At 69.5% G+C, this 115,343-nt stretch carries 92 protein-coding genes and 2 tRNA genes (2 of these 94 cut by a window edge); 39 read left to right on the top strand and 55 right to left on the bottom strand.

The window, feature by feature from the left end:
- On the bottom strand, positions 1-997 hold the 5' portion of the coding sequence (locus tag ACFVW6_RS05110) for a cytochrome P450 (protein WP_357342915.1). 245 nt of this gene lie to the left of the window's left edge; the window shows 997 of its 1,242 coding nt (coding positions 1-997); the start codon lies at positions 995-997; its stop codon lies off the left edge, out of view.
- Positions 998-1,071: 74 nt separating this feature from the next.
- Between ACFVW6_RS05110 and ACFVW6_RS05105 the strand changes: the two genes are divergently transcribed.
- Positions 1,072-2,091 carry a hypothetical protein gene (locus ACFVW6_RS05105; protein WP_378823542.1) on the top strand — a complete coding sequence of 340 codons (1,020 nt, stop codon included), beginning with the start codon at positions 1,072-1,074 and terminating at the stop codon, positions 2,089-2,091.
- A 165-nt stretch (positions 2,092-2,256) separates the two neighbouring features.
- Here the strand turns inward: ACFVW6_RS05105 and ACFVW6_RS05100 are convergent, their stop codons facing one another.
- Positions 2,257-3,855, bottom strand: a complete 1,599-nt coding sequence (locus tag ACFVW6_RS05100; protein WP_378823544.1) for an MFS transporter — start codon at positions 3,853-3,855, stop codon at positions 2,257-2,259.
- A 24-nt stretch (positions 3,856-3,879) separates the two neighbouring features.
- Here ACFVW6_RS05100 and ACFVW6_RS05095 point away from each other — a divergent pair, with 24 nt between their 5' ends.
- Together ACFVW6_RS05095 and ACFVW6_RS05090 are read left to right on the top strand one after the other, a co-directional pair.
- Positions 3,880-5,196 carry a TfoX/Sxy family DNA transformation protein gene (locus ACFVW6_RS05095; protein ID WP_378823546.1) on the top strand — a complete coding sequence of 439 codons (1,317 nt, stop codon included), beginning with the start codon at positions 3,880-3,882 and terminating at the stop codon, positions 5,194-5,196.
- Positions 5,197-5,323: 127 nt separating this feature from the next.
- The gene (locus tag ACFVW6_RS05090) at positions 5,324-5,974 is read left to right on the top strand and encodes a hypothetical protein (RefSeq protein ID WP_378823548.1); all 651 of its coding nucleotides are present in this window, start codon (positions 5,324-5,326) and stop codon (positions 5,972-5,974) included.
- A gap of 60 nt (positions 5,975-6,034) precedes the next feature.
- On the opposite strand, the gene ACFVW6_RS05085 is transcribed toward ACFVW6_RS05090, so the two are convergent.
- From ACFVW6_RS05085 to ACFVW6_RS05050, 8 genes are all read right to left on the bottom strand, one after another.
- The gene (locus tag ACFVW6_RS05085) at positions 6,035-6,985 is read right to left on the bottom strand and encodes a Ppx/GppA phosphatase family protein (RefSeq protein WP_357342907.1); all 951 of its coding nucleotides are present in this window, start codon (positions 6,983-6,985) and stop codon (positions 6,035-6,037) included.
- Between the two features lie 67 nt (positions 6,986-7,052).
- Positions 7,053-7,574 (bottom strand): DUF501 domain-containing protein, encoded by a 522-nt coding sequence (locus ACFVW6_RS05080; protein WP_355273287.1) that lies wholly within the window; start codon positions 7,572-7,574, stop codon positions 7,053-7,055.
- Positions 7,571-8,164 (bottom strand): septum formation initiator family protein, encoded by a 594-nt coding sequence (locus ACFVW6_RS05075; protein ID WP_355273290.1) that lies wholly within the window; start codon positions 8,162-8,164, stop codon positions 7,571-7,573. The genes ACFVW6_RS05080 and ACFVW6_RS05075 overlap by 4 nt, the downstream gene beginning before the upstream one ends.
- A 49-nt stretch (positions 8,165-8,213) precedes the next feature.
- Positions 8,214-9,500 (bottom strand): phosphopyruvate hydratase, encoded by a 1,287-nt coding sequence (gene eno, locus ACFVW6_RS05070; RefSeq protein WP_355273293.1) that lies wholly within the window; start codon positions 9,498-9,500, stop codon positions 8,214-8,216.
- Between the two features lie 114 nt (positions 9,501-9,614).
- Entirely contained in the window at positions 9,615-10,340 is a 726-nt protein-coding gene (locus ACFVW6_RS05065) for a lytic murein transglycosylase (protein WP_355274605.1), read from the bottom strand.
- 97 nt (positions 10,341-10,437) lie between these two features.
- Positions 10,438-13,140, bottom strand: coding sequence for an ATP-binding cassette domain-containing protein (locus tag ACFVW6_RS05060; RefSeq protein WP_378823551.1), 2,703 nt, complete (start codon positions 13,138-13,140; stop codon positions 10,438-10,440).
- 71 nt (positions 13,141-13,211) lie between these two features.
- Positions 13,212-14,150: an ABC transporter permease gene (locus tag ACFVW6_RS05055; protein WP_378823553.1), complete on the bottom strand. Its 939-nt coding sequence runs from the start codon at positions 14,148-14,150 to the stop codon at positions 13,212-13,214.
- The gene (locus ACFVW6_RS05050; RefSeq protein ID WP_378823555.1) at positions 14,147-15,658 is read right to left on the bottom strand and encodes an ABC transporter substrate-binding protein; all 1,512 of its coding nucleotides are present in this window, start codon (positions 15,656-15,658) and stop codon (positions 14,147-14,149) included. Before ACFVW6_RS05050 ends, ACFVW6_RS05055 begins: the two co-directional genes overlap by 4 nt.
- Before the next feature lie 328 nt (positions 15,659-15,986).
- On the opposite strand from ACFVW6_RS05050, the gene ACFVW6_RS05045 reads away from it, so the two are divergent.
- The 7 genes from ACFVW6_RS05045 (at position 15,987) to ACFVW6_RS05015 (ending at position 23,171) form a co-directional block, all read left to right on the top strand.
- Complete coding sequence (locus ACFVW6_RS05045) at positions 15,987-17,078, top strand: TauD/TfdA family dioxygenase (protein WP_378823557.1); 1,092 nt, start codon at positions 15,987-15,989, stop codon at positions 17,076-17,078.
- Entirely contained in the window at positions 17,050-18,060 is a 1,011-nt protein-coding gene (locus tag ACFVW6_RS05040; RefSeq protein ID WP_378823559.1) for an ornithine cyclodeaminase family protein, read from the top strand. The genes ACFVW6_RS05045 and ACFVW6_RS05040 overlap by 29 nt, the downstream gene beginning before the upstream one ends.
- Positions 18,051-19,490 (top strand): Y4yA family PLP-dependent enzyme, encoded by a 1,440-nt coding sequence (locus ACFVW6_RS05035; protein ID WP_378823561.1) that lies wholly within the window; start codon positions 18,051-18,053, stop codon positions 19,488-19,490. The genes ACFVW6_RS05040 and ACFVW6_RS05035 overlap by 10 nt, the downstream gene beginning before the upstream one ends.
- A 36-nt stretch (positions 19,491-19,526) precedes the next feature.
- Entirely contained in the window at positions 19,527-20,561 is a 1,035-nt protein-coding gene (locus ACFVW6_RS05030) for a PLP-dependent cysteine synthase family protein (RefSeq protein ID WP_378823562.1), read from the top strand.
- Between the two features lie 37 nt (positions 20,562-20,598).
- Complete coding sequence (locus ACFVW6_RS05025; protein ID WP_378823564.1) at positions 20,599-21,990, top strand: MATE family efflux transporter; 1,392 nt, start codon at positions 20,599-20,601, stop codon at positions 21,988-21,990.
- A gap of 162 nt (positions 21,991-22,152) precedes the next feature.
- Positions 22,153-22,545, top strand: a complete 393-nt coding sequence (locus tag ACFVW6_RS05020) for a hypothetical protein (RefSeq protein ID WP_378823566.1) — start codon at positions 22,153-22,155, stop codon at positions 22,543-22,545.
- A gap of 32 nt (positions 22,546-22,577) precedes the next feature.
- Positions 22,578-23,171, top strand: coding sequence for a hypothetical protein (locus tag ACFVW6_RS05015; RefSeq protein ID WP_378823569.1), 594 nt, complete (start codon positions 22,578-22,580; stop codon positions 23,169-23,171).
- Between the two features lie 52 nt (positions 23,172-23,223).
- Here the strand turns inward: ACFVW6_RS05015 and ACFVW6_RS05010 are convergent, their stop codons facing one another.
- From ACFVW6_RS05010 to ACFVW6_RS04990, 5 genes are all read right to left on the bottom strand, one after another.
- Positions 23,224-23,799, bottom strand: a complete 576-nt coding sequence (locus ACFVW6_RS05010; RefSeq protein WP_355273318.1) for a TerD family protein — start codon at positions 23,797-23,799, stop codon at positions 23,224-23,226.
- 27 nt (positions 23,800-23,826) lie between these two features.
- A complete protein-coding gene (locus tag ACFVW6_RS05005) occupies positions 23,827-24,306 on the bottom strand; it encodes a hypothetical protein (protein WP_378823572.1) in 480 nt (159 codons plus the stop codon).
- Between the two features lie 157 nt (positions 24,307-24,463).
- On the bottom strand, positions 24,464-25,183 hold the full coding sequence (locus tag ACFVW6_RS05000; RefSeq protein WP_378823574.1) for a MazG family protein: 720 nt from the start codon (positions 25,181-25,183) through the stop codon (positions 24,464-24,466).
- Positions 25,183-28,794: a transcription-repair coupling factor gene (mfd, locus tag ACFVW6_RS04995; RefSeq protein ID WP_378823576.1), complete on the bottom strand. Its 3,612-nt coding sequence runs from the start codon at positions 28,792-28,794 to the stop codon at positions 25,183-25,185. Before mfd ends, ACFVW6_RS05000 begins: the two co-directional genes overlap by 1 nt.
- Before the next feature lie 129 nt (positions 28,795-28,923).
- Positions 28,924-30,066 (bottom strand): RNA-guided endonuclease InsQ/TnpB family protein, encoded by a 1,143-nt coding sequence (locus ACFVW6_RS04990; RefSeq protein ID WP_378823579.1) that lies wholly within the window; start codon positions 30,064-30,066, stop codon positions 28,924-28,926.
- Between the two features lie 181 nt (positions 30,067-30,247).
- Here ACFVW6_RS04990 and ACFVW6_RS04985 point away from each other — a divergent pair, with 181 nt between their 5' ends.
- On the top strand, positions 30,248-30,871 hold the full coding sequence (locus ACFVW6_RS04985) for a TIGR03085 family metal-binding protein (RefSeq protein WP_365007975.1): 624 nt from the start codon (positions 30,248-30,250) through the stop codon (positions 30,869-30,871).
- On the opposite strand, the gene ACFVW6_RS04980 is transcribed toward ACFVW6_RS04985, so the two are convergent.
- Positions 30,868-31,515 (bottom strand): TetR/AcrR family transcriptional regulator, encoded by a 648-nt coding sequence (locus ACFVW6_RS04980; RefSeq protein ID WP_365007977.1) that lies wholly within the window; start codon positions 31,513-31,515, stop codon positions 30,868-30,870. The two genes, ACFVW6_RS04985 and ACFVW6_RS04980, sit on opposite strands and share 4 nt — an antisense overlap.
- 170 nt (positions 31,516-31,685) lie before the next feature.
- On the bottom strand, positions 31,686-32,312 hold the full coding sequence (locus tag ACFVW6_RS04975; protein WP_218716036.1) for a TetR/AcrR family transcriptional regulator: 627 nt from the start codon (positions 32,310-32,312) through the stop codon (positions 31,686-31,688).
- Positions 32,313-32,535: 223 nt separating this feature from the next.
- On the opposite strand from ACFVW6_RS04975, the gene ACFVW6_RS04970 reads away from it, so the two are divergent.
- The 6 genes from ACFVW6_RS04970 (at position 32,536) to ACFVW6_RS04945 (ending at position 37,232) form a co-directional block, all read left to right on the top strand.
- Positions 32,536-32,606: transfer RNA gene (locus tag ACFVW6_RS04970), tRNA-Gln, on the top strand.
- 90 nt (positions 32,607-32,696) lie between these two features.
- Positions 32,697-34,187: a bifunctional UDP-N-acetylglucosamine diphosphorylase/glucosamine-1-phosphate N-acetyltransferase GlmU gene (gene glmU / locus ACFVW6_RS04965; protein ID WP_378823582.1), complete on the top strand. Its 1,491-nt coding sequence runs from the start codon at positions 32,697-32,699 to the stop codon at positions 34,185-34,187.
- Positions 34,184-35,164 carry a ribose-phosphate diphosphokinase gene (locus ACFVW6_RS04960; RefSeq protein WP_110039788.1) on the top strand — a complete coding sequence of 327 codons (981 nt, stop codon included), beginning with the start codon at positions 34,184-34,186 and terminating at the stop codon, positions 35,162-35,164. Before glmU ends, ACFVW6_RS04960 begins: the two co-directional genes overlap by 4 nt.
- A gap of 210 nt (positions 35,165-35,374) precedes the next feature.
- On the top strand, positions 35,375-36,154 hold the full coding sequence (locus tag ACFVW6_RS04955) for a hypothetical protein (protein WP_378823585.1): 780 nt from the start codon (positions 35,375-35,377) through the stop codon (positions 36,152-36,154).
- 25 nt (positions 36,155-36,179) lie between these two features.
- Complete coding sequence (locus ACFVW6_RS04950) at positions 36,180-36,824, top strand: DUF2461 domain-containing protein (protein ID WP_378823586.1); 645 nt, start codon at positions 36,180-36,182, stop codon at positions 36,822-36,824.
- A 54-nt stretch (positions 36,825-36,878) separates the two neighbouring features.
- Positions 36,879-37,232: a hypothetical protein gene (locus ACFVW6_RS04945; RefSeq protein ID WP_378823588.1), complete on the top strand. Its 354-nt coding sequence runs from the start codon at positions 36,879-36,881 to the stop codon at positions 37,230-37,232.
- A gap of 4 nt (positions 37,233-37,236) precedes the next feature.
- Here ACFVW6_RS04945 and egtD read toward each other — a convergent pair whose 3' ends face one another.
- The 4 genes from egtD to egtA all read right to left on the bottom strand — a co-directional run bounded on the left by egtD (position 37,237) and on the right by egtA (position 41,970).
- Positions 37,237-38,208 carry an L-histidine N(alpha)-methyltransferase gene (egtD, locus tag ACFVW6_RS04940; protein WP_355273345.1) on the bottom strand — a complete coding sequence of 324 codons (972 nt, stop codon included), beginning with the start codon at positions 38,206-38,208 and terminating at the stop codon, positions 37,237-37,239.
- A complete protein-coding gene (locus ACFVW6_RS04935) occupies positions 38,205-39,152 on the bottom strand; it encodes a class II glutamine amidotransferase (RefSeq protein WP_378825570.1) in 948 nt (315 codons plus the stop codon). The genes egtD and ACFVW6_RS04935 overlap by 4 nt, the downstream gene beginning before the upstream one ends.
- 139 nt (positions 39,153-39,291) lie before the next feature.
- A complete protein-coding gene (gene egtB / locus ACFVW6_RS04930) occupies positions 39,292-40,584 on the bottom strand; it encodes an ergothioneine biosynthesis protein EgtB (RefSeq protein WP_378825572.1) in 1,293 nt (430 codons plus the stop codon).
- A 102-nt stretch (positions 40,585-40,686) separates the two neighbouring features.
- Positions 40,687-41,970, bottom strand: coding sequence for an ergothioneine biosynthesis glutamate--cysteine ligase EgtA (egtA, locus tag ACFVW6_RS04925; protein WP_378823591.1), 1,284 nt, complete (start codon positions 41,968-41,970; stop codon positions 40,687-40,689).
- A gap of 133 nt (positions 41,971-42,103) precedes the next feature.
- Here egtA and ACFVW6_RS04920 point away from each other — a divergent pair, with 133 nt between their 5' ends.
- On the top strand, positions 42,104-43,282 hold the full coding sequence (locus tag ACFVW6_RS04920) for an aminotransferase class V-fold PLP-dependent enzyme (protein ID WP_378823594.1): 1,179 nt from the start codon (positions 42,104-42,106) through the stop codon (positions 43,280-43,282).
- On the opposite strand, the gene ACFVW6_RS04915 is transcribed toward ACFVW6_RS04920, so the two are convergent.
- Positions 43,279-43,683, bottom strand: a complete 405-nt coding sequence (locus tag ACFVW6_RS04915) for a TetR-like C-terminal domain-containing protein (protein ID WP_378823595.1) — start codon at positions 43,681-43,683, stop codon at positions 43,279-43,281. The two genes, ACFVW6_RS04920 and ACFVW6_RS04915, sit on opposite strands and share 4 nt — an antisense overlap.
- Positions 43,684-43,760: 77 nt before the next feature.
- On the opposite strand from ACFVW6_RS04915, the gene ACFVW6_RS04910 reads away from it, so the two are divergent.
- Together ACFVW6_RS04910 and ACFVW6_RS04905 are read left to right on the top strand one after the other, a co-directional pair.
- The gene (locus tag ACFVW6_RS04910) at positions 43,761-44,411 is read left to right on the top strand and encodes a lysophospholipid acyltransferase family protein (protein WP_378825574.1); all 651 of its coding nucleotides are present in this window, start codon (positions 43,761-43,763) and stop codon (positions 44,409-44,411) included.
- 111 nt (positions 44,412-44,522) lie between these two features.
- Positions 44,523-46,166, top strand: a complete 1,644-nt coding sequence (locus tag ACFVW6_RS04905; RefSeq protein ID WP_378823597.1) for a fatty acyl-AMP ligase — start codon at positions 44,523-44,525, stop codon at positions 46,164-46,166.
- Between the two features lie 51 nt (positions 46,167-46,217).
- Here ACFVW6_RS04905 and pth read toward each other — a convergent pair whose 3' ends face one another.
- Together pth and ACFVW6_RS04895 are read right to left on the bottom strand one after the other, a co-directional pair.
- A complete protein-coding gene (gene pth / locus ACFVW6_RS04900) occupies positions 46,218-46,796 on the bottom strand; it encodes an aminoacyl-tRNA hydrolase (protein ID WP_355273363.1) in 579 nt (192 codons plus the stop codon).
- Between the two features lie 24 nt (positions 46,797-46,820).
- Complete coding sequence (locus ACFVW6_RS04895) at positions 46,821-47,441, bottom strand: 50S ribosomal protein L25/general stress protein Ctc (RefSeq protein ID WP_378823600.1); 621 nt, start codon at positions 47,439-47,441, stop codon at positions 46,821-46,823.
- A gap of 296 nt (positions 47,442-47,737) precedes the next feature.
- On the opposite strand from ACFVW6_RS04895, the gene ACFVW6_RS04890 reads away from it, so the two are divergent.
- The gene (locus tag ACFVW6_RS04890; protein ID WP_378823602.1) at positions 47,738-49,378 is read left to right on the top strand and encodes a peptide chain release factor 3; all 1,641 of its coding nucleotides are present in this window, start codon (positions 47,738-47,740) and stop codon (positions 49,376-49,378) included.
- 23 nt (positions 49,379-49,401) lie between these two features.
- On the opposite strand, the gene ACFVW6_RS04885 is transcribed toward ACFVW6_RS04890, so the two are convergent.
- Both ACFVW6_RS04885 and ACFVW6_RS04880 read right to left on the bottom strand, forming a co-directional pair.
- On the bottom strand, positions 49,402-49,950 hold the full coding sequence (locus ACFVW6_RS04885) for a nuclear transport factor 2 family protein (protein ID WP_355274612.1): 549 nt from the start codon (positions 49,948-49,950) through the stop codon (positions 49,402-49,404).
- 267 nt (positions 49,951-50,217) lie between these two features.
- Complete coding sequence (locus tag ACFVW6_RS04880; protein ID WP_355273370.1) at positions 50,218-51,090, bottom strand: Abi-alpha family protein; 873 nt, start codon at positions 51,088-51,090, stop codon at positions 50,218-50,220.
- A 434-nt stretch (positions 51,091-51,524) separates the two neighbouring features.
- Here ACFVW6_RS04880 and ACFVW6_RS04875 point away from each other — a divergent pair, with 434 nt between their 5' ends.
- Entirely contained in the window at positions 51,525-52,739 is a 1,215-nt protein-coding gene (locus ACFVW6_RS04875; protein ID WP_355273373.1) for a hypothetical protein, read from the top strand.
- Positions 52,730-53,569, top strand: coding sequence for an Abi-alpha family protein (locus ACFVW6_RS04870; RefSeq protein WP_355273375.1), 840 nt, complete (start codon positions 52,730-52,732; stop codon positions 53,567-53,569). Before ACFVW6_RS04875 ends, ACFVW6_RS04870 begins: the two co-directional genes overlap by 10 nt.
- 4 nt (positions 53,570-53,573) lie before the next feature.
- On the opposite strand, the gene ACFVW6_RS04865 is transcribed toward ACFVW6_RS04870, so the two are convergent.
- On the bottom strand, positions 53,574-55,358 hold the full coding sequence (locus ACFVW6_RS04865; protein WP_378823606.1) for an ABC-F family ATP-binding cassette domain-containing protein: 1,785 nt from the start codon (positions 55,356-55,358) through the stop codon (positions 53,574-53,576).
- A gap of 168 nt (positions 55,359-55,526) precedes the next feature.
- Here ACFVW6_RS04865 and ACFVW6_RS04860 point away from each other — a divergent pair, with 168 nt between their 5' ends.
- Positions 55,527-56,378 carry an LLM class flavin-dependent oxidoreductase gene (locus tag ACFVW6_RS04860; RefSeq protein ID WP_378823608.1) on the top strand — a complete coding sequence of 284 codons (852 nt, stop codon included), beginning with the start codon at positions 55,527-55,529 and terminating at the stop codon, positions 56,376-56,378.
- 3 nt (positions 56,379-56,381) lie between these two features.
- On the opposite strand, the gene ACFVW6_RS04855 is transcribed toward ACFVW6_RS04860, so the two are convergent.
- Positions 56,382-57,317: a 4-(cytidine 5'-diphospho)-2-C-methyl-D-erythritol kinase gene (locus ACFVW6_RS04855; RefSeq protein WP_355273383.1), complete on the bottom strand. Its 936-nt coding sequence runs from the start codon at positions 57,315-57,317 to the stop codon at positions 56,382-56,384.
- 152 nt (positions 57,318-57,469) lie between these two features.
- Between ACFVW6_RS04855 and ACFVW6_RS04850 the strand changes: the two genes are divergently transcribed.
- Entirely contained in the window at positions 57,470-57,676 is a 207-nt protein-coding gene (locus ACFVW6_RS04850; protein ID WP_355273385.1) for a cation transporter, read from the top strand.
- Positions 57,677-57,976: 300 nt separating this feature from the next.
- Here ACFVW6_RS04850 and rsmA read toward each other — a convergent pair whose 3' ends face one another.
- From rsmA to ACFVW6_RS04820, 6 genes are all read right to left on the bottom strand, one after another.
- Positions 57,977-58,858 (bottom strand): 16S rRNA (adenine(1518)-N(6)/adenine(1519)-N(6))-dimethyltransferase RsmA, encoded by an 882-nt coding sequence (rsmA, locus tag ACFVW6_RS04845; RefSeq protein WP_357342854.1) that lies wholly within the window; start codon positions 58,856-58,858, stop codon positions 57,977-57,979.
- A gap of 34 nt (positions 58,859-58,892) precedes the next feature.
- Entirely contained in the window at positions 58,893-60,047 is a 1,155-nt protein-coding gene (locus tag ACFVW6_RS04840) for a lipase family protein (protein WP_378823612.1), read from the bottom strand.
- 105 nt (positions 60,048-60,152) lie between these two features.
- Entirely contained in the window at positions 60,153-61,307 is a 1,155-nt protein-coding gene (locus tag ACFVW6_RS04835; protein ID WP_378823614.1) for a lipase family protein, read from the bottom strand.
- A 113-nt stretch (positions 61,308-61,420) separates the two neighbouring features.
- A complete protein-coding gene (locus ACFVW6_RS04830; RefSeq protein ID WP_365008018.1) occupies positions 61,421-62,566 on the bottom strand; it encodes an alpha/beta fold hydrolase in 1,146 nt (381 codons plus the stop codon).
- Positions 62,567-62,869: 303 nt separating this feature from the next.
- Entirely contained in the window at positions 62,870-63,997 is a 1,128-nt protein-coding gene (locus ACFVW6_RS04825) for a transglycosylase family protein (protein ID WP_365008020.1), read from the bottom strand.
- Positions 63,998-64,169: 172 nt separating this feature from the next.
- Entirely contained in the window at positions 64,170-65,024 is an 855-nt protein-coding gene (locus ACFVW6_RS04820; protein WP_355273396.1) for a TatD family hydrolase, read from the bottom strand.
- 1 nt (position 65,025) lies between these two features.
- Here ACFVW6_RS04820 and metG point away from each other — a divergent pair, with 1 nt between their 5' ends.
- Positions 65,026-66,594 (top strand): methionine--tRNA ligase, encoded by a 1,569-nt coding sequence (gene metG, locus ACFVW6_RS04815; protein WP_378823616.1) that lies wholly within the window; start codon positions 65,026-65,028, stop codon positions 66,592-66,594.
- Positions 66,595-66,688: 94 nt separating this feature from the next.
- Here the strand turns inward: metG and ACFVW6_RS04810 are convergent, their stop codons facing one another.
- The gene (locus ACFVW6_RS04810; RefSeq protein ID WP_378823617.1) at positions 66,689-67,441 is read right to left on the bottom strand and encodes an isocitrate lyase/phosphoenolpyruvate mutase family protein; all 753 of its coding nucleotides are present in this window, start codon (positions 67,439-67,441) and stop codon (positions 66,689-66,691) included.
- A gap of 45 nt (positions 67,442-67,486) precedes the next feature.
- Positions 67,487-67,972: a redox-sensitive transcriptional activator SoxR gene (gene soxR, locus ACFVW6_RS04805; RefSeq protein ID WP_218717207.1), complete on the bottom strand. Its 486-nt coding sequence runs from the start codon at positions 67,970-67,972 to the stop codon at positions 67,487-67,489.
- 134 nt (positions 67,973-68,106) lie between these two features.
- Here soxR and arcA point away from each other — a divergent pair, with 134 nt between their 5' ends.
- Entirely contained in the window at positions 68,107-69,348 is a 1,242-nt protein-coding gene (arcA, locus tag ACFVW6_RS04800; protein WP_355273403.1) for an arginine deiminase, read from the top strand.
- A gap of 6 nt (positions 69,349-69,354) precedes the next feature.
- A complete protein-coding gene (locus ACFVW6_RS04795; protein WP_378823619.1) occupies positions 69,355-69,714 on the top strand; it encodes a GntR family transcriptional regulator in 360 nt (119 codons plus the stop codon).
- A 7-nt stretch (positions 69,715-69,721) separates the two neighbouring features.
- Here ACFVW6_RS04795 and ACFVW6_RS04790 read toward each other — a convergent pair whose 3' ends face one another.
- Complete coding sequence (locus ACFVW6_RS04790) at positions 69,722-71,299, bottom strand: dolichyl-phosphate-mannose--protein mannosyltransferase (RefSeq protein ID WP_378825577.1); 1,578 nt, start codon at positions 71,297-71,299, stop codon at positions 69,722-69,724.
- A gap of 156 nt (positions 71,300-71,455) precedes the next feature.
- Here ACFVW6_RS04790 and rsmI point away from each other — a divergent pair, with 156 nt between their 5' ends.
- Positions 71,456-72,283 carry a 16S rRNA (cytidine(1402)-2'-O)-methyltransferase gene (gene rsmI / locus ACFVW6_RS04785; protein WP_355273409.1) on the top strand — a complete coding sequence of 276 codons (828 nt, stop codon included), beginning with the start codon at positions 71,456-71,458 and terminating at the stop codon, positions 72,281-72,283.
- Positions 72,284-72,326: 43 nt separating this feature from the next.
- Here the strand turns inward: rsmI and ACFVW6_RS04780 are convergent, their stop codons facing one another.
- The 6 genes from ACFVW6_RS04780 to ACFVW6_RS04755 all read right to left on the bottom strand — a co-directional run bounded on the left by ACFVW6_RS04780 (position 72,327) and on the right by ACFVW6_RS04755 (position 79,760).
- Positions 72,327-73,454, bottom strand: coding sequence for a glycosyltransferase (locus ACFVW6_RS04780; protein ID WP_357342836.1), 1,128 nt, complete (start codon positions 73,452-73,454; stop codon positions 72,327-72,329).
- Between the two features lie 78 nt (positions 73,455-73,532).
- On the bottom strand, positions 73,533-74,525 hold the full coding sequence (locus ACFVW6_RS04775) for a GAF domain-containing protein (RefSeq protein WP_378823623.1): 993 nt from the start codon (positions 74,523-74,525) through the stop codon (positions 73,533-73,535).
- Positions 74,526-74,533: 8 nt separating this feature from the next.
- The gene (locus ACFVW6_RS04770; RefSeq protein WP_357342832.1) at positions 74,534-76,402 is read right to left on the bottom strand and encodes an EAL domain-containing protein; all 1,869 of its coding nucleotides are present in this window, start codon (positions 76,400-76,402) and stop codon (positions 74,534-74,536) included.
- 17 nt (positions 76,403-76,419) lie between these two features.
- Positions 76,420-78,570, bottom strand: a complete 2,151-nt coding sequence (locus tag ACFVW6_RS04765) for an Rv1355c family protein (RefSeq protein WP_378823625.1) — start codon at positions 78,568-78,570, stop codon at positions 76,420-76,422.
- A 309-nt stretch (positions 78,571-78,879) separates the two neighbouring features.
- Positions 78,880-79,320: an AraC family transcriptional regulator gene (locus tag ACFVW6_RS04760; protein ID WP_355273421.1), complete on the bottom strand. Its 441-nt coding sequence runs from the start codon at positions 79,318-79,320 to the stop codon at positions 78,880-78,882.
- Positions 79,317-79,760: a GyrI-like domain-containing protein gene (locus tag ACFVW6_RS04755; protein ID WP_019049207.1), complete on the bottom strand. Its 444-nt coding sequence runs from the start codon at positions 79,758-79,760 to the stop codon at positions 79,317-79,319. Before ACFVW6_RS04755 ends, ACFVW6_RS04760 begins: the two co-directional genes overlap by 4 nt.
- Positions 79,761-79,924: 164 nt before the next feature.
- Between ACFVW6_RS04755 and ACFVW6_RS04750 the strand changes: the two genes are divergently transcribed.
- Positions 79,925-82,186, top strand: coding sequence for a hypothetical protein (locus ACFVW6_RS04750; RefSeq protein ID WP_378823627.1), 2,262 nt, complete (start codon positions 79,925-79,927; stop codon positions 82,184-82,186).
- Between the two features lie 2 nt (positions 82,187-82,188).
- Here ACFVW6_RS04750 and ACFVW6_RS04745 read toward each other — a convergent pair whose 3' ends face one another.
- A complete protein-coding gene (locus ACFVW6_RS04745; protein ID WP_378823629.1) occupies positions 82,189-83,118 on the bottom strand; it encodes an alpha/beta hydrolase in 930 nt (309 codons plus the stop codon).
- Positions 83,119-83,437: 319 nt separating this feature from the next.
- On the opposite strand from ACFVW6_RS04745, the gene ACFVW6_RS04740 reads away from it, so the two are divergent.
- Entirely contained in the window at positions 83,438-84,931 is a 1,494-nt protein-coding gene (locus ACFVW6_RS04740; protein WP_378823631.1) for an MDR family MFS transporter, read from the top strand.
- Positions 84,932-85,042: 111 nt separating this feature from the next.
- Positions 85,043-86,041: a dimethylarginine dimethylaminohydrolase family protein gene (locus ACFVW6_RS04735; RefSeq protein ID WP_378823633.1), complete on the top strand. Its 999-nt coding sequence runs from the start codon at positions 85,043-85,045 to the stop codon at positions 86,039-86,041.
- Here the strand turns inward: ACFVW6_RS04735 and ACFVW6_RS04730 are convergent.
- The 3 genes from ACFVW6_RS04730 to ACFVW6_RS04720 are packed head-to-tail and all read right to left on the bottom strand — an operon-like array spanning position 86,038 to position 88,129.
- Positions 86,038-87,258 (bottom strand): cytochrome P450, encoded by a 1,221-nt coding sequence (locus ACFVW6_RS04730; protein WP_378823635.1) that lies wholly within the window; start codon positions 87,256-87,258, stop codon positions 86,038-86,040. The genes ACFVW6_RS04735 and ACFVW6_RS04730 overlap by 4 nt on opposite strands.
- Complete coding sequence (locus ACFVW6_RS04725) at positions 87,251-87,484, bottom strand: ferredoxin (protein ID WP_378823636.1); 234 nt, start codon at positions 87,482-87,484, stop codon at positions 87,251-87,253. Before ACFVW6_RS04725 ends, ACFVW6_RS04730 begins: the two co-directional genes overlap by 8 nt.
- A 9-nt stretch (positions 87,485-87,493) precedes the next feature.
- Entirely contained in the window at positions 87,494-88,129 is a 636-nt protein-coding gene (locus ACFVW6_RS04720) for a DUF4097 family beta strand repeat-containing protein (protein ID WP_378823639.1), read from the bottom strand.
- Between the two features lie 149 nt (positions 88,130-88,278).
- Between ACFVW6_RS04720 and ACFVW6_RS04715 the strand changes: the two genes are divergently transcribed.
- Complete coding sequence (locus ACFVW6_RS04715) at positions 88,279-91,419, top strand: BTAD domain-containing putative transcriptional regulator (RefSeq protein WP_378823641.1); 3,141 nt, start codon at positions 88,279-88,281, stop codon at positions 91,417-91,419.
- Between the two features lie 76 nt (positions 91,420-91,495).
- Here ACFVW6_RS04715 and ACFVW6_RS04710 read toward each other — a convergent pair whose 3' ends face one another.
- Both ACFVW6_RS04710 and ACFVW6_RS04705 read right to left on the bottom strand, forming a co-directional pair.
- Entirely contained in the window at positions 91,496-92,275 is a 780-nt protein-coding gene (locus tag ACFVW6_RS04710) for an ABC transporter permease (RefSeq protein ID WP_378823643.1), read from the bottom strand.
- On the bottom strand, positions 92,272-93,216 hold the full coding sequence (locus ACFVW6_RS04705; protein ID WP_378823645.1) for an ATP-binding cassette domain-containing protein: 945 nt from the start codon (positions 93,214-93,216) through the stop codon (positions 92,272-92,274). Before ACFVW6_RS04705 ends, ACFVW6_RS04710 begins: the two co-directional genes overlap by 4 nt.
- 141 nt (positions 93,217-93,357) lie before the next feature.
- Between ACFVW6_RS04705 and ACFVW6_RS04700 the strand changes: the two genes are divergently transcribed.
- Positions 93,358-93,834, top strand: a complete 477-nt coding sequence (locus tag ACFVW6_RS04700) for a GtrA family protein (protein ID WP_378823647.1) — start codon at positions 93,358-93,360, stop codon at positions 93,832-93,834.
- 10 nt (positions 93,835-93,844) lie between these two features.
- Here the strand turns inward: ACFVW6_RS04700 and ACFVW6_RS04695 are convergent, their stop codons facing one another.
- Complete coding sequence (locus ACFVW6_RS04695; protein WP_378823649.1) at positions 93,845-95,431, bottom strand: ArnT family glycosyltransferase; 1,587 nt, start codon at positions 95,429-95,431, stop codon at positions 93,845-93,847.
- 790 nt (positions 95,432-96,221) lie between these two features.
- On the opposite strand from ACFVW6_RS04695, the gene ACFVW6_RS04690 reads away from it, so the two are divergent.
- Genes ACFVW6_RS04690 through ACFVW6_RS04670 form a run of 5 tightly spaced genes read left to right on the top strand, consistent with a single transcriptional unit; the run spans position 96,222 to position 111,156 of the window.
- Positions 96,222-97,685: a hypothetical protein gene (locus ACFVW6_RS04690; protein ID WP_378823651.1), complete on the top strand. Its 1,464-nt coding sequence runs from the start codon at positions 96,222-96,224 to the stop codon at positions 97,683-97,685.
- Positions 97,672-101,889 (top strand): NACHT and WD repeat domain-containing protein, encoded by a 4,218-nt coding sequence (locus tag ACFVW6_RS04685; RefSeq protein WP_378823652.1) that lies wholly within the window; start codon positions 97,672-97,674, stop codon positions 101,887-101,889. Before ACFVW6_RS04690 ends, ACFVW6_RS04685 begins: the two co-directional genes overlap by 14 nt.
- A complete protein-coding gene (locus ACFVW6_RS04680; protein WP_378823654.1) occupies positions 101,886-105,548 on the top strand; it encodes an AAA domain-containing protein in 3,663 nt (1,220 codons plus the stop codon). The genes ACFVW6_RS04685 and ACFVW6_RS04680 overlap by 4 nt, the downstream gene beginning before the upstream one ends.
- Entirely contained in the window at positions 105,545-108,805 is a 3,261-nt protein-coding gene (locus ACFVW6_RS04675) for a hypothetical protein (protein ID WP_378823656.1), read from the top strand. The genes ACFVW6_RS04680 and ACFVW6_RS04675 overlap by 4 nt, the downstream gene beginning before the upstream one ends.
- Positions 108,802-111,156: an ATP-binding protein gene (locus ACFVW6_RS04670; RefSeq protein WP_378823658.1), complete on the top strand. Its 2,355-nt coding sequence runs from the start codon at positions 108,802-108,804 to the stop codon at positions 111,154-111,156. The genes ACFVW6_RS04675 and ACFVW6_RS04670 overlap by 4 nt, the downstream gene beginning before the upstream one ends.
- A gap of 191 nt (positions 111,157-111,347) precedes the next feature.
- On the opposite strand, the gene ACFVW6_RS04665 is transcribed toward ACFVW6_RS04670, so the two are convergent.
- The 5 genes from ACFVW6_RS04665 to ACFVW6_RS04645 all read right to left on the bottom strand — a co-directional run.
- A tRNA-Ala gene (locus tag ACFVW6_RS04665) sits at positions 111,348-111,420 on the bottom strand.
- Between the two features lie 97 nt (positions 111,421-111,517).
- On the bottom strand, positions 111,518-112,579 hold the full coding sequence (glpR, locus tag ACFVW6_RS04660) for a gephyrin-like molybdotransferase receptor GlpR (RefSeq protein WP_378823659.1): 1,062 nt from the start codon (positions 112,577-112,579) through the stop codon (positions 111,518-111,520).
- A gap of 137 nt (positions 112,580-112,716) precedes the next feature.
- Complete coding sequence (locus tag ACFVW6_RS04655) at positions 112,717-113,367, bottom strand: GNAT family protein (RefSeq protein WP_355273455.1); 651 nt, start codon at positions 113,365-113,367, stop codon at positions 112,717-112,719.
- 12 nt (positions 113,368-113,379) lie between these two features.
- Positions 113,380-114,639, bottom strand: a complete 1,260-nt coding sequence (glp, locus tag ACFVW6_RS04650; RefSeq protein ID WP_355273458.1) for a gephyrin-like molybdotransferase Glp — start codon at positions 114,637-114,639, stop codon at positions 113,380-113,382.
- A gap of 37 nt (positions 114,640-114,676) precedes the next feature.
- On the bottom strand, positions 114,677-115,343 hold the 3' portion of the coding sequence (locus ACFVW6_RS04645) for a UTP--glucose-1-phosphate uridylyltransferase (protein WP_355273461.1). Its footprint extends 260 nt past the window's final position; the window shows 667 of its 927 coding nt (coding positions 261-927); its start codon lies beyond the right edge, outside the window — the gene reads right to left on this strand; its stop codon occupies positions 114,677-114,679.

Raw genomic sequence — 115,343 nt, 5'->3', positions numbered from 1 at the left:
CGCGCTCGTCCCGGTTGGCCGAGCCGTAGAGCAGCAGCACGCGCCGCCCGGCGGGAATGGTGGTGTCGTGGAGTTCGACATCGCGGGTGGCGGTGCGGGCCAGGCCCTGCACCGGCGAGGTCATGCGGAGGAATTCCTCGATGGCGTCCGGGATGAGCGACGGGTCGTCGGCGAGCTGCCTGCGCTGGTCGGGGTAGGCGGTGAGGAGCTGGACCGCGCCGCCCAGATTGCCGGTGGTGGTGTCGTTGCCGCCGGTGATCATGGTGAACGCGAAGCCGAGGATCGCGATCAGGCCGTCGTTGTCGCCGTCGGCGCCGAGGCCGGAGGCCAGCAGGTGTGAGATGGTGTCGTCGCCCGGTTCGACCCGGCGACGGGCGATCAGCTCGGAGAAGTAGCCGACCAGCTCACCGACGGCGGTGAAGGCGTGCTCATCGCCCGCGGCCAGCCCGGCGCCGGCAACCGCGCCGCCGACGATGTTCTCGGTCCACTCGTCGAACTTGCCGTGATCGCGTTCCGGCACACCGAGATAGTGCGCGACGACCATCGTGGGCAGGGGCTTGAACAGCTCCTGCACGATGTCACCCTCGCCCGCAGCGCGCAGCCGCTCGATCCGCTCGACGACGAAGCGGCGGACCGCGGGCTCCACCGAATTCACCTGGCGCGGAGTGAATCCCGGGGCCACCCGGCGCCGGAAATCGGTGTGCTCGGGCGGGTCCATGAAGACGAACGGCTTGACGGCGCCGAAGCCCGCCGCCGCCAGGTCGACGTAGTCGACGGTCAATCCCGCCGCGGAGGAGAAGGTCTCGGGATCCCTGGCCGCGGCCCAGACATCGGCGTGGCGAGACAGCACATAGAAGTCGTCGGCTTCCCGCCCGTCGGGGATCACCCGGTGGACCGGGTCCTGGTCACGCAGCGCGGAGTACATGGACCAGGGGTCGCGCCAGGTTTCCCCGGAGCGCAGCTCGAACCCGACCACATGAGACGTCGTTGAACTCATGCCTCCAAGGTAAGACAAACACTCGCATATGTCTAACACTAGTTTCTGTCGGTGGCGGCGGGGAATATCTGGGCATGGGTTCCGGGGAGGATTTCGGCAGTTGGGGGGCGGCGCTCATCTGGGCGGTGCTCGCGGCGACGATCGGCGTGCCGATCTGGCTGTGGACCGGCCAGGAGCTGTGGCTGGCGCTGCTGCTCCTGCCCGGCATCGGGTTCACCGGCGCGGGCCGGGCGGCGGTGTGGCTGGCGCTGGCGGCGCTGCCGCGGCGCGGAATACTGCTCGCCGGTTGGTCTTTCGTGGCGGTGGCGGTGGCGGACGTGGTCGCGGTCGCGGTGTGGAAGCTGTCGCCGTCGGGGTGGACGTGGCCGGTCGCGGTGGTGTCGGCGCTGGTGGTCGGGGCGGTGATGTATCTCGCGGTCGCCGCCGAGGTGGTCGGCGGGTGGACGCTCACCCACGGTGCCGCCCTGCATCTCGTGGACAGCGGAATCGCCTGGGACAAGGCACATCCGCAACCGGATCGCTACAGCTCGCTGCTGTCGGCCGGGCGCACGGCGGAGGTGATCGGGCTGCGGCCGCCGCCGTTCGCGATCGGCACCCACGTCCTCGCCGACAAGCTCGGCGAGTTCCACAGCCGGATCGCGCGCAGACACTGGGTCGTCGACGATACGGCCGCGGCGCTGCGGCACGCGGCGGAGTCGACGGCGGTGCGCCGCGAGATGGTCGCGATGCCGCTCGGCCGCGCCAAGACGACCAGCTTCGCGCAGTCGCTCTACGAGGAGTCGTTCTACCTCGACGAACTCGGGCGGACGCGAGAGGCCGTCGCCCTGCGGGCCGAGGAGATCGAACTGCGCCGCTGGATCGTCGGCCGATTCGACAAGAAGTTCCCGGCCCTGGTGGCGAAAGCGACTCGGCCGCAGGCGAAAACGACAACGAAGCGCCTGGTGATCGAGGTCGAGAAGCTCGGGCGGAGCATGAAGGACGCCCTCGCCCTCGCGCTGCGCGCCCAGGCGGACGGATTGTCCGCACTGGACCGCGCCGACGAGGCGACCGCGCTGCGCGCCGAGGCCGACACCATCGCGCCACTGCCCGGCTAGCCGCCCGGTGGTCCAACCAACCCGGGCCGCGCAGATCAAGGCGGCGAAGGGACCGACGAGCGGCACCCAACCGACCGCGGAACTACAGAACGCCATGGCGCCGGGAGAGCCGCCGAGGGCGACCTCCTGGATGGGCACCGGCATGGGCACCGACGCGGTAGGAGGTCAGAACGACCCTGGCGTGGTGCTCGGGGTGGGTGGTGCGTCGGGTTCGCGCACCATGCGGAACGAATTGAGCAGGCCGAGGAGCCCGGCCAGGATCGGGACCAGCAGCGCCGCCTGGAGCGCGAGGGGCCGCGCGTCGGTGTTGATCCGGATGATCTCCTCGCTGATCGCCGGAGGCTGGCCCGCGAGCAGGGACTCGAGTTCGGTGTTGCTCATGACCTGCGCGTCGTCCTCGAGGACCTGGGCGACGTGCGCCTGCTCGGCGGGTGGGAGCACCTCGCTCGACTCCGCCATCGCGGTGAAGGTCAGCGACAGCGTGGCCAGCATGATCGCGCCGGCGAAGGCCAGACCGAACGAGAGCCCGAACGACCCGGCGGCGGAGTTGGTGCCCGAGGCTTCGCTGACCCGCTCCTCCGAGATCGGCGCGAGCGTGTAGTTGTTCAACTGCGAGACGAGCAGACCCAAGCCCGCGCCCGCCACGACGAGCGGCGCCAGCAGCGCCCACCCGAACTCCGCGCGCGGCACCAGCGGGACGAGCACCGCGATACCGACGGTGACCAGGACGAACCCCCACCGGATGATCGGCGCCGAGCGCCGCGCCCCCGCCCGCCGACCCGCGATCAGCGCGACGGCGAACATGCTCAGCGAGAGCGGCGCCAACGACAGGCCCGCCTGCATCGCGTTGTACTCGAGCACCATCTGCAGATAGATCGGCAGCGCGATCATCGTGCCGCCCAGCGCGATCTGCTGGAGCATCTGCCCGGTGACCCCGAGCCGGAACGCCTTGGACCGGAACAGGTCCGGATCCATCAGCGCGGGTTCGCCCCGCCGCTTCCGGCGGATCAGCCAGTACGCCAGCCCGATCAGCGCGGCCGCACCGGCCACCAGCAAGGCCGCGACGGCCTCGCCGCCCTCCTGCCACACCAGGATCCCCAGCACGATGCCGCCCATGCCGAGGACCGACAGCGCGGCACCGACCACATCCACGCCGCGCGACCCCGTGTAGGGCACGTCGCGAACCAGCCCGATACCGGACAGGACGGCGGCGATGATCACCACTTCGAGCGCGAACCCGACGCGCCACGACAGGTAGGTCGTGACGAAGCCGCCGAGCAGCGGTCCCACCGCGGCGGCGATCGCGGCCGCCGCGCCGACGAGCGCGTACACCTTCTTCTGCGCCGCCCCGTGGAAGTTGCCGTGTACCAGGGACTGCATGGCGGGCAGCAGCAGGGACGCGCCGATGCCACCGACCACGGCCCACAGCACGATCACCGCGGTGAGGCTCTGCGCGAACGTCATCGCGGTCGCGCCGGTCGCGTAGCCGAGCAGGCCGAGCACGTAGGCACGGCGACGGCCGATCAGGTCCCCGACCTTGCTGCCGATCAGGATGAAGGCCGCCGACACCAGCGCCTCGAGCGCGATCGCGGACTGCACGCCGCTGACGGTGGTGTCGAGGTCACGCACCACCGCCGAGATCGACACGTTCATCAGCGAGGTGTCCACGACGAGGACGAACATCGCCATCGCCAGCAGGACCGCCAGTAATCGCCTGCTCCCCGACAACTGATCGGCATCTCCGGAAATCGCCTCGTCGGCCATGGCAGTCCCACCACCTCACGCGTCGTGAACCGGCGGCAACCCGGTTCGGCCAACCCAGTGCTCACCCCGACAGTAAGCTCCCGGCGACCCGGAAAGCCGCAACCAGCCACGAACCGTTACGACAGGCCAACCTCGGCGCGATCAGCCGCGCGGAAAAGCCGTTGCCCGCGCGCGGGGCGATGTGGCCTCCTTGGGGAGATGAAAAGACAACGGCCCGGGAATGCCCGGGATATCTCGGACGGGTTGAAACTGCACCGGCATGCGGTGCGGGGAGTGCGTGGTGTGCGGACGGTGATCGCGCCACGGCCGGGGACGCGCGCCCGGTTCAGCACGAATCGGTTCCACGAGACGTGGCATGTGCTGTCGGATGACCACGGCGCGAAGCTGCTGGCCAGGCTGCTGTGGGGGCTGTCGTATCAATCGCGGCCGGGGACCGTGATCCTCCTCGACCGGGAGTTCCTGGTGCCGACGCCCTTCGACGCCGACCCCGCCGATCCCATCGTGCTGGTGCCGGGCTGGCACACCCGACTCGACGATCAGGCCGCGGCGGCTCTGAAGCGGCAGACACGGGAAGGCGATCCAGCGGGGACCGTCCGCTGGCAAACGTTCGGCCTGGACCGGACGCTGGAGCCACGCGCCGCGAACGCGTGGTCGGCCGGGCACCGCCGTCGCCGGGTCGGCGGGGACATCACCCGTCGCCGCGGGATGCTGGTGCTCACCCCACGCACCCCCGACGACTGCCGGGTCTGGGCGCTCGACGCCGCACGACTCGATTCCGCCGGATTCGGCACCGACCACGTGTATCTGGACGAATGGTGGCACGGTCACGACGGCGAGATCCAGATCTTCCGGGCATTTCGCCCGATGGTCGGCGTCGCCCGGCAGGCGCGCGCCCGCGTTCTCGCCCGCGCCGACCAGCCGGCTTCCCCGGACGCCTTGCGCGCCGAGGTCTGGCGCGAAGCCGAAACCGTCCGGGGTGACGCCCATTTGCGTATTCGCGAATATCGCGGGCGCGGCGCCGAACTCGGGCACGCGGCCGCGGTGATGCTCGCGCACGCGGACGTGCGTTCGCTCGACGAACTCGCCGAACTCGGCGCGGTGGAAACCTATCGGCGGCTGCGCGCGGCGCAAGTGCGCGGCCTGAATCCGGAAATGCTCTGGGCGATGGAGGGCGCGCTCAGTTTTCGCGACCGGCGGTTCATCGGGCCGGAGCGGCGCCGGGAATTGATCGCCGCGCTCGGTCCGGCACCCGTCCCCGCGCGGATATCGCGGCCGCGTTACCGCGCGCCGGTCCGGCCGGGCCCGCGCGCAACACTCCGCGCCACGCCCGGGCGGAATTAGCACGGCCGGGAATTCCATCCAAGACGGCGGGGCAATCCGAATCATCTGTGTTCATCGACCACGATATTTCGGATTCACCCGGGGGGCCGATTTCTTCGGGCGAATTCGGAGAGGGAGTTTCTCCGATATGTTCCAGAACTCGAGTTCCGGCCTCGGCCGGCGGCTGCTCGCCGCCGCCCTGCCGGTCGCCGTGGCCGTCACCTGCGCCGGGGTGGCCTCGGCCGATGTCGATGCCGATCAGCAGGCCCGGTTCGTCCAGGGGCTGGCCTCGCACGGCCAGGCCGAGGGCATCGCCTACCGCACCGACGTCACACCGGATCTGCGGACCGTGTCGGCGACCGTCGACGACGGACGATTCGTCCTCAGCCAGGACGGCATGCTGACGGTCGAATCGGCGACCGGCAGCCCGATCGCGCAGGTGCCCACCACCTTCGGCACCGTCGGCGGCAACACCATCACCGTGGCCACCGAGATCTCCGCCGACGGGCGCACGCTGCGGGCGACCCCGCAGGTCTCGCAGGCCGCGGCCACCGAACTGAAGACCATCGCCACCAACCCGACCGCGCAGAATTCCGATCCGGTGCACAATGCCGCCGCGATCGGCGCAGGCGTCGGCCTGATCGCCGCCGCGGTGGTGTGCGTGCCGATGATCACGACCATGATCCTGTACCTGCCGTGCGTCGGGTTGGTCGGCCTGCCCAACGCCCTGGTCGGCGCGCTCATCGGCGCGGCCGTCGGTGCCGTGGCGCCGGAGGTCATTCCCCAGGTGCTGCCCTGATCCGACGGTCCACGTCGCCGCGCATCGGAAGCCTTCCGGTGCGCGGCGCTGTCGTGTCGATCAGGCGATGACGGACATCGCGATGCCGTCGAGGATGTCGTGCTCGCTGACGATCAGCTCGGAAACGCCGGCGCGCCTGGCCAATTCGTCGGCCAGCACCTCGGTGATGACGGCGCCGCCACCGATGACGTCGACCCGGCCGGGGTGCATGGGGCCCAGCGCCGCGCGCTCGTCGTGGTTCATGGCGATCAGGCGGTCGCACACCTGGTGGACCTCGGCCAGGCTCAGCCGGGTCAGGTGGACCCGGGTCGAGTCGTATTCGGGCAGGTCCAGCGCGACGGCGGTGATGGTGGTCATGGTGCCCGCGACACCGACCCAGGTGTGCACCCGGTCCACCGGAACCTTCGCGAACGCCTCGTCGAGCTTGGTCTGCGCGAATTCCCGCGCCGCCTCGACCTGTTCGGGCGTCGGCGGATTGCCGGGCAGACAGCGTTCGGTGACCCGCACGCAGCCGATGTCGGCGGAGTAGGCCGCCTGCACGCCGTCGCCGTCGCCGACGACCAGTTCGGTGGAGCCACCACCCAGGTCGACCACCACGAACGGCCCGGCGTCGGCGGACAGTTCGCCGACCGCGCCGGCGAAGGACAGCCGCGCCTCCTCGTCGCCGGTGATCACCTCGGCGACCGCGCCCGGCACGACCCGGCCCAGCTCGGCGCGGGTCATGTCGAAGAAGTCGTCGCGGTTGGCGGCATCGCGGGTGGCGGAGGTGGCGACCATGCGCACCCGGGAAACGCCCTGGGCGAGCATCACATCGACGTAGTCCGCCAGCGCGACGCGCGTGCGCTCGATCGCCTCGGGCGCGAGCCTGCCGGTCGCGTCGACCCCCTGGCCGAGCCGCACGATGCGCATCTCCCGGTGCACATCGGTGAGGCCACCGTCGGCGCCGACCTCGGAGATCAGCAGACGAATCGAGTTGGTACCGCAGTCCACCGCGGCGATGCGCTCGGTCATGATGTTCCTCCTGGTCGGCCCGATCGCCCGGCGCCGGTGCGAATCCGGCGCCACGCGCTGTCCGCGATTATGCCGATTCTTCGGGCGTGCGTGCGGCGGGCCAGTCGGCGGGGATGGCGGTGCCGCGCAGGCCGGCGTCGGCGGCCAGGGCGACGGCCTCGTCGCCGAAGGGGTTCAGGCCGGGGCCCTTGGCCAGCGAGTGCGCGATCAGCACGTGCAGGCACTTCACCCGGTCGGGCATGCCGCCGCCGGTGAAATCGGTGCCGAGCGATTCGATCTCGTCGCGTTCGGCCAGGTAGCTCTCGTGCGCGGCGCGGTAGGCCGCGGCCAGCTCGGGATCGGCGGCGAGGCGTTCGGTCATCTCGCGCATCACCCCGGCGGATTCCTGCCTGCTCGCCTCGGCGGTCAGCCGGGGGTCGGTCAGGTAGTACAGGGTGGGGAACGGGGTGCCGTCGGGCAGCCGCGGCGCGGTCTTCACCACGGCGGGCAGGCCGTCGGGGGTGCGGTAGGCGACGGCGAGGACACCGCGCGGCTCGCGGCCCAGCTGCTGGGCGATGATCTCGAGGTCGCGCTCGTTCGGTGCGGTCACCTTGGTCCTTCCGGGGCCGGTTCGGAGATGCTGCGCCACAGGTCGGTGTACCAGGGGTCGGGCGCCGCTGTTCGGGTGCTCATCGGCGGCGGCGCCGGTGCTTCGATGCCGGGGATCTGCACGATGTAGGGGGTTTCGCCGGGCATCACCAGGCGCAACCGGTCGCGGGCCTCGGAGCGGATGTAGGCCGGGTCCTGCTGCTGGGCCCGGCGATCACGCAGGGCCGCCAGGTCGGCGTCGAGTTCCGCGCGCTGCTGGGCCAGCGCGGCCGCCTCGGCCCGCTGACTGAAGTAGGTGCGGGTCGGTACGGCCAGGGTCAGCGCCAGGCCGCACAGCACGGCCGCGAGGATCACCGCCTTGCCGGTCGAGAGACCGAGGATGGTGTGCTCGCTGCGTTCGAGCCTGCCGCTGGTCTTGCGCTTGCCCGTGGTCGCGCCGGTGGCGGACTCGGGACGGCGCCGGGTGGTGCGTTTGGCCGCAGCGGGGCGGCCGGGGGCGTCGAGATGACTGGGGCGGGAGCGCGCGGCCCGCGACGTGCGGCGGTCGCCTCGTCCACCCGGACTGGTTCCACGCGCACGTCGCTCGGTCATTCGCTACCGCCCCGTCATCTCACTGCCTGTCTTGCGGTACTACTACTGCTCAGAAAACGCCGGTGAAGCGCGGGAAGGCCACGTCACCCGCGTAACGCGCCGAGTCGCCGAGTGCGTCCTCGATGCGCAGCAGCTGGTTGTACTTGGCGACCCGCTCGGAACGGGCGGGGGCGCCGGTCTTGATCTGGCCCGAGCCCACCGCGACCGCGAGGTCGGCGATGGTGGTGTCCTCGGTCTCGCCCGAACGGTGCGACATCATGGTCTTGTAGCCGTTGCGGTGCGCCAGCTCGACGGCGTCGAGGGTCTCGGTCAGGGTGCCGATCTGGTTGACCTTCACCAGCAGCGCGTTGGCCGCGCCCTTGGCGATGCCCTCTTCGAGGCGCTCGGGGTTGGTGACGAACAGGTCGTCGCCGACCAGCTGCACCTTGTCGCCGATGGCGTCGGTCAGCGCGACCCAGCCGTCCCAGTCGTCCTCCGACAGCGGGTCCTCGATGGAGACCAGCGGGTACCGGGTGAGCAGGTCGGCGTAGAACTCGCCCATCTCGGCGGCCGTGCGGACCTGGCCCTCGAACTTGTAGCCCTCGCCCGCGGTGTAGAACTCGGTGGCGGCCACGTCGAGCGCGAGCGCGACATCGGTGCCGAGCTTGTAGCCCGCGCGCTCGATGGCGACGCTGATCAGGTCGAGCGCCTCCACGGTGCCCGCGACGTCGGGGGCGAAGCCACCCTCGTCACCGAGGCCGGTGGACAGGCCCTTCTCCTTGAGCACGGCCTTGAGCGAGTGGTACACCTCGGTGCCCCAGCGCAGCGCCTCGCGGAAGGTGGGCGCGCCGATCGGGGCGACCATGAACTCCTGGACATCGACGCCGGTGTCGGCGTGCGCGCCACCGTTGAGGATGTTCATCATCGGCACGGGCAGCACGTGGGCGTTCGGGCCGCCCAGGTAGCGGAACAGCTCCAGGCCCGAGGACTCGGCCGCGCCGCGCGCGACGGCCAGCGAGACGCCGAGCAGGGCGTTCGCGCCGAGGCGGGACTTGTCGGGGGTGCCGTCCAGATCCAGCAGGACCTGGTCGACGGTGCGCTGCTCGACGGCGTCGAGGCCGATGATGGCGGGCGCGATCTCGTCGAGGACACCCTCGACGGCCTTGGTGACGCCCTTGCCGTTGTAGCGGTCGCCGCCGTCACGCAGCTCGACGGCCTCGTGCTCACCGGTGGACGCGCCGGACGGGACATCCGCCCTGGTCAGGGTGCCGTCGTCGAGGGCGATCTCGACCTCGACAGTGGGATTGCCGCGCGAATCCAGAATCTCGCGCGCTCCGACCTGTTCGATGATGGCCACGAAAACGACTCCTTACGACTGAAGGCACGGTAGGTCTCACGGGATGGGCCGTGCGGTGCCGAGCCTATCGTCTCGGCGTGACGTGGAGTAACCGGCACTCCGGCCGGTCGGTAACTACACCCGGCGGCCGATGCTGTAGGTGGCGGCGCGGTCGCGCACGACCCGCATGTATTTGTTCGACTGGTTGTAGGCGAACAGCGCGCGCTGCCAGCCGTCGGCCGAGGTCAGGTCGCCGCCGCGGACGCACAGGTACCGCGCGGCGGTGAGGGCCGCGTCGTCGATGTTCTGCGGGTCGACGACCCCGTCGCCGTTGGCGTCGACACCCCAGCGCCGCCAGGTCTCGGGGATGAACTGCAGCGGCCCGACCGCCCGGTCGTAGGTGGTGTCGCCGTCGAGGGTGCCGCCGTCGGTGTCGCGGATGTCGGCATTGCCCTTCGTGCCGTCCAGGGCGACCCCGATGATCGCCGGGCGCACCGTCCCGTCGGCGTCGACGCCGGCGCCGCGATGGGTGCCGTGCCCGCTCTCCACGCTGGCGATCCCGGCCAGCGTGGTCCAGGCGATCCCGCATTCGGGCTTGGACCTGGCCAGCACCGCCGCCGCGTACCCGTAGGCCTCCAGCGCCACCGGTTCGATCCCGACCGCCCCCGACTGCTCGTCGGCCCACGCGCGCAACTGCTCGGACGCGCGCCCCGGCGCGTCGACATCGATCGCGGGCAGCGCGGCGCCCGGACCGGGCGGCATGTCACCGGGGATCGACGCGAGCGAACTACACCCCGCGAGCAGCGCGGTCACCGCCACGGCGGCGAGCACGCCGACTTTCTGCACAGACACCCCATCCATCATCCAGGTCGGTCGCATCCCTGGCACCTCTCACAGCGACTTCTCAGAGTGGGCGCGGTCGCCCATCCCGTGCGAACCGACCGCGCTGCCCGGGGTGTCAGCCCAGCAAAGCGGCGGTGGCATGGTGGGCCGGATCAGCGAAAACAGCGGCCGGGGTGCCGGATTCGACCACCCGGCCGTGGTCGAGCACGACCAGTTCGGTGCAGTGCGTCGTGACCAGCGCCATATCGTGGCTGATCAGCACAACCGCCGTGCCGCGCGCGGCGCGCAGGTCGTCGAGCAGGGTCATGATCGCGGCGGCGGTGGAGCTGTCCAGGGCCGTGGTGATCTCGTCGCAGATCAGTACGGCGGGGTCGGCGGCGAGAGCACGAGCCAGGGCCACGCGCTGGCGTTGACCGCCGGAGAGTTCGTGCGGATGTCGCTCGGCCAGATCGGTGGGGAGTTCGACGGCGGTGAGCAGGGATTCGACCCGGTCGCGCAGCTCCGCCCTCGGCACGCGGGCGATGCGGCGCAGCGGGCGCGCGAGGGTCTGTTCGACGGTGCGGCGGGGATTCAGTGCGGCGAGCGGGTTCTGGGTGACCAGTTGAATGCCCTTGGCCCCCGCCTTGATCCGACGTCGACGATCGACAGTGATTCGCGCGCCGACCAATTCGAGCGAACCCGCACCCACGCGCAGGCCCGCGATCACCCGGGCGAGCGTCGTCTTGCCCGCCCCCGACGGGCCGACCACGGCCAGCGCTTCGCCCGCGCGCACGGTGAAGCCGACGTCGGCGAGGATCTCGTGCCCGTCGCCGACCGCGCCGATCCCCTCTACGCGCAGGATCGGCGTCTCGGCCGCGTCGGCCGGGAGTGCCGTCGTTCGTTCGGCGCCACCGCTCCCCTGGCCCTGGTCGTCATCCGGTTGCCCAGTCGCCTCCGTCTGATGCGCTACCGCGCGCTTGACCGGCGCTGGTCCCTTGCCCCGCACCACCTGCACACCGCCGGACCTCGCCGCTCCCGCGGGTACCGGCAGCCGTTCTGCCGCGCCCCCGGCATCGACCGTGTCTTCCTCGAGTAGGGCCGACGACGATTCGTGATTCGCGCCCGCGACAACGGTCACCGGTGCGGGCGCGCACCCAGCCGAACGATCCACCTGATCGGACGGCTGGTCGTGGCGATCGGACGGTGTGCCGGTGTCGCCCACCGGTGCCCGGCTCGGCGGATACACCTCGATCACCGTGTCGGCGATGGCGTGCACGGTGGCGGTGTCGTGGCCGGAGAGCAGGACGGCGGTGGATTCGCGGGCGGCGACTTCGGCGATGAGGCGGGCGATGTCGGTGCGGAGCGCGCCGTGCAGGCCGGCCAGGGGTTCGTCGAGGAGGAGGACCTGGGGCTTGCGGAGGAGTGCGCGGGCGAGGGCGACGCGGCGCTGCTGACCGCCGGACAGGCGGGCGCAGCGGCGGCGCAGGTGCGTGGCGTCGAGGCCGACGAGGGCGAGGGCGGCGTGGCGTTCGGCGGCGGTGGCGGTGGGCGCGGCCTCGGCGAGGAGGGCGCGCACGCGCAGCAGCGGGTTGAGTTCGGAGCCGGGATCCTGGCCGACGTAGGCGACCCGGGACCGCCGAAACTTCCGCAGCGCACCGGAATCCACCGCGAACACGTCGTGCCCGGCGACCAGCACAGCCCCTTCCTGCCTGGTACCGGCGGGAAGATGGCCGAGCAGCGCACGCATCGCGGTCGACTTGCCCGCACCCGACGGCCCGGTCAGCGCGGTCACGGTCCCGGCCTTCAATCGGAAGGACAACGGCGCCACCAACAACGCGCCGCTGTCGGCGACCACAGTCAGTCCTTCGACCACCGCCGCGTCCCCGGCATCGACCACCGAGATCCCGCAGTCCTCGCGCCGCCGGCCCGTCGGCCGATCCCGACCCCCGGCCGGGGTACGACTCACCACAGCGGGCCTGGCGACACCGGTCGCCGTGTCGGCGGGCCGCGGGGCAGTCACGGATTCAGTGGCCTGGCGATCGGGTTTCCGGGCCATCCCACCGGTGACGACGAGGTTGACGCCGACCGCGACGACCGCGATGGCCGCACTGGGTGCGAGCACCGCCCAGGGGTTCAACAACAGACCGGAGGCGTTGTCGCGCACCATATTCGCCCAATTGTCGTCGTCGAGGGCGGGCAGACCGAGGAAGGAAACCGTGCTGACGAGGTAGATCGCGACGACGAAGCGCAGGCCGAGCTGGGTGGTGAACACCGCGCGCAGGTTCGGCAGGATCTCGCGGAAGACCAGGTGTGGCAGGGACTCTCCGCTGGCGACGGCGGCCTCGACGTAGCCGCTGGCCGCGATGGGGGCGGCCCCGGCGGCGAAGATCCGGGCGCAATAGGGGACGCCGAACAGCAGCGAGACCACGATGAGCGCGGTGACGCCGCCCTGGGGCCACGCGGTGAGAACGAGCAGGATGCCGAGCACGGCCGGGAGCAGGATCACCAGATCGCCGCCCAGCTCGATCACTGTGCCCGCTCGCGGGCGAACCGCCGCGATCGCGCCGAGCACCGCCGACAGCATCGTCACCGCGAGCGCGATCACCGCCGAGACGACCAGCAGCTGGGTGCCGCCGGTCAGCAGATGGCTCAGCACATCCCGCCCGAGCCGATCGGTCCCGAGCACCGCTCCCCCACCCGGCGTGGCGAACGGCATCCCCACCGCTCGCTCCGCCGGGTAGGGCGCGAGCAGCGGCCCCACCACCGCGACCAGCACCACCAGCCCGACCCCGGCCGCCGCGGACCACCGCCACCACAGGGACCCACGGCGTGGGGTCACGCGCCTCGCGAGGATTCTCCACGCCGCCCGCAGTCCGGCGGCCGCCGCGACTCGGATCGGCGAGGCGCGGTTCATCGTGCGCCTCCCGAGGCCCAGGTGCGGACGAAGTCGGCGACCGCGAGCAGCACCATGATGACGATGGCCGTCAGCGCGACGACCGCGGCGACGGTGGCGGTGTCGCGATCGGCGACCGAACCCGCCAGGACCGCACCGACACCGGGGTAGTTGAACAGCGTCTCCACGACCAATGCGCCGCCGAAGAGCATGCCGACGGAGGTGGCGTAGCCGGCGACGATGGCGGGAGCCGCGAAGGGCAGCATGTGCCGCAGCAGCACGGTGCGGGACGGAAGCCCCTCCAGCACAGCGTTCTCCACGTGCGGTGCGGTGGCGACGTCCTCGAGGGCCGAGCGCACGACGCGGGCGTTCCAGCCGATCTGCGGTATCGCCAACGCCAGCACCGGCAGGACCAGCATCTCCGGCCCGGCCGGGAACCCCGAGCGATCGGTGATGGTGACGGCGGGCAGCCACCCGGTGGCCAGCGAGAACACCAGGATCAGCAGTGTGCCGCAGACGAATTCGGGCACCGCGACCGCGACCGTGCTGGCCGGTTGCAGCAGACGCGCGCCGAACGCCCGCGGGCGCATCGCCCACCAGCAGCCCAGCGCCAGCGACACCGTGACGGTGAGCGCCAGCGCGATCCCGCCGAGCACCAGGGTCTGCGGGAACTTGTCCGCCAGCAGGTCCCCGACCGAGTTGCCGCGCGCGGTCTGCCCGAAGTCCCCGGTCAGCACGCCGGAGAGCCAGTGCCAGAACTGCACCGGGAGCGCGCGATCCAGGCCGAGTTCGTGTTCCTTCGCGGCCAGTTCGCCCTGCCCGGCGTCGCGGCCGAGCGCCGAGGAGGCCGCGCTGCCGGGCAGCAGGTCCACCGCGACGAACACGATGGCCAGCAGTGCAACGAGCAGCGCGAGCCGCCGGAGCAGCGGCAGGGCGAAGGTCCGCACGGCGCTCACGCCAGCCAGGCGCGTTCCAGCTGCACGCGGGCGAAGCCGCCGAGCGTCGGCAGACCACGCACCGGCGCGGCGGCGATGTCGACGCCGTCGGCCATGCCCCACACCAGATAGCCGCCGCGCTCGAACTCGATGCGCTGGATATCGCGGCAGGACTTCGTGTAGTCGTCACCGGAGGACGCCAGCGCCTTGGCCGTCGCGGCATCGAATTCCGGGTCGCGGAAGGCGGTTTCGTTGCGGTTGGTCGCCGAGGTCATCAGCTTGTCGGCGAAGAACAGCACCGAGTCGTTGGTGCCCCACGACACCGTGTAGAGCGGGGCGGTGAGCCAGGTCGTGTCGTAGAAGGCGGCGGGTTCGACCACCTGCACGTCGAGCCGGACGCCGATGTCGGCGAGCTGAGCGGCGATCACCTTCGCCGACTCGACCTCACCCGGCACCTCGGCCTTGGTGACGAAGGGGTAGCTGCGCCCGGTGTCGAAATTCGCCTCCCGCAGCAGCGTCTCGGCCCGCTCGACGTCGCGGTCGCGCCGCGCGAGCGCGGTGTCGTAGAGCGGGTCGGCGGTGCCCAGGATGTCGGCGGCGACGGTGCCGTAGCCGGAGTGCACCTGGTTGACCAGCGCGGTCCGGTCGACGCCGAGCCGCAGCGCGGTGCGCACCCGCGCGTCGGCGAACGGCCCGTCGGCGGCGCGCATGGCCACACCGAGCATGGTGTCGTTCGCGCGCCGGACCACCTGCAGGTCACCGCGGCTCGCGGCGGTGCGGCCCGCGATCGCGCCGACATTGGAGGCGAGGTCGATCTGCCCGGCCAGCGCGGCGTTGCCGAGCGCGGTGACGCTGTCGAACATGGTCACCTCGATCGCGTCGAGCAGCGGCGGGGTGCCGTGCCACTGCTCGTTGCGGACCAGCCGGGCATTGCCGCCCTGGTAGGACTCGAGCCGGAACGGGCCGGTGCCGATGGCGGCGGCGAAGTCGGTGGTGCCCTGCGGCACGGTGAAGGTCATCAGCCGGAGCAGCAGCGGCAGCTGGGTATTGGGCGCGGCGAGGGTGAACACGACGCGGTTCGGCCCGTCGGCGACGATGTCGTTCTCGGCGACCGGCATCTTCGACGCCCCGCCGACCGAGCGCAGCCGCCGCATCGACCACACCACGTCGTCGGCGGTGACCGGCGCGCCGTTGTGGAACTTCGCGCCCTCGGCGATGGTGAACGTCCAGCGGCGGTTGTCGGCGGAGGGTTCCCAGTGCGAGGCGAGGCGGGGCGCGACGGTCGGGTCGGCGCCGGGGACGGTCAGCGCGTCGTAGACGAGCGAGGCGATCAGGAAGTCGCTGTCGTTGCTGAGGTTGGCGTGCGGATCGCGTTCGACGCGGGCGGCCGTGCCGAGCGCGCCGACGCGCAGTGTGCCGCCCGGCTGGGCGGGGCCGTCGGCCTCGTCGTCGCTCGTGCACGCGGCCACCACCAGTAGTGCGGTGACGCCGAGCCCGGATTGCAGGAGCTGCCTGCGCGTGAAACCCATGGTGTTCCTCCCTCGAACCGCGTGCGCCGCACCACTTTTCCTGGCGCCGCAAACTAGGCGAGGCTAGCCTAAAACAGTCGCCGGCTGGGGAGCTTCCCGGCGACCGTCACCGAACCGCAGCACGTCATCCGGACCCCGGATGACGTGCGCTTCGACCGTTCCGGTAGAACTCTGCGTTATATGAATAGGCTATTTCTCAGCCAACACGTTAGGTAAGTCTTGCCTAATTAGAGCACAGGCACTACCTTCGCACTTCGAGTCTGAAGATCACCCGCGTTCGACCGATGCGAAGAAGGGAAGGCCGGTGAAAAGCGTTCTGTCCGAACGTATGACGCTTCACCTGCACGACATCGAAAATCGCGAGCTACCCCCCGACGCCGCCTCGGCCGTCCGTGCGCTCGCCACCGACATCCGGCACCGATTAGGTGACGAACCCCACACCGACACGCTGCACGACCCGGTCCTGCTGGCCCAGGTCGACGAGCGGGTCGGCGAACTGCCCGCCGCCGTGCGCCACGCCGTGCGCCCGCCCGCCACCGCGGCGGGCGCCACCGTCGTGCGCGGCCTGCCCGTCGACGACGCCGAATTCGGCCCGACGCCGCCGCATTGGCAGGCCGCGGCCACCTCCGCCGCCGATCCCCGGCACACCGGCTCGCTCGAGCTGGACATCGCGATGCTGCTGCTGGCGCGGTGCGCGGGCGAACCGTTCGGCTGGGCGGGCCAGCAGAACGGCAGGCTGGTCAACAACATCCTGCCCGCCGTCGGCCACGAGGACGAGCAGTCCGGCGCGAGCAGTTCCACCCTGCTCAGCCCGCACACCGAGGACGCCTTCCACGCCGCGCGCGCCAACCTGCTGATGCTGACCTGCCTGCGCAACCCCGACCGGGTGGCCACCACGGTGTCGTCGGTGCGGCAGGTCCGGCTGGCCGAGGCGGACCTGGCGGCCCTGACCGTGCCGACGCTGCCGATCCTGCCCGACGTGTCCTACGGCACCGGCTTCGATCAGCCCGCCCCCGCGCTGCCGACCGTGTGGTTCGACGAATCAGGCAGTGCCACACTGCGTTACGATCCCGCCTATACCCCGCTCGACGACGCCGACCCGGCGTTCCGGGCGGCCTATGCCCAGCTCACCGCCGAGCTCGCCCGGGTCTGCCACGCGCCCGCGCTCGCTCCCGGGGAGATCCTGCTGGTGGACAACGACGTCGCCGTGCACGGGCGGGTGCCCTTCCGGGCCCGCTACGACGGCACCGATCGCTGGCTCAAGCGCGTCAACATCCGGTTGCCCGAACGTCGCAGGCGCGCGAACGAGTCGTCCGAGAATGGGTATGGGCAAAGGGTGGTCGCGCCGTTCCGGGCGGCCATCGATCGGACGGCAGAGCGGGGCAGCACAGATGAACGAGGATCCGTTGAACAACCGTGACCGGAGCATCCCGCTGCGGGTGCTCTCGCGCAGCGACCTGGCCGACGTACCGATCACCCCCGCCGAGGTGGTCCGGGCCGTGGAGGAGGCGTATCTCGCCTTCGCGGCGGGCGAATCCGACAACCCGCGCAAGCTGAGCGTCGCCGATCCCGGCGGCTCCTCGGTGTCCTACGCGATGCTGGGCCGCGACGGCAGGCGTCGGGTGGTGGCCATGAAGACCTCCTACAAGTTCGATCCAGGCCACGACCGCAGCACCAAGCGGTACTACACCACCATCACGCTCTACGACGACACCACCGGCGCGCCCATCGCGATGATGGACTGCGCCAGGGTCGGCGCGTTACGTACGCCCGCGGTCTCGGCGCTGCTGGTGCGCGAGACCGTGCGGCGCGGTGCGGAGAGCGCGCTGCTGATCGGCACCGGCACCCAGGGCCGCAACGCGCTGCCGCATCTGCTGGCGGTGAATCCGCAGCTGCGCAAGCTGATGGTGTTCGGCACGCATCCGGAGGGACTGTCGGCCGTGCACGCGCATCTCGCCGACGCGGCGCCGCACGCGCTGCTCGAGGTGGTCGACGATCCGTACGCGGCGGCGGCCAACGCCGACGTGGTGCTGGCGACCGCCGGTCCCGGCACCGAGGTGGCGCTCGAATCCACCCATCTCGCCCCGGGTTCGGTGGCGGTGCTGGTCGGCTACGGGCTCGCGCCGTCGACGCTGGTCGAGGCCGACCGGGTGGTCGCGACCAGCGCCGCGCAGATGGCGCTCACCGGGACCGACATGGTCGGGCCGGACGGCACCCTGCGCAGCGTCGACGCCGAACTGCCGCAGATCCTCACCCGCGGCGCGGCCGCGCGACGCAGCGAGGACGAGAAGATCTTCGTCTACAACAGCGGGCTGGTGCTCACCGATATCGCGGTCGCGCACGCGCTGGCGGCGCGGGCCATCGCCGAGGGACGGGGTGTCGAGGTGCCGTTGTGGGACTGACGGACGACGCGTCCGGTGGCGGCGTCGGTGGTTCGTCCGCCGACGCCGCCGTCCTGCGTCGGGCGGACCCGCCGCGGCCGGGCGGCATCGCCGATCGGGGCACGGTGCGCACAGCTGATCTGCCTGCGCACTGCGCGCCGCCGATGCCCGCCCGGATCAGCGCGGCGGAACAGCGGCTGATCGATGATCCGCAGCTGCTCGACGAGATCGCGGAGGTCGTCGGCGGGCCGTTCCATGTGCTGTTTCCCGAGCGGGTCGCGGTGAATATCAACGCCTTTCACGCGGCGTTCCGCCGGGCCGAGGTCGACGGGTTCGTGTACTTCGGGAAGAAGGCGAACAAGGCGGCGTGCGTGGCCCGCGCCTGTGCCGAGAACGGGGCGGGCATCGATGTCGCCAGTACCGGCGAGCTGGTCGCCGCCCTGGCTCAGGGTGTCCGCGGCGAGGACCTGATGGTGACCGGGCCGGCGAAGTCCGACGAGCTGCTGTGGCTGGCGGCGCGGCACCGGGCACTGATCGCGATCGACGCGCTCGACGAGCTCGATCGCCTGCGCGCCATGGAGCTGCCCGCCCGCATCCTGCTGCGGGTACTGCCCGAGGGGTCGGCCAGCCGCTTCGGGCTCGACCCGATCGAGCTGGAACAGGCCGTGCAGGCGGTCGCCGGTCCGATCACACTGTCCGGCTTCAGCTTCCACCTGTCCGGCTACGACGCCACAGCCAGGGCCGAACAGGCTGTCGCGCTGGTCGGGCACTGTCTGCGGGCACGGGCGGACGGGCACCCGGCCGCCACGATCTCGATCGGCGGCGGATTCGGGGTGGACTACCTCGACGCCGACGCGTGGGCGCGATTCCAGGACACCCTGAGCGAGAACTGGTTCCACGCCGACCCGCCCACCGGCGGCTACTACCCGTACCACTTCCCGGTGCCCGGCGCGGACATGCTCGCCGCCGTCCTCGCCCACCACGACCTGGCAGGCCTGCTGCGCGACAACGACATCCGGCTCGCGGTCGAACCCGGACGCGCCCTGCTGGACCGGGCGGGCAGTTCGGTCTTCCGGGTGCAGGGCGTGAAGACCCGGACCGCGCACGGCGCTCCCTACGACATCCTCACCGTCGACGGCACCAGCCTGAGCCTGTCCGAGCAGTGGTTCGCCAGCGAATACCTGCCCGATCCCGTGCTGTGGCCCGCGCATCCCGGCGACCGCACCCCCACCTGTGTCGGCGCCACCACCTGTCTGGAGTCCGACCTGCTGAGCAGGCGGCGCATCCCGCTGCCCCGCCGCGCCCGCGTCGGCGATCTGCTCGTCTACCCGAACACCGCCGGGTACCAGATGGACTCCAACGAGTCCCCGTTCCACGAACTCCCGCTCCCGCCGAAGGTCGTGCTGCGCGCTCGCGGCGACCGGTGGCGCTGGAGTATGGACGCCCGCTGATCCACCCGAGCTCCCAATCCGATGGAGGAACACCCCATGGCTCTCGTCACGCGCGTGACGGATCTGATCGGCCGCACCCCGCTGTTCGAACTCGCCGTCACCGACGCCGGAACCCGGCTGCTGCTCAAGCTCGAACAGTTCAACCCGACCGGCGCCGCCAAGATCAGAATGGCCCGCTCGATGGTGCTCGACGCGGAGCGACGAGGTTTGCTGCGCGATGGCGGGCATATCATCGAGTCGACGTCCGGGAACACCGGGCTCGGCTTGGCGGTGGTCGCGGCCGAACGTGGCTATCGATTCACCGCCGTGGTCGACAACCACGCCTGTAAGGACAAACTGCGCGCGATGCGGGCCATGGGCACCGACCTGGTGGTCGTCGCCGACGACGGTGACGACGAGCTGGCCACCTCGGCACGAGAGGATCTCGCCGAGGCGATGGCGGCCGCCCGCGACGACGCCTACTTCACCGAACAGCACAACAACGACGCCAATGCCGTCGGCTACTACGCGGTGGCCGAGGAGTTGCTGGCCGACGTCGAGCGGGTCGACATCCTGCTGTCCGCGGTCGGCACCGGCGGCTCGCTGTTCGGCACCGCCACCCGGTTGCGCGAACTCGGCGCGCCCGCCCGGGTGATCGGCGTGGAACCGGTCGGCTCCATCGCCTTCGGCGGCGAGGGCGGGCCGTACTGGCAGTCGGGCACGGGCACCCCGCCCGGCGCGACCATCGGCACCGCCGTGGACTACTCCCTGCTCGACGAGGGGGTCAAGGTCAGCGATACCGACGCCTTCGCCACCGCGCGCGCCGTCGCCAGGACACACGGTCTGCTGATCGGTGGTTCCGCGGGCGGTTCGGTGCACAATGCCCTGGCGCGGCTCGAGGAGTTCCCGGCCGGGTCGACCGTGGTGACCATCGTGTGTGACGGTGGCGAGAAGTATCTCGATACCGTGTTCGACGACGACTGGATGGCCGCGCGCGATCTGCTCGACCCCGCCGCCGAGTGCGAGGTCACCACCCTGCTGCGCCGCTACTCGCCGCTGCGGCGACACGACGAACTGATGGAGGTCAGGTGAGCGCGAACGCGCGCGGGACGAATCGCGGAGTGGGTGGGTGAGCGCGCGGCCCACCGACAGCAGCGCGCTGGCCCGGCTGGCGACGCCGATCGCGCTCACCCAGCTGGCGCAGATCGCGGTCTCGACCACCAATCTGGCCCTGATGGGCACGCTCGGCGTGCGCGAGGTCGCCGCGGGCGGACTGGCGCTGGTGCTGTTCAACCAGATCCGCACCATGTGCGTCGGGTTGATCACCGGCACCGGTAACCAGATCGCCGGGGCGATCGGCGCGGCGGGCAAGCGCGGCGACTCCGCCGACGACGAGATCCGCGGCGTGGTGCGCGCGGCGTTCGTCATCGCCACCATCGCGGGCCTGCTCGGCGGGGCCCTGCTGATCGGGCTCGGATGGATCCTGCCCTGGCTCGGGCAGGACGAGGGCGTGCTCGCGCTCGCCCGGCCGATGATGATCGCGCTGGCGCCCGGTCTGCTGCCCTGCCTGTGGTTCCAGGTGTTGCGGCAGTACACCGTCGGCATGCAGCGCCCGCAGGCGCTGCTGCTGGTGACGCTCGGCTCGGTCGCGCTGAACCTGGTGCTCGCGCTGACCTTCATCCACGGCTGGGCGGGTATCCCCGCGTCCGGCCTGACCGGCGTCGGCATCGCGACCTCGCTGGTCTTCCTGATCACCTTCGGGGTGTTCTGGGCGATGGTCGCCCGCGACGAACGCCTCGGCCCGACCCTGCCGCGCACCCCGTGGCCGGTGCGCTGGTCGATCGTGCGCGAGGAACTGCGCCTGGGCACCCCGATCGCGCTGACCTACGGATCGGAGGCGGGCATGTTCTCCGTGCTGGCGCTGGTGATGGGCAGTTTCGGGCCCGCCGCGCTGGCCGCGCACAATGTCGTCTACCAGATCATCTACATCGTGTTCCAGGTCGCGATCGGCATCTCGCACGGCGCGTCGATCCTGGTCAGCCATGCTGTGGCGCGCGACGAGTACAGCCACGCCAGGGCACTGGCCTGGCTGGCGCTGCGGCACGCGGGCATCGTCGCCGCGGTCACCGGCGCGGTCTACGTGGTCGCCCCGAACCTGGTGCTCGCCCCGTTCCTGGACTCCGGCGACACCGACACCATCGCGATCGCCCACACCCTGCTACTCATCGGCATCGTCCTGCAATTCTTCGACGCCGCCCAGAACATCGGCACCGGCCTGCTCCGCGGCCTGAAGGAAACCTCGGCAGGCTTCCGCCTGTCCGTGATCGGCTACTGGGGCGTCGGCCTCCCCTCCGCCCTCCTCTTCGCCTTCCCCCTGCATTTGGGCGCGGCAGGCGTCTGGTGGGGTCTCACGGCGGGCCTGGCCACCACCGCGATGCTGATGCTGCGCAAGTACTTCGCCCTGCTGGACCGAGCCGCCGCGAAACCGGCGGTGCGCGTACCCGTCACCCAGGCGAACTGACGAGGACCTACGGGACCGGAAGGATCGGGTAGCCCGCTACTCGTTACGCCGGTCCCGCGCGGGTATTGGATCGATGGTGGGTAGTTCGTGACCCGTTTCCACAGGCAGAGAGCGACGTAGTGACGGCTTCATAGCGCGGCTAACGGATCGAGGTAGCTCCAGATGACCGATTTCGGCAGGAGTGCGGATTCACTCATCGACATCATCGAACAACGCGCGACGATGATCACCTATCTCGGCCAAGGCGACTATGGAGCGGCGCTGTCCGTCGGCCACATGATACTGAGCTCGATCCCGGCGTTCGACGCTGCGGAGCCAGGCAATCTCCCGCTGCTGACACAGGTCAACGCCGTTCTCAGCGATACGGTGCTCGCCGCGATCGGCGCAGGCGCGGAAGCACATGCCCGAGTGCTGCTCGAACAGCTCGTCGTGTCGGCTGGTGAGACCCGGAAGGCGGGGGAATCCGCGCTGGTGTCGGGGATCACCCGGTGCGCACACGGTCACATGACCCTCAGCGCGAACGGCGGGTGCATGTCCAGGCCACCATGTCCGTGAGCCTGGGACTCCTCGAGGTCCCGCACACGACCGTGCTGATCAGCTTCGTGATCGTGCTGGTTCTCACGCGCGTGTTCCTCTTCTCGGACTTCGTCATCTGGGCGTGGCGTAAGGCCGAGGGCCACTCCGGCGGGCGCGTGGCCGGCACCAAGACCCTGCTCCGCCGAACCTCGGCGCAGTTGGAACCCGACGACCAGACACCGATGTCGGACAAGCACCGAGCACAGCTCGCGGAAGACTCTCGAACATTCGAGATCATGTTGGTCGGCGGTTCGATCGGCATCGCGGCGTGGGGCGGACTCTTCGCGGCCTCCGCCGAACCCCCTGCCGACAGGCTGAGCGGGCTCACCCTGTACCTGCTGTTCGCCGGCACGGCATGCCTGCTGGCCGGACCGCTGATCTGGCGGGCGCGCGGCGTCTACCTCACCGCGCTGGGCAGAAGATCGGCTACCGAGCTGGGTTTCTCACTGATCGTGTTCTCGCTGGCGTCGATCGTCATCGACCTTCGCGTACCGGTCGCGATGGGAGCCGCGCTCGCTGTCGCCGGGATCATCGTCGTGCGGGATGGTTGGGATGGCTATCTGTGGTCCAGTGGCGTCCATCGGCACATGAACGGCTCCCCGTGAACGACGAACCGGGCCCATCGCGGACGACGGGCCCGGTCGAAGGAGTACCGCCTCAGATATTGACGCCGTAGTCCCTGGCGATGCCTGCCAAGCCGGAGGCATAGCCCTGGCCGATGGCGCGGAACTTCCACTCGGCGTTGTGGCGGTAGAGCTCGCCGAAGACCATGGCGGTCTCGGTGGAGGCGTCTTCGGAGAGGTCGTAGCGGGCCAGTTCGACGCCGGTGACGGCGTCGGTGACGCGGATGTAGGCGTTGCGGATCTGGCCGAAGGACTGGCCGCGGGCCTGGGCGTCGTGGATCGAGACCGGGAAGAAGATGTTGGTGATCGTCGGCGGGGTGGCCGCCAGGTCGACGTTGATCACCTCGTCGTCGCCGTCGCCGGCACCGGTCAGGTTGTCGCCGGTGTGCTCGATCGTGCCTTCCGGCGAGCGCAGGTTGTTGTAGAAGATGAAGTGCTGGTCGGAGAGCACCTTCAGGTTGGCGCCGGTCGCCAGCGCGCTGGCGTCGAGGTCGTGGTCGGCGCCGGTCGTGGTGCGCACGTCCCAGCCCAGACCCACCGCGACCTTGGTGAGATTGTCGGTCTGCTTCGACAGCGAGACATTGCCGCCCTTGGCGAGTGTGACGCTCATGGAAACCCTTCTATCTGATGATGTGTGTCAGTGCCCGTCCTCGGCCCAGGTCCGCAACGTCTCGACCCGGCCCTCCAGTGCGCGCAGTTCGGAGTCGTCGAGCACGGTGCGCTGGATGCCCCGGTCCACCGCGAAGGCCGACTGCCGGTGGTCGTCGATCACCTCGACATCGAGCTGCACGGCGGTGTAGTCCTCGGCCGACGGCATCTGCTCGGCGACCACCGACGCCCGCCCGCGCGCGCACAGCGCGACATTGCCGCCGCCCAGGATCAGCAGGGCGACCTCCGGCCGCGCCCGCAGCCTGGCCAGCGAGCCGCGATCGGACTTCAGGCTGATCAGGATGCGCCGGTCGCCGGCGCGCACCGGCCACGACACGGGAATCGCATGCGGCGCCGGATCGGTCGTGACCAGCACGGCGATCGTCTCCTGCGGCCACACCGGCAACACGTCGAGCTCGGGATGATCGGTCACGTAGTCCTGTTCCGCCGGATCCACTTCTGTTGCCATCTACCTCACCTCGACGATCGTCGGACATCACCGCGCACGCCGCGAACGGCGGGCCACCTCCGAGTCTAAATCGGTGTGCCACTTGCTCGCTGGCTCGCGCCGGATTGTCCGGCAGCTCTCAGCAACGTCTCAGCCGCCACCTGGGCGAACTGTCCGATTAACTGACCGATAACTCTTCCGGCCAGTACGCGCGCCACTCCGGCGCTGTCAGCGCGGCCCGCTCGCCCCGCGCGGCTTCGGCGGCGTCCTCGGCGGCGCGGATCGCGGCGGCGAAATCGATGGTGGCCTTGCGCAGTCGTTCCTCGGCGGAATCGGGGCCGCCGAGCTCGATCACGCGCAGCGCCGCTGGCACCAGATCCTCGGGCAGACCGGCTCTGGCGCTGCGCGAGCGCACCTTCTCGGCCAGGGCGAGCGCGGGCTGGGCCATGGCGATGCCGTCCAGGCAGGACCGCCGCGACTTCTCCGCGGATTTGCGTTCCTCCCAGGCCTTTTCCTGCGCGGCGATCTTGTCGGCCACCGAGGTGCCCGCGGGCAGATCGGCGTCGATCAGGTGCGGACTGCGGTGCACGAGCTTGCCCACCAGCGTCGCCGCCACCTCGTCGACGGTGAATTCGCCAGCGGCTTCGGCGATCCGGGAGTGGAACAGCACCTGCAGCAGCAGGTCGCCGAGTTCCTCCTTGATCGTCTCGTAGTCGCCCGCCTGGATCGCGTCGAGCAGTTCGTAGGTCTCCTCGAGCAGGTACGGGCGCAGCGAGTCGTGGGTCTGGGTGGTCTCCCAGCCGCCGAAATGCCAGAGCCGGTCCATCACCTCGACCGCGCCCGCCAGCCCGGCCGCGACCACCGCGGTGTCGGCCGCCTCCTGCGCGCCGTCGGCCATCAGACCGGCGTCGCTTCGGTCGGCACCGAAAGATCCACCATGCCTTGGGGTTTCCCGTCGAGCGCGAGCAGCAGATCGGCGACGAACTGCAGCACGGCCACATCGCGCACCCGGTCGGCGCCGACGCTGTCGGTGACCCGGGGCAGCGGCAGCTGCACCAGGCCGCTGGCCGCGCGGTAGGTGGCGCTCGGGTAGAGCCGCTTGAGCCGGAGCTGTTTGGAATCGGGCAGCGTCAGCGGGGCGATCTTGAGTGTCGTTCCGGTGACCACGATCTCGGCCACGTCGTAGGCGCGGGCCAGCAGCCGCAGCTTGGCGACCGAGACGAGCCTGCCCACCTCCACCGGCAGCGGGCCGTACCGGTCGACGAGTTCCTCGACCACCGCGGCCAGCGCGGCGTCGTCCTGCGCGGCGGCGAGCTTGCGGTAGGCCTCGAGCCGCAGCCGGTCGCTGGCGACGTAGTCGGGCGGGATGTGCGCGTCCACCGGCAGGTCGATGCGCACCTCCTTGGTCTCCTCGGTGACGATCGGCTTGCCGTCGGCGGCCGCCCGATAGGCCTCGACGGCCTCGCCGACCAGCCGCACGTACAGGTCGAAGCCGACGCCGGCGACATGGCCGGACTGCTCGGCGCCGAGCACGTTGCCCGCGCCGCGGATCTCGAGGTCCTTCATGGCCACGGCCATACCGGCGCCCAGGTCCGAGTTCTGCGCGATGGTGGCGAGCCGGTCGTAGGCGGTCTCGGTGAGCGGCTTCTCCGGCGGGTACAGGAAGTAGGCGTAGCCGCGCTCGCGGGAGCGGCCGACGCGGCCGCGCAGCTGGTGCAGCTGCGAGAGGCCCAGCGAGTCGGCGCGTTCCACGATCAGGGTGTTGGCGTTGGAGATGTCGAGGCCGGTCTCGATGATCGTGGTGCAGACCAGCACGTCGTATTCGCGCTGCCAGAAGCCCTGCACGGTGCGCTCGAGCTGGTCCTCGTTCATCTGCCCGTGCGCGACGACCACCCTGGCCTCGGGCACCAGCTCACGAATCTTCTTGGCCGCCTTGTCGATCGAGGAGACCCGGTTGTGCACGTAGAAGACCTGGCCGTCGCGCATCAGCTCGCGGCGGATGGCAGCGGTGACCTGCTTGTCGTTGTAGGCGCCGACGTAGGTGAGCACCGGGTGCCGTTCCTCGGGCGGGGTGAGGATGGTCGACATCTCGCGGATGCCGGCCAGGCTCATCTCCAGGGTGCGCGGGATCGGCGTGGCCGACATGGTGAGCACGTCGACGTGGGTGCGCAGCGCCTTGATGTGCTCCTTGTGCTCGACGCCGAAGCGCTGCTCCTCGTCGACGATGACCAGGCCGAGGTCCTTCCAGCGCACGCCGGTCTGCAGCAGCCGGTGCGTGCCGACGACGATGTCGACCTCGCCCTCGGCCATTCCGGCCATGATCTCCTTGGACTCGGCCGCGTCGGTGAACCGCGACAGGCCCTTCACCGTCACCGGGAAGCCGGCGACCCGCTCGGTGAACGTCTGCAGATGCTGCTGGGCCAGCAGCGTCGTCGGCACCAGCACGACGACCTGCTTGCCGTCCTGGACCGCCTTGAACGCGGCGCGCACCGCGATCTCGGTCTTGCCGTAGCCGACGTCGCCGCACACCACGCGGTCCATCGGGACCGCCTTCTCCATATCGGCCTTGACGTCGGTGATGGCGGTCATCTGGTCGACGGTCTCGGTGTACGCGAACGCGTCCTCCATCTCCTGCTGCCACGGCGTGTCCGGAGCGAATGCGTGACCCGGCGCGGCCTGCCGGGCCGCGTAGAGCTGCACCAGCTCACCGGCGATCTCGCGAACGGCCTTGCGCGCCTTGCGTTTCGTATTCGCCCAGTCCGACCCGCCGAGCTTGGACAGGCTGGGCAGTTCGCCGCCGACATAGCGGGAGAGCTGATCGAGCGACTCCATCGGCACGAACAGCCGGTCACCGGGCTGACCGCGCTTGCTCGGCGCGTACTCGATGACCAGGTACTCGCGTCGCGCGCCGCCGATGGTGCGCTCGATCATCTCGACGAAGCGGCCGATGCCGTGCTGGTCGTGCACCACCATGTCGCCCGCCGACAGCGCCAGCGGATCGACCTGATTGCGACGCTTGGCGGGCAGCCGCTTGCCCTCGGTGGGGGCGGTGACCCGGTTGCCGGTGAGGTCGGACTCGGCGACGACGACCAGTCCGGCGTCGTCGAAGATCAGGCCGTCGTGCAGCGATCCGCAGAGCACCCCGACCACCCCCGATTCCGGCACCGCGCCCGCCGCCAGCGCGGCCGCGGGCACCTCGGCGTCGGCGAGGCGTTCCAGGATGCGTTGCGCCGTACCGTGTCCGGTGACCACGACGACGGCGCGGCCGCCGGTGGCGACATGCGCGCGCAGCGAGGCGAAGATGGTGGCGACCAGTTCCTCGGAACCGCGCGCCGTCGGACCGGCCAGCACGGGCAGGTTCACCTCGACCGGATCGCCGGAGCTGAGCGGGCTCAGCGACCACCACGGCAGCCCGAGTTCGTCGGCGCTGGTGTGCAATTCCGGCAGGGTGCGGTAGCCGGAGGCGGCCAGGTCCAGACCGTGTGCGCCCAGCGGCGCGTCGCTGCCGAACGAGGCCGCGGTCCAGGAGGCTTCGAGGAATTCCTCGCCGGTGCGCACGAGATCGGCGGCGCGGGTACGGATCTTCTCCGGATCGCACAGCAGCAGGTGGGTGCCCGCGGGCAGGGCCTCGGTGAGCAGGCTCAGCTTGCCGGGCGCGAGGACCGGCAGCAGTGCCTCCATGCCGTCGACCGGGATGCCCTCGGCGATCTTGTCCAGCATCTCGACCAGGGCGGCGTCGGCGGCGTTGTCGGCCGCGACGGCGGCGGCGCGTTCCCGCACCGGCACGGTGAGCAGCAGTTCCCGGCACGGCGGCGCGACCACGGTGTCGACGGTGTGCTCGCCCAGCGAGCGCTGGTCGGCCACCGAGAACGGGCGCAGCTCGGTGATCTCGTCGCCCCAGAACTCCACGCGCACCGGATGATCGGCGGTCGGCGGGAACAGGTCGAGGATGCCGCCGCGGACCGCGAACTCACCGCGCTTGCCGACCATGTCGACCCGGGTGTAGGCGAATTCGACCAGGCGGGTGAGCAATTCGTCGAAGTCGTAGTCGGCGCCGGTGCGCAGCACGATCGGTTCGATGTCGCCGAGGCCAGCCGTCATCGGCTGCATCAGCGAGCGCACCGTGGTCACCACCACGCGCAGCGGCTCGGGGTAGACCGGGTCGTCGGGGTGGGCCAGCCTGCGCAGCACCTCGAGCCTGCGGCCCACCGTGTCGGGGCCGGGCGAGAGCCGCTCGTGCGGCAGCGTCTCCCAGGACGGGAACATCGCGACCGAGGGACCGAGGATCTCGGCCAGCTCGACGGTGAGGTCGTCGGCCTCGCGGCCGGTGGCGGTGACCACCACCAGCGGCTGCTGGGCCGCGATCGTCGCGGCGACGAACGGTCGCACGGCCGACGGCGCGACCAGCTCCACCCCGGACTTGCCGACCAGGTCGGCAACCGTCCGCAGTGCGGCGTCACCCCCAGCCGCCTCGGCCAGACCGGCGAGCGGAGGACGAAGGGAGGACATGAACGCTCCTGAATACGCAGACGGGGGGGTTCCGGGTCGAGTCTATTGACTTCCTCTCGACCCTGAGGGGTCGGGGTTCCCCGCGTCACGGCGAGGGGTTCCTGTTTCACCGACGGCTGCCTTCCCGCATCAGCTGCGGGGCGGTCTCACACCATCTCCGCAGGCGAGCACGGCCAGCCCGGCCGCTCGTATGTTCTTGGCTGCGTTCACATCCCGATCGTGGACAGCGCCGCACGGACAGGTCCATACACGGACGGGTAGCGGCAGCTTCCCGGCGATCCGCCCGCACGCAGAGCAGGTCTTGCTCGACGGATAGAACCGGTCCACCGCGACTACGGTTCGACCGTACCAGCCCGCCTTGTACTCGAGCATCGACCGGAACTGCGACCAGCTCGCATCGGAGATCGCCCGCGCGAGGTAGCGGTTCCGAACCATGTTCCGCACACTCAGGTCCTCGATGGCGATCACTTGGTTTTCGCGCACCAACCGAGTCGAGAGCTTGTGCAGATGATCACGGCGACGATCCGCGATCCGCGCATGGATCCGAGCCAACTTCACCCGGGCCTTGGCCTGGTTCGCCGAGCCTTTCTGCTTCCTGGCGAGCGTACGTTGAGCCTTCGCCAGGCGGTCGCGGTCCTTCTTCTCGTGCCGGGGATTTGCGATCTTCTCCCCGGTCGAGAATGCATACAGCGAAGTAATCCCCGCGTCTACACCCACCGATTCCTGCGACGGCCCGAGCTCGGTGATCGTCTCATCGACCAGTAGGGAGATGTGGTAGCGGCCGGCCGAGTCCTTCGACACCGTCACCTGCGACGGCACCGCACCCTCCGGCAGCGGGCGCGACCACCTGATGTCGAGCGGTTCGGACTGCTTGGCGAGCTTGATCCGCCCATCGCGATAAGTGAAGCAGTTCGAGAAGTAGGTGGCCGAATCTTTCGATCCGCCCTTCTTCTTGAACTTCGGATACCCGGCCTGTTTGCGCCAGAACTTGTCGTAGGCGCCCTGCAGATTCTGCAGCGCGACCTGCAGCGGGCCCTTCGACGGCTCAGTCAGCCAGACAGTTTCCGGGTCACGTTTCCACCCGGTGAGCATCTTGCTGGTGTCGACGTAGTTGACCCGCCGTCGCTCTAGAGTCCAGGCACGGGAGCGCTCGGCGAGCGCTCGGTTGTAGACGTAGCGGACGCAGCCGAAGGTGCGAGCGAGCTGGTCGACCTGCTCGTTGGTCGGATAGAAGCGGTACTTGTACGCCCGCTTCACCACCCTCGCAACCATGGATGAGACGATAGCATGTCAATTTTTCATCCTTCGCCTGCTCCTCGTGTGGCTACACGACGTGGCAGCGCACCGGCAGCCGGCGAACTCGCGAAAGACCGGCACTACTTTCCAGGCCGATGCCCACCCCTACACATGGCGCCGGTGCGCCCGCCGCCGCTCGGCGCGTACCGTCGAGACCGTGAGTCTGGCTCAACGCGAACGCCACGCCCTGGTGGCGACAATGATCGAAGCTGGGCCGTCGGCGCCCACCCTGTGCGGTACGTGGACGGTGCACGATCTCGCCGCCCACCTGGTGGTCCGCGAGCGCAGGCCCGACGCCTCCCTGGGCATCCTGGTCAAGCCGCTGGCCGGGTACCTGGACGCGGCCCAGGACAAGATCGCCCAGCGGCCGTTCGCCGAACTGGCCGAGCTGGTGCGCACCGGGCCGCCGTGGTGGTCGCCGCTCAAGCCGGTCGACGCCTACGCCAACCTGACCGAGATGTTCGTCCACCACGAGGACGTCCGCCGAGCCGAACCCGGTTGGACGCCACGGGAATTGGCGGCCGCCGACGAGAAGCGGCTGTGGTCGGCGCTGCGCATGGTGGCGCGCACGGCCTACCGCAAGTCGCCGGTCGCCGTGGTGCTCGCGACGCCGGACGGCGACCGGGTGACCGCGCACCGCGCCGCGGGCCCGGAGGTCGTGCTCACCGGCAAGCCGTCGGAGCTGCTGCTGCACGCGTTCGGGCGCAACGAGGTCAGGATCGAGACCACGGGCACCGAGGACGACGTGCGCGCGGTGCTCGCCACCGACCGCAGCGTCTAGAGCACGTAGCGACGCAGACGGCGGGCGGCGAACTCGCGGAAGTAGGACAGCTTCTCCGCGGGCACGATCGAGGGCAGCAGGAAGTACCAGGCGCGTTCCATCCTGGACGCCATCTGATCCATCGACTCGGTGCCGACCGCGACGATGTGCACGCCCGCCGTCAGCTCGTGCAGCAGCAGCCCGACCACCTCGGGATCGAGCTCGGCGTGCAGATCGCCCTGGGCGATCGCCCGCTCGGCCAGCACCCGGTACGTCTCACTCCACACCTTGGCGATGTTGTCGCCCTGGGCGCCGCGATAGTCACCGATCTGGTGGGTGAGCTTGAGCATCGCCCCGACCATCGGATCGTTCATCGACAGGTCGGCCACCACGTAGGTGATGCCGATGCACGCCTCCAGCGCGGGCACCCGGGAATCGAAGAACCCCTGGCACGAACCGACCAGGCGCTCGTTGCCCTGGTCGACCACCGCCCTGGCCAGCTCCTCCTTGGAGCCGAAGTGAAAGTACAAGGCGCCCTTGGTCACATTGGACTGCGCGATGATTTCGCTGAGGCTCGCGTTGGCGTAGCCCAAACGGAGAAAGACATCGGCAGCGCCAGCAAGGACGGAGTCGCGGGTGATCTCCGCGCGCGCTTGCCTAGCCATCAGATCCGCCTGTCATCCAATAATCCAGCCATCCTGAAGTAGACCGACATCCCGAAGTTTGATCGACTTACCGCCCGGCAGCACCCAAAAGGATGGGTGAACCGTACCACCAGGCGGCTACGCGGCAGCCGAATCCTGGATTCGCTGTAGCCGCGGGCGCTATCGTCCGGTTACCCCGCCGATCCGCCTGCCTGTCCCGTATTCCATTCGGAGCTGAGCCCCGGTTCGGCTTCCAAGTGGCTCAATCCGTTCCAGCACAGGTTGACCAGATGCGCCGCGACCACTTCTTTCGACGGCGTGCGCTCGTCGAGCCACCAGGTCGCCGCGGTGGAGACCATGCCGACGAGCGCCTGCGCGTAGAGCGGGGCCAGGCTCGGATCCAGATCGCGGCGCGCGAAGTCACCGGCGAGCAGGTGCGCGACCTGGTTGACGGCCTCGTTGAGCAGGCTCGAGTAGCGGCCGTCGGCGTTCACGGCGGGCTGGTCGCGCACCAGGATCCGGAAGCCGTCGGTGCGCTCCTCGATGTAGGCCAGCAGGGCCAGCGCCACCTGTTCGAGCCGGACCCGGGAGCGGTTCTGGGTGAGCGAGGAGGTGATCATGTCCAGCAGCATCGACATCTCACGGTCGACCACGACCGCGTAGAGCCCCTCCTTGCCGCCGAAGTGCTCGTAGACGACCGGCTTGGACACCTGGGCGCGCTGCGCGATCTCCTCGATCGATGTCGCGTCATATCCCCGTTCGGCGAACAACGCGCGACCGATCTCGATCAGTTGCTGCCGCCGTTGCGTTCCGGTCATCCTCGGTCTGGTAGGACGCCCCGACTCCGTCGACGACATGCTCCCCCGCCTCTCCGTGATTTCGGCTCACGAGATCTGTACGTGCGTTCCAGAAGGCTAACAACGGGCCGGGCGGGTGCTCGCGACAGGCGTACACAAGATTCGCCGGGTGGCGGGATCATGTGCGAGGATCATGCCGTGCCGTAGCACAGTGGTGGGCTCTCACGGCCCACTGGTGTGGCGATCCGCCGTAGTGTAATGGCAGCACCTCTGATTTTGGTTCAGATAGTTCAGGTTCGAGTCCTGGCGGCGGAGCACACGGACACAGTGACGTATCGTCGGCCCGCACCATCACCGACCGAACCCGCCACAGCACACTCGCTGACAGGCAGCCGAGGGAGATCCATGCCACCGCAGACCGCCGTCGTCGTTCTCGCCGCTGGTGCCGGGACGCGAATGCGGTCGAAGACTCCGAAAGTGCTGCACCCATTGGCCGGTCGGTCGATGCTCTCGCACGCGCTGCACGCCGCCGTCGAGATCGACCCGACCCATCTGATCACCGTGGTCGGCCACGACCGCGACAAGGTCGGCGCCGCCGTCGCCGAGGTGGGCAAGGAACTCGGCCGCGAGATCGTCTGCGCGGTGCAGGAGGAGCAGCTCGGTACCGGCCACGCGGTGCAGTGCGCGCTGGACTCGGTGCCTGCGGACTTCGACGGCGACCTGCTCGTCACCTCGGCCGACGTCCCGCTGCTGGACGGGCACACCCTCGCCGCGCTGCTCGACGAGCACCGCAGCTACGCCGAACGCCCTGCGGTCACCGTGCTGACCTTCGTCCCCGACGACGCCAACGGCTACGGCCGGATCGTGCGCGATGTCGACGGCCAGGTCGCCGAGATCGTCGAGCACGCCGACGCCACCCCGGCACAGGCCGCGATCAAAGAGGTCAACTCCGGCGTCTACGCCTTCGACGCCTCGGTGCTGCGCACCATGATCGGACGGCTGTCCACCGCCAACGCCCAGCACGAGCTGTACCTCACCGATGTGCTCCGGCTGGCCCGCGAGGCCGGGCATCCGGTGCACGGCGCGCGCCTGGTCGACTCCAACAAGGTGACCGGCGTCAACGACCGCGTGCAGCTCTCGCAGGCGGGCGCCACCCTCAACCGGTACATCCTCGAACGGCACATGCGGGCCGGCGTGACGATCATCGATCCGGCCACGACCTGGGTCGACGCGAGCGTGCGGATCGGGCGCGACGCCGTGCTGCGGCCGGGCACCCAGCTCTTCGGCGAGACCCACATCGGCGAGGACGCCGAGATCGGACCGGACACCACGCTGACCGACGTCGTCGTCGGCGCCGGCGCGAGCGTCGTGCGCACGCACGGCGAGCGCGCCGAGATCGGCGACAGCGCGACCATCGGCCCGTACAGCTATCTGCGGCCGGGCACCGTCGTCGGTGAGCAGGGCAAGCTGGGCGCCTTCGTCGAAACCAAGAACGCCTCGATCGGAGCGCACTCGAAGGTGCCGCACCTGACCTACGTCGGTGACGCGACCATCGGTGAGTACAGCAACATCGGCGCTTCCAGCGTTTTCGTGAACTATGACGGCGTCAACAAGCACCACACCGTGGTCGGTTCCCATGTGCGGACCGGTAGCGACACGATGTTCATCGCCCCGGTCACCGTGGGTGACGGCGCCTATACGGGTGCGGGTACTGTGCTGCGTAGAAGCGTTCCACCGGGGGCACTGGCCGTGTCGGGTGGACCACAGCGCATCATTGAGAACTGGGTGCAGCGTTACCGTCCAGGAACCGCTGCGGCGCGCGCGGCGGCGGATGCCATCGCGGCAAACGAGACGTCTGATCAGACAATCGAGCAAAAGGATGGCAACCAGCAGTGACCGCGTTCTCGATCGACAACCAGAAGAACTTGATGCTCTTCGCCGGCCGGTCACATCCTGAGCTGGCCGAGCAGGTCGCCAAGGAGCTGGACGTCGACATCACGCCGCAGACCGCGCGCGACTTCGCCAACGGCGAGATCTTCGTTCGGTTCGAGGAGTCGGTGCGCGGTTCCGACGCCTTCGTGCTGCAGAGCTTCCCGGCCCCGCTGAACCAGTGGCTGATGGAACAGCTCATCATGATCGACGCGCTCAAGCGCGGCTCGGCCAAGCGGATCACCGCGGTGCTGCCGTTCTACCCGTACGCGCGCCAGGACAAGAAGCACCGCGGCCGCGAGCCGATCTCGGCCCGTCTCGTCGCCGACCTGCTCAAGACCGCGGGCGCCGACCGCATCATCACCGTCGACCTGCACACCGACCAGATCCAGGGCTTCTTCGACGGCCCCGTCGATCACATGCACGCGCTGGTGCAGCTCTCGGAGTACATCCGCACCAACTACCCGTCGGACAACCTGGCCGTGGTCTCGCCCGACGCGGGCCGCGTGAAGGTCGCCGAGAAGTGGGCCGACTCGCTCGGCGGTACCCCGCTGGCGTTCATCCACAAGACACGCGACCCGCTGGTCCCCAACCAGGTGAAGTCCAACCGCGTCGTCGGTGACGTCGAGGGCCGCACCTGCGTGCTGATCGACGACATGATCGACACCGGTGGCACCATCGCCGGCGCGGTCAAGGTGCTCAAGGAAGCCGGCGCGGGCGACGTCATCATCGCCGCCACCCACGGCGTGCTGAGCGACCCGGCCGCCGAGCGCCTGGCCAACTGCGGTGCCAGGGAAGTGGTCATCACCAATACCCTGCCGATCAGCGAGGAGAAGAAGTTCCCCACGCTGACCGTGCTGTCGATCGCGCCGCTGCTGGCCCGCACCATCCGTGAGGTCTTCGAGAACGGCTCGGTCACCGGCCTCTTCAACGGCAACGCCTGACCGCCTCTCCGCGATTCTTGGCCAGACCTAGGTGCGGAGTGAGTTGGGGACGCGGCAAGCCTTCCTGGGTGGAGGGTTCGCCCGTGCCCGGTGAGTTACCCATGTTCTGACGTGATCGGTCGGCGCGCTTCGTCTTCGGACGTGGCGCGCTGACTGGTTTCGGGGCATGGTGGTGCTGTAGTTCGGGATGCGGCAGGTGGCAGGGGGAACATGAGTAGCGAGCCGGAGCGGCGGGTCGAGCTGGGCAAGGATCGGGTGGTGCCTCGGGTGCAGGATGCGCCTGCGCCCACCGAGCGGATGTGGACCGACGGCTTGCCGCCCGCCGAGTTGCCGCCACCACCGCCCGCGCCCTCCGTGCCGCAGGCCGCGCCCGCCGCGCCGCCGCCTGTGGCCGCCGTGCCGCAGGCCGCGCCTGGCGTGCCGCCGCCTGTGGCCGCCGTGCCGCAGGCCGCGCCTGCCGTGCCGCCGCCCGTGGCCGCCGTGCCGCAGGCCGAGGCGCCGTGGGCCGGGGTCGAGCGGGCCGCGCCGCCGGTTGAACCGCTGCCGCCCGCCGTGCCGCAGGCCCAGGCGCCCTGGGCCGGGGTGGAGCGGGCAGTGCCGCCGGTCGAGTTGCCGCCGTATCCGGCGCCGCCACCGGTTGTCGGACCGATGTTCCCGCGTCCGGCGTATCCGCCCGCGGTGGGCTATCCGGGGTATGCGCCGCCTGCCTACGGGCCGCCGCAGCCGCTGGCGCCGCGCTACGGCTATGTCGACAGCACGCCCATCTGGTCGATCATCAGTTTCTGCTGTGTGGCCGCCTCGGTGCTGGGCGGGCTGATGCTGTGTGGGCTGCCGGTGCTGGTCACCGCGCCGACCGGGATCGTGCTCGGGGTCGTCGGCCACGCCAAGGGCGAGCAGATGGGCAAGTGGGCGGCGATCGCCAACGGCGCGGTCGCCGCGCTCGCGGTGCTGGTGTTCGTGCTGTTCATCGCGGCGATCGGCGGCGCCTGACCGGCGCGGACGATACTGGTACACCATGGACGCTTTCACTGGTTTTCCGCTGGCGGCCCTCGACTTCTACGAGGACCTGGAAGCCGACAACTCCAAGGCCTTCTGGACCGCGCACAAGCGCACCTACGACGAGGCGGTGCGCGCACCGATGACGGCGCTGACCGCCGAACTCGAGGCCGAGTTCGGACCCGCCAAGATCTTCCGGCCCTATCGCGACGTCCGGTTCTCCGCCGACAAGGTGCCCTACAAGAACCATCAGGGCGCGGTCGCGGCCACCGCGCCCGGCGTGGGCTGGTACGTCCAGATCGGCGCGGCGGGGCTGTTCGTGGCGGGCGGCTGCTACATGATGTCGCCCGCGGCCCTGGCCACCCTGCGGGCCACCATCGACGACGACGTACGCGGCGCCGAACTCGAGGCGATCCTGGCCACGGCCACCGCGGCGGGCTTCACCATCGGCGGCGACCGCCTCAAGACCAAGCCGAAGGGCTACTCCGCCGACCATCCCCGGATCGAGCTGCTGCGGCACAAGTCGCTCACCGCGCACCGCGAGTTCGGCGCGCCCGACTGGCTGAGCACCCCGGCGGCGGCCACCGAGATCCGGCGCGCGTGGACCGAGCTGCGGCCACTGGTCGAGTGGTTCACCGGCGTCTTCGAGGGCGTCGCCCACTGACCCGGCGGGCGTGGCAGCGGTGACGGACGCCGACCGGAGGCCGATACTGGACTCATGAGCCGTGAACCACTGGACATGGACATGGGCGACGACGATCAGGCCGACGACATCGTCGAATACGAGCGGTACGTCGAGGACCCGCCGCAGGACTACGTCATCCGCAACCACGAGGCCGACGCCGACGGCTTCCTCGGCATCAACGAGGAGGTCGACGAGGAGTGGTCGGAGGCGGGCGCCGCCCGCGAGGCCATCGCGGAGGACGAACGCCCCGCCGAGGTGTCGGCGGTCCGGGTCGTCGGTGACGACGCCGTCGACGGCGACCTCTACGACGACGGCGCCGAACGCGACCTCGAGGGCGACGAGAACCTGACCGACGGCGAGTACCTCGCCGACGAGCTCGACCTGTAGCCGCTCAGCGGCGCTCGGCCAGCACCAGGGCGAAGCGGTTGTCCGGGTCGGTCCAGGTGCGCGCGGTGCTGAACCCGGCGGCGTCGAGTTCGGCGCGCAGGCCCTCGGGCCGGAACTTGGCGGAGATCTCGGTCCGCATCTGCTCGCCCGCCGCGAAGTCGACGGTCAGGTCCAGGTCGGCGACGGTGGCCGTCATCGCCTCGGTCGCGCGCAGGCGCATCTCGATCCACTCGTGCTCGGCGTCCCACAGCGCCACGTGCTCGAACTTCTCCGGGACGAAGTCGGCGCCGAGACGGTGGTTGAGCACGTGCAGCACATTGCGGTTGAACTCGGCGGTGACGCCGGCCGCGTCGTCGTAGGCCGGGACCAGGACGGCCGGGTCGATCACCAGACCGGCGCCGAGCAGCAGCAGCTCACCGGGTTCGAGCACCTCGGTGATGCCGGCCAGGAACTCGGCCCGCTCGGCGGGCACCAGGTTGCCGATGGTGCCGCCGAGGAAGGCGATCATCCGGCGGCCGCCACGCGGCAGATTGTGCAGGGTGTCGGTGAAATCGCTGACCACGCCGTGCACGCCGAGCTGCGGGTACTCGGCGGCGATCTCGGCGGCGGCGCCCCGCAGCGCGGAGGCCGAGACATCCTGCGGAACATAGGTTTTCAGCGACCCTTCGGCGGTGAGCGCGTTCAGCAGCAGCCGGGTCTTGGCCGCCGAGCCGGACCCGAGCTCCACCAGGACCTCGGGCCGGGCCGCCGCGGCGATCTCGCCGACGACGCGGGCCAGCAGGGCGCGCTCGGTGCGGGTGGGGTAGTACTCGGGTAGCTCGGTGATCCGCTCGAACAGCTCGCTGCCGCGCGCGTCGTAGAACCACTTGGGCGGCAGCGATTTCGGGGTGGCGGTGAGGCCGGTCCTGGCGTCGGCGCGCAAGGCCGCGGTGAGATCGTCGTCGGTGAGATGGATGTCCAGCAGCGGCGCGGTCATGAACGGACCCTTTCGGTGACGGGAAGCTCGAGAGCGGTGACGGTGCAGTGGCCGGGGGTGGCGATCACCAGCTGGTGATCGGCGATCGGGCGCCACCGCGGATCGGCGTCGTACGGTTCGGAGGAGAGCACGGTGTAGTCGTCGGCCACCAGGACCGACAGGGCATGCCAGCAGGTGGTCGCCCAGAGCTCGGTCCCGTTGCCGAGCAACAGGTTCAGCCGGGCGGTGGGCTGGTGGCGCAGGACTGCGGCGACCAGCAGGCGGAGCGCGTCGGCGGGCGAGGTGACGGGGCCGTCGGGGGTGATGGCGCCGAGCAGTCCGCGCAGCAGCACCCACAGGGCGGCGGAGTCGGTGAGCGCCTCGGCCCGCAACAGCACCTCGGCCGAACCGAGCAGCGGACCCGCGGCCTCCGGCACCGAACCGGCCCGCGACTCGGCGGCGGCCCCCGGCTGCGCGGCCGACGCCGGTCCGTGGCTCGCCGGTGGCCACGATGCCGCCGAGTGAGCGAGTGCCGTTGGGGTGGCGAACATTTCGTCCAGGTCCGCACGGACCCGCGCCAATGTCGTCCGCCAGTCGGGCACGACACCGTTGTGGCTGAAGGCCCAGTGCTCGTCGACGAACGGCGCGCACGCGGCCCGTTCCACCGGCATGCCGACCGTGGCGGAGCGCACCGCCGCGAGCACGGCGCGCGACTCCAGCTGCCCGAGCACCTCGGCCACGGCCGGGTCGGTCCAGATCGGCGCCGCGTTGCGATAGCGGGTGACCGTGTCGCGCGCGCCCTCGGCCCCACGCCACCAGGCGACGCCGAAGCCGTCGGCGTTGATCGTGCCGCCGGCCCGCATATCGGCGGGCGCCCAGGACTGCTGGTACAGCGAATGGGGCCCGCGCACGACCAGCTCGCCGACCGCCACCGGCGGGCCGACATACCCCAGATGACGGCACATCAGCGGACCGCCGACCGGGTGGACTCGGCATCGCCGGACTCCGACGAACCCCGCGGCGACGCGGACCGCGTCGGGCACGCGGCCGTTCCCGATCGGCGGGCCGAGCTCGGCCGCCGGTCGCCGATGTCACCACCGCGCATCAGATCTCGTCCTCGCGCAGGTCGCGAGCCAGTCGGAAGCCGGCGAAGATCTGCCTGCGGATCGGGTGGTCCCAGTTGCGGAAGGTGCCGCGGCACGCCACCTCGTCGGTGCCGAACGAGCCACCGCGCAGGATCCGGTAGTCGCCGCCGAAGAAGACCTCGGAGTACTCCCGGTACGGGAAGGCGCGGAAGCCCGGGTAGGCCTCGAAGCCCGAGGAGCACCACTCCCAGACATCGCCGATCAGCTGGTGCACGCCGGTCGCCGAGACGCCGGCCGGGTAGGCGCCGACCTCGGCGGGTTCCAGATGCCGCTGACCGAGGTTGGCCAGGTGCTCGTCGGGGGTGTCCTCGCCCCACGGGTAGCGGCGGGAGTCGCCGGTGGCCGGATCGAACCGGGCCGCCTTCTCCCATTCGGCCTCGGTCGGCAGGCGCTTGCCCGCCCAGCGCGCGTACGCCTCGGCCTCGAACCAGCACACGTGCACGACGGGCTGACGCGGCCGCAGCGGGGTGCGCGCGCCGAACGCGACGCGGGTCCACTGCCCACCGTCGCGCTCCCAGAACTGCGGCGCGACGAGCCCGGCCTCCTGCCGGTGCGCCCAGCCCCGCTCCGACCACAGCTCGGGGCGGTCGTAGCCGCCGTCGTCGAGGAAGGCCAGGTACTGCTCGTTGGTCACCGGCGCGACGTCGATGGCGAAGCCGGGCACGTGCACCGGATGGGCCGGGCGTTCGTTGTCCAGAGCCCAGGGGTCGGCGGAGGTGCCCATCAGGAATTCGCCTGCGGGAACCCGCACTTCGCCGGTAGCGGGGATCGACACGGTGGGCGCGGGTAGCGCCGAGAGCACCGGCCCGCCGCGCCGCAGCTGATGGGTGGCGAGCATGGTCTCGTCGTGCTGCTGTTCGTGCTGGGCGATCATGCCGAAGGCGAAACCCTTGTCCACCAGCGGATCACCGGACAGATCACTGGAACCGAGCACGTCCCAGACCTTCTCGCGCACGGCGCCGACGTAACCGCGTGCCTGATCGGGATTCAGCAGGGGCAGCGCGGGCCGGTTCACGCGGGCGTGTTTGAAGGCGTCGTAGAGCTCGTCGATATCGGCCCGGACCGCCTCACGGCCGCCGACATCGCGCACCAGCCACAGTTCTTCCTGATTGCCGATATGGGCGAGGTCCCAGACCAGCGGGCTCATCAGCGGCGAGTGCTGGGCGACGAGATCGGCCTCGTCGACGCTGTCGGTGAGGACGGCGGTGCGGCGGCGGGCCCGCTGCAGTACCTCGGCGATGCGGTCGCGCATGCGGTCGCGGTCGCTGTGATCGGCGGGGGCGGAAAGGGTCACGGGATCAACTCCGAAAGGATGTGGGCGACAACGTCATCGGGCCTGCGGGCGCGGAACCTGTCAGGAACCGCCCGACCCGTTGCGCGCACGCGCCACGGCGAGGGGACTGCCGCCGGTGCGACATCGGCGGGCGGCGAGCGCCAATTCCTGTGCGGCGGGTGCGGATCGGGCGTGCTGTGCGGCCAGCTCGAGCAGGTCGACCGCGACCCGGCGCACCTGCGGGTCGAGCAGGCCGGTGCGGGCCGCGCCCAGCCACTCCCCCGCGGTCGGCGCGGCCAGGGCGGTCGCCTCGGCCACCACGGCGGGCGTGGACAGCAGCGCGTCGAACAGGTGGATCGGGGTGGTCCAGGTGTCGCCGGGCTGGGTGTCGAGGTAGCGCACCTCGAGATGGCCGGCGGCCCGGACCGGCGGGAACAGGGTGGTCAGGTGGTAGTCCAGGTCGGCGGTGCCGGGGCGGCGGCCGACCTCGTCGTCGAGCGCGCCCGCCAGCCAGTCGGCGAAGGTGGCGCCAGGTGGGGGTGACCAGTCGGCGTCGCGCTCGGTGCAGCGCACGCACAGCAGCGGTACGTCCAGTGCCCAGTGCGCGTAGGCGGCGATCGGATCGGACCAGTCGGCGACCGGCGGGCGGGTGCGGGACGGGTCGAGCCGCAGCCAGGTGCGCATCCGCTGCGAGGCCCACTCCCCCGGCGGGGCGCCGTAGAGCCGGGGCGAGCAGGCGAAGGCGGCGATCAGGGCAGGCCCGAGGACGTAGAGCGCCGTCCAGCGGGCCCTGACCTCGGCGGGATCGGCGCCCGCGTCGATGCTGACCTGGGTGGCCGCGGTATTGCACATCATGAGGGTGCCGAACGGTCCGACCCCGGCGAACCGGCGTTCCATGGCCGCGTAGCGGGGCAGCCGGAGCAGGCGTTCGGCCGGACGACGAGCGTCGGAGGCGAGGGATTCGATGCCGATGTCGTGGGCGGCGAGCAGGTCCCGCAAACGGGCCGCATCAGCCGCGAGCTGCTGCGTCAGCACCGCCGGATCGGCGAACGGGGCGCTGGAGAGTTCTATCTGACCACCGGGTTCGATGGTCACCCTGCTGCCGCCGGGCAGGGGTGCCGCGGCCGAGGCCGGGGCGATCGAGGTGGGTGCGTGGGGCCCGAGGGCCGCCGCCATGAGCTCGAGCGAGGGACGCGCACCGGTGGGCCCGGCGGTGAGCCACTCCAGTTCCGCGCCGATCAGCGCCGGTGGTCCCAGCTTGAAACAGACCCCGCCGACATAGGCCTCCGCCGCCGCCCTGGACGATAGTTCGCCCTGGTCGGTGACGGAATCGGGCCACGAAGAACGTTCCAGAGTGACCGCCATGCCAACCTCCGCGTACTGGGTACCGCCGTGGAAACCGCGTGCTCGTGCAACCGACTCATTCCAGAGTAGCGATGGGCACCGACAGGAAAAGTGACGAAATGGGGAACAGCTCGGCGGCGGTAGGGTCGTCGCCATGATGGACCTCGCCGCGATCAGAGCCGACACTCCCGGACTCGCGTCCGGGCAGGTATTCCTGGACAGCGCCGGATCGTCGCTGTCGCCGCGGGTGGTCACCGACACCGTGATCGCCCATCTGCGCCGGGAGGCGGAGATCGGTGGCTACCGTACGGCAAACGAGCGCCTCGACGACCTGGCCGCGGTGAAGACCTCGATCGCGACCCTGATCGGCGCCACCGCCGACACCATCGCGCTCAGCGACAGTGCGAGCCGGTCATGGGCCGATTTCGCCTATTCGGTCGCGCTGCGTCCCGGCGACCGCATCCTGATCTCCGGTGCCGATTACGCCAGCAACGCCATCGCCGCGCTCCAGCGCGCCCGGCAGACCGGCGCGGTGGTCGAGCACATTCCCAGCGACGACACCGGCCGACTCGATACCGACGCCCTCGCGGCCATGCTGGACGAGCGCGTCAAGCTGGTCTCGCTGCAGCACGCGCCGACCAACGGCGGCCTGGTGAACCCGGTCGGCGAGGCCACCCGGATCGCCCACGAGGCGGGCGCGCTGGTGCTGCTGGACGCCTGCCAGTCGATCGGGCAGCTGCCCATCGATGTCGGCGCGCTCGGCGTCGACGCGCTCTCGGCCACCGGCCGCAAGTGGCTGCGCGGGCCGCGCGGCACCGGATTCCTTTATGTCCGTAACGAACTGGTGCGCACGATGGAACCGGGCCGCCTCGACCTGCACAGCGCGCAGTGGGTGAGCCCGGCCGAGTACCGGCTGGCCCCGGACGCGTCCCGCTTCGAGTTCTGGGAGTGCGACGTGGCCGCCCGGCTCGGGCTCGGCGCCGCCGTGGACTACCTGCTCGCCCTCGGCCCCGACGAGGTCTACGCCGCCGTCGCGGACCGGGCGGGTTACCTGCGCAAGGCCCTGCCCGGCATCCCCGGGGTGACCGTGCGCGATCTGGGCACCGAACACAGCGGGATCGTCTCGTTCACCGTCGACGGTCACGAGCCGGTCGCGCTGCGCGACCGGCTCGCCGAGCACGCCGTCACCGTGACCGTCAGCCACGCGGGCTCCACCCTGCTGGACATGACCGCGCGCGAGCTGCCCGCGATCGTGCGGGCCTCCCCGCACTATTTCGTCGACACCGACGACCTCGACCGCTTCGTCGCCGCGCTGGCCGAGATCACCCGCTAGCTCCCGAGGTGCTCGCCGACGATCCGGTCGGCGAGCGCGCGTGGGTCAGCGTCGGGGGCGACGACCTCGAGGGTCCGGTTGGCGGCGACGGTGGCCATGCCGTGCACATTGGTCCACAGCAGCAGGGCCGTGCCCGCGGCATCGGCGCCCGGCCGGGCCGCGGCGACCAGCGCGACGACCTGACCGTAGAGCGGCTCGGTCGTCGCACGCAGGTTCTCGCCGGCGCCCGCCAGCAGGTCGTGGCGGAACATCAGGGTGAACATCTCGGGCCGGGTGAGCGCGAAGTCGACGTAGTCGATCGCCATCCGGCGCAGCCGTTCGCGCGGGTCGTCGATGGTGGCGAGCGCGGCGAAGCGGTCGATCAGGTCGGCGAAGCCGCGCGCGGCGATGGCGGCCAGCAACGCGCCGTGGGTGGGGAACCAGCGCCGCGGGGCGCCGTGCGAGACACCGGCGGCCCTGGCGATGGCCCGGGTACCAGCTGTGCAAACACGTCCTGATCGGCCCGCTGCTGCGGCTGCTCGGACGACCGCGCGTCGAGGGGCTCGAGCACGTGCCGCGCACCGGGCCGGTGATCATCGCGGCCAATCACCTGGCCTTCATCGACTCGCTCTACCTGGCGCTGGTGATCCCGCGCCCGCTCACCTTCCTCGCCAAACAGGAGTACTTCGCCGGCACCGGTCTGCGCGGGCGCGCCACGCGCTGGTTCTTCACCGCCGCCGGGCAGGTGCCGGTGGACCGGACCGGGGGCGACGCGGCCGCCGACGCCCTCGCGGCGGCCACCAGGATCCTCGACGCGGGCGGCGCCTGGGCAATTCACCCGGAGGGCACGCGATCGGTGGACGGCAGGGTCTATCGTGGTCGCACCGGGGCGCTGCGCGTTGCCATGGCTACAGGGGCGCCGGTGGTGCCCGTGGTGCTGGAGGGAACCGACCGCATGAACCCCCGCGGTCGGAAACTGTTGCGTTTCACCAAGGTGCGCATCAGCATCCAGCCGGCGCGGCGGTATCCGGCAGCGGTGCACCACGCCCAGGTCAGAGTGGCAACTGACCAGCTGATGCGGGAAATTGCGCTGCAATCAGGTAGACCATATGTGGACCGCTACGCTGCCTCCTTTGCCGCCGAACGCTGATCGGCGAGGACGCTCGGTTGTCAGTCGGGGTTAACACCGGGTGGGCGGGGCGGGATTTTCTGTTGGGAGAGCACGGCCGTAACCGATCGTTGGCGTAAAGGGAGTCCGACGTTGAGCAGGTTCACCGACGAAATGTTTGCCACAGCGTTGACCAGCCACAGGGGGCTGGTCACCGGGGAGCCCGAGGCGCCGTTGCGGCAGACCTGGGGGGAAATCCACCGCGCCGCGCGGCGGATGGCGGGTGGCCTGGCGGCCGCCGGGATCGAGCACGGCGACGCGGTAGGCGTCCTGGCCGGTCTGCCCGTCGACATCGCCCCTGTCTGCCAGGGCATCTGGATGCGCGGCGCGTCGATCACCATGCTGCACCAGCCGACACCGCGGACCGACCTCGCGGTCTGGGTGCGCGACACCGAGACGGTGCTCGACATGATCGAGGCCAAGGCCGTCGTCCTCGGCGCGCCGTTCGCGGCCGCCGAACCCGTGCTACTGGAGCGCGGCATCACCGTGGTCAAGATCGAGGACCTGCACGACGGCCCCGACACCGACCCGGTACCGACCGGCGAGTCCGATATCGCGCTGCAGCAGTTGACCTCTGGATCGACCGGCTCGCCCAAGGCCGTCCGGATCACCCACGGCAACTTCAACGTCAACGCGCGCGCGATGTTCAATCGGGTGAAATTCCAGCTCGACGACGACGTCATGATCAGCTGGCTGCCGCTGTTCCACGACATGGGCATGGTCGGCTTCCTCAGCGTACCCATGCAATTCGGCGCCGAGGTGGTCTGCGTGACCCCGCTGGACTTCCTGGCCAGGCCGCTGCTGTGGGCCGAGCTGATCGACAAGTACCGCGGAACCGTCACCGCGGCACCGAACTTCGCCTACTCGCTGCTGGCCCGGCGGCTGCGCCAGGCCGAGCCGGGTTCGATGGACCTGTCCAGCGTGCGCTACATGTGGAACGGCGCCGAACCGGTCGACCCGGACACGATGATCGCGCTCGCGGAGGCGGGCAAGCACTTCGGGCTCAACCCGATGGCGCTGACCCCGGTCTACGGCATGGCCGAGACCACCCTGGCCGTCTCGATCCCCGACCCCGGCCACGGCATGGTCCTCGACGTCATCGACGCCGACCTGCTCGAAGCCGTCGGCAAGGCCGTGCCGGTCGCCGAGGACGGGCACCACGGCACGCCGCGCAGGCTGCCGACGCTGGGCCACCTCGTCGACGACCTGGAGGGTCGGGTCGTCGACGCCGAACGGCAGCCGCTGCCGGTGCGCACGGTCGGCATCATCGAATTGCGCGGGCCCGCGGTGACTTCGGGCTACGTGACCGTCGACGGGTTCCGGCCCGCGCAGGACGCGGAGGGCTGGCTCGACACCGGCGACATCGGCTACCTCACCGAGGCGGGCATGGTCGTGGTGTGCGGGCGGATGAAGGACGTCATCATCATGGGCGGCCGCAACATCTACCCGACCGATATCGAGCGGGCCGCGATGCGGGTGCCCGGGGTCCGTCCCGGCAATGCCGTGGCGGTGCGCCTGGACGCGGGCGAGAAGCGCGAAAGCTTCGCCGTGGTGGTGGAATCCAACGACTACCAGGACCCCGACGAGGTGAAGCGGATGGAGCGCGAGATCGTGCACGAGGTGTTCGCCGAGGTCGGCGCCCGCCCGCGCACGGTCGCGGTGCTCGGCCCCGGCGCGCTGCCCAAGACGTCGTCGGGCAAGCTGCGGCGCGCTGCCACCGCGGTCCACCTGCGCTGAACGCACTCGGCGCGCCCTGGCGAATTCGCCTGGGCGCGCCGGGAAGCGGGGTCAGTGCAGCGAGTTCTGGGCGGTTTCCAGTCCGACCTTCAGCAGCAGTTCGACCGCGTCGGCGGCCTGCTCGACGATCACCGGGACCTCTTTACGCTCCGGGGCCGCGAACGGCTTGAGCACGTAGTCGGCCGGATCCTGGCGGCCGGGCGGGCGGCCGATGCCGATCCTGGTGCGCAGGTAGTCCTTGGTGGTCAGGGCCTGCGAGATCGAGCGCAGGCCGTTGTGGCCGCCCTCGCCGCCGCCCTGCTTGAGCCGGATCGTGCCGAACGGCAGGTCGAGCTCGTCGTGGACGACGATGACCTGATCGACGGGCACCGAGAAGAACTTGGCCAGCGCGGCCACCGGCCTGCCGGACAGGTTCATGTAGGCGCGCGGCTTGGCGATCAGGATCTGGCGTCCGTCCAGGCGGGCCTGCAGCAGGTCGGCGCCGGACTTCTTGTGCACGGCAAAACGGCCGCCGACGCGCTCGGCGAGCACGTCGGCGACCAGGAAGCCCACATTGTGGCGGGTACGCTCGTATTCGGGGCCGGGGTTACCCAACCCGACTACGAGCGCGGGCCCGGAGGATTCGGTCATGCGCCGAACCGTAGTGCAGGAGTCTTACTCGGACTCGGAAGCCGACTCGGCGGTCTCCTCGGCGGCGGCGCCTTCGCCCTCTTCGTCGAGCTGCGCGGCCGACGGCGCGGCGATCACGTTGACGATCAGCGCCTCCGGGTCACCGGCCAGGGTGACGCCCGCGGGCAGCGCGATGGCGCCGGCCAGGATCTGGGTGCCCGCCTCGATGCCCTCGACCGAGACCTCGATGGCCTCGGGCAGCTTCAGCGCGTCGGCCTCGATGGACAGGGTGGTGGCTTCCTGGGTGACCAGGGTGCCGGAGGCGGCATCGCCGGTGACGGTGACGTTGACGTCGGTGGTGACGCGCTCGCCACGCTTGACGATCAGCAGGTCGGCGTGCTCGATGTAGCGGCGGATCGGGTGGACGACGACCGACTTGGTCATGGCGAGCTGCTGCTTGCCGTCGACGACCAGGTTCAGGATGGCGTTGGTGCCGTGCTCACGCAGGATCGCGGCGAAGGCCTTGGCGTTCAGGCTCAGGTGCTGCGGCTCGGCCTGGTGGCCGTACAGCACGGCGGGCACATTGCCGTCGCGACGGGTACGGCGAGCGGCGCCCTTACCGAATTCGGTGCGGACGGCGGCTTCGATCTGGTTCACGTCGGACATGACTGAATGCGCTCCTACGGCTCTTCCGGGCTGGTCATTGTGGCGACCCATCTGCGGGGTCAACGTCTACTCGTCGGACGAAGAACGAACGAGGACGACCGGGAAGGCCGAGCCGCGTCGATCACGGTGAGCACAACCACTGGGGGCAACTCACCCTCGCCGAGACAACCCGACAACCATACCGCATCCACATCGCCCGGAAAAACCGGGTCGGTTCGGCAGAACACCCCGTCGACCTCGCCGAACCGGCGACCTTTAGGCTCTATAAGTTGCCGACCACTGCGAAAGGTTCCGCGTTGACCGAGTCCGGAGAGAGCGCCGCCCCCACCCCGCGCGGACTACCCGCCGAGGTCGCGCGCCGCCGCACCTTCGCCGTGATCTCGCACCCCGACGCGGGTAAGTCGACGCTGACCGAGGCGCTGGCGCTGCACGCCAAGATGATCTCGGAAGCGGGCGCGATCCACGGTAAGGCCGGTCGCAAGTCGACCGTGTCGGACTGGATGGAGATGGAGAAGGCCCGCGGCATCTCGGTGAGTTCCACGGCGCTGCAGTTCAACTACCGCGCCGCCGGGTCCGACATCGACAATGTCATCAACCTGGTCGACACCCCCGGTCACTCCGACTTCTCCGAGGACACCTACCGCGTGCTCACCGCGGTAGACGCCGCGGTCATGCTGATCGACGCCGCCAAGGGCCTCGAGCCGCAGACGCTGAAGCTGTTCCAGGTCTGCCGCCACCGTGGCATTCCGGTCATCACCGTCATCAACAAGTGGGACCGCCCCGGCCAGGCGCCGCTGGAGCTGCTCGACGAGATCAGCGAGCGGATCGGTCTCACCCCCACCCCGCTGTTCCTGCCGGTCGGCATCGCGGGCGATTTCCGCGGCCTGCTGCGGCGCGGTCCCGAGGGCGCGGCCGACGAGTACATCCACTTCACCCGCACCGCCGGTGGCGCGACCATCGCGCCGGAGGAGTCGCTGACCCCGGCCGAGGCCGAGGCGCGCGAGGGCGAGGCGTGGACGACCGCCGCCGAGGAGAGCGAGCTGCTCTCGGCCACCGGGCAAGACCACGACCAGGAGCTGTTCCTGGCCGGGCAGACCTCGCCGGTCATCTACGCCTCGGCGATGCTGAACTTCGGTGTGCGCCAGCTGCTGGAGACCCTGGTCGCCTTGGCGCCCGCGCCGGGCGCGCGCGCCGATGTGGCGGGCAAGGACCGCGAGACCGGCGATCCGTTCAGCGCGGTGGTCTTCAAGGTGCAGGCGGGCATGGACACCGCGCACCGCGACCGGCTGGCGTTCATGCGGATCGTCTCCGGTGAGTTCGAGCGCGGCATGGTCGTCACGCACGCGCAGACCGGCCGCCCGTTCGCCACCAAGTACGCGCTGACCGTGTTCGGCCGCGAGCGCACCACCGTCGACACCGCCTACCCGGGCGATGTGGTCGGCCTGGTGAACGCGACCGCGCTCGCCCCCGGCCACACCTTGTTCGTGGACAAGAAGGTGGAGTTCCCGCCGATCCCGAGCTTCGCCCCCGAGCATTTCGCGACGCTGCGCGCGCAGAGCGCGGGCAAGTACAAGCAGTTCCGCAAGGCCATCGACCAGCTCGACTCCGAGGGCGTGGTGCAGGTGCTGCGCAACGACGCCCGTGGCGACCAGTCCCCGGTGCTGGCCGCGGTCGGCCCGATGCAGTTCGAGGTCGTCACCGCGCGCATGCAGGCGGAGTTCAACGTGGAAACCCAACTGGATTTCCTGCCGTTCACGCTGGCCCGCCGGACCGACGCCGAATCGGCGCCGGACTTGGATCGGCAGCGCGGCGTCGAGGTGTTCACCCGCACCGACGGCGCGATTCTGGCCCTGTTCAGCGACAAATGGCGGCTGCAGTACATCGAGAAAGAGCATCCGAAGCTCACGCTGGAGCCCCTGGTGGCGACCGCCGACTAACTGGTCGACTGTCTGAGTCGGCCTCAGGCGGCCGGTCCGGGGTTGCGCTCCACCGAGGAGATGTGATTCTCCTGCGCGATCATGCCCCAGCGGCTCGCGGTCAGCCGCAGGCTGGGCAGGTCGCTGAGCGAGAGGACCACCTCGTAGGTGCGCTCGTACCCGGTGTGCGCGATGCGCCAGTGCCCGTCCTCGCAGCGGACGTAGCGATCGGTGTAGAAGGCCGCGCCGCGCAGGCACATGTTGTGCTCGGGGATGATCACCGTGTCGGCCAGGTACCAGGTGCCGGTCGCGGTGTCGCCGTCGACATCGATCTCCGGATGGTCGCAACGGTGCTCGGTGATGACGTGCGGTCCGAGGGTGTTGCGCAGGAAGGCCAGGAACGCCTCGCGCGACTCGAACTGCAGGTATTCGCTGTAGGTGGCGGTCGCCTCGGGGATCAGGGTGTCGGCGAACTCGTCCCAGGACTTGGTGTCGAGTGCCCGCAGATAGCGGAACTTGAGCCGGCTGAGCGCGATGAGGTCGTCGGGATGATCGGGCGGGCGCTGGACCGGCTCGGGCTGCTCGTCGTCCATCGCGTCCGCGTGCGGCACGTCGGCCATCCGGACCTCCCCCGTCTCCATCCCGGCGACCAGCGGTTCGTCGTCACCGGGCAGCAGCGGACCAGGCCGCGCCGAGGTGGGCGCGACAGGATCGTCGACGCGCACGTTCGGAGATCCGGACCCCTGCTCCATCCCTCCACGATCCCACTGAAACGAGCGCAGTGCCGGATCTGTATCTGATCGCTATCACTGCCGACACCGGAGCGTGACCTCCGGCGCCGACTGCCCGCGCTGTCTCAGCTACCCGATGGTGAAGCAGGTGCGGCAGAAGTCCTCGCCGAATTCCGACAGCCGCAGGCTCTTGCGGACGATCTTCGGCGCGCGGCCCGCCTTCTTGAGCGCGTCCTCGACCACGGGCTGCACTTCCAGCACCATGTAGCGGCTCAGCACCACCGGATCCTCGGAGGTGAAGGTCAGGCCGAGGCGGTTGAGGTTGATCAGGTACGACCGCGCCCGGTCCGGGTAGCGCACGCCCGCCTGCTCGGGCACCGAGGTCAGATCGCCCTGCACCAGCTCCGAGCCGATGCCGAGCGGCCGGTTGGTGCGCACGTCGACCGAGGGCTGCGGACCGTTGAGGGCCATGAAGCGCAGGATGCGGGCCTCGTCGGGCGCGATCTCGTCGAGGATGCGGTCGTAGGCCGGGTGCACGTCCTCGGTGAAATAGACATCGGCCGAGCGGGCCAGCAGCGCGTCGCCGCGGCGGCGCAGGTCCTCGGTGCTGGCCGAGCGCAGGTAGGGGCCGACGGTGATGGCCTGCTGGGAGGACCCGTTGGGCGTCGGCACATAGCTGACGATCTCGCGCACCGACCCCTCGGTGACACCGAGCGCGCTACGCGCGATCGAGCGCAGGGCATTGCCGGTGCGCTCGGCGATATCGGCCGAGGACTCGCCGTCCAGGGCCGCCTGGGCCAGCTCCTTGGTCACCTCGTAGGTGGTGCCGACCGCCCACTGGCTGCCGCGCACCGCGGTGCCCGCCGCCAGTCCGGCGGCGCGGAACACCCCGCGGATCAACCGGGCTTCGTTACTGATCTGTCGCTGCTCGACGTCCGAGCTGCGCTCGACGGCGCGGGTACCGGCACGGGCCAGGTCCTGTCCGGTCCTGTCGTCTGTCACGTCCTACTCCGAAGTCTCGCATGGGAACGATCGCCCACAGATTATTGCCCGACCACGCTCCGAACACAGTGCGTACGCAGCGCGCCCCCTGAACGCGCTGGTTGTGGCCTGTCACCAAATGTGGTGGTGCTCATTGTTCCGACTCGCCAGGACGAATACGGCATTCGGGACAGGTTCTGTGACTGATGTCTCAGACACTACCCTGTGTCCTGGCACACGACGAATGGACCCAGTTCCGCAACTCACAGTAGGGTCACCGCGGCGCGGGGGTGCTAATTTTGGGTGCCGGTGAGGCGGTGATCACCGGATAACGGCAGGAGGGTGTCGTGTTGGAGAGTGTGTTCGGGTTGCATCCGACACTCCTGCTAGAAATTCTGACTATTCCTCTTTTCACAGGAATAATCGGCTACATCACGAACTGGACCGGCATTCTGATGCTGTTCCAGCCGATCAAGTTCCACGGCGTGAAGCTGCCCGGCTTGCGCGCGATCTTCCCGTACCTGCCCAAGCGGATCCAGGTGTTGCCGCTGCTCAGCTATGACGGGCGGATCGGCTGGCAGGGCATCGTGCCCTCGCGCGCGGACAAGATGGCCAGCATCGCCGTCGACAAGGGATTGTCCAAGCTCGGCAGCGTGTCCGACTTCTACCGTGAGCTCGATCCGGAGAAGCTGGCCGAACATCTGGCCGAGGTCGCCGACGCCCAGATCAGCGACATCGTCGAGGTGATCCTGCGCCGCGAGCATCCGCAGCTCTGGTACAACCTGCCCACCCAGGTGCGCGAGATGGTGCATCAGCGGGTGCGCTCGCAGCTGCCGGAGATCCTGCGCGAACTCACCACCGAACTCGGCACCAATATCGATCAGCTGCTCGATGTGAAGCAGATGGTCATCCGCTATTTCCAGGCGCGGCCACAATTGCTCAACCAGTTGTTCCAGGTGCTCGGCGCCAAGGAACTGCGGTTCATGCAGAACTTCGGCTTCTATTTCGGCGCGCCCTGCGGCCTGCTGCTGGTGCTCGCGCTGCACACCACCGGCCTCTCGCCGCTGATCGTGCTGCCCATCGGCGGCATCATCATCGGCTGGGTGGTCAACTGGGTCGGCATCAACATGATCTTCGCGCCCGCCACGCCCAAGTGGTGGTGCCCGTGGCGGCAGGGTCTGCTGATCAAGCGGCAGCCCGAGATCACCGCCGGCTACGCCGAACTCGTCTCCACCGAGGTCGTCACCGTCGCCAATATCGGCGACGAGCTGCTCAACGGCCCGCGCTCGGACCGCACCCTGCAGATGCTCGAGGACACCCTGCGCCCGGCCGCCGATCGCGCGCTCGGCCCGGCCCGGCCCGCGGTGAAGTTCATGCTGGGCAGCCGCGAGTACGACTCGCTGCAATCCACGCTCACCGCCGAGGCGATGACGATCGCGCCGATGGCCTTCGCCGACCCCGCGTTCAACGTCCAGCAGGGCAGGCAGGTCAACGAATACATCGCCCGGCAAATGTCCGCACTTTCCCCACACGACTTCGTGGACATGCTGCGGTCGGCCATCAAACAGGACGAATGGTTGCTTTTCGTCCATGGCGGCGCGCTGGGGCTGCTCGCCGGATACGCTCACATCCTGGTCTTCGGAACAGGAGTAGCGACGACATGGATATAGACGACGGGACCCCGTCCACCGAACTGGTGCGACGGACGGTACCGCCGATCGAAGCCACCGGTGACCGGCGTGGCGTGCTGCCGGTCTCGCCGGTGCGCACGGTGCGGGCGGCGACCGGTGTCGCGCGGGTCGCGCTCACCGCGGCCTCGGGGGTGACCCTGTGGACGCTCGACACCGCCCTCGGCGTGACGGTCACCGTGCTGCGCGGCAGCATCGCGGGCACCCCGCCCAAGGAAGTCCTCGCCGAAGCCGAAGGCGAAGTGCGCGACCGGCTCCGCCACGCGCTCGGCCTGCCCGTCGGCACCGAACACCCCGGCGACGGCGGCATGCCGACGCTGCGCGAACAGGGCGCCGAACTGCTGCGACTATCGGCCAGCACGCACGCCGCCCAGCCCGACGCGCACCCCGCCTACCCCGGCATCCTGGCCGAGATCACCCCCGACGAAGCGCGGATCCTGCGGTTCATGCACGTCGACGGACCGCAGCCCGCGCTCGACGTCCGCACCGGCCGTCAGCGGGCCTTCGGCGGGGAACGCCTGATCAGCGGCCTGACCCTGATCGGCGAGCACGCCGGCCTGCGCTTCCCGAACCGGGTGCCGCAGTACCTGCCCAACCTGCGCAGACTCGGGCTCATCGAGTCCACCAGGGAGCCGGTCGGCAACCCGAGCCGCTACCAGCTCATCGAGGCGCAGGAGCAGGTGCGCGACGCGCTCAAGCGCGGCTTCGGCACCAAGGTGAGCTACCGCAGCATCATCCTCACCGAATTCGGCGCCGACTTCGTGCAGACCTGTCTGCCCGTCGTCATCACCGACGGGCAGACCGCCACCTAGGAGATCAGTGGTCTTCGGCTAGTTCCAGCCAGCGTTCCTCGGCGGCTTCCTTCTCCGCCACCACCTCTTTGAGTTCGGCGCCGAGCTTCACCAGTTTGTCCGGGTCGGTAGCGGCGTCGGCCAGGGCGACGTGGAGTTTCTGTTCGCGCTCGTCGAGCTTGGCGATGCTGCGCTCGAGGCGGGACAGTTCCTTGCGGGCCGCGCGGCGGTCGGCCGAATCCGTGGTCGCCGCTGCCGGTTTCGCGGCGGCGGGCTTGGCGGCGGTGGCCAGGGTGGCGCGCTTGGTGAGGTACTGGTCGATGCCGCCGGGCAGGTTGGTGAGCTTGCCGTCACCGAAGAGTGCCCAGGTGGTGTCGCAGATGCGCTCGACCAGATAGCGGTCGTGGCTGATGACGACCAGCGTGCCCGCCCAGTTGTCGAGCAGGTCCTCGAGCTGCTGCAGGGTGTCGATGTCGAGGTCGTTGGTCGGCTCGTCGAGCAGCAGGACGTTGGGCTCCGCCATCAGGATGCGGGTCAGCTGCAGCCGGCGGCGCTCGCCACCGGAGAGGTCGCCGACCGGGGTGCGCTGCCGGGCGGGCGTGAAGCCGAGCCGTTCGGCCAGCTGACCGGCCGAGATCTCCTTGTCGCCGAGCATGATTCGCTGCGCGATCTGCTGCACGGCCTCGAGCACCCGCATATCGGTGGGCAGGTCGTCGAGTTCCTGCCGCAGCCAGCCGATCTGGACGGTCTGGCCCTGGATGCGCTTGCCCGTGGCCGGTTCGGCGTCGCCGGCCAGCGCGCGCAGCAGCGTGGTCTTGCCCGAGCCGTTGACACCGACCAGACCGACCCGCTCGCCCGGCGCGAGCCGCCAGGTCAGCTCGTCGACCAGCACGCGGCCGTCGGGGGTGGTGAGGGTGGCGTCCTCGAGTTCGATCACCACGCGGCCGAGGCGCTTGCGCGCGAACGCGGCCAGCGAGACCGAGTCGCGCGGCGGCGGCACGTCGGCGATCAGCGCCTCGGCGGCCTCCACCCGGTAGCGCGGCTTGGAGGTGCGGGCCTTGGCGCCGCGCCGCAGCCAGGCCAGTTCCTTGCGGGCCAGGTTCTGGCGGCGGGCCTCGGTGGCATCGGCCTGCCTGGCGCGTTCGGCGCGGGCGAAGATCCAGTCGCCGTAGCCGCCCTCGTAGGTCTCCACCTTGCCGCCGACGACCTCCCAGGTCCGGGTGGCGACGGTGTCGAGGAACCAGCGATCGTGGGTGACCACGACGAGCGCGGTGCGCCGGGCGACCAGGTGCTCGGCGAGCCACTGCACGCCCTCGATGTCGAGGTGGTTGGTCGGCTCGTCGAGGACGAGCAGGTCCAGGTCGCGCACCAGCGCGGCGGCCAGCGCGACGCGGCGGCGCTCGCCACCGGAGAGGTTGGTGACCGGGGTGTCCAGGCCGAGGTCGGCGATGCCGATGCCGTCGAGCACCGAGCGCACGCGCGCGTCGGCGGCCCATTCGTGTTCGGCGATATCGGCGGTCGACAGGTCGTCGGACAGGCCGGCGAGCACGATGGAGCCGATGGTGGCGCCCTCGGGCAGCACGCCGCGCTGGGTGACCACCGCCATCCGCAGGCCACCGACCCGGCTCACCCGGCCGCTGTCGGGCTGCTCCAGGCCGGTCAGCACCTCGAGCAGCGTCGTCTTGCCGCCACCGTTGAGACCGACCACCCCGATCCGCTCTCCCGCGTGCACTCCGAGCGAGACGTCGTCCAGCAGCGGCTTGATGCCGAAGCTCTTGGCGACCTGTTCGAGGTTGATCAGGTTGGACATAGGTGTTGCTCGCCCGCCTTCCGCGCGACTGTGGGGCCGTGACGAGCCTACTTGCCCGGTCGGCGGCGGTCCGATCCGCTCCGCCTTGTGCGACGAACGCCGTTCGTTTAACGTTGTTCGTAGCGAACAACGTTCGACACGAACAACGTTCTTGACTCGGAGGATTCCATGCACATCGGCCTCGGCCTCCCCATTTCCGATCCGATCGCCCTGTTCGACTGGGCCCGTCGCGCCGACGACGGCCCGTTCTCCTCCCTCGGCCTGCTCGACCGGCTGGCCTACGACAACCCCGAACCGCTGACCACCCTCGCCGCGCTGGCCGGCGCCACCCGCCGCATCCGGTTGCAGACCGAGGTACTCCTGGCCCCGCTACGCGAGACCGCGCTGCTGGCCAAGCAGGCCGCCACTCTCGACGTGCTGTCGGGCGGCCGGTTCGTCCTCGGCGTCGGCGTCGGCGGGCGCGCCGACGACCACGTCGCCGCGGGCACCGAGCTGCGCACCCGCGGTCGCCGCCTCGACGCGCAGATCGGCCTGCTCCACCGCCTCTGGGCCGGTGCACCGTTCGGCCCCGACTGCGGCCCGATCGGCCCGGCCCCGCTCTCCCCCACCGGACCCGAGCTGCTGTTCGGCGGCTTCCAGCCCGCCGCGCTCGACCGGGTCGGCCGCTGGGGCGGCGGATTCCTCGCCGCCGCGCCGCCGTCCTGGGCGGGCAACCTGTTCGACACGGTGCGCCGCTCCTGGAAGGACCACGGCCGCGCGGGCGCGCCGCGGATGGTCGCCCAGGTGAATGTGGCCGTCGGCGACGACGACCTGCTCGCCGACGCCCGCGCGTCCATGAGCGCCTACTACGCCTTCGCCGGCGACCGCTCGAAGTTCATGCTCGACGGGCTGCTCACCACACCCGAAGCCATTCGCGCCACCATCGCGCGATTCGACGAGCTCGGCGCCGACGAGGTGATGCTCTACTGCTACGGCCGCGACGCCGACCAGGTCGACCGGCTGGCCGACGTCATCGGCTGACGCTCAATGCTTCCCGTGCGCCTCAGTGTCGAGCACCCGGGCCCCCGGCACCGGACCGCTGGCCGTGCGCACACTGCGGCACACGCCCGCACCGGCCAGTTCGGCCGCCACCGCGATCGCCGCCTCCTCCGTCTCGCACAGGAACGCGCAGGTGGGGCCCGATCCGGAGACCAGACCGGCGAGCGCGCCCGCCCCGACCCCGGCGCGCAGCGTGCGCCGCAGCTCGGGCTTCAGCGACAGCGCCGCGGCCTGCAGATCGTTGCCGAGCAGCGGCGCGAGGGTGTGCGGGTCGCCCGCGGCCAGCGCCTGCATGAGTTTCTGCGGATCGCCCAGCCGCGGCGGATCGCCCTCGGCGCGTAGTCGATCGAGTTCGCGGAACACCGCCGGGGTGGACAGGCCGTCCTTGGCCAGCGCGAGCACCCAGTGAAAGGTGTTGCGCGACAGCACCGGAAGCAACCGCTCCCCGCGCCCGGTGCCGAGCGCGGTGCCACCGTGCAGCGCGAACGGGACATCGCTGCCGAGTTCGGCGGCCACCGCGGACAACTCGTCACGGCCCAGGCCCAGGTCCCACAGTTCGTTCAGCCCGACCAGCGCGGCGGCCGCGTCGGCACTGCCGCCCGCCATGCCGCCCGCGACCGGAATACCCTTGGCGATGGCGATCTCCACCAGCGGCGCGCGCCCGGCCAGGTGCGCCAGGCGCACCGCGGCCTTCCACACCAGGTTCTCCCGATCGGTCGGCACCTCGGCCGCGCCCTCGCCGGTGACCCGCACGGCCAGCGAGGCCGACGGGGCGAGTTCGAGCTCGTCGGCCAGCGACAATGCCTGGAAGACGGTGGTCAGGTCGTGATATCCATCCGGACGCAGATCACCGACTCCGAGATGCAGGTTCACCTTCGAAGGAGCGCGCACGACGACCGGGCTGGGCACAACTGACAGCACGATCACCAAGCGTAACGGGTTACACCGACGAGTACGCGCGCTGAATCCTCGCCCGGCGGGCGGGGCTTGCGTCAGATACCCATAGGGGGTATGTTCATTCGTGTCGGGGACATACCCCTGGACCGTATGATCGAAGAGCGAAGGAGTCGGCCATGGCCACCACCACCTACACCGTCACGGGGATGACCTGCGGACACTGCGTGAGCTCGGTCAAGCAGGAGATCGGCAAGATCGACGGTGTCACCAGCGTCGACGTCGACCTGGCCAGCGGTCTCGTCAAGGTCGACAGCGCGAACGAGCTGACCGAGTCCGAGGTCGCCGCCGCCGTCGACGAGGCGGGGTACGAACTGGCTCGCTGACCCCCGATTCGCGAAGTCATCCGCGGCCCGCGCCCTCCGGCGCGGGCCGCGGCGCGTTCACCAGCGGTTCATCCGTCGCGACGACGCCGCGAATCATCCACAGCGTCATCCACATCTGCACCCAGCGGCCCGCCACCGGCGGATTTCGCGCCGGACCGGTGATGTCGTCCGTGCATCATGATCAACTCCGCCGGCGGCGAAAACCGGTTGTCCACAATTGCTTTCACAGGGTGCGCGGACGGGCCCCGATGAACAGCCGGTGTACTGCGGGTTCGACTGCGCGAGGCAGCGATTCGCGGACTACCCCTGGGCGGCCAGGCGGACGAACGCCGCGGTGTCGAGCGTCTCGCCGCGGGCGGTCGGATCGATGCCGGCCGCCACCAGCCTGCGCTCGGACTCCGCGGGCGAACCCGCCCAGCCGGACAGCGCCGAGCGCAACGTCTTCCGGCGCTGCGCGAAGGCTGCGTCGATCACCTCGAACACGCGCCTGCGATGCGCCTCGTCCATCGGCCACGGCGGCTCGGCGTAGCGATCGATGCGGACCAGGCCGGATTCGACGCGCGGCACCGGCCAGAAGACCTGGGTGCCGACCGCGCCCGCCCGGCGCACCTTGCCGAAGAAACCGGCCTTGACGCTCGGCACCCCGTACACCCGGTTGCCCGGTTCGGCCGCCAGCCGGTCGGCCACCTCGGCCTGCACCATCACCAGCGACACCCCGATGCTCGGCAGTACCGCGAGCAGGTGCAACAGCACCGGGACCGCCACGTTGTAGGGCAGGTTCGCGACCAGCGCGGTCGGCTCGGCGGGCAGCTGGTCGGGGCGCACGCGCAGGGCGTCGGCCTCGACGACCTGGAGCCGGTCGACCAGGCCGGGGGCGCGGTCGGCGACGGTCTCGGGCAGGTAGTTGGCCAACACGGGGTCGATCTCGACGGCGACCACCCGGTCGACCACGTCGAGCAGCGCCAGGGTCAGCGAGCCGAGACCGGGACCGACCTCGAGCACGGTGTCCTTCGGGCCGACGCCCGCGGCGGTGACGATGCGGCGCACCGTGTTCGCGTCGTGCACGAAGTTCTGCCCGAGCTGCTTGGTCGGCCGGACGCCGAAGCGTTCGGCCAGCGTCCGCACCTCGGCGGGACCGAGCAGTGCGGCGCTACCGCGCGCGGGAATCTCTGGTTCGGGCACCGCTAGAACCTACCAACCCGGTCGATCGAGCAGCTCAGCGCTGCGGCGGGGCGGCATTGACCCGCGCGAGGAAGGCGTCCATCGCGGCCCGCTGCTCCGCCGACACCGAGCCGTGCGTGCCCGTGCCGGGGACCACCTGCTGATCGACGCCGTTGGCGGCGAGCTGCGCGACCAGCGCCGCGTGCAGCGGGGACGGCACGATCGTGTCGGTGACGTTCATGGTCAGCAGGATCGGGGCGTCGTAGCCGCTGGTCGGCAGGGTCATGTAGGCGGCGAGGACATCGCGCAGGCCGGTCAGCGGGCGGGCGAGCAGGTCGCGCGCCGTCAGGCCCTTGGCCGAGGCGATGATCGCGTCCAGGCACCGGTCGCCCGCGGCGTCGACGAGCGACTTACCCAGCGGCGTGAGGTAGGAGTCCACCTCGGCCTCGGGGTGGGTGGCGCGCAGTCCGGCCAGGATGCTGACGACGAACGAGGTGGCCGCGGCCAGCACCGGGATCTCCGGCAGTTCGGGCCCGATGAACGGCAGCACCTTCTCCACGTCGGAGGCGGCGTCGACGGCAATCGTGCCGCGGAAGTCCAGCTCGGGGGCGTAACTCTGCTGCACGTGCGCGGTGCTGAGCGCGGCGTGCCCGCCCTGCGAGACACCGAGGACGCTCCAGGTGCGCGACAGCTCGGGATCGGCGGCGCGGGCGGCCCGCACCAGATCGATCGTCGCGGTCGCCTCGCTGCGCACCTCGAGATACGGGTGCGGGCCGGTCTCGAAGCGGCCGAGGCCGAGGTAGTCGGGCGCGACGACGGCGTAGCCCTGGTCGACGAAGCGCTTGATCAGCGCGTCTTCGGCGGCACGATGCTGCGGCAGCGCCGCGAGTTCGGGATCGGCCTGGCCGCCGCAGCCCGGGCCGGAGCCGGAGGTGCCGTGGTCGTAGGCCAGGATCGGCCAGCCGGTGGCCGGGGCATCGCCCGCGGGCAGATACATCGCGCCGCTGGCCGGGCGCGCGACGCCCGCCGAGTCGGTCATCCAGTATTCGACGACCGACCCGCGCGCCATTCCGTGCCACCCCGCGGGCTTGCGCTCGACCGAGATGATCGAACCGGGCGCTTCGGCGGCCGCGGGCGCGAACCCGGCGGCGCACAGCGCGCTCACGGTGACGGCGGCGACGAGCGTCCCGCGGATCGTGGTCTTCGGCAACGGATTCAGCTCTCCACCAGGCGACAGTTCCTGGACGAGTGTACAGATCAGTCGCCGGTCCGCTCGGCGCGTCGAGCGACCATGCGCGCCGGCGGACCCGCGTCGTCAGCGCTGTGGCGGCACCGCGTTGACCCGGGCGACGAACCCGTCGAGCGCGTTCCACATCCGCTGATCGAGCACGGTGTGCTCGCCGAAGCCGGTCACCGTCTCGAAATCGACGCCACCGGCCGCGAGCTGGGCCACCAGTGCGGCGTGCAGCGGCGAGGGCACGACCGTGTCGGTCGCGTTGATCAGCAGCAGGATCGGCGCGTCGTAGCCGCTGGTCGGCACGGTCATGTACGCGATCAGGGCCGGGCGCAGCGGCCCGTCGGAGAGCCTGCGGGCGAACAGGTCGCCGAAGCCGAGTCCCTTGACGTTCCGGACGATCTCGTCGATGCACTGGGTACCGGCGGCGTCGAGGATCGCCTTTCCTCTCGGCGTGAGATATGAGTCGACCTCGGCCTCGGGATGGGTGGCGCGCAGACCCGCCAGGATGCTGACGGTGAAACCGGTCAGGCCCGCGGTGCCCTCGATCTCCGGGAAGCCGGGGCCGAGCAGCGGCAGGACCTTCTCCACGTCGGAGGCCGGGTCGACGGCGGCGATGCCACGGAAGTCCAGCTCGGGGGCGTAGCTCTGCTGCACGTGCGCGGTGCTCAGCGCGGCGTGGCCGCCCTGCGAGGCGCCGAGGGCGGTCCAGGTCCGCGAGAGTTCGGGATGCGCAGCCCTGGCGGCGCGCACCAGGTCGATGGTGGCGGTGGCCTCGCTGCGCACCTCCAGGTAGGGGTGCGGGCCGGTCGCGAAGCGGCCGAGCCCGAGGTAGTCCGGCGCGACGACGGCGTAGCCCTGGTCGACCAGGCGCCCGATCAGCTCGTCCTCGGCGGCGCGGTTGGCCGGCAGCGGGGCCAGGTCGGGATCGGCCTGACCGCCGCAGCCGGGACCGGAGCCCAGGGTGCCGTGGTCGTAGGCGATGATCGGCCAGCCGGTGGCGGGCGCGGTGCCCGCGGGCAGGAACAGCGCACCGCTGGCCGGACGCTCGGCGCCCGCGGAATCGGTGGTCGTGTACTCGATCACCGAGCCGCGTGCCTGGCCGTGCCAGCCCGCGGGTCGCGCTTCGGTGGCCAGGACGTCACCGGGGGCCGCCGAAGCGGGCGCGTTGGCGGCGGTCACCAGCACAGCGGCGAGGGCGGCTGCGATCGCAGCGCGGCTCAGGGTCTTCGGCATCAGGGGTTACCTTTCCGGCCGATCGGCAGCAATGAACTGGACGATCGTACAGTTCGCTGAACGGTTGCTTGGACACCACTCGCGACCTGCGTCGGAGCGGGGAAGGGAACCGGTCAGCGCGCCCGGGCCAGGAAATCGTCGATCGCGGCGATCATCGCCGGGTTCAGTTCGCAGTGTTTGCCGGTGCCGACGACCGGGGTGTAGTCCACGCCGTTGGCGGTGAACTGGGCGGCCAGCGCGGCGTGCAGCGGCGAGGGCACCGTGCGGTCGGTGGCGTTGACCAGCAGCAGGATCGGCGCGTCGTAGCCGCTGGTCGGCACGGCCATGTAGTCGGCCATCACCGAGCGCAGCGGTTCGTCGCCGAGGGATCGGGTGAGCAGCTGCCCGAGCGTCAGATCCGCGACGCGCTCGTCGATCGCGTCCTGGCACAGGGTGCCGATCTCGTCGAGGACCTGGCGGCCCAGCGGGCTGAGGTAGCTGTCGACCTGCGCGTCCGGCCTGGCCGCCCGCAGCCCGGCCAGAATGCTCACCGAGAAACCGAGCACGCCGCCGCTGACCCGATCCGGATTGCCGGGCCCGAGCAGGGTGGCCACCTTCTCGACATCGGATTCCGGGTCGATGGCGATGGTCCCGCGGAAGTCCAGCTCCGGCGCGTAGCTCGCCTGCCGGTGCCCGGTGCCGAGCGCGGCCTGCCCGCCCTGCGACATGCCCGCCGCCACCCACACCGGCGACAGATCCGAGCGCACCGACCGCGCCGCGCGCAGCAGGTCGAGGGTGGCGGTGGCCTCGGTGTCGATGCCCAGATACGGGTGCGGCCCGGTGTCGAACCGCCCGAGCCCCAGGTAGTCCGGCGCGACGACGGCATACCCCTGCGCCACCAGATGACGCAGGAACTCGTCCTGCCCGGCCTGAGATTCCGGCCAGGGCGCACCCGCCGGATCGGACTGCCCGCCGCAGCCGGCGCCGAGCCCGGTGGTCCCGTGGTCGAAGGCGACCACCGGCCAGCCACCAGCGGGCGCGTCACCCTCGGGCAGGTACAGCGCACCGCTCGCGGGCTGCGTCACCCCGCCGACACCCCTGGTCCAGTAGTCGATGACCTGCGCGCCGGACATCCCGTGGAATCCGTCGGCCTGCGGAACGACCGCGATCACCGCCCCCGGCGTCTCCGCGTGCGCGGGCGTCAGCGGCACACAGACCCCCGCACCCACCGACAACGCCACCGCGACAGCCGCCCGCCGCCAGGCCGAAACCCCACGCATCACAACCCACCCTCGACTCGACGAGCCGGGACAACGCACGAGACACAGACCCGGCGAAACGAGTGCAAACTACCCCGCGAATTCCCCCGGTCAACCCGACCCGCCGAAGCAAACCCAGATCAGGCGCCGACAACCCACTCAGCCAACACGCCCCGACCTCGAGGAGGGGCAGGCCGACGCAGTCGGCCGTCGCGGCCGTCCCGCCGATCAGGCGCCGTGGCGTACGCGACGAAGGAGCAAGCCACGGTGCCTGATCGGCAGGACCGGAGGGCCGCGACTCTAGCGCGCCAGCGCTCCGAAGACTCAGCTCAGGCCGAGGCGGCCCGTGCACGCAGGCCAGGCGCCCCAGCCCTGCCGGGCGCGGGTGACCTCGGCGATGGCGATCTGCTCTTCGCGGGTGGCCAGGTCGGCGCGGGGGGCGTACTTCAGGCCGCCCTGGCGTTCCCAGGTGCTCTGGTCGAACTGGATGCCGCCGTAGTAGCCGTTGCCGGTGTTGATGGCCCAGTTGCCGGTCGACTCGCAGCGGGCCAGCGCGTCCCAGATCGCGCCGTCGCGCACCGGCGGCACCTCGGTGCCCGGCTTGGCGCCCTTGCGGATGGTCTTGGGCTGCGCCGGGGTGATGACGTTGGAGTTGGTCTGCACGCGGCTGGACTCGACACCGTTGGTCAGGGTGACCGCGAAGGTCGCCTCGTGCAGCCCGGCCTCGCCCGGGTTCTCCACGACGGTGCGGCTCATGTTCATGGTCGGGTCCTCGATCACCAGTTCGGCGGGATCGAGCGGCAGGGTCTCGGTGCGCTGCTCGACGCGCTGCCGGGTGACGGTCACCTTCATGCCCTCGGTGAGCGGCGTGGTGGCGGCCGGTTCGGTGAAGTCCTGGTCTTTGAGCGGAATGCCAGCCGCGGTGAGGAATTCGCCGATGGTGGCGGCGGCCAGGCGCACGTCGACCGCGGCGGCGCCGCCGTCGACGAGCGAGACGGTGCGCGGCGAGTAGACGCTGAGCGCGGCGCCTGCCAGCGGCAGCTTCTCGGTGCGGGTCGGCACGACGTGGGTGTCGGCCGGGATCTGCATCTGCGCGAGCGCGTCGCCCGCGGTGATGCCGGTGGTCCACACCTTGCGCTCGGTGCCGTCGACGGAGACGGTGATCTCGCGGCCGCGGTTGAGCGTGATGGTGGCGCCGTCGGAGACCTTGGACCCGGCGGCGGGGGTGACGGCGTCGTGCTCGGAGAGCTCGTAGCCGGCGTCGGCCAGGATGGCTCGCACATCACGGGACATGGTGGAGAGCTCGCTGCGCTCACCGTCGACGACCAGGGCGACCGTCTTGTGGTTCACGATGGCCATCGACGCACCGACCATGAGAATCAGCAGCATGGCCGCCACCGCCGCGTACAGCAGCGGCGAGCGAGACGAGTTGATCCGCGCAAAAGCCGACATGGTTACAGAACGATAACGACAAGGTTTGCCCCAGACAACACCGTGTGCCCCGATCAGCGGGATCGCAGGTCACGATTCGATATAGACGTCGCTGGTAGATAACGACTATGACCGGCGGATGTGAGCCGAAACACGTTTATCGTCCAGCCCCCTATCGACCGGACGAATCGGGCTAGCGAATCCGGTACAGCCTGCGCGCGTTCGCGGTGGTGATCTCGGCCAGTTCCGCCGGGTCCTGTTCGCGCACCTCGGCCAGCGCCCGCACCGTGTACGGCAGGCAGTACGACTCGTTCGGCGCGCCGCGATACGGGTGCGGCGTCAGATACGGCGCGTCGGTCTCGACCAAGATCTGGTCGTCGGGCACCAGCTGGGCCGCCTCGCGTAGTTCGTGCGCGTTCTTGAAGCTGACCGTGCCCGAGAAACTGAGCACGTATCCCTCGGCAACGCAGGCCTGCGCCATGGTCGCGTCGGACGAGAAGCAGTGGAAGATCACGGTGTCCGGGGCGCCCTCGTCGAGCAGCACCGTGAGCAGGTCGTGGTCGGCCTCGCGGTTGTGGATCATCAGTGGCTTGCGGACCCGCTTGGCCAGGTCGATGTGCCAGCGGAAACCCTCGATCTGGGTCTCGATATCGGCGCAGCCGTCGAGCTTGCCCGGCCAGTAGTAGTCCAGGCCGGTCTCCCCGATCGCGACCACGCGAGGGTCGGTGGCCAGGTACTCCAGCTCGGCCTTGGCCTTGTCGTCGAGGGCGTTGGCCCTGGTCGGATGCAGCGCGACGGCGGCGTAGACCCGCGGGTCCCACTGCGCGGCCTGTACGGCCCACTGCGCGGCGGCGAGATCGTCGGCGACGGTCACCACGTGCCCGACGCCCGCCGCGGCGGCGCGGTCCACGATCGCCGTGGTCGAGGCGGCATCGGTTGCGCCACAGGCGTCGAGGTGGGTGTGCGCATCGATCAGGGGCGCGAGCGGCGGCGGAAGGGGCGGAGCCGGACGATTCTGGTTTGCCACGCGGATTACAGTAGTTGCCATCATGAGCGCACTTGAAGGCGCCGAGGCGCCCGCCTTCTACATCACCACGGCCATCGCGTACCCCAACGGTGCGCCGCATATCGGGCACGCGTACGAGTACATCTCGACCGACGCGCTGGCCCGGTTCAAGCGACTCGACGGCTACGACGTGTTCTTCATGACCGGCACCGACGAGCACGGTCAGAAGATGCAGCAGACCGCGGCCACCGAGGGCATCCCGGTGCAGGAACTCGCGGCCCGCAACTCCGACGTCTTCGAGGCGATGGACAAGGCGCTCGACATCTCCTTCGACCGCTTCATCCGCACCACCGACGAGGACCACAAGGCCGCCAGCGTCGCCCTCTGGGAGAAGATGCTCGCCAACGGCGACATCTACCTGGGCAACTACTCCGGCTGGTACTCGGTGCGCGACGAGGCCTTCTACACCGAGGAGGAGACCACCCTCCTCGACGACGGCACCCGCGTCTCGACCGAGACCCAGACCCCGGTCACCTGGACCGAGGAGTCGAACTACTTCTTCAAGCTCTCCGAGTACCAGGACAAGCTGCTGGCGCTCTACGAGGAGCAGCCGGAGTTCATCGCGCCCGCGACCCGGCGCAACGAGATCGTGAGCTACGTCAAGGCCGGACTGAAGGATCTGTCGATCTCGCGGACCACCTTCGACTGGGGCGTCCCGGTGCCCGGCCACCCCGATCACGTCATGTACGTGTGGGTCGACGCGCTCACCAACTATCTGACCGGTGTCGGCTTCCCGCACACCGATTCGGCGGCGTTCCAGAAGTTCTGGCCCGCCAATGTGCACATCATCGGCAAGGACATCACCCGGTTCCACACGGTGTACTGGCCCGCGTTCCTGATGTCGGCCGGGATCGAGCTGCCGGACCGCGTCTTCGTGCACGGGTTCCTGTACAACAAGGGCGAGAAGATGTCGAAGTCGACGGGCAATGTCGTCGACCCGCTCGCCCTGGTGTCGACCTACGGCCTGGACCAGGTGCGTTTCTTCCTGCTGCGCGAGATCTCATACGGTCAGGACGGCAGCTACAGCAACGACGCCATCGCGGGCCGGATCAACGCCGACCTGGCCAACGAGTTCGGCAACCTGGTCCAGCGCAGCCTGACCATGGTCAACAAGAACTGCGACGCCAAGGCACCAGCGCCGGGCGCCTTCACCGAGGACGACCGGGCCCTGCTCGACCGCGCCAACGCCCTGCTGGAGCGCTGCCGCGCCGACTTCGACGCCCAGCAGATGCACCTGGCGCTGGAGGCCATCTGGCTGACCCTCGGCGAGACCAACCGGTACTTCTCCGCCAATGCCCCGTGGGCGCTGCGCAAGTCGGGCACAGAGGAAGACCTGGCCAGGATGGCCACGGTCCTCTACGTCACGCTCGAGGTGGTCCGGATCGTGGCGATCCTGGTGCAGCCGGTGATGCCGGGTTCGGCCGCGAAGATCCTGGACCTGCTCGCCCAGGACGGCCGCGCCTTCGCCGATATCGCCACTCCCCTGGTCCCCGGGATCGACCTGCCCGCGCCGGAACCGGTGTTCCCGCGCTACGTCGAACCCAAGGAGTGAGCTAGCCCGCCGCCCGCGTATTCGGGCCAGGCCCGGGTCCGGATCACCTACCGTCGGCGACCGGCGGTAGGTGATCCGAGCTGTCCGTGCGGGATCAGTTCCAGGCGGCGAGCAGCTTGCTCGCTTCGGCGCCGAGTGCCGCCTGCAACAGCGGCCCGAAGCTGATCCGGCCGACGCCGAGTTCGGCGAGATGCGCCCTGGCCGGCGTCCCCGGCTGCGCGATCGCGTTGATCGGCAACGGCAGTTCGGTGGCGAGCCTGCGCTGGACCTCGTCGGAGTGCCAGCCCACCGGGTACAGCACGTCCGCGCCCGCGTCGGCGGCCAGCCGCAGCCGGGCGATGACCCGATCGACCCGGTCGGCCTCGTCCCCGTCCTGACGCAGGAACAGATCGGTGCGCGCGTTCACCACGACGTGCACTCCCGCCGCGTCGGCCGCCGCACGCAGCCCGCCGACCAGCTCGGCGTGCTCCTCGGGCGAGCGCAGCCGCTTGCCCTCGCTGTGCACGGTGTCCTCGATATTGAGCCCGACCGCGCCGGCGCCGAGCAGCCCCTCGATCAGCCGCGCGGGTTCGAGCCCGTAGCCCGACTCGATGTCCACCGAGACCGGCACCTCCACGGCCCCGGTCACCTGCGTGACGCGCGCGAGCAATTCGTCGAAGGTCATCCCCTCGCCGTCGCTGCGCCCGACCGAATCGGCGACCGGATGGCTACCCAGTGTGAGCCCCGAAAAGCCAGCGGCCACAGCGACATTCGCCGACCACGCGTCCCACACGGTCGGCAGCACCACCGGATCACCGGGCTGGTGCAGTTCGAGCAGAGTCTTCGCTTTCGCGTCCAGAGAGGTCATACCCGCGATGATGCCGCACCGCGGCCGCGCGCGCCGTAGACCGAGCTAGACGCACCCCGATCGCGGCGGGCAGTTGAGCTGGACGTCGAGCACGCGCGCGCCCGGCCCCTCCGCGCCGAGCCGGTCGTGCTCGTTGACGAGCTTGCATGAGCCCAGCGACAGGCACCCGCAGCCGATGCAGCCGGTGAGGTTGTCGCGCAGCCGGGTGAGCTGGGTGATGCGGTCGTCGAGGTCCTCGCGCCAGGTGGTGGACAGCGTCTCCCAATCGCGGCGGGTGGGCGTGCGGCCTTCGGGGAGCCGGTCCAGCGCCGAGCGGATCTCACTGAGTGGGATGCCGACGCGCTGAGAGATGCGGATGAAAGCGACCCGGCGCAGCGTTTCGCGAGCGTAGCGCCGTTGATTGCCACTGGTTCGACGACTCGATATGAGACCTTCACGTTCGTAGAAGTGCAACGCGGACACTGCAACTCCACTACGATCGGATAGCTGCCCGGGGGTCAGCTCCTTCGTTTGCCAATCGGCCGTCGTCATCTGCGCTCCTCCCGTTTTCGCCCTCAACAATACTTGAGGTTTTCGTGGCGTGTACGAAAAACGGGAGGACTCCGCACCCACCGGGTCTGCGGGTCTTCCGTGCCGACGCGCGCTCCGCGGATTACGGTTTCCGCATGGGAACCGCCCCCGACTCGCGCCTGGCCGTCACCTCCGAGGTCGGCACGCTCCGGACGGTGCTGCTGCACCGCCCCGGCGACGAACTGCGCAGGCTCACCCCCAGCAACAACGATCAGCTGCTGTTCGACGGCATCCCCTGGGTCGAACGCGCCCAAGCCGAGCATGATTCCTTCGCCGCCCTGCTGCGCGAACGCGGCGTGGAGGTCCTGCTGCTGTCGGACCTGCTCGCCGAGACGCTCGAGGTGAGCGGCGCGGCCAGGATCCAGGGTATCTCCGCCGCCGTCGACGCCCGCAGGCTGGGCCACGGCCTGGCCGATCAGCTCGCGGCCGAGCTGCGCAAGGTCGAGGCCCGCGAGCTCGCCGACATCCTGATGGCCGGGATGACCTTCGACGAGCTGCCGTTCGGCCCGGACACCACCTCGCTGGTGCGCCGGATGCACCACGGCGGCGACTTCGTCATCGACCCGCTGCCCAATCTGCTGTTCACCAGGGACTCCTCGTTCTGGGTCGGCCCCAAGGTCGCGATCACCTCCCTCGCGCTGCCCGCCCGCATCCGCGAGACCTCGATCACCGATCTCGTCTACGCCTTCCATCCACGCTTCCTCGGCGTGCGCCGCGCCTACGAATCGCACACCGCGCCGATCGAAGGCGGTGACGTGCTGCTGCTCGCGCCGGGCGTGGTCGCGGTCGGCGTCGGCGAGCGGACCACCCCCGCCGGCGCGGAAGCGCTGGCGCGCAGCCTCTTCGACGACGACCTCGCGCACACCGTGCTGGTGGTGCCGATCGCGCAGAACCGCGCGACCATGCACCTGGACACCGTGTGCACGATGGTCGACACCGACGCGGTGGTGATGTACCCGGGCGTGCGGGAAACCCTGCGGGCCTTCACGATCCGCCGCGAGGACGGCTTCTCCGGCCGCGGCGACCTGGACCGGATCAGCATCACCGGACCCGAACCGTTCCTGCCCGCCGCTGCGGCCGCGATGGGCATCGCGAACCTCCGGGTGATCGACACCGGCCGCGACGGGCCGACCGCCGAACGCGAGCAGTGGGACGACGGCAACAACACGCTGGCGCTGGCGCCCGGTGTCGTGGTGGCCTACGAGCGCAACGAGATGACCAATTCGCGGCTGACCGACGCCGGTGTCGAGGTGCTCACCATCCAGGGCTCGGAGCTGGGCTCCGGCCGGGGCGGTCCGCGCTGCATGTCCTGCCCCCTGGCCCGAGACGAGGTGTGAGCGAACGTGTTCCACGTCGAGCTGTCCGCCGATTCCACCCAACCGCCCTACGAGCAGTTGCGCATGGCCGTGATCGAACAGGTCCGCGCCGGCACGCTCACCGCGGGCACCAAGATCCCGACCGTGCGCGCCCTGGCCGCCGACCTCGGCATCGCGCCGAACACCGTCGCCCGCGCCTACCGGGAACTCGAAGCCGACGGCGTGCTCGAGACCCGGGGCCGCCAGGGCTCGTTCATCGCCTCCTCCGGCGACCCCACCCGGGACATCGCGGGCCGCGCCGCCGTCGACTACGTGGCGACCATCCGGCGGCTCGGCCTCCCCGACGCCGACGCCGTCACCTTCGTCCAGCGCGCGCTGGACAGCTGACCCGGGGCTAGCGCCAGCTCGGGAGCCAGAGGTGGTCCTGCCAGCTGGCCGGACTGATCGGCTGGGCGGTGAGAATCGGCCACAGCCAGACGAAATTCGCGATCACCAGGCCCAGATAGATGCTGACGATCAGCAGGCCCAGGGCGTAGCGCTCGTTCACCGGGGCCGGGAGATACGTGCCGGTGGGACTGCGCGGTATCCCCGCCGGCCGGGCCGAACCGAGGATGTCACCGAGGATCAGCGCGACGCCCATCGCCAGGAACGGCGCGAGCACCACCGCGTAGAAGAAGTACATCTGCCGGTCCAGGGTCAGGAACCAGGGCAGCAGGCCCGCGCCGTAGCCGACCAGCACCGCCGCGTAGCGCCAGTCCTTGCGCACCACCGAGCGCCACAGCATCCAGCCGAGCGCGGGCAGCGCCAGCCACCACAGCGCGGGAGTGCCGACGGCCATCACGGCTTTCACGCACTGCGACTCGCCACAGCCGGTGACGGTGCCGTCGGCGTAGTAGTAGAGCATCGGGCGCAGGCCCATCGGCCAGGTCCACGGCTTGGATTCCCACGGGTGATGGTTGCCCGCGGAATTGGTCAGGCTGGAATGGAAGTCGAGGGTCTCGCCCTGGTAGTACCAGAGCGAGCGCAGCGCGTCGGGCAGGAACGCGAACGGTCCGCCGGTGCCGACCTGATTGCCGACCGCGTACCGGTACACCCCGGACTCGCTGGCGAACCAAGCCCAGTACGAGGACAGATACACCACCAGCGGAATCACGACGAGCGCGTACAGCGCCGGACCGACATCGCGGACCAGCGTGCCGACCCACGGCCTGCGCACCCCGTACGCGCGCCGCGCGCTGACGTCGAAGGCCACGCTGAGCAGGCCGAAGAACATGATGAAGTAGATGCCCGACCACTTGGTGCCGCAGGCCAGCCCGAGCAGCACGCCCGCGCCGAACCGCCACCAGCGCACGCCGAGTCGCGGTCCCCAGTCGGTGATCCCGACCCGGCCCGCCAGATCCGCGCTGGCCAGCCGTGCGCGCACGTCGTCGCGGTCGACGATGAGACAGCCGAACGCGGCGGTCACCAGCAGCGCCATGAAGATGTCGAGCATGCCGATGCGGGAGGAGACGAAGGTCAGCCCGTCGGCGATGAGCAGGATGCCGGCGAACGCGCCGATCAGCGTCGAGCGCGACATACGCCGCACGATCCGGATCACCAGCAGGACCAGGACGGTGCCCGCCAGCGCCGCCGTGCCGCGCCAGCCCCAGGCGTTGTAGCCGAACAGCGCCTCGCTGATCGCGATGAACTGCTTGCCGACCGGCGGATGCACCACCAGGCCGTAGGCGGGGTTGTCCTCCACGCCACCGCCGGTGACCATCTGCCAGGCCTGCGGCGCGTAGTGCTTCTCGTCGAAGACGGGGGTGCGCGCGTCGGTCGGATAGTTCAGGTTCGCGAACCGGGTGATGGCCGCGATCGCGGTGAGTACCAAGGTGACTGCCCAGCCGCGGGCGGTGTCGAGCGGGCCGAAATCCGGCGTCGGTCGCAGCGGAGCCGGACCGACCAGCACGGAGGCGGGCCGTGACGGTGGCATCGCACGCGTTTCGGTCACCGGGATCACGCCCCGATCGTAGGCGGTGCGCCCACTGAAGTCCGACCCGACACTTGTCCCCCTCCTCCGATGCGCGAACCGGCTCGGCGCGCGCGCCTGACAGAATGACCCAAACTACCGGAGAGGCTGGACGACACTGTGTTGGTCTTAGCGGCTACGCCGATGGGCGACATCGGGGACGCGTCCCAGCGACTACGCGACGCGCTCGGCTCGGCCGATGTGGTCGCCGCGGAGGACACCCGCCGGACCAAGTCGCTGGCCAAGGCGCTGGGCGTGGAGATCACCGGCCGGGTGGTCAGCTTCTACGACCACGTCGAAACCGCCCGCATCCCCGCCCTGCTCGACGACCTCGCCAGCGGCCTGACCGTGCTGCTGGTGACCGACGCGGGCATGCCGTCGGTCAGCGACCCCGGCTATCGCCTGGTCGCCGCCGCCGTCGAACGCGATCTCCCGGTCACCTGCCTGCCCGGCCCGTCCGCGGTCACCACCGCGCTCGCGCTGTCCGGGCTGCCGGTCGAGCGGTTCTGCTTCGACGGTTTCGCGCCGCGCAAGGGCGGTCAGCGCCGGGAGTGGTTGCGCACCTTGGCCGCCGAACAACGCGCGTGCGTCTTCTTCGAGGCGCCGCACCGGTTGGCCGACTGCCTGGCCGACGCGGTCACCGTCCTCGGGCCCGACCGGCGCGCGGCCGTCTGCCGGGAACTCACCAAGACCTACGAGGAGGTCGTGCGCGGCACGCTCGGCGAGCTCGCCGCCTGGGCCGTCGAGGGCGCGCGCGGGGAGATCACCGTGGTACTCGCCGGGGCCCAGCCGGTCTCGGCCGATCCCGCTGATCTGGTGGCCGAGGTGGAGGCCCTGGTCGAGTCCGGCCTGCGGCTCAAGGACGCGTGCGCCGAGGTCTCGGCGGGGCGGGGCGCTTCCCGGAAAGACCTGTACGAGGCGGTCCTGGCCGCCCGCAGCGAGAGCTGAGCCGCCACGCGGGTCCGCCCGGGCCTGCGAGTACCGCACCGGCTCAGCGATCGAGGACGGCGAGCATGCCCGCGACGGCCCGCGGCCAGGTGAACTGTTCGGCGCGGGTGCGGGCCGCTTTGCGGCGGCCCGAGGTGGGCATGGCCAGGACGTCGGTGACGGCCTGGGCGAAGGCGCGGGGGCGGTCGGCGGCGATGGCGCCGCATTCGGCGGTGACGATGTCGGCCAGCGCCGAGGAGCGGCTGGCGACGACCGGGGTGCCGGCGGCGAGGGCCTCCAGGGCGGCGAGGCCGAAGGTCTCGTGTGGGCCGGGGGCGAGTGAGACATCCGCGGTGGCAAGCAGTTTCGCGACCATGGACCGGTCGCTGATGAAGCCGGTGAAGTGGACCGACGGCGCGCCGCCGGGCAGCGCGGGCAGGGTGCGGGCGCGGCGTTCGAGCGATTCGCGGCGCGGTCCGTCACCGGCGACGACCAGCCGGGCGGGCAGCCCGGCGCGATGCAGCGCGCCCACCGCCTCGATGCTGCGGTCGACCCGCTTCTCCACCGACAACCGGCCGCAGTGCACCAGCAGCGGATGCCCCTCGACCCCGAGGTCGGCGCGCAGCCTGCGGTCGCGGCGGCGCGGACTGAACAGGTCGAGGTCGACGCCGAGCGGCACCAGTTCCACATTGGGGGCGCCGATGCGCTGGAACTCCTCGCGCGCGAAGTCGGTCGTGCACACCACCATGTCGTAGTCGTCGGCGGTGCGGCGGTTGGCCACGTCGGCGCACCGCCGCGCGGCGGGCCCCGGCAGGAACTGCCCGAGCAGCCGATCGAGCCGCTCGTGCGAGATCATCACGCTCGCCACCCCGCGCCGCCCGGCCCACCGCCCGAACCCGCGCAGCGTGAGCCGATCCGACACCTCGAGCACATCGGGCCGCAGCCCACCGAGCACATCGGCGACCCGCCGCGGATCGGCCGCCCGATACCCACCGGTGAACGGAATGGCCACCGCGGGCAGGGTGATCCGCAACGCCCCGGTCGGCAGCACTTCCTCCCCGCGCCGCGCCCCCGGCACGATCAGCACCACCTCGTGCCCGGCCGCGACATACCCCTCCCCCAGGTGGTGCAGGGCGGTGCGCAACCCACCCGATCGCGGGCCGTAGAAATTGGCGAGCTGCACGATGCGCACTCGCCGATCGTCCAGCCGCGCGGGTTACCCACGGAACCGGGCCGTGGAACAGCGCGTGAACAGCGGCGAAAGAAGCGGCTAACCGGATTCGGGTGGGTCGTCGGACCAGACGCGGAGGAGGCCGTGGCCGGTGGCGGCGGTGGTGATGGTGACCAGTTCGGCGTTGGCGCGGATCCAGGGGGTCTCGGCGAAGCGGACGCGGAGGGCGAGGCGGCGGGAGGTTCCGGGGTGGTGGGCGACGTCGGCGCAGGCGGCGCGGAGGGCGGCGAGGTCGATCGGGTCGACGGTGGGGCGTTCCACCGCCCAGCGGTCCAGCGGGGGTGGCGGGTCGCCCGCCCACTCGTAGATGAGGCCGCTGGACAGCAGGATCAGGCCGACGCCGACGCCGCTGTGCTGAGAGACCGCGCGCAGCATCGTGATGTCGGGGTCGACCGCCGCAGCGTCGTCGTCGAGTTCGGGGATGGCGTGCATCAGGGCGCTCACCCGGCGCGGGCCGGGGCGGGCCCTGGTGATCATCTGGAACCGGCGCGGGCACTCGTCGTCGCCGAGCATGTCGACCTGGCCCTGCCAGCGTCCGCCCGGTGCCAGCTCGGTGGCCATGGCGAAGTACTCGACCCGGCCGTCGAAGCGGACCATCCGGCCGAACGCGTCGGGCGGGGTGCGGATCACCCGCACGTGCTCGGGTTCCCTGGCGAAGACGAGTTCCTCCAGGCCGGGGCCGTGGTGGGCCAGCTCGGTCACCGAGTCCCAGTCCCAGGCCGCGACCCGGCGGCGCGGCCGCACCGGCGCGTCGACGGGGCCGGTCCAGACCTGCACGCCGTGGATACCGCCGAACGCGCACCGAACGGGCTCGGTGAGCACCAGCGTGTCACCGACGACATCGCGGGTCGATGCACCGCGCTCCTGGCACCGCCGCACCGCCTCGCGCAGCAGCCGCGCCCTGGCCGTCCCGATCGCGCGCGGCCACCGCGACGGTGGGAGCCAATCGCGCGGGTGCGCGTCCACCGCGACCAGCGTCGGCGCGAGATCCTCGGCGAGGGTCTCCACCAGCAGCCATCCGCCTGCCGACATCACCGCGATCAGCTCGGCGCCACGCCGCGTCCCGCGCGGGGCAGATCGAGATCGAGGGGGATGCGCCCTTCCCGCAGTTGCGCTTCGACTTCCTCGGCGGGCATCGGCCGGGCGATGAGGAAGCCCTGCGCGCGATAGCAGCCGAGGCCGACCAGGGTCCTGGCCGCCATCGGCGTCTCGACGCCCTCCCCGACCACGCCGAGCCCGAAGGAGCCGGCCAGGCCGATGATCGACTTCACGATCGCCAGGTCGTCGTTGCTGTCACCGAGGCGCTGCACGAAACCGCGGTCGATCTTGACCGCGTCGACCGGCAGGGCCTTGAGGTGCGAGAGCGAGCTGTAGCCGGTGCCGAAATCGTCGATGGCGATCTGCACGCCCATCCGCTTGAGCCCGCGCAGGGTGAGCCGGGTGCGCACGAGATCCTGCACGACCACGTGCTCGGTGATCTCCAGGCAGACCGAGCTGCCATCGATCCCGAACAGCCGCAGGATGTCCTCGATCCGCTCGACGAAATCGGCGCTGACCAGCTGCACCGGCGACACATTGATCCGGATCACCACATTGGCGGCCAGCCCACGGCGGCGCCAGTCGGCGAATTGCGAACAGGCCGACCGGATGACCCAGCGCCCCAGCTCACCGGCCAGATTGGTGGCCTCGGCCACCGAGACGAACGCGCCGGGCGGCAGCAGTCCGCGGGTGGGATGCTGCCAGCGGACCAGCGCCTCCAGCGCCACGATCCGGCCGGTGCGCAGGTCGACCTCGGGCTGGTAGTGCAGCACCAGCGAGCCGTCGGACACCGCGCTGCGCAGGTTGAGCTCCACGTCGTCCTGGAGTTCGAACTGCGCGCGCATGGCGTCGGTGAACACCGCGACCCCGTTGCCGCCGCCCGACTTCGCCGACAGCAGGGCGTGATCGGCGCGGCGCAGCACGTCCGAGACCGAGGTCTCGCCCGGAAGGCCGAGCGCCACACCGACGCTCACCCCGCGGCTGACCGATTCCTGCCCGACCGACACCCGGCGGCCGATCAGCTGCTGGATCCGGGTGGCCTCGAGTTCGGCGGCCACCGCGTCCATCGGCGCCGCCGGCACGATGACGAACTCGTCGCCGCCGAGCCGGGCGATCATGTCGCCGGGTTCCAGGTTCTGTTTGAGCCTGCGCGCCAGCGTGCGGATGAAGTTGTCGCCCGCGCTGTGGCCGAGGAAGTCGTTGAGTGCCTTGAGCCGGTCCAGGTCGAGGAAGAAGGTGGCGATCGGGCCGGGTTCACCCGCGCGCAGCCGCTCCTCCATGTACTCGAGCAGGGCGCGGCGGTTGGCCAGGCCGGTCAGGTCGTCGTGCAGCGCGATGTAGCGCAGCTTCTCCTCGGCGACCACGCGCGCCTGCAACTGGGCGAACAGCGCGGCGATGGCCTTGAGCACGTTGAGTTCCCGCTTGGACCAGGCCCGGTCGCCCATCTTCACGAATCCGAGCACGCCGGTCGACTCGCCGCGCGAGACCAGCGGCACGCAGGCCATGGCCACCTCGGGAATGCCCGAGGACTTGCGGATCGTCTCCTGGTAGTCGGCGCTCTCGCCGCCCGGCCGCACGATCAGCGGCTCGGTGGCGAACTCGAGTGCGCGGAACACCGAATCCGCGTGTTCGAACTCGACCGTGTGCAGCGGGTCGGGGTCGGGGACCTCGGGGCGCCGCGGCCATTCCGCGACCAGCACGGTCGCGCGCTTGGCGCGATCGGTGTGGCGCAGATAGCTGACGTCGACGTCGAAATGATCGACGAGGGAGGCGAGCACCCGCTCGCTCGCCGCCACCATGGTCGTGGCGTCGACACCCATCAACTCGGAGGCGACCTGCGTCACCAGGGAGTCGAGCGTTTGCCGAGGCACGTTGTCTCCGATCCGCGCTATCCGTCGTTCCTACTGCCGGGCACCGGCAACCGTCGACTGCGAACGCTCGCAGCCGCGGCGTAGCTCAGACGAAGAACCAATGCCACGTTCTCATCCTCAGGGATCCCCAGCAGGTCCTGGAAAAGCCTCTGAATGTTGGCAAGTGTATCTGTGAACTCGGAAGAAACGATGCGCAAATCCTCGCGCCGGTCGGCATAGAGGAACACCGGGGACACCGGCTGCACCGCCAGCCCCAGTAGTTGCGCCCGTAGCCACACCCTTTCCACTGCGGCACCGGCCATCGCGTAGTCGGCAAGATCAGGTGTACCCCCTGCTCGCGCGCGGAAACCGATCGCGACCAGAGCCGAGCTCGAGCGCACCCGATCGACGGTGAATTCGCCCAGCGCGGTGCCCGCCGACCACTCGCGCAGCCGGTCCATCACATCGGTGCGCCTGCCGACCTGGAGCTTGGCCAGTTCGTCGGGCGCCGGGTCGAGCGTGCGCACGTCGATGCCGGTGCGGACATCCTCACCGGGCCAGCGCAATTCACCGTAGAGCTGCTGGTGCAGCTGCGGCGTGAGGTAGCGGACCCGATCGCTGGCGCCGAGCAGCGCCGCGGCCTCGGCCAGCGCCTCGACCCCGGTGATCGCGTGCACGGTGGCGCCCTCGGCCGCGGCGGCGGTGCCGAGGGCGGGCACCACGGTGCCGGGCAGCGGCGCGACATCACCGAGCCTGCGATTGGTGTGCCTGGCCAGCGCGAGCGGGTAGTCCGCGGCCAGATCGGCGTCGGTCCCCTCGCGCAGCCGCAGCCGGGCCAGCAGGGGGCCCGCCGGATCGTCGACGCGCAGCTCCGGCTCGCCGAGCAGGCCGTGCGCGGCCGCGGCGGCGCGAGCGTTGTGCAGCGCGGCACCCACCGCGACGGCGCTGCCGCGCAGGCCGATGTCCATCGCGGTCGAACCGGCCGGGTCGAGGGCGATCTCGATCAGGTCCGCGGTACCGCGCAGCCGCCACGGCTGCACATTGCCGCCCGAGGGCGCGCGCTGGGCGCAGGCCAGGATCGCCGCGACCGGGTCGGCGGGCGCCGGTTCGTCGGCGGGCGGCTCGGGGGCCTGGTCGACGCCGTCGTCGAGGTAGCCGGGTTCGGCGAGGGAGTCCAGCGCCGCCTCCAGGTCGACGCGGGTCCGGCCGGAGGACAGCTTGGCGCCGAGCCCGATCCGGCGCACCGCCGCGGTCACGATGGCCGCGCCCAGCTGCACGTCACTGCCCAATTGCGGCCAGGTGGTGATCGTTTCGCCGATCTCGGCCAGGCTGGCCGCCATCCGCGAGGACAGCTGGCCCGGGTCGAGGATGCGCAGCACGTGCGGCGCCTTCCCCTTGGTGTCGAGGTCGGCCAGCTGGGCGCCGGTGGTCGTGCCGAGCAGCCCGTGGAAGGGTTCGCGGCCCGGTTCCAGGTCGTAGCGCTCGACGTCGAAGAGCCCGCGGTCGCTGGTGTCCATCAGCAACGGGATCCGGCGCCTGCGGGCGGCCTCGCGGACCGCGAACTTGATGTCGAGCGAATCGCATTCCTCGACGACCACCGAGAGCCCGTCGAGGAATTCGTCGGCGGTGTCGGTCAGCACGCCGGCGGACCAGATCTCCACCGGCAGGAAGGGGTCGAGCTCGGCGATCCGGCGCGCGGTGACCACGGCCTTGTTGACGCCGACGTCGAACAGCCCGCCCGGCACCCGGTTCAGGTTCGACAGCTCGATGGTGTCGAAGTCGGCCAGCCGCAGCAGCCCGCACGCGCCCTCCAGCGCCAGCGTGTACGCGACAGAGTGGCCGACACTCTGCCCGACCACGCCGACCGTCAGCCCGGCGAGGCGCTGCTGTTCGGCCCTGGTGAGCTTGTTGCGGTTGCGGTCGGAGCGGATCACCTGGAAGGCCGCGGGGCCGAGGATCGCGACGAGCGCGTGCCGCCACGGGTAGTAGACCCACCGTTCCTCGTCGGGGTCGAGCCCCGGCGGAAGTCCGGTGAGCTGAGCCAGCTCGGCACGCAGGCCGGCGCGCAGGTCGTAGGTGCTGATGCCGGGCGCCGCGGCGAGCTGCCGCAGGGTTGCCGCATCGGTGGGGTCGGTCGGATCGAGCACGAGGGGGCGGTGGTCCGCGGCAGGCGGGTCCGGTTCGGTCATCTACGGATCCGACCCACGAACCGCGCCACCGCGTCCCGACCGGCGCGACGGTGAACGCGCCGCAACCTCTTCTCGTTGCGCGCTGCTTCGACAGCCATCGTGTTCCTAGCTCCGTGCTACGCGCCCGCGCGCGGTCGGCGTCCTACCGATGCCGACTGGTGCAGTATCCGTCATCCGCAACGTTTCCACCAGACGAGTGGCTATTTTTCCGATAACCGTCCGAGACGGTTGAAATAACCGCAGCTCAGAAGGGGTAGGAACGCGGAAGCCCCCGAGATCCAGACCGATCGGTTCGAATCCGGCTAACCGTCAGCTATCCACCGTGATCGAAACGAACAATTCTACGGTGTCCGGGCCGTGCCAGACCTCGATCTCCTCGCGATAGGCCCGCGAGATCTCCGCCGACGCCGTCGCGTCGTCGACCTGGGCCCAGACATCCTCGACTGGATCGTGGTAATCGCCGTTGGGGGCGAAGCGGGCGTAGATGCCCTTGGGCACCCGCACCATCAGGTCACCGACCGGCACGTCGTCGGGCGTCGCGTACTCGCGCGCCACCAACGCGTTCCAGTTGCCGGCCGGATCGGGGACGTAGACGGTGTGCAGCGGCTCGCGCCCGCCGGGACGGTCGCGCAGGCGGTCCTTGAGGAACTCGATCAGGTCGCTGTTGCTCACCTTGAAGCTCGGATGGACCCGCGGCACGGCCAGGCCGCCGTACAGTGCGCCACCGCGCACCACGATCGTGTAGCTCATCGCGGATCGACCGCCAGGTACAGGTCGATCTTGTACGCGTGCGGGTAGCACTCGAAATCGCCGGTGAAGGTGCGCTTGATCTGGTTGTGCTCCTCGGCGTAGGCGATCTGGGTCCACAGATCCGTCATCACCTGGGGAAAGTTACCGACCGAGGAGAAGCGCGCGTAGGTGCCGCGCGGCAGCCGCGCCGCCAGATGTCCGCGGGTGACCTGATCCAGCGACGCGCACTGGTAGCCGACGATCTGGGTGTTGTAGGTGCTCAGCTCACCGGTGTAGTCGGTGTAGGCACTGGCCAGCGGGCCGCCCAGATCCTGGTGCAGGACGGCCGACCACGCGGCTTCGAGATCCCGGTCGCGCAGCTCTCCGAGCGCGCGCTTGGGACTGCGGACCGGCAGACCGGCCACCCATGTCTCGTCCCGCTCGACGATTTCGAACTGCATTGATGACTCTCTCGAAGGGTCGGCTCGGTGGGGCCATGCTATCAACTTCGCGCTCGACAGCGCGGCCACACCGAGTTGGGCTTACCCCAACCTAACCACACCTGAGCTGGACAAACGTCCACCACCACGCCGCGACACCCCGGCTTATTGTCGGATTCACCTGAATGCCCTATGCTCCCGCGCTCGTGTGGGTACGCGCGGCGTTCGAACCGCGAAAACAAGTGGTGCAGTGGGCGATCGTCGTCATGATCGCGGTACTGGCCGGGTACATCGCGGTCTTGCTCGGCGACTCGCGGCACTTCTACACCGACGACACCGAGGCGCAGTACGTGCCCATGTGGCAGCTGCTCGGCGCCGAACTCAGGGCGGGCCGGTTCCCGGCGATGGTGCCGTGGGAGTGGATGGCGGGCAACTACAGCCTCGAGGAAGCCGGGCTCTACAACCCGCCGCAGCTGCTGGTCTATCTGCTCGCGCCCTCGTTCGACGATCTCGCGCTGTACGCGACCGCGGTGAAGCTGGTGTTCTCCACCATCGCGGCGCTCGGCGTGTTCCGGATCTGCCTGGCCTACGGCGCCCGCGCGCCCTGGGCCGCCGTGGCCGGGGTGGCGTTCCCGTTCAGCGGCTGGTTCCTGTTCTTCGACGAGGCCAGCTGGTTCACCTCGCACACCGGCACCGCCTGGCTCGTGCACGCGTGGGCCTCGGCCGTGCTCTACGCCAGGGGCCGCTCGGGACCGATCCCGCTGTTCGTGTTCCTGTACCTGGCGCTGACCATCCAATACGCGTTCCCCGCCGTCGAATCCGGCCTGATGATCGCCGCCGTCGCCGCCGGTGAGTTCCTGTACCGGCGCCGCTGGGCTCCGGTGCTGCGGCTGCTCACCGCGTCCGGGCTCGCGGTGGCCGCCTCGATGGTCGCCAACCTGCCGATCCTGCTGTCCTCGCAGGCGACCTGGCGCGGCGACGTCTCCACCATCCACAACGACCCCTTCCTGACCGTGCCGTGGTCGGAATCGCTCAATGCCAGCCTGCCCAGCACGGTGCCCGCGTTCACCGCGTGGTGGGGCCACGTGCAGCCGCTGCCGATGGTCTACATCGCCTGGTTCGTGATCCCGGCGCTGGCGTTCATCGACTGGAAGGCCGCCGCGCGCACCGCCGCCGAGTGGAGCGGGATCGCGCTGTTCGCCGTCGCCGCGCTGATGTGGACCGCCGGACCCGGCGCGATCGGCCCGCTGCGCTGGCCTGCCAGGGTGCTGCCGATGCTGGCGATCGCCCTGCTGGTGCTGGTGTGCGTGCTGCTGAGCCGCTACGGGGTGTTCGCCTCGTCCCGGCGCCGGTACGCGGCCGCGGGCGCGCTGATCGGCCTGCTGTTCATCCGGTCGTTCTCGGCCGCGCCGAAACTGCTCGAACGGCATCTGATCGCGGTGGTCTTCGTGGTCGCGCTCGGCGCGGGCGTGCTGTGGCTGGCCCGGAACCGCGGGATCGGCGCCGCCGCCGCGCTGACCATCATCGCGACCTTCCCGATCGCCTTCGTCCAAGTGGCCGCCGCCCCCGCGACGCCGCTGTCGTACGGATTCCCCGAGCGGCGCTCCGAGATGACCGCCGCGTTCCCCGACTTCGGCGGTCGCACACTGCAACTGGCCGACCGGATCATGGTCCGCGACGAGGACCGCACGCTCGCGGCGACCTACGGCTCGATCGCGCTCGGCAGCTACGCCAAGAACCTCGGCCTGCAGTACGTGAACGGCTACACCCCGGTCGGGCACGCGGCCTTCGCCGGGCTGCTGTGCATGGCCTGGGACGGCGGCACCTGCCCCGACGCGTATCGCCGGGTGTTCGCGGTCGAGCCGTCGACCGATACCCCGGTCGTCGACCTGATGCGGATGGATCGCGTCGTCCTGCAGCGGGCCCAGTACCCCGACGCGGGCGAGAAGCCCGCGCCGCCGGGCTGGAAGTTCGTCCACTACCCCGGGCACGAGCAGCAGATCTGGGTGCTGGAGCGGGTCAATCCGCTGCCCTCGCCCGGCGACCTCATCGCACACGAGTCGGGCGTGCACGCCACCGTGATGCCGGAGGCGGGCCTGACCAACCGGGCCACCGTCTCCTCCGGCACCGGCGGGCGGATCGTGCTGGCCCGCCTGGCCTGGCCCGGCTACACCGCGAGCCTGGGCGACCGGGAGATCCCCGTGCGCGCCGTCGCGGGCACCTTCGTCGCCGTCGACATCCCGCCCGGCACGCACAACGCGCAGCTCACCGTCACCTGGCGGCCGCCGGGCCTGTCGATCAGCCTGACCAGCGCGCTGCTGGCGGTACTCGGGATCGGGCTGCTGCAGTGGTGGTTCCGGCGCGGCGGGCGCGAGCCCGAGCTCGGCCCGGTCGTCGACGACGCCGCCACCCCGCAGGCGCAGCGCCCGGTCGCCGTCGAGGCCTGAGCTCAGGCGCCGATGGCGGCGGCCAGGTGCGGCCACGCCTCGTGCAGGTCGGTCTGGAACTGTCCCCAGGTGTGCGCGCCGGTCGGCCGGTGGACGTAGGTGGCCGGGATGCCGAGCTGCCCGAGGCGACCAGCGAAGGCCGCGGTGCACGCCCCCGCGATCGTCTCCAGCGGCGGCATGGGGAGCCCGCGGTCGGCGGCGCCGGGCAGGCCGGTGGCGGCCGACAGGAAGATCGTCTTGCCCGCCAGCGCGCCCGCGTTGGCGAAGACGTCGTGTTCGCGCCAGACCGCGCCGCCCGGCACGCCCCACATGTTGCCGGGATTGCCGCCGCCGCGCGCCGCCTGCGCGCTGACCATCGTGATACCGAGCGGGTCGGCCGCCCAGGGGCAGCCGCTCAGCGCGGCCACCGCGGCGAAGCGGGAGCCGCCGCGGATGGTCAGGTCCAGCGCCGACGACGCGCTCATCGACACGCCCGCGATGGCATTGCGCCCGCTGGCGCCGAGCGCGCCGTCGATCACGCCGGGTAGCTCCTCGGTCAGGTAGGTCTCCCAGCGGGCCCGGCCGACGCCGGGATCGTCGGCGATCCAGTCGGTGTAGAGCGTGAACGCGCCGCCGACCGGCATCACCACGTTGACGTGCTTGTCGGCGAAGAAATCCCGCACATCGGTGTTGTCCCACCAGGAGATCCCGTCGGCCCCGCCGCCAGCGCCGGTCAGCAGGTACAGCGTCGGCGCACCCGCCCCCGCCGCCGCGAGCACCCGGTTCTGGATCACCCGGCCCATCGCGGGCGAGTACACATCGAGCTGAGCGGCCCGCCCACCCAGCGGCGCCTCCCCCGCCACGTACGCCCCCGGATCGGCCTTCGCCTGCACACCCCCCAGCGAAGCGACGATCGCGCACACCACAGCAAGCCACAGTCTCGATGCAGTCACTCTTCCGGTATACCCCTCGGAATCACGGCGCACACGTGGTCACACCCGCCCCATCTGTCACAGGTTCCAGACAGTGACGAGGGTCACGCACGAGCTGATCGATGGTCCAGATTCTGCCCCCAGCTGCGGTTTCGCGCGCCACCGTAGACCGCTGAACGGCGAAAACAAGGTGATTTGTGTCGGAGGTGAGCGGAATACTGGCCCGCGCCCGATGAGTTGGACCGACGGACTCCGTCTTCTCTCACGTGGTGCCGGGACACAGCCGACCCGGCATCGGGCCACCGCACGCCCAGCCGATCCCGCTCCTGGAGGTACCCCGATGCCCGCCGAACTAACCCCGCCGACGACGAAAGGCGGGACGCCGACCGTCATCCGGGTGCTGGTGCTCGCGACCTTCGTGGTGATCCTCAACGAGACCATCATGATCAACGCCATCCCGCGGCTGATGAGCGATCTGCACGTCACCGAGGTGGCCGCGCAGTGGGTCTCCACCGCCTTCATGCTGACGATGGCCGCGATCATTCCCACCACCGGCTGGTTCCTGCAGCGGGTCACCACCCGCCAGGCCTACGCGATCGCGATGGGCGTCTTCATCGCGGGCACCGTGCTCTCGGCGCTCGCGCCCACCTTCGCGGTCCTGCTGGTCGGCCGGATCATCCAGGCCGGCGGCACCGCGGTGATGATGCCGCTGCTGATGACCACCCTGATGACCGTGGTGGCCTTGCAGGATCGCGGCCGGGTGATGGGCAACGTCACCCTCGCCATCTCGGTCGCGCCCGCCATGGGCCCGGTCATCTCCGGCCTGATCCTGCAGATCGACGTCCCCGCGATCGACTCGTGGCGGCTGCTGTTCGTGGTGATGCTGCCGATCGCCGGTGTGGTCACCTGGCTGGGTCTGCGGCAGCTCGAGAACGTCGGGGAACCGCAGCCCGGTGTGCTCGACATCCCCAGCGTGCTGCTGGCCGCGCTCGGCTTCGGCGGCCTGGTGTTCGGCCTGAGCAAGTTCCACAGCGGCAACTACGCCACCCCGGCGCTGATCGTCGCCGGCGGCGCGCTGCTGATCGCCACGTTCGCCTGGCGTCAGATCCGGTTGCAGCGCACCGGCACCCCGCTGCTCGACCTGCGGGTGCTGCTGTCGGGCACCTACGCCAAGGCGCTGGTGCTGATGGCCATCGCGTTCCTGGCGATGATGGGCTCGATGATCCTGCTGCCGCTGTACCTGCAGAACCTGCGGCACCTGAGCCCGCTGGAGACCGGTCTGCTGGTGATGCCGGGTGGTCTGGCCATGGGTCTGCTCGGCCCGACGGTCGGCCGCCTGTTCGACAAGTTCGGCGGGCGCCTGCTGGTGATCCCCGGCTCGATCGGCATCGCCGTCTCGCTGGCCGGCTTCACCCAGATCTCGCTGACCATGCCGTACTGGCAGCTGCTCGCCCTGCACATCCTGCTGATGATCTCGCTGGCCGCCGCCTTCACCCCGGTGTTCACGCTGGGTCTGGGCGCGCTGCCGATGCACCTGTACTCGCACGGCAGCTCCATGCTGGGCACCCTGCAGCAGGTCGCCGCGGCCTTCGGTACCGCGCTGGTGGTGACGATCATGTCGGCCCGCAGCACCTCGCTCATCGCCGAGGGCACCGACGCGGTCACCGCGAGCCTGGACGGCATGCGCCTGGCCTTCGCGGTCTCGGCGGGCCTGGCGCTGATCGTGATCGCCATGGCGGTCCTGCTGCCGAACCGCTCGGCGGGTGACCCGCACGGCGCCCACGCGCCCGAGGTCGCCGACGAGCCGGAGACGCCGCAGCTGGTCAAGAACTGAGTCATCGCTGGTAGCAAGCCCCCGGTCGCCGCGCGCGGCCGGGGGCTTTCTTCGGTCGGCCCGGCGTTGCGTGCCACGATCCGGCGCCGCGGGCGGGTTAGGTTCGCTCCCATGGTTGCCGACGCATCGCGGGTCCGCGTGGACAGTGAGTTCGCTCCGCTGCGCACGGTGGTGGTGTCCCGCAGCGAGTTCCGGGCACCGGCCGACGCCGCGGTCTTCGGGCACGCGCTACCGGTGGAACCCGGTGCGGTGGAGATCCTGGACGCGGTGTGGGGCAAGGACTTCGGCGAGGTCTACCCGGACAGGCAGCGGGCCTGGGAGGCCGAGCGCGCCGAGCTGACCGCGGTGCTGCGCAGATACGGCGTCGAAGTGCTGCGCCCGCGCCTGTTCACCGACGCCGAGAAGGCGGCGACCGGACCGGCCGGCTACGCCAACTTCTTCGTCCGCGACCCGTGGTTCACCGTCGGCGACCACGTCATCGAGGGTGTGCTGCGGTTCCCGCACCGCCGGGCGGAGGTGCTCCCGAGCCGGGAGCTGCTGCTGGACCGGGTGCTGCCGTCCACCGCGCGCTATGTCTCGCTGCCGCAGCCGGAGATCGTCGCGCCGGGGCAGGCCGGGCCGGGGCCGTTCCTCGAGGGCGGCGATGTGCTGGTCCTCGGCGATCAGGTTTTCGTCGGCTGCTCGGGGATGGCCACCAACGAACTGGGCTACCGCTGGCTCGCGAAGTACCTGGAGCCCTTCGGTTTCACCGTCACCCTGGTCCGGCTGCCCGCGCACGTCCTGCACCTGGACTGCGCGCTCGGGCTGGTCCGGCAGGGCCTGCTGATCGCCTGCCCCGACCGGCTGCCCGACGGCCTGCCCGCCCCGCTGCGCGGCTGGGACATGATCGAGGTCGACGAGGACGAGGCCGCCGCCATGGCCACCAACGGCCTGCCCATCGACGCCGACACCTACATCACCGACCCGGAGTTCGCCCGGGTCGGTGACGCGCTGAAGGAGCGCGGCGTCATCGTCGAGTACATCGATTTCTCGGTCTCGCGCCTGTTCGGCGGCGCCTTCCGCTGCTCCACCCAGCCACTGCTGCGCGCCCAGGCCGCCACGCACCGCTAGCGATCGGTCCAGCTGACCGGCAGGGCGTGCACGCCGTAGATGTTCATGTCGGTGCGCAGCCGCACCTCCCCGGCGGGCACGGCGAGCGCGAGGGTCGGGAAGCGGCGTAGCAGGCCGGCGAAACCGGCGCGCATCTCGATCCGGGCCAGCTGCTGGCCGAGGCACTGGTGGATGCCGTGACCGAAACTCGTGTGGCCCCGCGCTTTCCGGTGGACATCGAGGCTGTCGGGATCGTCGAAGCGCAGCGGATCGCGATTGGCGGCCAGCAGCGAGACGACGACGGTGGACCCGGCGGGAATCGTCTCGCCGCACAGTTCGATGTCCTCGGTGGCGTAGCGGTAGAAGATGTCGGCGACCGACAGGTAGCGCAGCAGTTCCTCGACGGCATCGGGAACCAGCTCCGGGTCCGCCTGCAGCAGGGCCAGCTGCTCGGGGTGCTCGAGCAGCGCGAAAGTGCCGAGCGCCAGCATGTTCGCGGTGGTCTCGTGCCCGGCGAGCAGCAGCAGGAAGGCGATGCCGGTCAGTTCCTCGACGCTCAGGTCGTCGTGGCGGGCCAGGTCGGACAGGATGTCCTCGCCGGGCTCGGCCCGCTTGCGCTGCACCAGTTCGGCCAAATACATGTTCATCGCGCCGAACGCGGCCATCTTCTCCTCCAGCGTCTGGTCCTTGACCAGGAACTGGGCGGAGTTGATCTGGAAGTTGGCCCGGTCTTCGTAAGGGACGCCGAGCAATTCGCAGATCACCAGCGAGGGCACCGGCAGCGCGAAGGCCTGGACCAGGTCGACGGGCGGGGTCAGCCGCGCCATCTCGTCGAGCTGTCGCTCGGTGATCTCGACGATGTGCTCTTCGAGCTGTTTCATCCGCTTGACCGTGAAGGCGCCGGTGAGCTTGCGGCGCAGCCGGGTGTGATCCGGCGGGTCCATCGCGACGAACAGGCCGGGGATCTGCGGGGACGGCTCGGTCGCGGCCGGCATGCCGGGGGTCTCGTAGGGCACGTGCACGATGCCGAGGTCCTGGCGGGAGCTGAACCGGGTGTCGGCCAGCAGCCTGCGCACCGCCTCGTACCCGGTGACCAGCCAGCCTTCGTGCCCGTCCGGGAAGATCAGCGGGCTGACCGGCCGGGCCGCGCGCAGCCGGGTGATCGCGCGGGGCGGATCGAAGGGGCCCGCGTCGCGGTCGAGGGGCAGTCCGTGCGGGACGGGAATGGTGTCACTCATTGTCTTTCCTTGTCGGAGAGGAGGATTCACGGGAGACGAAGGTGATCGCTCCCGACGGGCACAGCAGGACGGCCTCGTGAACGGCCTGCTCCCACTCGGCCGCACGGGTGGTGGCCTGCGCGAGTACGCGACCGTCGTCGGGGTCCTGGTCGAAGACGTCGGGTGCGGTCAGCGCGCACATGCCCGCGCCGATGCAGCGCTCCCGGTCGACCCGCAGTTCCAGCACGGCCGGTCCTCAGACGGCGGCGGTGTGCCGGATGACGATGTTGCCCAGCGCGTTCCGCGCGGACACCGTGACGGTGTCGCCCGACGGCGCGACCGGCGCCAGCAGGTTGCGCACGCTGCCGACCGTCGCCGCGGTCTCCAGCCGCACCGCGCTGCCGGGGCGCACGCCCACCTCGACCTCGCCCACCGAGGTCTCCAGCCGGAACTCGCCGCGGGTGGCCTCGCCGATGCGGATATCGCCCTTGGCGGTCTTCGCGGTGACCGAGCCCAGCGGACGCTCGACGACGATGTCACCGAGGGACACCGTCAGGTCGCACTCGCCGAGTTCGCCCGCGCCGAGCAGGCGGCCCACGCCGGCGGTGCCGGTGAACCGGGAGCCGGTGGGGACCTCGATGATCACTTCGATCGAGGGGTTGCCGCCGAAGGGGGTGTAGGTGCGCCAGTTCTTCGGCGTCGTCACCGTCAGGACGCCGTCGGCGCACTCGACCCGGGTCTGCTCGGCGGCGCGCACGTCGGCCTTCTTGGCCGCGTCGGCGGGCCGGATCTCGACGACCGCGTCGCCGCGATCGGCGGCGACGACGGTGACGCTCGCGGACAGGACGTCGACGGTGACGGCGATCGGCTGCGGGGTCTGGAAGGTGTACATGCGAATCTCCTGGAGATCGGGGGCTCCCGGTGGGGGCCGCGTCGTTGATGGGACTACTGTCGCGAGCTCGCCTGACACCGACCTGACACCGACCTGACGCCAGCGCTGACGCGTATCCGGACCGGCGACCAGTTGACGCGCGAGGCACAATGGGCCGGGTGCAGATCGGGATATTGGGGCCGCTGGAGATCCGGACGAAGGACGGTGGATCGATAGCGGTACCGGGCGCCCGGCTGCGGGCACTGCTCGTCGCGCTGGCCCTGGAACCCGGCCGCGCGGTGTCGAAAGAGCGCCTGGTCGACTGGATCTGGGGCGAGCAGCCACCCGCCGACGCGGCGAACGCCCTGCAGGCGCTGGTCTCCCGCCTGCGCCGGGTCCTGCCCGACGGCGCCATCGACGTGCGGGCCGGCGGCTACCGGCTGACGGTGGCGCCCGACGCCGTCGACGCGATCCGGTTCGAGCAGCTCGTCGACCGCGCGCGCGGCGGCGACGACGCACACCGGGCCCGGCTGCTGAGCGAGGCCACCGACCTGTGGCGCGGCGACCCGATGCGCGACCTGGGCGACAGTGCCGCCGTCGACGCGGTCATCACCCGCTTCGACGGGCTGTACCTGGCCGCCCTGGAGGACCGCTACGAGGCGCAGATCCAGCTGGGCGATGGGGCCGACCTGGTCGCCGAGCTGACCGAACTCGTGGCCCGGCATCCGGTGCGGGAGCGACTGGTCGCCGCACTGATGCGCGCCCTCGGCGCGGCGGGCCGGGCGCCCGAGGCGCTGATCGTGTACCAGCGCGCCAGGGCGGCCCTGGCCGACGAACTGGGCGTCGACCCGTCACCGGAGCTGTCGGCGCTGCACGTCGCGCTGCTGCGCGGCGAGGTCGGCGCGCGGCCGCAGGAACGCACGACCAATCTGCGCGCGGAACTGACCACCTTCGTCGGCAAGGACGCCGATATCGCCGTGGTCCGCGAACTCATCGCCGACCACCGGCTCACCACCCTCACCGGTCCTGGCGGCTCGGGCAAGACCCGGCTGGCCGTGGAGACCGCGCGAACCATGCTCGGCGACCTGCCCGACGGCGCCTGGCTGGTGGAACTGGCCGCCGCCGACGCCAACGGCGACCTGGCGCAATCGGCCCTGGCCGCGCTCGGCCTCCGGGACGCGCTGCTCGGCAGCTCGCCGAACGCCGAACCGATGGACCGGCTCGTCGCCGCGATCCGCGACCGCGAGACCCTGCTGATCCTGGACAACTGCGAGCACGTGATCGAGGCGGCCGCGACCTTCGCCCATCGGATCCTCGGCGAGTGCACCCGGCTGCGCATCCTGGCGACGAGCCGGGAACCGCTCGGCATCACCGGCGAGGCGCTGTGGCAGGTGCGGCCGCTGACGTTGCCCGCCGCGGTGGCCGATCCGCGCGAGATCGAGTCCTCCCCCGCCGTCGCCCTGCTGCGCGACCGGGCGAGCGCGGTGCGCACCGACCTCGGCACCGATCCGGACACCTGGGCCACCATGGCGCGGGTCTGCCGGGCGCTCGACGGCATCCCGCTGGCGATCGAGCTGGCCGCGGCCCGCCTGCGCACCATGTCCCTCGACCAGCTCGCCCACCGCCTCGACGACCGGTTCCGCCTGCTGACCGGCGGCAGCCGGACCGCGATCGCGCAGCACCGGACCCTGCGCGCGGTGGTCGACTGGAGCTGGGAACTGCTCAGCGACGCCGAACGCCGGGTGCTGTCCCGGCTCGCGGTGTTCGCCGGTGGCGCGAGTCTGGAAGCGGCCGAGCAGGTCTGCGCCGGCGACACCGTCGAGCAGTGGGAGGTGCTCGACCTGCTCACCGCGCTGACCGAGAAGTCGCTGCTGGTCGTCACCGAGGACCCGGCCCCGCGCTACCGCATGCTGGAGACGATCAAGCAGTACGCCGCCGACCGGCTGATCGAAGCCGACGACGCGGAGCAGGCCCGGCGAGCACACCTGGACTACTTCACCGGGCTGGCCGCCACCGCCGAGCCGCACCTGCGCCGCGCCGAGCAGCTGACCTGGCTGGCCGTCCTCGAGGCCGAGCACGACAACCTCGCCCTGGCCATGCGCGGCGCGCTCGCGAGCGCGGACGCCGCGGCGGCGATGCGGCTGGCCGCGGCCGCGGGCTGGTACTGGTGGCTGGGCGGGCACAAGGGCGAGGGCACCGAGCTGGTCATCGCGGCCGCCGAACTGCCCGGCGAGGTCGACGACGAGACACGGGCGCTGGTGTACGGGCTGGTCGTGCATTTCGTCACCTCGGGCCGCAACGACGAACAGCAGGTCGCGGAATGGATCCGTAAGGCACACCGATTCGGCAGAGATACGATCGGCAGCCATCCGGCGCTGCGGTTCACCGCCGCACTGGAGCGCATGCTGGGCGGCCCGGACGAATACCTGCCCGCCTTCGAATCGGTGCTCGGCGACGAGGATCCGTGGGCGCGCGCACTCGCCCGGCTCCAGCTGGGCAAGCTGCGCACCGTGCTCGGGCACAGCGGACCGGAGCCGGACGAGTATCTCGCGCAGGCGCTCACCGAATTCCGCGCGCTCGGCGAACGCTGGGGCATGTCGTTCGCCCTCACCGAGCTGGCCAACCGGACCGCGATGCGCGGCGAATTCGCCGCCGCGGTCGCCCTTTTCGACGAGGCCATCGCGGTGGTGACCGAGGTCGGCGCGATCGAGGACGTGGTCGCGATGCGGGCGCGCCAAGCGCAGCTGCACTGGCTGCTCGGCGATCCGGACGCCAGCGCGGGCGCGCTCGCCGAGGCGCAGCGCTGCGCCGATCTCAACGGCTGGCCCACCGCGCTGGCCGAAGTCGCCCTGGCGCGTGCGGAACTGGCCCGCTGGAGTGGCGACCCCGCCCTCGCGCACGGGCAGATCGTCCACGCGCGGACCCTCCTCGGCCCCGACGCCGAACAACCGAATGTCGGTGCGATGGTGGAGATCTCGCTCGGCTACCTCGCCGACGACCTCACCGAGGCCGCGAATCACTGCGACGCCGCGTTCCGTTCGGCGACGGCGGCGGGCCACGCGCCCCTGCTGGCCTACGTCCTCGTCGGAATCGCCGACCTGGCGGTGCGCACCGACCAGTACGAACAGGCCACGCGGCTGCTCGCGGCCGGCACCGCGGCGCGCGGACTGCCCGATCACTCCCATCCCGACGTGGCCAGGATCGAGCGGATAGCCCGAGATCGCCTCGGCGACAACGCCTTCACCGAGGCAGCGCGCGAAGGCGCGGAAGCCGACCGACCGGCCCTGGTCGCACTCACCCTCGCCCGGTGACCACAGCCGACATCGCCCCGGTGACCACATGGTCACCGAGGCGATGGGGAGCTGAACCGGATCGAGCCGAGAACGGTCACGCCCGCTTGGTGAAGGTCGCCCGCGACCACAGGTAACCGACGACCGCGAAACCCGCGCACCAGGCCAGCGCCGCCCAGGTGTGACCCGCCGAGGGATGGCCGGTCAGAAAGCCGCGCACCGACTCGATGATCGGCGTGAACGGCTGGTACTGGGCGAACTGCCGGACGCCCTGGCCCATCTTGTCGGCGGGCACGATCGCGCTGCTCACGAAGGGCAGCATGATCAACGGCACCACCGACATGCCCGCGGCCTCCGGGGTTTTGGCGGCCATGCCGAGGGCGACGGTGAGCCAGGCCGCGGCGAAGGCGGTGGCCAGCACCACCCCGAGCGCGCCGAGCCACTGCGCCGCGGTCGCCGGCGACCGGAAGCCGAGGGCGAACCCGACACCGAGCACGGAGGCGATGGCGACCACGTTGGTCAGCATGCTCGCCGCGACGTGGCCGGTCAGCACGGCGCCCCGGGAGACGTCCATGACCTTGAACCGGTTGATGACACCGGTGGTCATATCGGAGCTCACCGACACCGCGGTGCCGGACAGCCCGTAGCTGATGGCCAGCATGAGCATGCCGGGCACCGCGTAGTCGATGTAGTTCTCGCCGACATCGAAGGCGTCACCGAAGACGTAGACGAAGATCAGCATCATCACCACCGGCATCAGCGCCGCGTTGAAGATGGTGACGGGCGAGCGGGTGATGTGGGTGAAGTTGCGGCGCAACATGACCGACGAGTCGAACAGCGCGGCGGACAGGGTGCTGGGTGCGGTGGTGGTGCTCATCGGGCTTCGGCCTCCGTGGTGGGGTGCCCGGTCAGGGCGAGAAAGACGTCGTCGAGGTCAGGGGTGTGCAGGGAGACCTGCTCGGCCTCCAGGGCGTGGGCGGCGAGCTGATCCAGCAGGGCCCGCAGGGATTTCGAGTCACCGTCGCCGGGGACGTTCAGGGTCAGCGCGTCCTGGTCGGGGGTGGCGCCGGGCAGGATCCGCGCGGCCGTGGCCAGTTCGGTGGCGTCGGCGAAGCGCAGCCGGACGTGGCTGCCGGGGATGCGGCGCTTGAGCTCCTCGGCGGTGCCCTCGGCCACGATGCGGCCCTGGTCCAGCACGGCGATCCGATCGGCCAGCTGATCGGCTTCCTCGAGGTACTGGGTGGTGAGGAAGATCGTCACGCCGTCGGCGGTCAGCTCGCGCACGATCTCCCACATGGTGCGCCTGCTGCGCGGGTCGAGTCCGGTGGTCGGCTCGTCGAGGAAGACGATCTCGGGCTTGGTCACCAGGGTCATCGCCAGGTCCAGCTTCCGGCGCATGCCACCGGAGTAGCTCGCGGCCGGCTTGCCCGCCGATTCGACCAGGTCGAAGCGTTCCAGCAGCCCGGCGATCACCCGCTTGCCCGCCGGACCGCGCAGGCGGTGCAGGTCGGCCATCAGTTTCAGGTTTTCCGCGCCGGTCAGCAGGTCGTCCACGGCCGCGAACTGGCCGGTGACGCCGATCGCCTTGCGGACGGCCTTGGTCTCGGTCGCGAGGTCGTGGCCCGCCACCCTGGCGGTGCCGCCGTCGGCGGTCAGCAGGGTGGTCAGCACGTTGACCGTGGTGGTCTTGCCCGCGCCGTTGGGGCCGAGCAGGGCGAAGATCGTGCCCGCGTCGACCCGGAGGTCGATGCCGTCGAGGACGGTCTTGTCCCCGTATGCCTTGCGCAGCCCGGAGGCCGCGATCGCTGTGTTGTTCATGCCGATCACCGTCGCCGGTGCAGCTGATACCGGGCTGACACCGCCCTGACATCCCCGCTGACGCCATCGGCGGCGGCCGTGCCAGTGGCATGTCAGTCCGGCGTCAGGTCGGCGTCAGCGCAGGCGGCGACGGTAGTTCTCGTGAACAGCACCGCCTTCGCCGCCCCGCCCCTGCGCCCCGCCCTCGTCGTGCTGCCGCGCGTGGACCTGTCCGGCCGCGTGCGGCGGTTCCTGCGCGCCGATCACCCGCTCGCGCAGCTGATCCGCTTCGCGCTGGTCGGCGGCGTCAGCAATATCGCCTACGTCGCGCTGTTCGTGGCCTGCGCCGGGCTCGGACCGCTGGCCGCCAATGTCACGGGGTCGCTGGTGAGCACGGTGATCGCGAACGAGCTACACCGTCAGCTCACCTTCCGGGCGGCGGGCCGGGTCGGCTGGTTCACCGCGCAGTGGGAGGGCGGCGGCCTGGCCCTGATCGGCCTGCTGACCAGCACCGCCGCCCTGGCCGGGCTGGACGCGCTGGCGCCCGGCCTCGGCCAGTTCGCCCAGGCGGGCGCCGTGCTCGCCGTCATGGCGGCGGCGGGTGGCCTGCGCTTCCTGGCCCTGCGCGGCCTGTTCTGAGCCGGGTGGCTCAGCGCGTCGGGCGGGTGGTGGCCCTGGGGTCGCGCCAGAGCCCGAGATCGAAGTACAGGGTGGTCATGTCGTCCCACATGACCGACCACGGCTGCTTCGGTCCCGTGCAGCGCCAGACCGCGACCATGCGGTCGATGCCGGGGATACCCATCGGATCGTCGAGCTGCGTGACCCGCTCCACCTCGGTGAACCGGGCGCGCAGGTCGGCCTCGGCGGTGTCGAGCCCGAGGTAGATCACCGAGGTCGCCGAGTCCGGCGGCGGCCCGAAGAAGCCGAAACCCCGGCTCGGGCTGTAGGTGGCGGGCAGACCGTGTTGCCCGCCGAATTGCTCGACAGCGCCCGCCTGCCAGTACCCCTGCACGACGACGGCGGAGTTCGCCTTTTCCTCTGGCGTCAGCGTGTGGTAACCGGCACCGACCGCGGCCACCATTTCCGACCAATTGGTGGTGCCCCAGAACGCCGATCGGAAGCCGAGATCGATGGCGTCCTCGGCCTGCATGCGCCAACTCGCAGGCAACGGCGTGACGGTGATCATGGCAATGAATGTCAGCACCGAGATTCCGGCGATCGGAATCAATGCCAGGTTCATCCATCGTTTACGGTCGAACTGCCAGAGGCCGACGGCGCCGAGGGCGAACATCGCCGGAAAGAATCCCGTCGGGTAATACGGCCGGCCGTGCGTGACGACCACGAATGTGGTCATGATCACCAAGGCGACCGCGATGAACCGATACGGGCGCAGCGATTCCTGTTTGTACACCGCCCAAAAGCCGAACGCGAGCAACAACGCGCCGAGCGCACCCGCCAAGCCGACCCACTGCGGAAAGAAACCGGGCGGGCCGTAGCCGGTCGCGTCCTGCTCCGCGCCGATGATCGAGCCCATGGCCAGCTGCGGCCAATTGTGCTGGGACTGCCAGATCAGGATCGGGATCAGCGAGGCGGCGAGGATGCCGGTCGCCACCCACAGCGCGGGACGGCGCAGGATCTCCCGCGGACCACACAGCACCACGGCCAGGCCGAGACATGCCCAGACCAGCGGAATCATCCACTTCACCTGCATGTCCAGCGCGGCGACCAGGCCGGCGATAACGAGCAGCCGGTCCTGGCGGGTGCGCACCCAGCGGATGAACAGCCAGGTGATCACGGCGGTGAAGGTGGCGTCGAAGGAGAAGGTGCTCAGGATGACCTGGGTCGCCACCAGGTACGACGTCGCGTAGGTGCCCGCGGCGAGCAGCTGCGCGCGGTGACTGCCGCGCAGCTCGTAGGCGATCAGCGCCGACACGACGACCGCGCCCACGCCCATCACCACCGCGGGAAAGCGCAGCGCCGTCGTCGATCCCGGCGCGAGCACATCCGCGATCCAGGCGAACAGCGGCACCACCACGCCCTGGTCGGCGTAGGTGTAGTCGAGCCGCCTGCCCGCCGACAGGAAGTAGAGCTCGTCACCGAAGAACTCGTAGCGTCCCGCCGTCACAGTCAGCGCTATCGCGGTGATCGTCGCGATCAGCGCGACACCGCGAAAAGCGAACGACGGGTCGGTATTCGGAATTTCCGGCTCGGCGCGAACCGCGACGACCGCTGTCATGAATTACCCCTGGTACTCCCACAGACGCATTCGGCGCCCCCTCCCGACTGGTGGCGCCACATCTGTTCGCTGATGAACCGATTCCTCCCCGGCAGCGAACTTGATGAGCGCGAGCGCTCGCGGTCCTGCTCGGATTATCCAGTTTCGGAGAACGTTAATGCCTGCTACCAGGGTCCGCAAATACACAGCACAGCCATAGCGGATGGCTGTAAATAAGCAGAGCGAGGCTACCGCGAAATTGTGACCTGGGTAATAAATTCCAGGTGAACAAATATGTAACGCGAGTCATTCGAATCGACAGAACGCAAACCGAGTCATTCAGATACGCGCCGGTAACCCTACAGTGGACCGACAAAAACGAAGTACCCCACGAACATCGGTGCAAACCATATTTTTATGGGCATGTTCGCGGGGCACCCCGTACGTAGAAACCGCGCCGCGCGCGCGGCCGAGCCCCAGCCCGTTCGCGGTGCCGCGCCGCAGGGCGACGGCAGCCGCTGTCGCCGACAGCTATGTCTGACGACCCGTCTGGCCTCGGCCTGCCCGACACACCACCCAAGCGGCCGACAGTGTCACCGATGATGCGAACACCGGAACGGACAGGCGCGAGACCGTGAGCCCGACCATCGAGTCCACCCGGACCCACAGAGAAGACCGTCCGGAAACCGCCCGAAATCGTTCTCGGGCAACACGGCTGGCCCGGCCAAGGCAAGAAGACTCAATCCTGATATCCGCAAACCGGGCCTCCGGAAACCAGAAGACCTCCGTCCGAGTCCGCTACCGTTGAGTGATGGAGTCGCAGGGGGGTACCAGCTACCCACTGATCCGCCGCAGTGCGTGCTACGACGCGGTCGTACTGGTTCCCGGAATCATGGGTAGTCGCCTGTACGACACAGAGAACAACTGCTGGGTATGGGGCATGGAACAGGTGGTTCAGTACTCGCTGCGGTGGCGACATCGACGAGGTCTACGGGCACTGCATGTCACCGACGCGGAGCGCGAGGGGCGCACCGGACGGATCAAGGCTTGCGGCCTGCTGGAGGCACCTGCGTGGGCGCCCGTCCTACGAGGGCAGGAGCCGTACCGAGATCTCGTAGACGGATTGCGGACCGCGGTCGCCCACCCCGATGCCATCCTGGAATTCGCCTATGACTGGCGGCTTTCCGTCGATCACAATGCCGCCCTGCTGGCACGTGCCGCGACTGACCATCTGGCAGCCTGGAGAAGGCACCCAGCCTACGACAAGGCACGACAGGCGGACCCTGATGCGCGGGATGCCCAGCTGGTCATGTTGGCCCACTCCATGGGAGGCCTGCTGTGCTGGGCGATGGCCGGAATATCCGGGGCGTCCGACGACGTACGAGCCACTCTGACCTTCGGTACGCCGTTCCAGGGGGCTGTCAAAACCACGGAGATGCTGAACTCGGGACGGGGTGCACCGGGGCTAATGTCGCGCAAGCACGTCGGCGAACTGGCCAAAACCCTTCCGGGACTACACGATCTCCTGCCAACCTACCGATGCCTGCAAGGACGCGATGGTCTTTCCGCGTTGACAGTCAGCGACGTTGCCGCCATCGGTGGCGACGCCGACCTCTCGAAGGAAACTTTCGAGAGATTCCGACGACTCGCCGACACCACAATGGTCGGACACCGGCGGTTCGTCGGCACCGGGCAAGAGACCTCGCAGAGCCTACGCATGGTCGACGGAAGAGTTCTGCCGATGAACTTCCGAGTCCGTCTAGGCCCCGACGGCGCGGTGGTCACCGACCCCCGAACGAGACGCCCGATCGCGGACAACCACAAGGGTGACGGCACGGTCTACCGATACGCCGGCGATTTTCCCGGTACCGAGGAGAACACCGTCGTCCAGCAACATCAGTCGTTGGGCCGATCGAAGACGGTGATCGACGCGGCCTATGGCTTGCTCACGCATATCCCGGAGCGCGAATTCGTCCTCGGTAAAGCCGAACTCGGCCTCGTCGTCCCTGAATTCGTTCCCGTAGGCGAACCGTTCGACATCGTCGCCACAGACGTCACCGAACCCGACCGCGTGAGCTGCCGTGTCGAGAACACTGGCAGCTACGACGAAACAGTAGCGCGGCCGACGCTCTACCGGCGAGACCACGACGACCAGGTGACAGCCACTGTCACCATCCGTCAGCCGGGACTGTACCGAGTTGCGGTCAGCGGTGGTGCCGAACCGGTCACACAATTGGTGATGGTCGATCGGCTCGATAACGATGACAGCGATTGACCCGACCTCTAGCACCGCATCGGACGACCGCTCGAACCGATTCGATGTCGTGTTGCTGCCACACGGCGATTACCGGGACACCCAACGGTACCCGGGGTTCGATGCCGATACCGAGGCATCCGCTATCGCGGAGCTGCTGAACCAGCTCGGTGGCGAGGGGCACGTATGGGAGCCGAGAGGAGGACTACGAGACCTGTCGGCCACCGTCCACCGATTGCAAGAGTGGTCAGGGCGGGCGAGCGGGCGAAGTTCAGTTCTCGTCTGGATCGGGCACGGACCGTCCAACGCGGATTCCGCGTCGCTGATCGTCAGCGGTGCGCAGGGCGAGCGTGAGGACCTCGATCTACAGCCCGCCATCGTGGCGTGGCACATTCGCCGCGAATATGCCCGACGACGTGATCGGCGCGACTGGGTCATCGTCGTGGTCGAGGCATGCTCAGCGGCCGCGTTCGTATCCGAGGTTGGTCTCGAATTGCGCAAGACGCGGGGTCTCGAAGGGATTCTGCTGCTCGCTTCCGGCGGTGACCAGGGCAGCGGATACCTTGCTCGGTTCCGGCGCGCGCTGGCGGAGTGGATCGACGAGCTCCAGCCGACCGATACTGTCATTCGCCTCGCGGACCTCCACACTCGTTTCGAGGAGTCGCTCGTACCGGGTCTGGTCGATAAGTTCACGCTTGCGCGCAGCCACCCGATCGTCCGACCAACTCGTTTGCCAGGTTTGCAGACCTCGGTCGAGGCCTTTGCCGAGCTCACCCGGATCGTTGAAGGCCTACCCGCACAGCAGCGAATCACGTTCGCACGCATGGGCAGCAACGCCGATCTCGGCGAGGTCGCTTGGCATTTCGTCGGTCGCGACCACGAACGAGCCGAGATTGCGACCTGGCTGGCCGGTTCCAATCATGGAGTCCTGGCTGTGACAGGCCCGCGCGGCGTCGGGAAATCAGCGGTATTGGGGAACCTGTTGCTGCATTCCCGCCCAGAGCTGGCTGGAGTGCTCGCCGAAGCTGGATTCTCCAGCGGGCGATGGCCGAGGTCCGGACGTCCGCCGACAATCGACGCGTCGGTCCATCTCGCTGGAATGACCGTGGCGGAAGTCATCTCAAGTCTCGTCGATGCCCTGGGGATTTCCGCACCAGGAGCCGTCCCGGAGCAACCGCGCCACGACATCGTCTCCGCATTGGGCGAGGTGGGTCAGGCGGCCGGATTCACCGTCCTGGCAGATGCCCTCGATGAAGCCGCCGAACCGATGGGGGTGGCCGCGCTGTTGAACGAGATCGGTTCGCTCTGCGGCGTACGCGTCGTGGTGGGTGTTCGAACACCGGAATCACGTCCACAGCATTCCGCCGGTGATCCAACTCTGCTACGCCAACTCGGGTTGGGTCACCCGCATGTTCGCGATCTCGTCATCACCTCCTCGAACGAACTTATCGCGGAATACCTGGAGCGGCGGATGGCCGGCGCGGGCGTCGCCGGGGCCGCCGTCGGAAAGGTGCTCGGGCTTGCGCGGTCCGTGCAGGTCGGCCACACTGCTGGACTACGCACCTTCCTCGACGCGAATCTGGCTGCGCACGCCATTCTGTCCGACCGGGAGATACTTTCTGAGGAACGGACAGACGAGCTCGTCGAGCTGCTGTCTTCAGACTACGAGCGCCTCTTTCGCTCCACCGTCGACCAATTGACCGACCGGATTCCGAAAGCGCGCTACGCGTTGGAGGCCCTCGCTGTCGCCCAGGGCAGAGGTCTGCCGATGGCGGGGCAGATCTGGGCTGCGTCAGCGACAGCGCTCTACGGCGAAAAAGTCACCGGCGCTGACATATCGGCGGCACGCTCGGCTGCGGCCCCCTACATCTTGCTCGATGTCGAAGACGGCCAGAGTGTCTATCGGCTGGCCAACCAGGCGCTTCGTGAGGCCCTGCAAGCGTCTGCAGTCTCGACGGCCCCTGCGGAGAACGTGGCAAAGGCGCTGTTGACAGTCGCGACACAGACGGGTTCGGATCTGAATCCCTATCTTGTGCGGCATCTCCCAGCTCACCTCGCAGCCTTGGGAGGAAAGGGTTGGGACCTGGTGGTCGAGCACCTCGACGTGCTCGATCGGCTGGATGCTCGGGCAGTCGCCTTCTACGCCATGAGAGACGGCGATACATCCGCGCTTCCTCCGGCAGTAACCGGCACGATCGCGACGGCCCACTTGGCCGTTGATACCGATTCGAACCGCGCCGGCCTACGCGAACTCGGATCCGCACGCACGACAGGAGTTCCGCCGGCCGCGCATTACACAGAGGATCAGGTCTGGGGTGTCCGCTGGGCACATCTGGCTCGCCACTCGCTGCACCTCACACTGAACGCCCATCCCGGCCAAGTCAGGACGCTGGCGGCATTCCCGTCCGGCTCCGGCACGCTGCTCGCCACCGGGAGCAGCGATGGGCTGGTACGGGTGTGGGATCCGCTCACCGGCAATCTCGCCGCACAGGCACCCGTGCCCCACGCCGGGGCCATCACCGCTCTGGCAGCGTGCGGAACGCCAGCGGGAGGCGTGGTGGCAAGTCTCGGCGCGGACATGGTTGTCCATGTGTGGAACTACGCGACCCGTCAACCGATGTGTGCCCCATTTCCGGTCAAGGAGAACATCTCAGCGCTGTGCTTGATCGCCGAAGATGATCAGCCGATACTTCTGGCCAGCGGCGGGTGGAACGGTCGAATCCGTTTGTGGAGATTGGATTCAAGTACACCGACCTCCGCCCGCCCGCCGAATCACGACGGTGCCGCGGTGTCCGCCCTCCACACCTGGGTCGACCCCACTGGTGTGCTTCAGCTGGTCTCGGCTGGAGCCGACCACGTTGTGAATATTTGGCGCCACGACGGAACCGACGCTCCGCTCCGCTGGCGGTGTCCGATCCCATTCTCGACCGTAGCCGTATTTTCGGACCGAGATGGCCGGCTCAGAATCGCGACCGCTGGTAAGGACTCGACAGTTCGATTGTGGGACAAAGACTCTAGGCAGATCGGGCAACCGCTCTCGGCGCCGCTCGTGCGTGTCTTGACCGTGCTGAGATACTCCGACCGCTCGTTGCTCGCCGCCGCCGGAGCTGACGGCGTTATCAGACTGTGGGATACCAGCACCGGCGCTACGGTCGACGCTCCGCTCACAGGGCACGCGGGTGAGATCACCTCGATTGTGGCGATCAGCCACTCGGACGGCCGCGTCGAACTGGCCACCGGAGGGCTTGATCGCACCGTACGAGTATGGGACCCCGTCGGGAATGGTCAGCATGATCGCCCTGTGATAACCGCATCGGGTAGCCATCCCACGATGCTTGCCGCAGTAGCCTCAAGTTCGGGAACAGTCCTCGTCACAGGCGTCGCGGCCGGGATCACCCTGTTCGATGCGACAAGCGGGGAGAAGCTCTCGCGGCGACGGCCGATGCTCGATGAGCCGATCTGCGCGCTACATGCGTCGTCCGCGCTCGGCACGAAATTGGTGATCGGAACGGAATCAGCGTTGTGGCTATCAGATCTGGCGGACGCCAGGATTTCGTGCCTCGCCAGTACCGAGTCGATGTGTGCAACAGCATCTTTTGACAACGGAGGGGGAGTCACTGTCGTCGTTGTCGTCTGCGAGGACGACGGCGTGGCCCACCTGTGGGATGCGTCGACCGGGCGCGAGGCCCGCCCCTCGTTCGCCGCTCACAACGGACGCGTTCGCACGGTGGCCGCGGGGTACGACCAGGCGGGGCGCGCAATCTTGGCCGTTGGCGGCGACGACCATACGGTCGCCGTATGGGACCCGTGGACCCCGAAAGCTATCGCGCCGCGACTGACCGGCTTCGGTTATCCAGTGCGTAACCTCGCGTTCCTGACAGGCCGAGACGGAACGAAACTCCTCGCAGCAGCTGATCGCGAGTGCGTCCTCACTTGGAATACCGAAACGTGGCAACGATCCGGCTCTGCCCTGAACGGCCTCCAGGAATGGATCGTCGCCCTGGCGGTACTGCCCAGCGGCGGGGGCGATCTGTTGGTCGCGGGAACCGACGACGGGATGGTGTGTGTCTGGGATCCGATTGCGCCCGAGCCGAAACACTATATTCCGCTGGGCTCCCCAGTGCTGTCAATGGTGGTACTTGGCAATGACTTGGCCGTCGCGACATCGGACGGCACTGTCGCACTCCGTTGGAATCCGGCCTGGTTGAACAAGGAGAACCCATGACATCTGAGGCGATCAGCCAACATGAACACTACAAGGCTCTCATCAATCGGCTCTTCTGTCGGAAGTCCGCGCCGTACGGCGGGTTCGATATCATCGGCGATCCGACCATCCTGGCGGCAGACACAATTGTGCGGGCCCAGCTCATGCGAAAAGGAGACGAGCTGGGTCGGTACGAGCTCCAGTTGTTCGACGGAGTTGAAGGTTTCGCCGGGGATCTTTGGGAATACGGTCTGCACAGTTTGATGCGGCTGGACGCGTTGGACCATCCCGCCCTCCCCCGGATCGAGAACGGCGCTTTCGACGTCGCCGAACGTATAGCATTCACGCTGACGGACTATCCCGGCGAGCCGGTGAATCTCGACGAGACCATCGAATGGGCACGCACGAATCCAGCCGCAGCCTGGGAACAATTCAGTCTGCTCACAGATGCTCTGAGTGAATTGAACGGCGCGCAGGTGCTGCATCGGAATCTGACCGTTGCCTCATTGCGCTCGTACCATCCGGACGACGGCGACCGCGCTCTGCGCCTGTGCGGTTTCGAGATGAGCACTCTAATCGGCGACATTCTCCGCCGGGGTAGCTATCGCGAGCAACGGGAACGAGAGCGTCTGCGGGAGTTGTACTTACAACCACCGCCGAATCTGGAGCGTGCACGGCACTACCTGTACTTTGCACCCGAATTGCACACCTACCTCTTCGAGAGCCGAGCCGACGGTAGACACGAGTGGGTGACAACCGATGTCTTCGGATTGGGTGTTCTCGGATGGGAACTGTTCGTTGGCCCGATACCGGAGCTGCTCCCACAACCGTATGCCGCCGTGGCTGCGGCGACAGGCTCAGACATCGCAGATGCCCTTGCCCGGATGCACCGCGAGATGCGGTCCCGCCTGACCAGCCAGGGAAACTTGCCGCGCGCCCTCACAACGCTGCTGTTGTCGATGCTCGACAGCGATCCCGTCACCCGCACAACTTCGTTCGACGCAGCGACCGCCATAGCCAAGAACTGGGAAATGTTCAGCGAACGTGACGAGATCACGCTCCCGGCACCGTACCTGATCGCCTTTATGCCAGACCTGTCCGTCGAAACGCTCTATACCGAGCGGCATTGGATCGCGCACCCACCGACGGAGGCCGCCGGCCGAGCCGAACTCGCGACGTTTTTGGAAAAGGAACTGTCAGGAACGGAATTGGTGCATTGCCCGACCGGAGCGATCGGCTACGTTCCGCCCCGTTATCGTGGCGATACCGCGCTGGAAGATGCCCAGTGGGTGCTCATCGGTGCGCAGGCAGTGTGGTTCTGCGCCCCTCTCAAAGAGTGGATCGGCGAGCAGGAGATCGTCGACGACCGAATCCTGGTGATCAGATTTCTCGCCGATCGCCCGTTCGCCCGAGATCTCATCGGCAAGCGACCTCGGCGAAGCGTGAGCTCATTCGAGCTGATCCCCTTCCGGCTTCGCACACCGATTCACAAGGATCGCACCGACCATCCTTCCTGGAAGTCACTTTTCGACGGAGTCACCTCGACCAAGCGTAAGCACCCCGCCGATTTCGAGTTCGTACAATCGCTTCGGTTCCTACTGGAATATCAGCAGACCGAGACGGTGGCACGTTGCTATGCCTTCCATAGACTCGACCCGGCGGAACGCGGAACGGTTGTGATCGAATTCGACTCCGCACGTGACGATCTCCGTCGACACGGTTCGCCGATGTTGACCTACTTCGCCATGGACAATCGCCGACGGCCGATGTTCGGCGATTTCTTCGATCAGCTCGACCCAGGGGACAAACCTATCGTTCAGCTGGAGATCTCGCGTAGCGGGCGCAGGCCGGACTTTCGTCGGGCCACCATCGTGGTCGACTTTGTACGCCGACGCAGCGCGACCGAGATCGAGGTGTTGACGCTCGGCGGTGACCGGATACCTGCACATGGCTGGATACGCGCAACCTCCGACAGCGGAACCGCCCCGCAGTTGCGGCGACAAGCCCGAGCGCTGATCGATCTGGAGAACAAGACCGCATTGATCCGCGCGCTGCGCAATCCCACGTCCATCGACTTCAGCCGTGGGAGGAACTACTCCGGACCGCCCGAGAAGCTGCAGGGAAACGCGGAGACCGTGATAAGCAAGATGCTTGCGCTACAGCCCTTCTACGCTCTTCAGGGGCCACCAGGCACGGGCAAGACCATGGTCGCGTCGGAGGCTCTACTCCGGTACCTGACGGCAGATCCAGGAAGACGGGTCCTGGTCACCGCACAGGCCAACTTCGCGCTGGACCACCTCGGCCTCGAGTTGATCAAGAAACTCCCGAAACACACACTTGTGCTGCGCTGGACATCCGACAGCCTGGATACCGACCCGGAAGGCGCAGGGACAGATCCTTCGGCAGCCACCGCTGGCCGCCGAAGGATCCACGAGGATCTCGTGCCGCATGTGATCGAACGCCTCACTCACCGCACGGTCGCCGATATCGAACGCGAAATAGCCGCGCGGATGGACGGATCGATCTCTGCCGAGGAGTCGTGGTCGCCTGAGGAGTTGCGGCTTGCCAAGCAATGGGCCCAGATCGTTCGGGATGACCGGATCGAGTTGTCCGATCGCATCATTGCCGGCGCGAACGTGGTGCTGGCTACATGTTCGATGGCAGCGAAGCTGCGGGGTGATGTGCCGAGCTCCGGGGAGCACTTCGATTGGGTGATCGTCGAGGAGGCTGCCAAGGCGTGGCCTACGGAACTCATCGTCCCGTTGACCCTCGGCACACGATGGACGCTGATCGGAGATCATCGCCAGCTCGGGGCGCATCGCGCGCACGACGTCGAGAATTTTCTCGATGGTCTGTCGACAGCCTCCGACGATTCTCCGATCAAAGCCCATTTTCAGCAGAAGGCGATGCGATTGGAAGCACTCAATCTGTTCCGTACTTTCTTCGAGCGCGAGACCGAACCGCTCTCGCCGGAACAGCTCGCGCGGCGACCATGGGATAGCTTGACCAAGCAGTTCCGTATGCATCCAGATATCGCAGAGCCGGTTGGGCGGTCTTTCTACCCGATAACACCACTGCAGGAGGATGCGGACGATCTGCCCATGAGCTTCCTCACCACCGGTACGAAGCCTGGATGGAATCCGTCACACAGAATCACTTCACCGACCGAGCTATGTGAGCGCCCGCTGGTGTGGATCGACACGAAGGGAGCGGAGACTCATCGGCAGATACCACGCTGGAGCAATCCAGGCGAAGTCGAACTGGTCGCCAAGCTCGTCGAAACGATCCGACCAAAATCACTGCCCGCCGGCGCCGAGGGCGAGAACAGTCTGGTTGTCCTGACACCCTATGCATCCCAAGTACTTGCTCTACGGCGCATGGGCGAACTGGCCGGACGAGTGCACACGGTGCACTCGTTCCAGGGGCGACAGGCTGATCGAGTAGTGGTATCACTGGTCCGCACCGGACCAGCGCGCGGAGCGACGGTGATGTCGAATGTCGGGCACGTGGGTCAGCCGGAGGTTGCCAACGTACTGTTGTCCCGGGCGCAGCGGTTGCTGGTGCTGGTCGGCGACCTGGAGCACTTTGCAGAGTACGGCGGCGAGTGCTGGACCACTATCGTCTCGACAATCGAACGATACGGTGCTGTGGTCGGGATCGATGATCTGGAGTGGCTGTGAACGGCGTCGTCGAACTGGCCATCCCGTGCCGGCAGGTGATCCTGACAGTCGATGTGGGCCACGAGGCGGACTTCACCAGCCTCGAGGAGTTGGTCGCGCGGGCCTTGTTGGTGCCACGGGCACAAGTGCACGATGACGAATACCCTCAACATCACGATGCCACAAGCCTGTCAGCCCTGTTCGCCGTGCCGCACCGGGTCATGATCAACGTGCTGCATACATTGTGGAGTAAAGGCTACATCTGCATCGACTTCGACAGCGGAGGTCGGCTGAACCTGGCCGAACATGCGCTGGAGCGCCTCACCAAGCACCAAACACTCCAGGATGCTTCGGTCACCCGACAGCGAAGATCGTTTCTGTTCGAGCCGATCACCGGCCGCATCTTCAGCGTAGACCAGGGTGATTCCAGGCCACATGAGGGCAGTTTGATTCTGCCCCGGGTATCGGGTTCAGAGGAACGTGATCTGCCGCCGACCGAGCTACTCCGGGCCGTACAGCGAGCTTTTCGGAGTGAGCGACGCTGGGCAGGTCGTCGCAATATCCTGCGCGTGGGTTTCGACAACCCGATACTGCGCGAGCCTGCGAAGGACCTGTGGATTCACGAAATCGCGGACGTCCAGCTCGACTCGGAGTCCGGTCGGCTGCGCACGACTATTCGCAACGACCTGTTGTGGGGCCACACCGCAGTATGGCGACTGAGCAACTATCTTGCCGATCTAGTCCTCGAACAGCCGCCAGAGTTGCCGTTCGTACAGTCGTTGACAGCCAACGCGAGGAGGGACCGCACCGAGGCGGTCAGCGCAGAACGGACGCTGGCAGCGATGTGGTCGATGGTGCACGAACTCGCGGACATCGAGGTCAATTCAGCTGACGCGCAACAGAAGGTCTTGACCAGGCACCTCAGTCGGTTGTCTGAACGGATTGATGTCTTGGACCGGGCGCGCGCGGAAGTGACACCAGTGCAACGTGCCGCCGGTTTCGCATGGCAGATAGAGGAGTTACTGCGCACGGCCCGAAAGCAGGTCGTATTCCTGGTCCCAGAGATCCGGTACAGCGCACTGCATCCTCTGTTGCCGTTGCTGCGAGAGACTGTGGACCGAGGCGTCCGTCTGGTTCTCGTCTGGGGACGTCGAGCGGGAGCCGCACTCGACGTCCCGGTCAGTAATGCCCTGGTGGAACTCGCCCGACGTCGAGGTGGTCCTGTGCTCTACTCCGCGACCAAGAGCGCTGAGAGCAGCGCGTGTGCTGTGATCAAGGACAATACCCATGCCCTCGTCAGCTATCGCAGCGTCATGACGATGGACCTGGCCGGACAGGCGAACGACGTTGGCGTGGTGATCAGCCCGAGCTCGGACGGGCCGAGAGATCCGGTGGCAGTCACCGAGATGCTGCGTTGGGCATCCGACCGGCTACCGGGGTTGTTGGGCAGGCGGATGCTGATGCGCGCGGAGGACTTCCAGCCCACACAGCATGCTCGAACACATGCGACTTCCACGACCAGCACTTTGCACCCACCCGTACTCGGATCCGACGCCGATCATCCAGCGCTGAAGCTCTGGGCGCAGAAGTGGGCGGAATGCTGCACGATCATGGGCGATGAGCTGCGCCGACGCTACACCAGCGGATCGGTGGCTGAATTCCTCTCAGGCGGTACACAGTACGACGCGATGTGGGAGGCGCTTCACGCCGCCGAGCGCGACATCGTCATCTCGTCCGATTTCGGCGACGGTGGCGGAGCTCTGCTCGGTGTGTTGCGCGAACGGCTCCGCACGGGTACCACCGTTCAAGTCGTCTACGGACCGGACAACCGATCCGCGGGACGCCCCGCGATCTGCGGCCTCGGCTCCGAGAAATACACCAACGCTCCTCGGATTCTCAGTAGACAACCGGCAGCAAATATCGTGTGCGCCGACGACGTAACAGTGATCGGATGCTTCGTGCCGTTGGGGGCCTCGATCACCCGCGAAAATGCACAGTCCCGCGGAACGAACGGATTCGGTCTGCGAATCGCATCACATGCCTTCCCCACAGAGATCGCCGGCGCTGTCGGGTGCGGGTTCAGAAGCGAACGGCCCGCCGGAGATACGGATGATTCCAGCCCTGTCGGCACACGGACGAGCGGCCGGTCAGCAGCGCTGCTCGTCCGCGCCGATGCGCTGCGGCACAAGGCTTCGGGCCGTTTCGGCCATGTGGTCGGGGCGCGGATAGCCGAGCTCGATCAGCCGTGGACCCTGCTCGACGCGTGGCAGGAATCGGGCGTGCCATCCGACGAACTTCGAGCGGCGGCCGCGGCATTCGTAAGAATTGCCGAGCCCAGATCGTCAGAACGGTTCACCTGGACGCGGTGGCTACTGGAGGACTCCTGGGCGCGCGGAGCGTTTGTCGAGGCCGCGGTGCTAGCGGGCGCAATCCGACATCATCGGGATTCCCCGTTTGCGCCGCACGCATGGGTCGCGGCAGCCGCGTTGGAGGTCCCGGTCGGTGCCGAACTCGACAATGCGGCGCTGGAGTTGTCCTTTCGCGAGCCGGACGAGCAGATCGGCGGTGTAGCTGGTGCACTCGCGGAGACTCTGCTGTGGTCTGGCCACAACGGACCCGGTGCGACCGAGATTCTCCAGGAATCGCTGCCGGATTCCTGGCGGACAGTCGCAGACCACACCACTCGTGTGGCCGCGAGTACATGGTCGAGGGTTCCGCTATCGGAAGCTCTGCCACTGTTGACCAGCTCGAGAAACAGGCTGAATGCCCGAGCACGATGGGAGACGATCGCTTCCGAAATCGACAAGATCAAGCGGTTGAATCGGTTCAGCTTCTCGGTCGGCGTGGCACTGCATCGCAGGCTATTCGAACCCGACGGGTTGCTGACGATGATCGAATCTGCGTCTCTGAGTGCTGATTCGGATCGCAAACTCTCAGCGTCGGAGCTCCCGAAAGACGTGCGCGGCTATCTCGACGACGAGATCGCCGCTATCGGCGCGGAGCCGATGGAGTGGTCGCGACAACTGGCGTTCGCCAGGAACATCGAAAGCATCGTGCTCCAGACCCGAATGCTGCTCGAATCCGGTCCCCGATCGGAAACCGCGGCACGCCACGACCTGATCCTTGCGCCGTATTCAGAATTGGCGGATCTGGTCCTCGATACAAGGGATGCGCTCTATACCGACGCCAATGCACTACCCCGTCCACATGCGTATCCGATACTCGCCTTGCTGGATCGGCTCCAGCCGTTGGCGACCTGGGCGAAAGTACGCCGATGACTCAGTTGCCGATCAGTGTGTTAGCAGTCTGGCCGGGCCGCTTCCGCTTCGTGGAGTTGCTGATCGTGCTCACCGAGTCGCCTGATTCTGCAAGCACGACCGCTGTGGACGCAGTTCTCGCCGGGCTCGTTGCCGGTCAGGACGAACCGGCCGTCTTCGATGAATTGGTGGCTGCGGGGAGGTTCGATGTCGCATCCAGGATGGTCGAGGAGTACCCGGGGTTCACCGACGACGCCACACGACTTCGACAGTGTATTCACGACGCTCAGGAAGCTCGCCGCGGCGAGCTCGAGGTCCGCCTACGGGCGCTGTCCGAGCGTGCTGAGCACGCAGGGGTGTCATTCGTGTGCGACATGGACCGCTGGATGGACGTGTGCGGGTCGGATTGGTCAAAGGTCGAACGCGACCTTCGGAAGCTCGAAGACCAGCTGTCGACGGATATCGATAGCCGCCGCACCGAGCTCCGAGCTCTGCGCGCAATCGAAGCGTCTCAGCCTGCCGAGAGGCAGGTCTACACAGCATTGATCGATGCCGGACACCTTCGTGCCGCACAAAGGATGCTCGACAGCGGTGCGGCACCGACAGGTCCGGAGGCCGCGCCACGTCTGTCCCGGTGGGAATGGACTGACCCAGCAGAAGAGGTACTGCGCTGGTACACCGATGCGCCACAACGTCGCCCGATGCGATTCGAACGCCTCAACCGACGCGACACGGCGGCCAATGACGCGGTCGAAGCCTGCCAGCGGCTGTGGGACGACATAGCGGGTGCAAGTTCGGAAGTAGCCATCGCGTTCAACAGCCTTCTCGGCGCGGACCGGGATGCGATCGTCGTTCATGCGGTACCAGGCGGCTCCTTGGCGACTTTGCACAATCTCTTCGACCACCCGCAGACGCGCCGATTCCATCCCGGCGGCACAATCGAGGTCTACGTCGCTGAGCGCGGAACTACGCACGTTCCAGACGAGTTGGTCACCGCGACACCGTGTATTGCACTCGGACCTGATCTCGTGAAGTCGAGTGCAGTGGGGCGCATCGCTGTCGCAACGATCACGCTGCGCGACTTGCTGCTGCTGGTCACGCAACCCGCGCAATATCGGTCGGTATCGGTGCTCCGCCTAGCCGCGCGGCAATGGCCGATAGCAGCCTTGTCGGCCGACAGCACCGTACGACTGGAAAAGCTCTGGGGAAACGATGAAGGTGATCGGTTCTCGACTCTATGCTGGCTACTGGACCTCGCGGGACTCGGGGACACTGTCGCCGCCGACATGATCGCGTATCAAACCGGGCTGGATTCCGGGCTGACCGTCCAATTGCTCGACTACCTTTTGCAGCGGGAGAACCGCAGATTGCCGATACCGGCGGGCATCGGAATCTGGGCCCGCGACGGTGGAAACAGGGATCGTGTGGCAGCGACGATTCTGACGCCGATCAGTCGGTCTCCTCAGGCCGTACTCGCATTCTGGGCCGCCTACACGGCGCAGGCTGAAGGAACGAGCCGCGCGTCCGATGCCGCAGCCCAATGCGACGATGAGGTAGCCGCGGACGCGGTGCGTGCGGGATGGAACGAACTGGAGCCACTGTGGCTGTTGAACCACCAGCGGGACGGTGTAATTCGGTTCCGATCTTGTGGAGCGCTCGTCGCGTTGCGCGATCTGGCGCCCGCCAAGCTCGAAGAGGCCCAGCGGGAGGTTCTCAAGCGATCGATCGCGGTCGACGCCGACAGCCTCCGACTCGATAGGTGGGTTCGTCATCGGCATGCGCTCAGCCCCGCCCGCGAGGAGTATCTACGATTGGTCGACGACCCAACCGTCGCCGCCACCGCCCGCATGGCCGTCTGGGACCGTATGCACGCGCAATCTGCAGGAATTGTCGATGTGCATCCACGCCTCACAGGACAAGCAGATGTCGACGCGGTACTGCAGGCAATGCGCAGCGACTTCGTCGACACCCACCCTGACCTCCATCTCGTGGTGGACAACGTATCAGGGCTGACAGTCGCGGTCACGGCAGAATTGCTCGCATTCGTCGTGTTCGAACTCGTCGACAACGCGGCAGAAGCAGTCCGCGACAACACTGGCCGGGGCACCATTTCCGTTTCGGCGCGCGCTGAGGAGAGGGATGTCATCGTAACTGTGAGGGACAGCGGCCCTGGGTTCGGCCGTGAAACAGAAAGTACCTACCGCTTTCTTCGCAAGGGAGTGGGAACACGAGGTCCCGGCCGCGGGAATGGGCTCTACCAGGTCCGCCAGCTTGCGCAATCAGTCGACGGCGACCTTTTCCTGGATTCCGGGCCCCAAAACCATCCAGTGTTGTCCGGCGCCCGGGTACGCGTAGTGCTCCCCGCTGGCTGAGGAATATCGTGTTCAGTCGGCACGCTCACCAGCGAGCGGTGACAAGGGCAAACAACGAACGGCGACGTGATTGCCCCGGCTTCCGCATCCCGCTCCACCAACGGGCGCCGCCAGCCTGCCATGCGAGCTACATATGCCTACGACTCAGAAAAATGGTGCATGCCCATGCTGGGCATGCACCATTCCCTAAGTGGAGCTAAGGGGAATCGAACCCCTGACCTTCTCGATGCGAACGAGACGCGCTACCAACTGCGCTATAGCCCCGTGCGGCTCTGGCGAACCGCGCTGTGACACTGTATCAGGCGTTGCGCCCAGATACCGAATCGGTACTCTGACCTGCTGTTCTGCGTGGTTCGACCAGTTATTCGCCGACGGCGCGCCCGAGGTCTTCGACCCGGGTGCGGAGGGCGCGTGCGGTGGCCGGATCGAAGGTTTCCAGATGCTCGAACATCGGGTCCTCGTCGTCGGTGTCGAGCAGGGTGGAACGGCGGCGCAGGGCCCGCGCGGTGTCGCGGTCCATGGTGCGCCGGGTCGTCGCCGCCTCGGGGGTGGCGGTGTCCTCGTGGCGCTTGCCCCGGGTGAGGCGGGCCGCGCGCCTGCGGCGGATCTCCTCCTCCACGTGGACCTGCTTGCGCAGGTAGGCCAGATAGCCCACCAGGACGGCCGTGGACAGCCCGCACGCCCACCAGAACATCGAGTTCAGCAGCAGGCCGAACGCGGCGAACAGGATGGTCGCGATGATCAGCCCGAGCACGGCGCGCTGCCGGAAGCTGTAGCGGGCGGCGCGGGCGATGGCGTCGGCCTCGGGGTCGTACCCGCCGCGGCCGCGCCGGTTCGGGACGAAGTCCTCGTCGTCGTCGGCCGGCTCGGCGGTGTCCTCGGCGATGTCATCGAGCCGGGCGGGCGGCGCGGGTGGGATGCGCGCGGCGACCGGCGGGTCGGCGGCGGCATCGTCGTCGTCGTCCGCGGCGGCCTCGTCCTCCGGATCCGATTCCGCCGCAGCGTCATCGATCGCGGGAGGTGCGGAATCGGCCGCCTCGGTGGCGGCTCCGGGCTCGTCGCCGGTCGCGGCCTCGCCGAGGTCGGCCTCGGCGTCGGCCGCGGCCTCGAGTTCCGGTGTGGGGGTGAGCAACTCGTCGTCAGCTTCGGTGACGGGCTCGTCGGCCGGTGTCGTCATCCGATCCTCCGAATCAGTACGGTGGGGGCGCTTGGTCAGCACACGGGGGCGGTAGTCGGGGTCGGTCTCGTGACCGCCCGCAGCCCCGATGCGAATCCGTCGTTCGGCCCCGCCACGGTGCAGCACACGCGTGGCGAGTGCGGCATCGGTGGTGCGGCGGATCCGGGGATGCCGGTCCGCCAGGATCGGGAACAGGACGAAGACCCACAGCACCACAAGTCCGATCCACAGGATCGAATTCGGCATCGCGGTCATCACCTCCCGTCCCCGCCTGCGCGTTTATCCATAGTTGGACGCACTACCGACGTCCGTAGGTTAATTCGGACACGCCTGCCCTCGCGGCAGGCGCGCCGTGCACACCTGCCACATGAGTAACAGAAATTTCACGGCAGCGCCGCTCGACCCTCTCTGACCAGGCGATCGACGACGGTGCCCATAACTTCCTCGACCGTCAAGCCCACCAGCAGGTGATCCCGCCATTCGCCGTCCACATCGAGATAGCGACGCAGCAAACCCTCTTCGCGGAACCCGACATTGCGCAGGACCGCCTGGCTGGGCAGGTTCTCCGGCCGCACCGTGGCCTCCACCCGGTGCAGGCCGACCGGCCCGAAACAGTGGTCCAGACCCAGCGCGAGCGCGGCCGTGGCGACGCCCTGGCCGCCGAGATCCTTGGCCACCCAGTAGCCGATCCAGGCCGAGCGCAGCGCGCCGCGCACGATATTGCCGATCGTCAGCTGTCCGCTGAACTGCCCGTTGACCTCGATCACCAGCGGGATCATCGCGCCCCGCCTGGCCTCGGCCTTGAGGCTCGTCCACAGCGACGGCCAGTTGGACGCGTGATTGCGCGCCTCCCAGCTGCCGCGCCCGGTCGGCTCCCAGCGTTCCAGATGGTCGCGATCGCGCAGCCGGATCCGGCTCCACGCCGCGGCGTCACGGAAACGCACCGGGCGCAATGTCACCTGGCCACCCGCGACGATCACCGGACCGAGCCGGGCGGGCCATCCGGGATGCTGACCTGCCCGGAATACGTTCATCGAGTCCACTGATCAGCCGCGCTGCGCCAGGAAAGCCACCCGCACCTCGTCACCGGTGCGGAAATCGGTGTCGTCGGGCTCCACCACGATGAGGCTGTTGGCCTCGGCCAGCGTCGCCAGCAGATGCGACGACCCGCCGTTGCCGTTGCCCAGCGGCTGCACCAGGTAGTCACCGGTGGCCTCGTCGCGCAGCAGCTGCGCGCGCAGATAGCCCTTGCGACCTGGCATCGAGGTGATCGGAGTGATGGTGCGGGCGTTGACGATCCGGCGCATCGGCTGCCTGCGGCCCAGCGCGATCCGGATCAGCGGACGCACCATCACCTCGAAGACCACCAGCGCGCTCACCGGATTCGACGGCAGCAGGAAGGTCGGCACCTCGTCGCGACCGAGCCTGCCGAAACCCTGCACCGAGCCCGGATGCATGGCCACCCGGTCCACCTCGAGTTCACCGAGCCCGTCCAGCGCCTCGCGCACCTGCTCGGACGCCCAGCCGCCGACCGCGCCTGCGATCACCACGACCTCCGAGCGCACCAGCTGACCCTCGACCACATCGCGCAGCCTGCGCGGATCGGCGCTGACGATGCCGACCCGGTTGACGTCGGCGCCCGCGTCGCGCGCGGCCGCGGCCAGCGCGTAGGAGTTCACGTCGTAGACCTGGCCGGGGCCGGGCGTGCGATCGATATCGATCAGCTCGCCGCCGATGGAGATCACCGACAGGCGCGGACGCGGATGCACCAGCACCTTGTCCTGCCCGACCGCGGCCAGCAGGCCCACCTGGGCGGCGCCGATGATGGTGCCCGCGCGCACGGCCACGTCGCCGGGCTGCACGTCGTCGCCGATGCGGCGGACGTAGTCGCCCGAGCGGACCGGCTCGAAGACCTTGATCCTGGCCCGGCCGCCGTCGGTGAAGTCCAGCGGCAGCACCGCGTCGGCCAGCGTCGGCAGCGGAGCGCCGGTGTCGACGCGCACGGTCTGGCGCGGCTGCAGCCGGATGGGCTGGCGCGAACCGGCGACCACCTCGCCGACCACCGGCAGGGTGAGGTCGATCAGCTCGCCCTCTTCGTCGCGCACGTCGGTGCCCGCGGCGGAGACGTCGACGCTGCGCACCGCGTATCCGTCGATGGCGGCCTGATCGAAGCCGGGCAGCGGCCGTTCGGTGACGACGTCCTCCGCGCACAGCAGACCCTGGGCCTCGGATATCGCGACCCGGACCGGCCTGGGTGCGACCGCGGCCGCGGTGACCTTGATCAGCTGATCCTCAACCGAGCGCATCGAGCTCCTGTGTCTATGTGTCCATCGCTTGCCGCGCTTACGCGTTCGGGGAGTTGGGATCCCACTCCGGGCTGAGCCGGAACTTCAGCCACTCACGCAATTGCGGGCCGTATTCCTCCCGCTCGAGGGCGAAATCGACGGCAGCTCGAAGATAGCCGCCCGGGTTACCCAAATCGTGGCGCGACCCACGGTGGACGACCACATGGACCGGGTGTCCCTCCGCGATCAGCAGGGCGATCGCGTCGGTGATCTGCAGTTCCCCGCCCGCGCCCGGCTCGATCCGGCGCAGTGCGTCGAAGATCACCCGGTCGAGCAGGTAGCGGCCGGCCGCGGCCAGGGTCGAGGGCGCGTCGGCCAGCTCGGGCTTCTCGACCATGCCCTTGACCCGCAGCACGTCGGCCTCGGCACCCTCGGTCAGCTCCTCGACGTCGAAGACGCCGTACGCGCTGACCTGCGACTTCGGCACGTCGATGGCGCACAGTACCGAGCCGCCGCGCTCCCGGCGCACCCGGCTCATGGTCTCGAGCACGCCGCACGGCAGCACCAGGTCGTCGGGCAGCAGCACGGCGATGGCGTCCTCGTCGTCGTCGAGCGCCGCTTCGGCCTGGGCCACCGCGTGGCCGAGACCCAGCGGCTCCTCCTGCACGACCGAGGTCACGTCGAGCAGGCCGGGCGCCTTGCGGACCTTCTCCAGCAGCGCGAAC

The organism is Nocardia sp. NPDC058244 (genome assembly GCF_042882065.1).
Classification (GTDB): Bacteria; Actinomycetota; Actinomycetes; order Mycobacteriales; family Mycobacteriaceae; genus Nocardia.
The sequence above is the reverse complement of the archived record's forward strand: the minus strand, read 5'-3'. Positions and strand labels throughout refer to the sequence as shown.

Excerpts from the sequence above, each read along its gene's own strand:
- ACFVW6_RS04850 (WP_355273385.1), top strand. The coding sequence starts at position 57,470 with ATGGCCACCACCACCTACACCGTCACGGGGATGACCTGCGGACACTGC.
- mfd (WP_378823576.1), bottom strand. The coding sequence starts at position 28,794 with ATGTCCTCCCTTCGTCCTCCGCTCGCCGGTCTGGCCGAGGCGGCTGGG.
- glmU (WP_378823582.1), top strand. The coding sequence starts at position 32,697 with ATGCCACCGCAGACCGCCGTCGTCGTTCTCGCCGCTGGTGCCGGGACG.
- ACFVW6_RS05085 (WP_357342907.1), bottom strand. The coding sequence starts at position 6,985 with ATGACCGAGCGCATCGCCGCGGTGGACTGCGGTACCAACTCGATTCGT.
- ACFVW6_RS04830 (WP_365008018.1), bottom strand. The coding sequence starts at position 62,566 with ATGCGTGGGGTTTCGGCCTGGCGGCGGGCGGCTGTCGCGGTGGCGTTG.
- ACFVW6_RS04835 (WP_378823614.1), bottom strand. The coding sequence starts at position 61,307 with ATGCCGAAGACCCTGAGCCGCGCTGCGATCGCAGCCGCCCTCGCCGCT.
- ACFVW6_RS04920 (WP_378823594.1), top strand. The coding sequence starts at position 42,104 with ATGATGGACCTCGCCGCGATCAGAGCCGACACTCCCGGACTCGCGTCC.
- ACFVW6_RS04875 (WP_355273373.1), top strand. The coding sequence starts at position 51,525 with ATGCTGTTCCAGCCGATCAAGTTCCACGGCGTGAAGCTGCCCGGCTTG.
- ACFVW6_RS05045 (WP_378823557.1), top strand. The coding sequence starts at position 15,987 with ATGACGCTTCACCTGCACGACATCGAAAATCGCGAGCTACCCCCCGAC.
- ACFVW6_RS04935 (WP_378825570.1), bottom strand. The coding sequence starts at position 39,152 with ATGTGCCGTCATCTGGGGTATGTCGGCCCGCCGGTGGCGGTCGGCGAG.
- ACFVW6_RS04945 (WP_378823588.1), top strand. The coding sequence starts at position 36,879 with ATGAGCCGTGAACCACTGGACATGGACATGGGCGACGACGATCAGGCC.
- egtB (WP_378825572.1), bottom strand. The coding sequence starts at position 40,584 with ATGCGCGACCGCATCGCCGAGGTACTGCAGCGGGCCCGCCGCCGCACC.
- ACFVW6_RS05050 (WP_378823555.1), bottom strand. The coding sequence starts at position 15,658 with ATGGGTTTCACGCGCAGGCAGCTCCTGCAATCCGGGCTCGGCGTCACC.
- ACFVW6_RS04710 (WP_378823643.1), bottom strand. The coding sequence starts at position 92,275 with ATGAGCACCACCACCGCACCCAGCACCCTGTCCGCCGCGCTGTTCGAC.
- ACFVW6_RS05100 (WP_378823544.1), bottom strand. The coding sequence starts at position 3,855 with ATGGCCGACGAGGCGATTTCCGGAGATGCCGATCAGTTGTCGGGGAGC.
- glp (WP_355273458.1), bottom strand. The coding sequence starts at position 114,639 with ATGCGCTCGGTTGAGGATCAGCTGATCAAGGTCACCGCGGCCGCGGTC.
- ACFVW6_RS04715 (WP_378823641.1), top strand. The coding sequence starts at position 88,279 with ATGGGCCGGGTGCAGATCGGGATATTGGGGCCGCTGGAGATCCGGACG.
- ACFVW6_RS05000 (WP_378823574.1), bottom strand. The coding sequence starts at position 25,183 with ATGGCCGACGGCGCGCAGGAGGCGGCCGACACCGCGGTGGTCGCGGCC.
- egtD (WP_355273345.1), bottom strand. The coding sequence starts at position 38,208 with ATGACCGCGCCGCTGCTGGACATCCATCTCACCGACGACGATCTCACC.
- ACFVW6_RS04755 (WP_019049207.1), bottom strand. The coding sequence starts at position 79,760 with ATGCAGTTCGAAATCGTCGAGCGGGACGAGACATGGGTGGCCGGTCTG.
- ACFVW6_RS04790 (WP_378825577.1), bottom strand. The coding sequence starts at position 71,299 with ATGCCACCGTCACGGCCCGCCTCCGTGCTGGTCGGTCCGGCTCCGCTG.
- ACFVW6_RS04820 (WP_355273396.1), bottom strand. The coding sequence starts at position 65,024 with ATGGCAACTACTGTAATCCGCGTGGCAAACCAGAATCGTCCGGCTCCG.
- egtA (WP_378823591.1), bottom strand. The coding sequence starts at position 41,970 with ATGGCGGTCACTCTGGAACGTTCTTCGTGGCCCGATTCCGTCACCGAC.
- ACFVW6_RS04885 (WP_355274612.1), bottom strand. The coding sequence starts at position 49,950 with ATGGACGACGAGCAGCCCGAGCCGGTCCAGCGCCCGCCCGATCATCCC.
- ACFVW6_RS04895 (WP_378823600.1), bottom strand. The coding sequence starts at position 47,441 with ATGTCCGACGTGAACCAGATCGAAGCCGCCGTCCGCACCGAATTCGGT.
- ACFVW6_RS04870 (WP_355273375.1), top strand. The coding sequence starts at position 52,730 with ATGGATATAGACGACGGGACCCCGTCCACCGAACTGGTGCGACGGACG.
- arcA (WP_355273403.1), top strand. The coding sequence starts at position 68,107 with ATGGGAACCGCCCCCGACTCGCGCCTGGCCGTCACCTCCGAGGTCGGC.
- ACFVW6_RS04760 (WP_355273421.1), bottom strand. The coding sequence starts at position 79,320 with ATGAGCTACACGATCGTGGTGCGCGGTGGCGCACTGTACGGCGGCCTG.
- ACFVW6_RS04655 (WP_355273455.1), bottom strand. The coding sequence starts at position 113,367 with ATGAACGTATTCCGGGCAGGTCAGCATCCCGGATGGCCCGCCCGGCTC.
- ACFVW6_RS04775 (WP_378823623.1), bottom strand. The coding sequence starts at position 74,525 with ATGTCGGCAGGCGGATGGCTGCTGGTGGAGACCCTCGCCGAGGATCTC.
- glpR (WP_378823659.1), bottom strand. The coding sequence starts at position 112,579 with ATGCCGAATTCGATCCTGTGGATCGGACTTGTGGTGCTGTGGGTCTTC.
- metG (WP_378823616.1), top strand. The coding sequence starts at position 65,026 with ATGAGCGCACTTGAAGGCGCCGAGGCGCCCGCCTTCTACATCACCACG.
- ACFVW6_RS04685 (WP_378823652.1), top strand. The coding sequence starts at position 97,672 with ATGACAGCGATTGACCCGACCTCTAGCACCGCATCGGACGACCGCTCG.
- ACFVW6_RS04765 (WP_378823625.1), bottom strand. The coding sequence starts at position 78,570 with ATGACCGAACCGGACCCGCCTGCCGCGGACCACCGCCCCCTCGTGCTC.
- ACFVW6_RS04810 (WP_378823617.1), bottom strand. The coding sequence starts at position 67,441 with ATGACCTCTCTGGACGCGAAAGCGAAGACTCTGCTCGAACTGCACCAG.
- ACFVW6_RS05030 (WP_378823562.1), top strand. The coding sequence starts at position 19,527 with ATGGCTCTCGTCACGCGCGTGACGGATCTGATCGGCCGCACCCCGCTG.
- ACFVW6_RS04680 (WP_378823654.1), top strand. The coding sequence starts at position 101,886 with ATGACATCTGAGGCGATCAGCCAACATGAACACTACAAGGCTCTCATC.
- ACFVW6_RS04720 (WP_378823639.1), bottom strand. The coding sequence starts at position 88,129 with ATGTACACCTTCCAGACCCCGCAGCCGATCGCCGTCACCGTCGACGTC.
- ACFVW6_RS05010 (WP_355273318.1), bottom strand. The coding sequence starts at position 23,799 with ATGAGCGTCACACTCGCCAAGGGCGGCAATGTCTCGCTGTCGAAGCAG.
- pth (WP_355273363.1), bottom strand. The coding sequence starts at position 46,796 with ATGACCGAATCCTCCGGGCCCGCGCTCGTAGTCGGGTTGGGTAACCCC.
- ACFVW6_RS04975 (WP_218716036.1), bottom strand. The coding sequence starts at position 32,312 with ATGACCGGAACGCAACGGCGGCAGCAACTGATCGAGATCGGTCGCGCG.
- ACFVW6_RS04730 (WP_378823635.1), bottom strand. The coding sequence starts at position 87,258 with ATGAGTGACACCATTCCCGTCCCGCACGGACTGCCCCTCGACCGCGAC.
- soxR (WP_218717207.1), bottom strand. The coding sequence starts at position 67,972 with ATGACGACGGCCGATTGGCAAACGAAGGAGCTGACCCCCGGGCAGCTA.
- ACFVW6_RS04980 (WP_365007977.1), bottom strand. The coding sequence starts at position 31,515 with ATGGCTAGGCAAGCGCGCGCGGAGATCACCCGCGACTCCGTCCTTGCT.
- ACFVW6_RS04750 (WP_378823627.1), top strand. The coding sequence starts at position 79,925 with ATGCCCTATGCTCCCGCGCTCGTGTGGGTACGCGCGGCGTTCGAACCG.
- ACFVW6_RS04735 (WP_378823633.1), top strand. The coding sequence starts at position 85,043 with ATGGTTGCCGACGCATCGCGGGTCCGCGTGGACAGTGAGTTCGCTCCG.
- ACFVW6_RS04740 (WP_378823631.1), top strand. The coding sequence starts at position 83,438 with ATGCCCGCCGAACTAACCCCGCCGACGACGAAAGGCGGGACGCCGACC.
- ACFVW6_RS04670 (WP_378823658.1), top strand. The coding sequence starts at position 108,802 with ATGACTCAGTTGCCGATCAGTGTGTTAGCAGTCTGGCCGGGCCGCTTC.
- ACFVW6_RS04705 (WP_378823645.1), bottom strand. The coding sequence starts at position 93,216 with ATGAACAACACAGCGATCGCGGCCTCCGGGCTGCGCAAGGCATACGGG.
- ACFVW6_RS05065 (WP_355274605.1), bottom strand. The coding sequence starts at position 10,340 with ATGGATGGGGTGTCTGTGCAGAAAGTCGGCGTGCTCGCCGCCGTGGCG.
- ACFVW6_RS05090 (WP_378823548.1), top strand. The coding sequence starts at position 5,324 with ATGTTCCAGAACTCGAGTTCCGGCCTCGGCCGGCGGCTGCTCGCCGCC.
- ACFVW6_RS05005 (WP_378823572.1), bottom strand. The coding sequence starts at position 24,306 with ATGGCAACAGAAGTGGATCCGGCGGAACAGGACTACGTGACCGATCAT.
- ACFVW6_RS04825 (WP_365008020.1), bottom strand. The coding sequence starts at position 63,997 with ATGTCGGCTTTTGCGCGGATCAACTCGTCTCGCTCGCCGCTGCTGTAC.
- ACFVW6_RS04865 (WP_378823606.1), bottom strand. The coding sequence starts at position 55,358 with ATGTCCAACCTGATCAACCTCGAACAGGTCGCCAAGAGCTTCGGCATC.
- ACFVW6_RS04860 (WP_378823608.1), top strand. The coding sequence starts at position 55,527 with ATGCACATCGGCCTCGGCCTCCCCATTTCCGATCCGATCGCCCTGTTC.
- ACFVW6_RS05020 (WP_378823566.1), top strand. The coding sequence starts at position 22,153 with ATGACCGATTTCGGCAGGAGTGCGGATTCACTCATCGACATCATCGAA.
- ACFVW6_RS04990 (WP_378823579.1), bottom strand. The coding sequence starts at position 30,066 with ATGGTTGCGAGGGTGGTGAAGCGGGCGTACAAGTACCGCTTCTATCCG.
- ACFVW6_RS05040 (WP_378823559.1), top strand. The coding sequence starts at position 17,050 with ATGAACGAGGATCCGTTGAACAACCGTGACCGGAGCATCCCGCTGCGG.
- ACFVW6_RS04690 (WP_378823651.1), top strand. The coding sequence starts at position 96,222 with ATGGAGTCGCAGGGGGGTACCAGCTACCCACTGATCCGCCGCAGTGCG.
- ACFVW6_RS05075 (WP_355273290.1), bottom strand. The coding sequence starts at position 8,164 with ATGACCGAGCGACGTGCGCGTGGAACCAGTCCGGGTGGACGAGGCGAC.
- ACFVW6_RS04695 (WP_378823649.1), bottom strand. The coding sequence starts at position 95,431 with ATGACAGCGGTCGTCGCGGTTCGCGCCGAGCCGGAAATTCCGAATACC.
- ACFVW6_RS04950 (WP_378823586.1), top strand. The coding sequence starts at position 36,180 with ATGGACGCTTTCACTGGTTTTCCGCTGGCGGCCCTCGACTTCTACGAG.
- ACFVW6_RS05105 (WP_378823542.1), top strand. The coding sequence starts at position 1,072 with ATGGGTTCCGGGGAGGATTTCGGCAGTTGGGGGGCGGCGCTCATCTGG.
- ACFVW6_RS04955 (WP_378823585.1), top strand. The coding sequence starts at position 35,375 with ATGAGTAGCGAGCCGGAGCGGCGGGTCGAGCTGGGCAAGGATCGGGTG.